The following is a 110,957-nucleotide window of genomic DNA, read 5'->3' on the forward strand; positions in this document are numbered from 1 at the left end:
TTCGCCACCAACGGCATCTACCCGAACGACTTCGAGATGGCCCGCGCCCTCGTGCAGATGTGGAAGAAGGTCGGCATCGATGCCGCGCTGGAGGTGATCGAGCCGGCCCAGTACTACACCAAGGTGCAGGCCGGCAAGCTCGAGGGCCCGACGCTCTGGTTCTGGACCAACGCCACCGGCGACCCCGAGCTGTCGGCCGGCTACTACCTCGATCCGAAGAAGAGCTTCTCGGTCTGGCGCAGCGCCGATGTCTCGACGCAGCTGGATCCGCTGCTGGTCGAACTGAATCTGGACAAGCGCATCGACGGCTACAAGAAGTTCCACGTCTGGGCGGTGGAGCAGGGCTATTCGCTGCCGCTGGTGCAGGGCGTGTCCACCGTGGCCTATGCCAAGGCCGAGGCCGGCTACAAGCCGTTCCAGAACGGGTGGATCCTGCCGTACTACTGGAGCGCTTGAGCACGGGATCGATCTGAACGTCGGGCGCAAGGCCGCGACTCCGGTGCATGCCGGACCGCGGCTTTTTCGCGTCCGCGCGCACCGATGGCGCGGTTCTCGCTATGAGATCGGACCTCATGTTTTTGCTGCTTTTGCGTTCGATCGCCCACGGCCCAAGATGGTGCGCCCCCAGGCCATTGCTCGTGCGCCTGATGGCAAGACCCGCCCGGGGGCGGGTCCTAAGATCGTTTGCACTCCAGGCCTTTTCGGGGAATGAGACTCCCGCGAAAAGATTCATCTCGAAGGCGCAGCAATGACTTTTTCTCCCACGGACCAATTCTTTGAAGAACTCGACAGCTCGGTCTTGTCCGTTCAAAAGGCGCAGGCACTGCCCCCGGTTTGCTACACGGATCGCCATTTCTACGAGTTCGAGAAGGAGGCGGTGTTCAACCACGAATGGCTGTGCGTCGGCCGCGAGTCGTGGGTGACCAAGCCCGGTGATTACTTCACCACGAAGATCATCGGCGAGCCGCTCGTCATCGCGCGCAACCGCGCCGGCGAGATCAAGGCGATGTCGTCGGTGTGCCAGCACCGCGCCATGCTGGTGGCCGAGGGCCACGGCAACACCAATGCCTTTCTCTGCCCGTACCACCACTGGGCCTACTCGCTCGACGGCGACCTGATCGGTGCGCCTGCCATGGAACAGACCGTGGGCTTCGACAAGAAGGCCTTCTGCCTGCCGACGCTCAAGGTCGAGGTCTGGCAGGGCTTCGTCTTCGTGAACTTCGATCCCCAGGCCGAGCCGCTGGCGCCGCGCCTGGCCGAGGTGACCGAGGCGCTGGCCAACTTCGACCTGGCCAACCTCGACGGTCCGCGGCCCGACAAACCGGCCCACTTCGCGTGGAACTGGAAGGTCATGTTCGAGAACAACAACGACGGCTACCACGCCAACCGGCTGCACCACGGCCCGCTGCACGACTTCGTGCCGAGTGCGATGGCGAGCTTTCCGGACCTGCCCGAGACCACCGCCGGCTACTACCGCTTCAACGGCACGCTGCACCAGGACGCGAGCTTCAACGCCACGCAGAAGGCGGTGCTGCCGGTGTTCCCCAAGCTCAGCACCGAAGAGCGCAACCGCATGATGTTCGCCAACATCCCGCCCACGCTGTCGCTGGTGATGATGAGCGACATGGTCATCTACATGATCCTGCGCGCCGACGGCCCCGAGACGCACGAGATGGACACCGGCCTCTTGTTCGCGCCCGGTGCGATGAAGGACCCGCTGTTCCAGCAGCGCATGGCGATGAACATGCACGCGGCCAACGAGATCATCGCGCAGGACCTGCATGTCGACGAGCTGGTGCAGGTGGGCCTGCGCTCGCGCTTCGCCACGCGCGGCCGCTATTCGTGGCAGGAGCAGGCGCAGCGCGAGTTCAACAACTGGCTGGTGCCGCGCTACCAGGCCGCCTGGAAAGCCAGCGGCAAGAAGGCCACGCGCAGCATCCCGATCCACCAGGCCAAGGTCCCGACCGAGGCCACCACCCACGACTGTTGATGGCCCCATCGGGGCGCGTCGTCACCCACCCACCGCCATGCTCACTTCTCCCGCCCTGCCCACGTCGGCATCGCCCGGCCGCCTGAGCGCCATCGCCGGGCGCAGCCTCGCCGCGATGCCGACCGTGTGGCGCATCCTGTGGCGCGTGCCGATGCTGCTGGCCCTCGCGGCGCTCGTGTTCTTCGTGCTGCGGGTGCTGCCCGCCGACCCGATGGGCATGTTGCTGCCGCCGAGCGCGACGCCGGCCGACGTGAAGGCGCTGACCGAAGCGCTCGGTCTCGACAAACCGATTCCGGTGCAGTTCGGCATCTGGCTGGGCAACGCTTTGCACGGCGACCTCGGTCGCACGCTGACGTCGGGGCTGCAGGTCACGCCGCTCATCCTGAAGGCGCTGCCGACCACGCTGCAGCTGATCGCCTGCGGCCTCTTGCTGGGCATGGTGTTCGGCATCGGTGGCGGGCTGCTGGCCTTTCGCTACCGCGGCACGCGCATCGAGCGCGCGGTGGAAGTCGTCAACAGCATCTCGATCTCGGTGCCCGAGTTCCTCTGGGCCATCCTGCTGATCCTCGGGGTGGGCATCGGGCTGAAGCTGCTGCCCTTCCTCGGCCAGCTCGACGCCGGTCTGATGGTGCCGAACGTGACCGGCTTCCTGCTGGTCGATGCCGTGGTGGCCGGCGACTTCGCCGCGCTGTGGAGCGCGCTGAAGCACCTGGCGCTGCCTGCCTTCGCACTGTCGCTGGGCATCGCGCCGCCCCTGATGCGCATCCTGCACTCGAGCCTGCTCGACGCCTACACCGAAGACTACGTGTCGGCTGCCCGCCTGCGCGGCCTGAGCGAGAACCGCATCCTGGTGCGCCATGCGCTCAAGAACGCGGCGCTGCCGACCGTCAGCATGCTGGGCATCCAGGCCAGCACGGTGATCGGCGGCACGCTGCTGATCGAGACCATCTTCGGCTTTCCCGGCATCGGCAGCCTGATGGTGAACGCCATCGGCGCGCACGACCTGCCGATGATCCAGGGCCTGGCGCTGACCTACGCCGTCGCCGTGCAGGCGGTGAACATGGTCACCGATGCGGTCCTGCTGCTGCTCAACCCCCGACTGCGCACGCCATGAGCTCCCTCGCACTCTCCGCACCGGCACCGCTTCGGCGCGTGCTCGGCGAACCCCGCGTCGTCATCGGCGTCAGCCTGTTGCTGCTCCTGATCGCGCTCGCGGTCTTCGCCCCCTGGCTCGCGCCGCACGCGCCCAACGAGCAGGACCTGCTCAATACCGTGCTGCCGCCCGCGTGGGCGCCGGGCGGCGACCGCAGCTTTCCGCTGGGCACCGACGCGCTCGGCCAGTGCATCCTCTCGCGCCTGATCTACAGCACACGCGTCACGGTGATCATCGCGCTCACCGCACCGCTGGGTGCTGCGCTGCTGGGCTGCACGCTGGCGCTCATCGCGGGCTACCGCGGCGGGCGCATCGAGTGGGCCATCCTGCGCATGGTCGACCTGTGGATGTCCTTCCCCGCCATCGTGCTCGCACTGGTGCTGATGGTCGCCCTGTCGCCCGGCCTGCTCAACGTGATCGTCGCCATCATCCTGGTCGACTGGACGCGCTTTTGCCGCGTGATCCGTGCCGACGTGGTGGTGCTGCGCCGCAAGGACTACGTGGCCGCGGCGCGCATCACCGGCGCCTCGCACTGGCAGGTGGTGATGAAGGACATCGTGCCCGGCATCCTGCCCACGCTGATCTCGCTGATCAGCCTGGAGATGGGCATCTCGGTGGTGGCCGAGAGCATCCTGTCTTTCGTCGGCATGTCGGTCGAGCCGAACGTGCCGACCTGGGGCGTGATGATCGCAGATGGCCTCAAGAGCGTGTTCAGTTCGCCATGGGGCCTGATCGCGCCGGTGCTGTGCACCGTGCTCACCGTGCTCGCGACCACCTGCCTGGGCGACGGCTTGCGCCGCACCACCGACCCGCGCCTTTTCAACCGTTCGGGGAACTGATCGATGAGCCTGGCCCACGCCATCCCCCACGCATCGGCCTTGTCGCCGGTGCCGCCCGTGCAAGTGAAGCCCGCTGGCGCCGTCTTGCTCGAAGCCCGTGGCCTGACCGTCTCCGCGCCGGGCAAGCCCGAGCGCCTGCAGGTGCTGCGCGACGTGAGCTTCACGCTGCGCGCCGGCGCGACGCTCGGCCTGGTCGGCGAATCCGGCGCCGGCAAGAGCATGCTCGGCCGCGTGATCGCGCGCCACCTGCCCGAAGGCTTCACGGTCGATGCCGGCACGCTGCGCTTCGGCCATGGCGAGGGCGGCGTCGACCTGCTCGGCATGCCCGCCGACGCGCACCGCGCCCTGCTGGGTTCGCGCATTGCCTTCATCCCGCAGGAGCCGATGACCGCGCTGAACCCGGTGCTCACCATCGGCCAGCAGTTGCAGGAGCACCTGCTGCGCCTGGGCGTGGCGAAGGACGAATGGCGCGAGCGCGCCACCGCGATGCTGGCCGAGGTGCGCATCCACCAGCCGGCGCAGGTGCTCGACAAGTACGCCTTCCAGCTCTCGGGCGGCATGTGCCAGCGCGTGATGATCGCCATGGCCTTCGCCGGCGACCCGCAGCTGGTGGTCTCTGACGAGGCCACCACCGCGCTCGACGCCAGCACGCAGGCGCACATCGTCACGCTGATCCGCGGGCTGCAGGCGCGGCGCGGCACCGGCGTGATCTTCGTGACGCACGACCTCGGCCTGGCCGCGCACGTGTGCGACGAGCTGGTCGTGCTCTACGCCGGCGAGATGGCCGAGCGCGGCCCGGCCAAGCGCATCTTCACGCGCTCGCTGCACCCCTACACGCAGGCGCTGCAGCGCGCGAACCCGCACCTCACCGGCCCGCGCCGCCTGCTGTTCTCGCTGCCGGGCCAGATGCCGGGCATCAGCGACTTCCCATCCTTGAAGGGCTGCCGCTTCCAGCCGCGCTGCGCGGTGGCGACCGAGGCCTGTGCCACGGCCGTGCCTGCGATGCGCGAGGTGCTGCCCGAGCACCACGTGCGCTGCGTGCATGGCGCGTCCGCGCCCGAACCGCTGCTGGCCGCCGACGCGAGCGACGCGACGATCTTCCACGCGCCGCGCATGAGCGACGCGCCCTTCCTGCAGGTCCAGGGCCTGTCGAAGGTCTACACCCCGCGCGGCGGCTGGCTGCGCCGCGACGCCGGCGTGCATGCGGTGAAGGACGTCGACCTCACCATCGCCCCCGGCGAGTTCGTCGGCATCGTCGGCGAGAGTGGCAGCGGCAAGTCGAGCCTCGCCCGACTGGTGATGGGGCTGGAGACGCCGAGCGAGGGCCGCATCCTGCTCAACGGCAAGGCGCTGGTCGCCAGGGCGGAGGACTGGGGGCGCCGCATTGCCTCCATCCAGATGATCTTCCAGGACGCGCGCTCCGCGCTCAACCCGCGGCGGCGCGTGCAGAGCCTGGTCACGCAGTCGATGGAGAGCCGGCCGAACCTGCACAGCGACCGCCAGGCGCGCGCCCGCGAACTGGTGGCCGATGTCGGCCTCGCACCCGACATGCTCACGCGCTTTCCGTCGCAGATGTCGGGCGGCCAGCGCCAGCGCGTGAACATCGGCCGCGCGCTGTGCGACCTGCCGCAACTGCTGGTGGCCGACGAGATCGTCTCGGGCCTCGACGTGTCGGTGCAGGCGCAGATCCTCAACCTGCTGCTGCGCATCCGCCGCGAACACAAGATCTCGCTGCTGCTCATCTCGCACGACCTCGCGGTGGTGCGCTACCTCTGCAGCCGCGTGCTGGTGATGCACCAGGGCGTGGTGGTGGAAAGCGGCGAGACCGAGGCGGTGCTGGCCAACCCGCAGCACGCCTACACGAAGAGCCTGCTGGCGGCCGTGCCGCCGCGCGACCTCGGGGTGCGCTGGCCGCTGTGACGCGCGCTTACGCATGGCGCGCAAGTCCCCATGCACCGCGAAGCAAGAGACATCGTGCCTCGCCGGCCAAGAATGGATGCATCCAGGAGTGAATTGACCATGCAGTACGAGACGATCCAGGTGGCGCCGATGACGCTCACCATCGGCGCCGAGATCGGTGGCGTCGACCTCACGCAGCCCCTGCACGCGCAACAGGTGCACGAGATCCACGAGGCGCTGATGACGCACCAGGTGGTGTTCTTTCGTGACCAGAAGCTGGACTTCGAATCGCACCAGCGCTTCGCGCGCCACTACGGCGATCTGGTGTTGCACACCGGCGGCTTCGGTGTCGAGGGCTATCCGTACGTGGTGCCGATCCATGGCGACGCCAATTCGAAGTCGGTGGCCGGCGAGAGCTGGCACTCGGACCTCAGCTGCAACGAGGAGCCGCCGATGGGCAGCATCCTGCACCTGCACATCGTGCCGCCCATCGGTGGCGACACGCTGTTCTCGAGCCAGTACGCGGCCTACGAGGCCCTGTCCGATCGCATGAAGGGCTACCTCGACGGCCTGACCGCGGTGCACGACGCCGAGCACATCTACCGCAAGTACACGACCGACCCGAACAAGCGCTTTCCCGCGACCGCGCAGCCCGTCGTGCGCACGCACCCGGTGACCAAGCGCAAGTGCCTGTTCGCCGATGCGCAGTACACGACGCACATCGTTGGCCTCGACAAGCCCGAGAGCGATGCGATCCTGAAGTTCCTGTTCGCGCACTGCCAGAACCCGAACTTCCAGGTGCGCTTCCGCTGGCAGCCGCACTCGGTCGCCTTCTGGGACAACCGCTGCGTCGAGCACCACGCCGTGTGGGACTACTTCCCGCAGACGCGCTCCGGCCACCGCGTGACCATCCAGGGCGACAAGCCCTTCTGATCCCTTCGATCTTCTTCACGGAGCGCTTGCTGTCATGACCCACCGCAGAGATTTCGTCACCAGGCTGCCGCTCGCGCTGTTCGGTGCGTCGATGGCCGCCACCTTCGGAACCGGCGCCTTCGCGCAGGACGCGCGCACCGTCACGGTCGCGTTCCCGATGGACATCGGCAGCTGGGACCCGGTGTCGCTCAACCCCACGCAGTCGGCCGTCATCAAGTGCGTGTACGACCAGCCGCTGGAGCTCGCGCCCGACCTGAAGTTCGCGCCCAGTGTGGTGTCGGACTTCAAGTGGCTCGACACCACCTGCACCCTGCTGGAGCTGAACTTCCGGAACGGCGTGACCTTCCACAACGGCGACAAGCTCACGTCCGCCGATTTCAAGTTCTCCTTCTTCGACCGGCCGCGCGCGCAGAAGGCGTCGCTGCTGGCCGGCGTGTGGTCGGCCATCGAAGCCATCGACACACCCACGCCGCTGAAGGCCGTGGTGAAGTTCAGCACGCCGATGGCGATCGCGCCGGTGATGCTCGCGGACATCCCCGCGTACCTCCTGCCCAAGGCCTATTACGAGAAGGTCGGCAAGGACGGCTTCGAGGCGAAGCCTGTCGGCTCCGGCCCGTACAGGCTGGTCGAGTACCAGCGCGACCAGCGCATCGTGCTCGAAGCCTACGAAGGCTACTGGCGCGGCGCGGCCAAGGTGAAGCGCCTGGTGTTCCAGGTGACCAAGGACCCGACCGCACGCGCTGCGGCCATGCAGGCCGGCCAGGCCGACCTGACGATGAACATCCCGGTGCGCGAAGCCGAGCGCCTGGGGGCGCTGCCGGGGCTGGCACCGCACCTGGACGCGACCACCGGCGTGGTCTTCCTGCAGATGGCCAACAAGGGCCTCCTCACCGACAAGAACGTGCGGCTGGCCTGCCACCACGCGATCGACAAGGCGGCCATCTCGAAGGCGCTGTTCGGCGGCCACGCCACGGCCGTCTACATGCCGGCCGGCCCGGGCTTCCCGGCCTATGTGCCCGACTTCAAGATCGCCTTCGACCCCGACAAGGCCAAGGCACTGCTGGCAGCCTCGGGCTACAACGCGACGAACCCGGCGAAGCTGAATTTCTACACGAGCAAGGGCGTGTTCGCGAGCGACTTCGACACCGCGCGGGTCATCGCGCAGATGTGGCAGAAGGTCGGCATCGAGGTCAACCTGCAGGTGCTCGACAGCCCGACGCTCTACGAATACCAGCGCACCGGCAAGTTCGACGGCCCGGTGCTCAAGCCCTTCAATCCGGCGGCGGGCGACCCGGGCACCTACTCGGGCTACATGCTCGACCCGAAGATGAGCTTCTCGATCTGGAAGGGCGAGGACATCCCGCCGAAGCTCTACCCGCTGATGGGCGAACCCGACGACGCCAGGCGCATCGCCGGTTTCAAGGCCTTCGACATGTGGCAGGTGGAGCAGGGCTATTCGATCCCGCTGTTCCTCGGCCTGAGCACCATCGTGGCGAAGAAGTCGCTGGGCTTCAAGCCGTACAAGAGCGGCATCCTCATTCCGTACAGCTGGGCCTGAACCGTGGCCGCGGCGCGGGGCGCCCGGCCCGTCGCGTGTCAGCCCGTGTAGGTCTTGGGGAAGAGCACGCGAAAGGTGGTGCCCGTCCCAACGTCGGACTCGAGTTCGATGCTGGCGTCCAGCAGATCGGCCAGGCGCTTGACGATCGACAGGCCGATGCCTTCGCCCGGTCCGATGCGCGCAGGGGCGGCGCTGCCGGGCTGCGCGGTGATGGTGTGCGCGACCGCCTCGTCCACGGACACGCCTTTCTCGACGCCCAGGGTGAGCTGGGTCGCGCCCTGCAGTGCCACGGCCATCTGCGAGCCGGGACCGGCCTGGATGCCGGGCCCCGTGTCCTGGACGCTCAGCACCCAGCGCGGATCGTCGTAGGCCAGCGTTTCTTCCCACAGCACGTCGACGCCACCGGTCGGCGTGTACTTCAACGCGTTGAGCACCAGGTTCTGCACCAGGCGCCGTGTCTTGACCGGGTCGCCCGTCACGACGAAGGGCGCCGGGCCGCGGGTACGTAAATACAGGCCGCGCTCCTGCGCGAGCACCTGCAGGCCTTCGCACAGGCTGCTCACCTCCACCGCCACGTCCATCGCGACCAGCTGGCGGGTCTCGCTGCCGGCCTGCAGCCGCGCAAGGCTGGTGACGTCGTCCAGCAGGTGCTTGAGCGAGCTCACGTTGTGCCCCAGCACGCGGATGAACTTGTCGCGCGACGCGTCGGCTGCCGGGCCCATCGACAGGCCGCGCGCCGCCGTCGCCACGACGCCGACGTTGCCGCGCAGGTCATGTGCGATCTGGCGCCACAGCTCGGCCCGCTGCGACTCGAGGTCGTTGAGGCGTTCCAGCGCGGCTTCCAGGTCCTTCACATGGCCGGCCGCTTCCACCCGCTGCAAGCGGAAGTACTGCGAGGTGCTCTCTTCGAGATCGGTCGACGTGGAGGCGGCCCAGATTTGCCGCGCATGGGCCATCACGGCATGCGGCACCTCGGGGCGGGTCTCGGCGTAAGCATCGAGCTCGGTCACCATGCAGCGGTTGAGCGTGCCCAGCTCGCGGGTGACCTCGTGCAGGTCGTAGCCCTGCTGCCAGCGGTGCACCCCATGGGCGCTGGCTTCGGCACTGGGCGCGAGCTGGGTCACCGGGGCGGGCGGCGCGCGCAGCGCGTCTTCGAAGGCGATCAGCACGCCCGGCACGTGGTCGTTGAGTTGCGAACGCGGCAGCGCATGGCTGGTCGTCAGTGCCGGGTCGCGGCGGACCGCCGTGCGCCAGGCTCGGAGGATTTCTTCGCGGCGCTGTCCTAGGTGGTCGGCCAGCCTGGCCAGTTCGGGGTGCATGGCTCGAGTGTGCCCGTTGCTGCGCCCGCCGCGAAACTTTTCGCGCGGCCTCAAACGGCGAACAGCCGACCCGCCTCGACCGGCTTGCTGAAGAGCCAGCCCTGGGCCAGCGCCGTGGGGGCGAGCGCCAGGAAGTAGGCGGCCTGCTGCTCTTCCTCGATGCCTTCGATGACCATGCTCAGGCCCAGCACCTCGGCCATCGCGACGATCTGCGGCGCGATGGTGTCCTGGTCGCTCTGGTCGTGCAGGGCCTGCATGAAGGCCCGGTTGATCTTGATGGCGTCGACCCGCAGCCGCGACAGGTACGACAGGCTGGAATAGTCGGTGCCGAAGTCGTCGATGTAGACCTTGTGCCCGGCCTCGCGCAGCCGGGCGATGGCCTTGCCCAGCTCGCGGCTGTTGGCCGTGGTGCGCTCGGTCAGCTCCAGGCCGATGCAGGTCGGCGGCAGGCCGGCCGCCTGCAGCCGCGCGCTGAGGAAGGGGGCGAAGGCGTTGTCCAGGATGTCGCTGGCCGCGACGTTGACCGTCACCTGGAATTCCGGCCGGCGGCGCAGCTCGTCGTGCAGTTCCTCCAGCACGCGGGTCACCACGAAACGGGTGACCTGCCCGATGAAGCCCTCGTTCTCCGCCGTGGCGATGAAGGCGTCCGGGCTGACCGGCTTGCCGGTCGGGTCGGTCCAGCGCAGCAGCGCCTCCGCGCCGACCTGGCGCCGGTCGGACAGTCGCACGATCGGCTGGTAGACCACCTTGAGCTGGCCCGAGCGCATCGCGACGCGCAACTGCTTGCCGAGCGACCGGGATCGCCCGATGGCCACGCTCGCCGCGAAGCCGCCGCTCAGCCCCATCAACAGGCCGAACATGCCGAACTCGAGGATGACCGGCGAATGGAAGATCGAGGGGGGCTGACGCAGCGCCGCGATGATGCAACTGGCGTAGCGCTGCGAACAGCGCACCTCGTAGCGGCGGCCGCTGAAGTGCAGCGGCTGATCCGCCCGCAGCTGAATCCCATCGAGGTTCGGCACGGGGCCGGCGGACCGGAGCACCCGCAGCGGTGCCTGCTGACCGCTCACGATCAGGTAGTCGAGCCGGGAATCCACCGCTTCGATGTAGGCCTGACCGTTGAGGCTGACGGCGGCGTCGCCGCGTTGCATCAGCATGGCGTTCGCGCCCGGCACGCCGACCTGCGGTACCTTGAAGCTGATGTTCAGGCCGTTGTCGCTCAGCACCTCCGGCGGTGGTAGCGGGACCGGCGGGTCGATGACGCCGACGGTCGAACTGCAGAAGGTCGCGCCGTTGCGCAGACGGCTGGTGCTCTTGAGGTAGCGGGACGTCAGCACGATGCGGCGCAGCCGCGACACCTCGGCGTCGGAGCAGGTCGCGTCGCTGGTGCGCTCGATCTCGGCCAGCGCATCGATCGCTTCACCGCTGATCTGGTCAGCCCGATCGACGTAGGCGTCCGCCATCTCGGCGACGTCGGCTTGTTGCTGGCGGCGCACCGTCCAGTCCCCGACCACGAGCGCGAGCACGGAAGCGATCAGGGCGCCGCACCCCATCGCAATCACGGTACGTGCCAGCGGCTTGCGGATCATGGGCAAGGTGCGTGGCGGGTGGGGCGCCCGGCGGCAGGGAGCCGGTCGGGGGCCACGGAAGGATGACGCATGGTGCAGCGGGTGTGATGACAGTGTTGTGAGCTGCGTCGCGGTCGATCGATCCGGGGACGGCGCGGATTCGCGACGGATTCACAGCTGTTGTGGGGCCGATCATCGCTGTTTCTCGACGAAATCTGTACGAACGTGCCAGGCCGGACTTCCATACCACGCACTTTCTTTGGGCGCTGTCGCCTCAAAGCCTCATATGTGACTTAACGTATCTCAACCTGTATCAAAATGAATCAGTAGTGCGGTGGCAGTTCGTCGCGCAGGCTGCGGGTGCCGCCGCCTTCGGGCATCTGCTGGCGCAGCTGGGCCAATTGCTGAACGAGACGGTCGATCTGCTCCTGCTGTCGGAAGATCGTCATGTTCAGCTGGTCCATCAGGTCATCGGTGAAGCTGGCCTTGATCTCCAGTTCTTCGATGCGTCGTTCGAGCGCTTGGGTGTGTTCCATGTCCCTATTGGACAGGACGATTTGTCCCAGGGTGCCGGGATGTCGAGCCCCTACACTCGCCACCCATGCGTCATTGGTTGTGCGTCGTTCTGCTCGCCCTGCTGCCGTTCCAGTTCAGCTGGGCGGCGGTCACGGGCTATTGCACGCACGAGGCCGGCACGCAGGTGCGGCACCTCGGCCACCACCAGCATGCGCACGGCGATGCTGCGGCCGATACGACAGCCGATACGACGGCCAGCTCCGCCGACGACGGCCGTGCCAGCGCCAGCATCGACCCCGACTGCGGCCACTGTCATGGGCTGGGTGTCGGCCTGTTGATGCCGTGGGACGCCATGGCGGGCCCGGCCAAGGTGCGCGACAGTGCCCCGTCCACCACCTCCGGCCGATTGCTGCGGGTGACCGCCCCGCCCGACCGCCCGCAGTGGCTGCCCCTCGCCTGATCGGCGAGGCGGACCGGCCCTTCACACCCCGTTCCCGTCCGCGCGACGGCGCGCCCTCGATGACCGAGGGCGGCTGACGCGCCGCAGCGCGATCGTCCCGATCGCGGCCCTCGTCGATCTCCCCGTGGCTTGTTCCATCAACGGAGATCCGGATGCACCGACAGATATCACGACGTTCGATTCGCGTGCGCGCCCTGGGCGCGGCGCTGTTTTTCATGGGAAGCGCCGGCCTGGCCGGCGCGCAGACGGCGGAGGGCACGGGCTCGCTGCGGCAGGCCTTCGACGCGGCCTGGGCGCGCCAACCGGAAGCGGCGACGCTGCAGACGCGGCGCGACGCGGCTGCAGCACAGGGCCGTGCCGCGCAGGCCTGGACCCCCGAGGCGCCCGCGCTCGAGCTGTCGAACCGCTCCGACCGCTGGCACGACAACCAGGGCGTGCGGGAGCTCGAGGCGGGCGTCTCCGTGCCGCTGTGGCTGCCCGGCGAGCGCGGCCGCAGCGGTGCGCTCGCCGACGCCGGTGCGCGCGCGGTCGAAAGCCGCGCCGATGCCGCGCGGTTGCGCGTCGCCGAGGCGCTGCGCGAGACGCACTGGGCCTGGCAGCGCAGCGCGGTCGATGCCGCTGTGGCGAGCGACCAGCAGAGCGCCGCGCGCCGCCTGGCCGACGACGTCGCGCGCCGGCTGAAGGCCGGCGACCTCGCGCGGTCCGACCAGCATCAGGCCGAGGGTGCGGTCGCTGCTGCCGACGCCGCCCTGGCGCAGGCGCTGGCCGCGCGCACGCTGGCCGAGCAGCGCTGGCGCGCGGTCGTCGGGCCGGCGTTCACGGCTCCGGTGACGGACGATGCCGCCCCCGCGATGGAGCCCGAGCCGGTGGCGCCACCGGCCGACGCCCATCCCGCCCTGCGCGACCTGCAGGACCGCGCCGCAGTGGCCGACCGCGCCGCAGCCCTCGCGGCCCTGCGCACGCGTGCCAATCCCGAGCTGCTGCTCGCGACCACGCGCGAACGCGACGGCCGCGGCGAGCCGACGCTGCGCACCATCACGCTCGGCATCCGCATCCCCTTCGGTGCGGGCGACCGGCAGGCCGCCGTGGCCGCCACCGCGCGCGCCGAGGCGACCGAACTGGACGTCGAGCGCGCGCTGGCCGCCGACCGTCTTGCGGGCGAGGCCGACGCGGCACGCGCCCAGGTCGATGCGGCGAAGGTGCAGCTCGCCGCGGCCGAGCGTCGCGCGCAACTCGCGGCCGAATCGCGCGGCTTCTTCGACCGGTCTTTCCGCCTCGGCGAGACCGACCTGCCGACGCGCCTGCGTATCGAAGCCGAAGCCGCCGAGGCGCAACGCCAGGCGGCCCGCAGCCGCATCGACCTCGGCGCCGCCATCTCGCACTGGCGCCAGGCGCTGGGCCTGCTGCCCGAATGACGGCCATCCCCTCTTTCTCGAAAGCATCGACATGATTTCCCGACACCTTCTCGCCGCGCTCTGCACGGCCTTTCTGCTGCTGGCCGGCACTCCTGCGTGGGCCGACGCCGGCCATGACCACGGCGATGCGCCTGCCGCACCCACCGGCTCGGCGCTGCCACGTTTCACCGCCGTCTCCGACACCTTCGAACTCGTCGGCGTGTTCGACGGGAAGCTGCTGACGCTGTACCTCGATCGCTTCGCTGACAACAGCCCCGTGCCGCAGGCGACGCTGGAGCTCGACATCGGCGGCACGACCGTCAGGGCCGAGCCGCATGGCGAAGGGCTCTTCGAAGTCCAGTTGGCCGACGTGCCCGCGTCGGGCGTGCTGCCCGTCACCGCCACGGTGATCGCCGGCAACGAGACCGACCTGCTGGCTGGCGAGCTCGACGTCCATGCCGATGCGCACGAGGACGCCGCGGCACCGCGCAACTGGCGCCGCATCGTCGGCTTCGGGATGGCCGGCCTCGCGGCCGTCGCGGTGCTGATCGCGCTCGCCCGCCGCGCGCGCACATCGCGCACGCTGCAAGTGGGAGGTGCCGCATGAACACCGCACGACTGTTCATGACGCTGGCGCTGAGCGCCGCGCTCGCCACCACCGCACACGCCGACGAAGGCCACAGCCACGGCGAGGCGCCCGCTGCCGCCAACGCCAACGGCCCCCAGCGCCTGCCCGACGGCAGCGTCTTCCTGCCGAAGCCCGCGCAGCGCCAACTCGCGGTGCGCACCGTCGTCGCCGAATCCGCCGACCTGCCCCGCACCACCGAACTCGCGGGCAAGGTGCTGATGGACCCGAACGCCGGCGGCAAGGTGCAGGCGCTGGTGGCCGGCCGCGTCGAGCCCGGCCCGCGCGGCCTGCCCGAGCCCGGGCAGACGGTGCGCAAGGGCGAGGTGCTGGCCTATGTGGTTGCTTCGGCCGCGCCGGTCGAGCGCTCGAACCAGGCCGCGCAACTGGCCGAACTTCGCGCCGCCAAGGCATTGGCCGACCGGCGCGTGGCACGCCTGCGCGAGCTGGCCGACACCGTGCCGCGCAAGGACATCGAGGCCGCCGAGAGCGAGGCTGCGAGCCTGCAGCAGCGCGCGGCCGCCATCGGCGCGGGCCTCTCGCACCGCGACGCGCTGGTCGCGCCGGTCTCGGGCGTCATCGCCTCGGCCAGCGTGGTCGCGGGCCAGGTCGTCGACGCGCGCGAGCTGCTGTTCGAGGTCATCGACCCGACCCGCCTGCGCGTCGAGGCGCTGGCCTTCGACGCGGCCATCGGCGCCGACATCGCCGACGCCGCCATCGCGGTCGGTGATGCGCGCGTGCCGCTGGTCTTCGTCGGCGCGGCGCGCAGCCTGCGCGAACAGGCGCTGCCGCTGCAGTTCCGCGCGGAAGGCGCGGCGCTCGCGCGGCTCGCCGTCGGGCAATCGGTGCAGGTCTTCGTGCGCAGCAGGCAGACCGTGGCGGGCATCGCGGTGCCGAGCGCGGCGCTGATGCGCAACCCGGCCAACCAGACCATCGTGTGGGTGAAGACCGAGGCCGAGCGCTTCGCGCCGCGCACCGTCACCACCGTGCCGCTCGACGGCGTGCGCGTGGCCGTCACCTCCGGCCTCAAGGCCGGCGACCGTGTGGCGACGCAGGGCGCCACGCTCATCAACCAGCTCCGCTGAAGGCCGCACGATGTTCAAGTGGCTACTCGACTTCAGCCTGGTCAACCGGCTGCTGGTGCTCATCGCCGGCGTGGTGCTCATGGGCTACGGCGCCTTCACGCTGTCACGCATGCCGGTGGACGTGTTCCCCGACCTCAACAAACCCACCGTGACCATCGTCACCGAAGCCGGCGGCATGGCGCCGGAAGAGGTGGAGCAGCTCATCACGCTGCCGCTCGAAACCACGATGAACGGGCTGCCCGGCGTGGAGTCGGTGCGCTCGGTCTCGTCGGCCGGGCTGTCCTTCCTCTACGTCACCTTCGACTGGTCGACCGACATCTACCGCGCGCGCCAGCTGGTGGCCGAGCGGCTCGGTTCGATGGAAGAGGGCATGGCCGACGGCATCACGCCGCGCATGGGGCCGGTGAGTTCGATCATGGGCGAGATCATGCAGATCGCGATCCCGATCGACACCGCCAAGGTGACGCCGATGGCGGTGCGCGAGTACGCCGACTGGGTGCTGCGGCCGCGTCTCCTGTCGGTGCAGGGCGTGGCGCAGGTGATCCCGATCGGCGGCGAGGTGCGGCAGTTCCAGGTGCAGCCCGACACGGTGCGCATGGGCGACCTGGGCATCGCGCACGAGCAGCTCGAGGCCGCACTCAAGGGCTTCTCGGGCAACACCTCGGGCGGCTTCCTCGAACTCAACGGGCGCGAGTACCTCATCCGCCACCTGGGCCGCACTTCGCGCCTCGATGACCTGAAGAACCTGGCGCTGACGGCGAAGGGCGGCCAGCCGATCCTGCTGCGGCAGATCGCCGAGGTCAGCTTCGCGGCGGCCATCAAGCGCGGCGACGCCGGCTTCGAGGGCAAGCCGGCGGTCATCCTCGGCATCCAGAAGCAGCCGACGGCCGACACCATCGCGCTCACGCGGTCGATCGAGGACGCGCTCGCCGGCCTCAAGGCCTCGCTGCCCGCGGGGATGGAAGCGCCGCAGGTCACCTTCCGGCAGGCCAGCTTCATCGAGGCATCGATCACCACGCTGCAGGGCAAGCTGATCGGCGCGTCGGTGTTCGTCGCGGTGATCTTGTTCTTCTTCCTCGGCACGATCCGGCCGACGGTGATCGCGCTGGTCGCGATCCCGGTGTCGATCTTCATCACCGCGCTGGTGTTCCGCTGGTTCGGCCTGTCGATCAACACCATGACGCTCGGTGGCCTGGCCATCGCCATCGGCGGGCTGGTGGACGACGCGGTTGTCGACGTGGAGAACATCCTGCGCCGCCTGAAGGAAGACCGCGCCAAGCCGGCCGCGCAGCGCATGAACCTGCTGGCGCTGGTGGCCAAGGCGTCGATGGAGGTGCGCTCGGGCATCCTCTATGCGACGGTGATCATCGTGCTGGTGTTCATCCCGCTGTTCGCGCTGCCGGGGCTGGAGGGCAAGCTCTTCGTGCCGCTGGGCATCGCCTTCATCGTGTCGACGCTGGCCTCGCTGGTGGTGTCGGTCACGGTCACGCCGGTGCTGAGCTATTACCTGCTGCCGAAGATGAAGCGGCTCGAGCATGGCGACACGAAGGTGCTGGCATGGCTGAAGGACGGCTACCGCAGCGGGCTGCAGTCGGTGCTGGCGCGGCCCAAGGCGGCGCTGGTCGCGGCGGGCGCGGCGGTGCTGGTCGCGGGTGCGGCGGTGCCGTTCTTCCCGACGACCTTCCTGCCGCCCTTCAACGAAGGCACGCTGCTGATCGGCCTGCGCCTGAATCCGGGCGTGACGCTGGCCGAGAGCGCGGCGCTCGCGCGCCAGGCCGAGGTGCTGGTCAAGCAGGTGCCCGAGGTGACGCACGTCGGCCGGCGCAGCGGACGCGCCGAACTCGACGAGCATGCCGAGGGCGTGCACGTGAGCGAGCTCGATGTCGGCCTCAAGCCCACCGCCGAACTCACGCGCTCGATGGACGACATCGGCGCCGACATCCGCGCGCGGCTCGTGAACCTGCCGGCGTCCGTCGGCGTGGGACAGCCGATCTCGCACCGCATCGACCACATGCTCTCGGGCGTGCGCTCGCAGATCGCGATCAAGATCTTCGGCGAAGACCTCGACGTGCTGCGCGGCCAGGCCGACGCCCTGCGCGCGAAGCTCGCGGCCATCCCCGGGCTGGCCGACCTGGAGATCGAGAAGCAGGTGCTGGCGCCGCAGATCAAGGTGCGCATCGACTACGCCGCCGCGGCGCGCTACGGCGTGCCGGCGCCGCAGGTGCTCGCCACGCTGCAGAGCCTGGTCGAAGGCGAGAAGGTGGCGCAGATCGTCGAGGGCAACCGCCGCTTCGCGCTGGTGGTGCGCCTGCCCGAGACGGCGCGCTCGATCGAAGGCCTCGGCCAGATCCTGATCGACACGCCGACCGGCCGCGTGCCGCTGTCGAAGATCGCCAGCATCGAGGACGGCGACGGCCCCAACCAGATCAGCCGCGACGACGGCAAGCGCCGCATCGTGCTCTCGGCCAACGCGCAGGGCAGGCCGCTGTCGGACGTGGTGGCCGACATTCGTGCGGCCGTGGCGGCGACGCCGTTGCCCGAGGGCACCTTCATCACGCTGGGCGGCCAGTTCCAGGCGCAGGAAGAGGCATCGCGCCTGATCGGGGTGCTGTCGCTGGTCTCGCTGGCGCTGATGGCCGTGGTGCTCTACAGCCGCTACCGGTCGATGGTGCTGTCGGCGCTCATCATGGCCAACATCCCGCTCGCGCTGGTCGGCGCGGTGCTCGGCCTGTGGCTGTCGGGCCAGCCGCTGTCGGTGGCGGCGCTCGTGGGCTTCATCACGCTGGCCGGCGTCTCGGTGCGCAACGGCATCCTGAAGGTGAGCCACTACGTCAACCTGATGCGCTACGAGGGCGAGGCCTTCGGCGTGCCGATGATCGTGCGCGGCTCGCTCGAGCGGCTGGCGCCGGTGCTGATGACCGCGCTGGTCACCGCCTTCGCGCTGGCGCCGCTGCTGTTCGAGGCCGAGCAGCCCGGCACCGAGGTGCTGCACCCGGTGGCCGTGGTGATCTTCTCCGGCCTCATCAGCTCGACGCTGCTCGACACCTTCCTCACGCCCGCGATGTTCTGGCTGTTCGGCCGCAAGGCGGCGCAGCGGCTGGCCGACGACGACAGCGCCGAAGCGCTGTGAGCTGTTCTTCCCTCATTTTTCCAAGGAGTCTTTCATGACGTTGCGTTCCCTTCTTCTCGCCGCATCCCTTGTCGCTACCGCCGGCACGGCCCTCGCGCATGGCGACGAACACGCCCACACCCCGCTGCACGGCGGCGTGGTCACCGAGGTCAAGGACATGGACTACGAACTCGTCGCCAAGCCCGGCGTGGTGCAGCTCTACCTGCGCGACCACGGCAAGCCGGCCGACGTGGCCAAGGCCAGCGCCAAGCTCACGCTGCTGGCCGGCATCGACAAGCAGGACGTCGAACTCAAGCCGGCCGGCGACAGGCTCGAGGCCACCGGCAGCTTCAAGACCGCAGCCGGCACCAAGGCGGTGGTGGTGGTGCGGATCGACGGCAAGCCGGCGTCGACCGCGCGCTTCACGCTGCGCTGATCTCGCGCAGCGTCGGGATCGACGTCTGCGCCCCGCGGCGCGTGACCGACAGCGCCGCGGCGGCCTGGCCGAAGCGGATCGCCTCGGCCGCTGGAGCGCCTGCGGCCAGCTGCGCCGCGAAGCCGCCGATGAAGGTGTCGCCGGCAGCCGTGGTGTCGACCGCTTCGACCGCGGGCGCGGGGTGGTGCTGCGTGCCACCGGCGTGCGCATGCAGCACGCCCTGCGCGCCGAGCGTGATCAGCACGTGCACGCAGCCCCTCGCCAGCAGCACCGCAGCCGCCTGCTGTGCCGAGGAGATGTCCGTCACCGCGATGCCGCTGAGCATCGAGGCCTCGACCTCGTTCGGCACCAGCCAGTCGACCTGCGCCAGCAGCGCTGCATCGAGCGGTTGCGCGGGCGCCGGGTTCAGCACGGTGGTCTTGCCCGCGGCCTGGGCGCGCTGCAGCGCCTGCTGCACGGTGAGCATCGGCACTTCGAGCTGGCAGACGACGACGGCGGCGTGCGCCAGCAACATCTCGGCCGCGTCGAGGTCGGCGCTGCCCAGCGTGTCGTTGGCGCCGGGCACCAGCACGATGTGGTTGCGGCTCGCACGGTCGACCGCGATCAGCGCCATGCCGGTGGGTTGCGTGGCATGCGTGCGCAATGCGCGCAGGTCGATGCCTTCGTGCCGCAGGCCGTCGCGCAGCAGGCGGCCGTGCGTGTCGTCGCCCACGCAGCCGACCATCGCGGTGCGCGCACCCAGCCGCGCCGCGGCCACGGCCTGGTTGGCGCCCTTGCCGCCGGCGACGGTGGCGAAGCCTTCACTGGCCAAGGTCTCGCCCGGTGCCGGCAGGTGCGGCACGCGCGCCACCAGGTCCATGTTGAGGCTGCCGATGACGAGGACCCGGGCGTCGTTGGAAGAGGGCATGGCGTGACAGTGTAGGGAGCGTGTCGGCGCGGGAACTTGTGTGGAGGTGCACCGCCTCTGGGCTGCGCCGTCGGGAGTCGACGGGCATGGCGCGAGGCGAGACCCGCGCAACCGCGCGTCGCGCCTGGGCCCTGCGCGATGCATGGGTGCCGCGCGCATCGATTGTCCCGTCGGCCGGGACAGTCGTCGCGCTGCGCGGCGTTTATCGCGACCGTCCTTCTGGCTATCTTGCGACCCGTGCCGCATCGCTCGCGGCGCTTTCATCGCCAACGCTTTCACCTCACATTTCAAGGACATCTCCATGACGCTCACCATCGTCGGCTACGGCAACGTCGGCTCCGGCCTCGCCAAGCAATTCGTCCAGGCAGGCCACAGCGTGACGCTGACCGGCCGGTCGCTCGACAAGGCCCAGGCCGTGGCCGAAGCCCTCGGTGCCAAGGTGCTGCCGATGGCCGAGGCCGCCAAGGACGTCGAAGTCGTCGTGCTGGCCGTGCCCTACGACCAGGCCCCGGACGCGCTCGCCGCGCTGGGCGACCTGAAGGGCAAGGTCATCGTCGACGTCTCGAACCCGCTGACCGCCGACTACATGGGCCTGACCGTCGGCTTCAGCACCTCGGCCGCCGAAGAGATCGCCAAGGCCGCGCCCACGGCGTACGTCGTGAAGGCCTTCAACACGCTGTTCGCGCAGGTCATGCACCAGGGCGCGGGCTTCGGCGAATTCAAGGGCAGCGTGTTTTTCGCCGGCGACGAGCCGAAGGCCAAGGACACGGTCAAGGCGCTGATCGAGAGCATCGGTTTCGACGCCGTCGACGCCGGCGGCCTGAAGAACGCGCGCTACCTCGAGCCGGTGGCCGGCCTGAACATCTACTTCGGCTACGGCGCCGGCCTGGGCACGCAGATCGCGCCGGTCTGGCTCACGCGCTGAGAACGTGCGAATGAACCTGCTGCGCCCCCCGATCTCGCATCTGTGGTCCTCACTGCACGCGAGTGCGGCTCCGGTCCTCGACGCAAGCTCGGGGCGCTCGCGACGGTTCCTTCACACGTTCTGAGACCCGCGGACGCCGGGGCCGATCACCGGCCCTGAAAGCGAAACGCGGCTCGACCGGGTTTTTGGTGGACGCGCGCGGTTCAGGCGTGCAACGCCTCCGCCGCCTCGGCCGACTCGTTCTCCGTGATCCCCAACTGCGCCTGCCGGTACGCCCGCGGCGTGGTGCCGAATTCGGCGCGGAAGGTGCGGCTGAAATGCGCCGGGTCGCTGAAGCCCCAGCGGAAGCAAATGTCGGAGATCGACAGGTGGCGGTGCAGCGTGCTCTGCAGGTCGGAGCGGCAGCGCTCCAGCCGGCGCTGGCGCAGGTACTGCCCGAAGCTGTGGCCGGCGGCTTCGAAGAGCTTCTGGATGTAGCGCAGCGACGCGTGCTGCTCGGCGGCGATCTTGCCGACGCTGAGTTCCGGGTCGCCCAGCTGGTTCTCGATCGACTGGCAGATGCGCTGGTAGTGCACCAGCCGCGCGGTGCTGCCGAAGGCCTGCACCGCCGTGCTGCCGGCCAGGCTCACCACCACGAACTCGGTCAGTGCGAGCTCGATGGGGCGCAGCTCGGCGGCGTCGAGTTCTTCCATGTTCTCGGCCACCGACGTGAGCATGCCCGCGAAGATGCGGTTGATCGCCTTGTGGCCCGAGAGCGTGCCGGTGCGCAGCGAGCCCAGGTTGATGAGGCGCGGGTGCAGCATCAGTTGCGGGATCTTCACGTAGAGCATGCGGAAGTCGCTCTTGAGCGTGAGCGTGGAATCGACGCCGGTGGGCCCGTAGATGATGTCGCCCGGCGTCAGGTCGATCACGGGTTCGCCCTTGCCACCGCCGAAGGCGAAGCGGCCTTCCATCAGGATCGACAGCCACACCGAGAAGGGCTGCTCGCCCGAGCGCCCCGAGATGGTCTGCGGCGACGCGCTCATGCGGGCGAACTCGATGCCCTGCGGCGACACCAGGCTGGCCACGTCGCCGTGCACGCCGGCATCCGGCTGGTCGACGGTGGGCAGGTGCAGGCGCGAGAGGGCCTGCTGCCACACGCGGGGGCGCTCGCCCTGGATGTAGGCGTTGGTCGAGAAATTCCATGCGTTCACGATGAACCTCCGGTGGCTGCTTCTGAAAAGGTGCGGCGCACCCCGTCTTCGACTTGCGTCAAGGCACAGAGCAATTTCCCGGCCACCGGGGCGCGAATTCGCGAAATGGCAAGAGTTCGTGCGCTTTCAGCCGGTCCGGCGGCGCGCGGGTGTGCACAAAGAGAGACGACGGCTCAGCGCGCGAGCCAGTCGGCACCGGCCAGGGACTCGACCAGGAAGTCGATGGCCACGCGCACCTTCATCGGCAGCTGGCGCCGGCTCGGGTACACCGCGTGGATGCCCACGCTGCGCAGCGGGTAGCGCTGCAGCACCGGCACCAGTTCGCCGCACCGCAGGCTGTCGGCCAGCAGGAAGCTCGGCTGCATGACGATGCCGAGCCCCGCGCGTGCCGCCGCCAGGCAGGTGTCGCCGTTGTTGGCGCACAGCCGGGCCTGCGTGCGCACCGCGATCGGGCCTCGGTCACTGTCGAAGTGCCAGACGTCGCCTTCCGCGGCATAGGTGTAGCCGATGACGGCGCGGTCCGCGAGTTCGTCCGGGTGCATCGGCTCGCCGTGCCGTGCCAGGTAGGCCGGTGCCGCGCAGGCGATCAGCCGCGTGCTCCCGAGCGGCCGGCTGATGAAGGAGGGGTGCTGGCGGTCGGAGATGCGCACGGCCAGGTCGAAGCGCTCGTCGTTCAGGTCGAGCAGTGCGTCGCTCAGGTGCACGTCCAGCCGCAGCCCCGGATGGCGTGCCAGCAGCTGCGGCCAGAGCGGCGCCAGGTGCTGCGTGCCGAAGCTCATCGGCGCCTGCACGCGCAGCAGGCCTGCGGGCTGCTGCGCATCACCGGCCACCAGTTCGTCGGCCTCGTCCAGCGCCTGCACGATGTGCTTGCAGCGGGCCAGGTACAGCGTGCCCGCCGGCGTGAGCGACACGCGGCGCGTGCTGCGCTGGAACAGGCGCGCCCCCAGGCGCTGCTCCAGCTCGATCACGCTGCGCGAGACCGCCGTCTTCGACACGCCGATGGCGTCGGCCGCGCGCACGAAGCTGCCCGACTCCGCGACCGAGACGAAGCACTCGATCTCGCGCAGCCTGTTGCTGCTCATCGGGCGTGTGCGTTCAGAAGCCCTTCGGCGGGAAGATGTTGCGCGGGATGCGCACGTGTGCGCCCTGCGTGGCGTCGACCACCTGCGTCACGCCGAAGTCGGCCGCCACGCTCATGAGCGAATAGCTGTCGTTGCGCGACAGGCCGTGGTGCTCGTTGAGCAGCTTGAGCATGTCGAGCGCGGCGTTGCGCGTGGCCACGTTCAGGTCGGGGTCGAAGCCGTGCACGATGAAGGAGTCGTCGGTCTCCAGCAGTGGCGAGGGGAAGAAGAAATCCTTGCGCAGGATGATCTGCATCGTCACGTTGAGCGAGCTCTCGATGGCGGTGCCGCTGATCTCGCCGTCGCCCTGCGACACGTGCGGGTCGCCGATGGAGAACAGCGCGCCGTCGACCTGCACCGGGTAGTACATGGTCGCGCCGGCGCCGATGCGCCAGTTGTCGATGTTGCCGCCGTGCAGGCCCGGCGGGATGGTGCTCACGCGGCCGTGCACGTCGGGTGCCACGCCGGCCGTGCCCAGGTGGGGCCGCACCGGCACGCGCACGCCCTTGAGCGCCTCCTGCCGGTCGCACACCGGGCATTCGGTGACGGTGCCCGGCACCAGGTACTTGCCGGGGAAGTCGTAGGCGTACAGGGCGCGCGCGTTGTTCGAGTTGGGGTCCAGCTCGTAGATGGTCACGCGTTCCTTCTCGTCGAACTCCTTGTACAGATAGCCCCAGTTGGCCGCGAGGTTGGAGCCGTAGTTGTTGCGCGGCGTCATGCGGTGGTAGCGCACCTCCAGCATGTCGCCCGGCTTGGCGCCCTCGACGAAGATCGGCCCCGTCATGATGTGCACGCCGGGGTTGCGGTCCTCCTCGGGAATCTCCTTGAAGATCTTCCACACCGCGTCGTCCATCATCAGCGCGGGTGCGTCGCCCGCGTGGTGCGTGATGGCCTCGGCGACCACCAGGTCGCCGCTCTTCACCGTCAGGGCCGGTGCCTGGGCCGGGTCGAAGTAACCCCAGTGCACGTTCTGCGGTGTGGCGCGCAGCGTGTGCAGGGCGGTGGGTTCGACAGGGGCGCGGCGTTGGTTGTGTTCGCAGATCAGGGCCATCGTGGTGCTCGTGACGTGTGGTGAAAGAGAAGAGGGGTCGCGCGTGCGCGGTTCAGAGATCGAGCACGAGCAAGGGGGTCTTCGAGCGCGAGCAGCACGGCGTGAACTCGGTGTTCGCGGCCTGCTCCTCGGGGCTCAGCAGCAGGTCGCGGTGGTCGGGCACGCCGGCCAGCACGCGGGTGCGGCAGCTGCCGCACACACCGACCTCGCACGACATCGGGATGTGCACGCCGGCCGCGGCCAGCGCGTGCACGATGCTCTGGTCGGCCGCGATCGGAATGCGTTGCCCGGTGGAGGCGATCTCGACCTCGAAGGCCTCGAAGGTTTCGCCGTCGGTCGCGGTGCCAGGCGGCTGGGTGGCCGGCGCGCCGAAGCGCTCGAAGTGGATGTGGTCGCCGGCCCAGCCTTGTTCTCGCGCGATGCGGTCGGCCGCATCGATCATCCCGCCCGGCCCGCACACGTACAGGTGGCGCCCCGGCTTGCCGCTGCCCAGCAGCGTCGGCAGGTCCATCGGCGCCACGCCCCGGCCGTCGTCGGCGTACAGGTGCACGCGGTGGCCGAACACGCCCGAGCGCAGCAGCGGCAGGAAGGCCATGTGCTCCAGCGAGCGACCGCTGAAATGCAGCTCGAAGTCGAGCCCCGCGGCGGTCAGTTCCAGCGCCATGCACAACACCGGCGTCACGCCGATGCCGCCGGCCAGCAGCAGCGGCGGCTGCGCGGCGGGTAGCTGCAGCGCGAAGTGGTTGAAGGGGCCGCGCACCGCCAGCGTGTCGCCGGGGCCGACCGTGTCGCACAGCAGCACCGAGCCGCCGCGCCCGGCCGTCTCTCGCTGCACCGCGATGCGGTAGTGCGCGCGGTCCGCCGGCGAGTTGCACAGCGAGTAGTGGCGGATCAACCCGCCGACCTTCACCTCGAGGTGCGCACCGGCCGTGAAGGCCGGCAGCGTCGCGCCATCGGCCACCATCAGGTCGAACACGACGATGTCACGCGTCTCGTGGCGCCGACCCATCACCTGCAGCGCGAACCACTGGCTCGGATCGATCAGGGAGGCGGGGAGGACGTCAGCAGGGCGCTGGACGAGGGGCGCAGAAGACATGCGGTGAAGGGGCTGGAAGGTCGCTTGGATCACGGTGAGGTGATCCTAGGGACGCCGCTTCAGGGTGTCTTGCGCGTGGGTGCACGGGGGCTTGATGCCGGCTTCGGCGACCGACAGGTTGCACCGGCGCTATGCGCTCACGCCGGGCTCGACCTCAGCCCATACGTCTTCCCGCCCACGAACAGGTACTCCACCCGCATCACGGCTTCCCCCGCCTCGTCCTTGAAGGTGAAGCCCACCGCCGAGACCGAATCGCCTGCCTTGATCTCGGCCACGTTCCACGCGGACATGCGCGTGAGCGGCGCCAGTTCCAGTTCCCAGCGGCGGTCCTTGCGTTTGGGCAACACGGCCTTGGCCAGCAGGGCGGGGCCGTCGACGCCGGCGCTTTGCGCCGGCAGCGGGCGCTGCTTGAGGTCGGCGGGCAGCGCCAGGCCGGGGCTCAGGTCGATCAGCAGCTCGGCGTGCGGGTTCTGCCACTTGCTGCTGAACACCTTGCCTTCGAGGTAGATCGGCCGGTCCTGGTCGAAGCTGCTCCAGCCGTGGTGGGCCCACGCGGTCGGCAGTGCAAGAGGTGTCGCCGAAGCGGCGGCAGTGGCGAGGACGAAGCGGCGGCGGGACATCGGCATGGCAGCACTCCTGGAGGGTTGGAAATCAGTAGGCGATCCAGCGTCCGCAGACGACGACGCCGAGCCAGATGGCAGTGGACACCAACATCTGAACCCGCGCCACCAGGTCGAGTTTTTCCAGCGAGCCGCGGCCGTGGAACCACGCGGCATTGCAGCCGGCGGCGGCGAGCAGGCCCATCTTCAGCAGGAAGCTGCGGTTGGCGAGCAGTTCGGCCGGCTGGGTGGCGAACAGGAGCAGCCCGCTGGCGGCGGCCAGCGCGAAGCCGCCCAGCGCGATGCCGAGCGACAGCCGCGCCAGCGCCTTCACCGGCAAGGCCGCGGCGCCGCCCCAGACGCGGATTTCGAGCGCCAGCAGGTTGCCCAGCAGCAGGGCGATGCCGACGATGTGGACCACTTCGAGCGCGGGATAGGCCCAGACGTGGGCGCGGAGTTCGCTGAACATGGGTGGGCCTTTCGGTGGTCGTGAATCGCGCAGCGCGGCCAGTCCCTACACCCGCTCCGTCCGCCCGCGCCCGCCGGCCTTGGCCTGGTACAGGCCCCGGTCGGCCCGGTCGATCGCCTGTTCGATGGCCTCGTCCACGCGGTGCTCGCTGATGCCGGCGGAGAAATTCAGGCGCAGCCCCGGCACGCCGGGGGCGATCTGGGTGTCGGCCAACTGCCGGCGCAGGCGCTCGAGGCTGGCTTCGGCCGTGCGGTCGGGCGTGTGCGGCAGCAGGATCAGGAATTCCTCGCCGCCCCAGCGCGCGATGATGTCGGTGTCGTGCAGCACGCGGCGGGCGATGTCGGCGAAGCCCAGCAGCGCCTCGTCGCCGACGGCGTGGCTCCATGCGTCGTTGATCTGCTTGAAATGGTCGAGGTCGATCAGCGCGATCGAGAAGGCGTCGCCGCCGTTGCGGTGGGCCTCCGCCTGCAGATGGAGCAGCAGCGTCATGTGGCGTCGGTTCATCAGGCCGGTCAGATCATCGTACGTGGCCAGCCGGCGCATGGCCTCGTGGGCCGTGTCGAGCTCCTCCGCGCGCCGTTCGAGCAGCACGTGCGCGCGCTGCCGCGCCTCGTAGTCGCCCGACACCAGCGCGATGATCTTGAGGGCGTAGAAGAAGAACAGCACGAAGACGCTCGCCAGCGCCCAGTTCGCATAGCCGCCCCGTAAAGCCAGCACGACGCAGGTGGGGCCGAGCAGCAGGGGCGCGTACCAGCGTGCCAGCGGCGCGTCGATGGCCATGATGGCACTGGCGCCAGCGGTGAGGCCGATGGTGGCCATCAGCATCGACCAGCGCATCGGCTCACTCTCGGCCGTGCCCAAGATGTACGCGCACAGCAGGCCCCAATACCCCTGGAAGATCCACGACGCCCAGGCGAAGCTTCGTTGCGCCAGGCGGAAGTCATGGCTTGCGAAACGCGCGAGCCGCCGCTCCAGCTCGTACCGACCGGCTGCCCCGGCGACCAGGCACATCGCGGCAATGAGCGTAAACACCGGATGGGTGGACGCATACGCATAGACATGCGCGATCACCAGCCAGAACAGCGGGTACAGAAACAGGCCGCTGCGAGAGCGTTTCGCGACGTCGAGCAGGCGCTGGCGCTTGCAGGCCAGCGGGAGCTCGGCGCCGTCGTCGACGAGGCTCGGGCGCGGCACGTTCGGACGGGAAGCGGGCATGGCTATTCCTCGGCGTCGACCGCCAGGGTCGACGGCCGGCGAGACGCCGGCGCCGGCGTGCCGAGCCGGTCGGACACCTGCCGTGCGCAGCGCACGAGCGCCGTCGCCACCGACCCGGCCCAGCGGGTGTCGAAGATGCCCGACGGGCCGATCGCGGTCACGGCCAGCACGATGGCGCCGGTGTGGTCGAACACCGGCGCGGCCATGGCGCTGACGCCGGGGATCACCTCGTTCTCCGACCGGCTCGCGCCGTGCGCACGCACCTCGTCCAGCTGCGCCTCGAACGCGCTCCACGACGGCAGCGGCTGCACCGGCGGCAAGCCGGCCTGGGCGGGCGCGTCGGCCTTGCGCTGCTTCTCGCGGCGGCGTTCGTCCTCCAGCATCCGGCGCACCTCGGCGGGCGGCAGGTAGGCCGCGAACAGCCGGCCCGATGCGGTGCGCGTGAGCGAGAAGACGGTGCCGTGCCGCAGGCTCACGTGCACGGGCGAGGGCGCCTCGGCGATGTGCACCATGGTCGCGCCGCGCGCGCCCCACACGGCCAGGCCGACGGTCTGGCCGATCTGCTCGGCCAGCGGCGCCATCAGCGGCGTGGCGATGTGCACCGGGTCGGCCTGCTGCAGGCCGATCAACCCCAGTTGCAAGGCGAGCGGCCCGAGCCGATAGTGGCCGCTGGCGCCGTCCTGCTCGATGAGGCCGAGCCGGCCGAAGCTCACCATGTACGGGTGCGCCTTGGCGGCCGTCATGTCGGCTTCGCGCGCCAGGTCCTTCAGCGCCATCGGACGGCCGTGGTGCACCAGCGCCCGCAGCAACTGGCCGCCGACCTCGATGCTCTGGATGCCGCGCTGGGCGGGGCTTTCCCGTGTGCTGACGCTGCTTTTGCTGCTGCTGGCCATCGGTCCCGCTTCTGCCGCGGTTTGTTCGTGGATGAAGAACGGATTAGACATGAACCGACGCCGGCACTACACTGCAAAAATTCGCTAAGGGCGAACGAATTTGGATTAGACGAATTTCCTGGCAAAGACAGATGGAGACACGACGATGAGCACCACGCCGACCGACACCGCCCTGCGCTACCAGCACGGCTTCGGCAACGAGTACGCCAGCGAGGCCGTCCCCGGCGCGCTGCCGCAAGGCCGCAACAGCCCGCAGCGCGCGCCCTTCGACCTCTACCCCGAGCTGATCTCCGGCACCGCCTTCACCGCGCCGCGCCACACCAACCGCCGCAGCTGGCTGTACCGCCGCCAGCCCTCGGTGGTGTCGGGCCGCTACCAGCCTTATGCGCAGCCGCTGTGGACGACCGGCGCCGACCGTGACATGGCGGTGGCGCCCGAGCCGCTGCGCTGGCATCCGATCCCGTTCGAGGCATCGGCCGAGACCACCGACTTCGTCGACGGCATGCACACGCTGGCCGCCAACGGCGACGCCGAGATGCAGGCCGGCGTGGCGGCGCACGTGTACCTGGCCGGCCGCTCGATGGCGCGCCGCGCCTTCGTCAACGCCGACGGCGAGATGCTGCTGGTGCCGCAGCAGGGCCGGTTGCGCATCACGACCGAGATGGGCGTGCTCGAGGTGAAGCCGGGTGAGATCGCGCTGCTGCCGCGCGGCGTGGCTTTCAAGGTCGCCTTGCCGGATTCGGAAGCGGGTGCGGGCGTGTCGCGCGGCTACGTCTGCGAGAACTACGGCGCACAGTTCCGCCTGCCCGAGCTCGGCCCGATCGGCTCCAACGGCCTGGCCAACGCACGCGACTTCCAGGCGCCGGTGGCGGCCTACGAAGAGATCGAAGGCGGCGAGGGCGTCTACGAGGTCGTCAAAAAATACGGCGGCCGCTTCTGGCGCGCGCCGATGAAGCAGTCGCCCTTCAACGTGGTCGCGTGGCACGGCAACCTGGCGCCGGTGAAGTACGACACGGTCAACTTCATGACCATCGGCTCGATCAGCTTCGACCACCCGGACCCGTCGATCTTCACCGTGCTCACCTCGCCGAGCGACACGCCCGGCACGGCCAACTGCGACTTCGTGATCTTCCCGCCGCGCTGGCTGGTGATGGAAGACACCTTCCGTCCGCCGTGGTATCACCGCAACCTCATGAGCGAGTTCATGGGCCTGGTGTACGGCGAATACGACGCCAAGCCCGGCGGCTTCAAGCCCGGCGGCGCCAGCCTGCACAACCCGATGGTGCCGCACGGCCCGGACGAGGAAGCCTTCGAGAAGGCGAGCCATGGCGAGCTGCAGCCGCGCAAGCTCGACAACACGCTGGCCTTCATGTTCGAGAGCCGTTACCGTTTCGTGCCGACGCCCTTCGCGATGCAGAGCCCCGCGCTGGACGAAGACTATGCCGACTGCTGGGCCGGCCTCAAGGATCAGTTCCAAAAGTAGAAAGACAAGAGACATGCGCTTGAATCCGTCCCGCCGCGCGCGCTTCGCCGCGCTCGTCGCCACCGCCGCATTCGGCCTGACCCTCGCTACCGCGCAGGCCGCCGACTATCCGAGCAAGCCGATCCGCTTCATCGTCCCTTACACCGCCGGCGGCACCACCGACCTGGTGGCGCGCACGGTGGGCCAGAAGGTGTCCGAGAAGCTCGGCCAGCCCGTCATCATCGAGAACCGCGGCGGTGCCGGCGGCAACATCGGCATGGACGCGGTGGCCAAGGCCGCGCCCGATGGCTACACGATCGGCTTCGGCGCCATCTCGACCAACGCGCTCAACCCGCACATCTACAAGTCGATGGCCTTCGACCCGCGCAAGGACTTCACCGCCATCAGCCTGCTCGGCACCTCGACCATCGTGCTCGAAGTGCCGGCAACCTCGCCCATCAAGAGCGTGGCCGACCTGATCGCCGCCGCCAAGAAGGCGCCCGGCCTGCCCTACGCCACCGCAGGCGCCGGTACCTCGATGAACCTGGCCGGCGTGATGTTCGCGCAGATGACCGGCACCGAGCTCACGCACGTTGCCTACAAGGGCAGCGGCCCGGCCATCAACGACATGCTGGGCAACACCATCGGCGTGATGTTCGACAACCTGCCCGCGTCGCTGCCGCACATCCAGGCCGGCAAGCTGCGCGCGCTGGCGGTGGCCGGCCCGGCGCGTTCACCGTCGCTGCCCGACGTGCCGACCATCGCCGAGACGGGCCTGAAGGGCTACGCGCTCGACCCGTGGTTCGGCGTGTACGGCCCGGCCCACCTGCCGGCCCCGATCGTCAAGGCGCTGAACGATGCCTTCACCGAAGCGCTCGCGCTGCCCGACGTGAAGGACAAGCTCACGCAGGCCGGCTTCACGCCGCGCGGCTCGTCGGCCGAAGCGCTGGCGAAGCTCACCCAATCCGAATACCAACGCCTCGGTGACGTCGCCAAGAAGGCCGGCATGACCGCAGACTGAAAGAACCCCATGACCACACGCAACGCCACCCACGACCCCCAGCTGCGCAGCTGGGTTGAATCCGCCAACGCCGCGGGCAACGACTTCCCGGTGCAGAACCTGCCCTTCGGCCGCTTCCGGCCGGCCGGCACCGACGAGCCCTTCCGCATCGGCGTGGCCATCGGCGACCAGGTGCTCGACCTGAAGGCCGCCAAGGTGGTCGACCATGCCGACATGAACCTCTTGATGGCCGCGACGCCCGCGGAGCGCGCGGCGCTGCGCACGGCACTGTCCGAAGGCCTGCAGGAGGGGAGCCCGAAGAAGGGCGAGTGGGAGATCGCGCTGTATGCGCAGGCGTCGGTCGAGATGGCGCTGCCCTGCCGCATCGGCGACTACACCGACTTCTACACCGGCATCCACCACGCGACCACCGTCGGCAAGCTGTTCCGCCCCGATCAGCCGCTGATGCCCAACTACAAGTGGGTGCCCATCGGCTACCACGGCCGTGCCTCGTCGATCGGCGTGAGCGGTCAGCGCTTCAAGCGCCCCCAGGGCCAGACCAAGGCGCCCGATGCCGAGGTGCCATCGTTCGGCCCGTCCAAGCGGCTCGACTACGAGCTCGAGCTGGGCTTCCTCATCGGCCGCGGCAACGACCTGGGCACGCCCATCGCCATCGGCGACGCCGAGCAGCACCTGTTCGGCGTGACGCTGCTCAACGACTGGTCGGCGCGCGACCTGCAGGCCTGGGAATACCAGCCGCTCGGCCCCTTCCTCGCGAAAAACTTCGCGTCCACGCTGTCGCCCTGGATCGTCACGATGGAAGCGCTCGCGCCCTTCCGCGCGAAGTTCGAGCGGCCCGCGGGCGATCCGCAGCCGATGCCGTATCTCGATTCACCGGCCAACCGTGACAGCGGCGCGCTGGCCATCACGCTCGAGGTCTGGCTGCAGACCGCCAAGATGCGCGAGGCCGGCGAGCCCGCCACGCGCCTCACGCGCGGCACCACCACGCAGGCCGCCTACTGGACGGCCGCGCAGCTGGTCACGCACCACACGGTCAACGGCTGCAACCTGCAGCCCGGCGACCTGCTGGGCTCGGGCACGCTGTCGGGCCCGACGCTGGAAGAAGCCGGCTCGCTGCTGGAGATCACGCTGGGCGGCAAGCAGCCGATGACGCTGCCCAACGGCGAGAAGCGCACCTTTCTGGAAGACGGCGACACGCTGACGCTGCGCGGCTACTGTGAACGCGACGGCGCAGTGCGTATCGGGCTGGGCGAGGTGAGCGGCACCGTGCTCCCGGCCGCCTGAGCTTCAGTCGTCGGAGGGCGCGGGGGCCGGCGCCGAAGCGCCCGCAGCGCGGCTCGCATCGAGGTGCGCCCGCGCGCGTTCGGCCAGCGCCATCTCGCCCGGCGTGGCCGGCGTGAAGCCGTCGACCGGCAGCGGCTGGCCATGTGAATCGACCGAGACGAAGACGATCAGGCATTCGGTCGTCTTGTGCATGCCGCCGCCCTTCATGTCGCCGCTGCGCACTTCCACCGAGATGTTCATGCTGGTGCGGCCGGTGTAGACCAGGCGCGCTTCGACCTCCACCAGGTCGCCGATCATGATCGGCCGGTGGAAGCGGATGCTGCCGATGAACACGGTCACGCAGTAGCGCTTCGACCAGCTCGTGGCACAGGCGTACCCCGCCTCGTCGATCCACTTCATGACGGTGCCGCCATGGACCTTGCCGCCGAAATTGACGGTGCTGGGTTCGGCCAGGAAGCGCAGGGTGATGGAAGACATGGCGGGTTTTTCGTGGGGCGGAGAAGCGGATTATGTGCGGGCAAGGCCTGACGCTGCATCGGCCTCGCGCAGCGCCGCTCGCGCGCACGCCAGGAAGGGTTCGATCAGCGGGCTGTCCCAGTCGCTGCGCCAGCAGGCGGCGATGTCCATCGTCGCTTCGACATCGCGAAAGCGCCTGAACACCACGCCCGGCGGTTTGCCGATCTGTGCGCAGGCCGGCAGGATCGCGCAGCCCTTGCCCGCGAGCACCAGCGCCAGCGCCGACACGGTGGTCTCGACGCGGTGCGCGATCGGCATGCTGACCTCGTGCCGGCGCAGCAGCGACGCCACCACCGATTGGTCGGTGTCGCCGGCCGGTACCGGCAGACCGATGAGGGGCTCGCCCGACAGGCGCGCGATCGGCACACGCGACAGCCGCGCGAGCGGCGAATCGGCCCGCACGACCAGCATCAGCGGCTGGCTGCCGATGCGTTCCACCGTGATGCCCGGGTGGACGATCGGCGGGATGCACAGCGCCATCGTCACCTTCGAATCGACCAGGGCCGACACCTTGTTCGCGGCGTTCAGTTCCGCGAACTGGATCTCGACATCCGGCAGCCGTTGCCGGAGCGCGTCGACCAGGCGGGGCAGCACGAGGTAGGACAGGACGATCATGGTCCCGACCGTCAGCCGCCCGCGCCGGCCCGAACCGATGGCCCGCGCGGCGTCGACGCCTTCGCTGGCGAGCAGCAGCGCTTCCTTGGCCCGGCTGAACAGCGCCTGGCCTGCGTCGGTGATCTCCATGCCGCGCGCCGTGCGCCGGAAAAGGGACGTGCCCAGCGCCTTCTCGAGGTTCTTGATCTGTACCGACAGCGGTGGCTGCGCCATGCTGAGGCGCCGCGCCGCCTGGCCGATGCTGCGCTCCTCGGCCACCGCCACGAAGTAGCGAAGACTCTTCAGGTCCACGGATGCCATACGGATTCCATATGCGTTTTCGGTAAAACAGTATTGGACGGCATATTGCGGCGCAGCAATCATTTGCGCATGACCGATTTGTTGCCACCGCTCCCGGGCGCCGACCTCTGCGCGATGTCCGCCACCGAGATGCGCCAGCGCATCGCCCGAGGCGAACTCTCGCCGGTCGAGGTCACCGAGGCCGTGCTGCGCCGCGCCGATGCGCTGCAGCCGCAGCTGAACTGCTTCATCACCCTCTGCCACGAACAGGCCCTGCAGCAGGCGCGCGAGGCCGAAGCGGCCGTCCTGCGCGGCGAGCCGCTCGGCCTGCTCCACGGCATTCCCTTCACCGCCAAGGACCTGGTCGATACCGCCGGCGTGCGCACGACCTACGGCTCGGTGCTGCACCGCGACCATGTGCCCGAGCACGATGCGGTGGCCGTGGCGCGGCTGCGGCAGGCGGGCGGCATCCTGATCGGCAAGACCACCACGTCCGAGTTCGGTGCCAAGTGCCTGACCGACGCGCCGCTGTTCGGCCGCACCCGCAATGCATGGAGCCCGCTGCGGACCAGCGGCGGCTCCAGCGGCGGTGCCGCGGTGGCGATGGCCGCCGGCATCGCGCCGCTCGCCATCGCCACCGATGGTGGCGGCTCGACCCGCATCCCGGCGGCCTGCAACGGCGTGGTCGGCCTGAAGCAGAGCCTGGGCGTGGTGCCCCACAGCCAGGTACAGGACGCCTTCGGCAACTACACCTACGTCACGCCCACCACCCGCAACGTGGCCGACACGGCGCTCATGCTGCAGGCCATGACCGGCGCGCATGCATCCGACCCGTGGTCCGTGGGCGTGCCGGCACAGCGCTATGCCGACGATTTGCGCGCGATGGGCGACCTGCGGGGTCGCCGCGTCCTCTTTCGCGCCACGCCCGCGGGCCGGCCGATCGCCGCCGATGTGCAGGCCGCGTTCGAAGCGTCCCTCGTCACCTTGCATGCGCTGGGCGCCGAGCTGGTGGCGATGTCGGGTGAAGGCTTCGACATCGAGCCCGTCTGGCGCGTCATCAACCACACGAGCTGGCGCGGGCGCTTCGGCCCGCTGGTGCAGGCCCACGGCGACCAACTGAGCCCGTCGCTGCTGCAGCAACTGGCGTTGGCCGAGCATGTCGACGGCGTGGCCTTCCAGCAGGCGATGTTCCAGCGCACCCAGCTGTTTCGCCAGATTCAGGCGAAGTTCGAAGACCACGACTTCCTCTTCACGCCGACCTTGTCGCGCACCGCGCTGCCGATCGACCAGGACCTGTTCGGCAGCCTCGACATCGACGGCCAGACCTACGCCGAGGTCCGCCCGAACTGGTTCCCGTGGCTGATGCCCTTCAACCTCACCGGCCATCCGGCGATCAGCCTGCCCTGCGGCGCGGACCGCGACGGTCTGCCGATCGGCATGCAGCTCGTCGGGCGCTTCCGCGACGACGCGCAGCTGCTGCAGGCCGCGGCGCTGTTCGAGGCGGCGCACCGGCCCTCCCGTCCCTTGCCCACGCTGGCCTTCTGAGCGATCGCAGTCGCGTCTTCCACGTCCGTTCCACTGGAGCCCCTCACCATGAACCGAATCCTTTCTGCATTGCTGTTCGGCGCGTCGTGCGCGCTGGCCAGCGCGTTCGCCCACGCCGACACCGCCGCGCCCCTGCGCCTCATCGTCGGCTTCCCACCGGGCGGTGCGCTCGACAACCTGGCGCGCTCCGTGGCCGAGGAACTGCGCGTCACGCTCAAGGAGCCGGTGCTGGTGGAGAACCGGCCGGGCGCCTCGACACGCATCGCGATCGAGGCGGTGAAGGCTGCACGCCCGGACGGCCGCACCATCCTTCTCGGGTCGACGCCGCCCTTCGTGCTCTTCCCCATGACCTACGCGCGGCTGAACTACGACGCCGACCGCGACTTCATCCCGGTGGCGCATCTGGCCTATGTGCCCAGCGTCATTTCGGTGGGCGCCGAGCAGCCCTACAAGACGCTGCGCGAGTACCTGGCCTGGGTGAAGAAGAACCCGGGCAATGGCGGCGTCGGGCTGACCAACCTGGGCGGCGCGCTCCACTTCAGCGTGCTGCAGATGGCCAAGGCCATCGACGTGCCGCTCACTGCCGTCACCTACAAGGGCGGCGCGCCGCTGGCCGCAGACCTCATCGGCGGCCATGTGCCGATCGGCACCGACGCGCTCGCCAGCCAGCTCGAGCTGCACCGCGGGGGCAAGCTGCGCATTCTCGGCGTCGCGGGCACCCGGCGCCTGAGCTGGCTGCCCGATGTGCCGACGATCAAGGAGTCGGGCATCGACGCCTTCGACCGCGCCAACGCCTCGTACGCGGCGTTCGTGCCCACGGGCACGCCCAGGGACGTGGTGGCCAAGCTGGAGGCCGCCTTCGTCGCGGCCGTGAAGACGACGCAGGTGCGCGCGCAGCTCGACCGCCTCGGCCTCGAGGCCAGCGGCCTGCCGGGCGCCGACGTGCGCAAGCTCCTGCAGGACGAGCGCAGCTACTGGCAGCCGATCGTGAAGGCCTCGGGCTTCAAGAGCGAGGACTGAACCCCGGGCGGGTTCACTCAACCGCCCCCGAAGAGCTGCGCCACCGTGCGCCGCAGCCACGCATTTCCCGCCTCCGCGTGGAAGCGCTCATGCCAGTGCTGCTTGACCGCGTACGAGGGCAGGGCGAAGGGCAGCTCCATCAGCCGCACCGGTTCCTGCGTCGCCAGCACCTCGCCGAGCACGCGCGGCACGGTGACGATCAGCTCGGTGTGCGCCACGATGCGCGCGACGCTCAGAAAGCTCGACAGCCGCGCCACCACCTGGCGCTGCACGCCCAGCCGCGCCAGCGTCTTGTCGACGATGGCATGGCCGGTGCCCGACGACGAGATCACCGCATGCGCCTCGGTCTCGAAGCGCTTCTTCGTGAGCCGAGCGCCGATGCGTGGATGGTTCTGCGCGACCAGGCAGACGAAGTTCTGGAGGAAGAGGGTCTGCTGGTAGAAGCCGGCGTCGAGCTGCGGCATGAAGCCCACCGCCAGGTCGACCTCGCCGTTCTCCAGCCGGCGGCCGCTCTCGGTCGAGACGATCTCCGTCTCCAGCTGCACGCCGGGTGCCACCCGGCGCAGGTGGTCGAGCAGGCCGGGCAGCAGCACGACCTCGCTGATGTCCGTCATGCAGATGCGGAAGCTGCGCTGCGCGCGCGCCGGGTCAAAGGCCGCGTGGCTGCCGCGTGCGGCCTCCAGTTGCGACAGCGCCTCGCGCAGGTGCGGGCGGATGCGCTCCGCATGCGGCGTCGGCTGCATGCCGCGCGCGGTGCGCGTGAACAGCCGGTCGTCGAAGTGCGCGCGCAGCTTGTTGAGCATGGTGCTGGCCGCCGCCTGCGCCAGCCCCAGGCGGTCGGCCGCCTTCGACACGCTGCCGGTCTGGTAGACCGCGTCGAACACGGCGATCCAGTCGAGATCGAGCTTGGCCATGGTGCAACTCCGTGGATGGCGGGGCCACCATTATCAAAAAAAGCGATATAGGGTATTGGCGGGTGGGCTTGATTCCATAGTGGGGCAGGCGAAGAATGGCGCACCGAGGCCCGACAGATGGCCATCCTCCCCTGGAGACAATCCATGAACACCGCCACCCTGCGCGCCATGCCGCCCGCCGCCGATGCGCGCCGCGCCTACTACGAGCGCATCCGGCCCCTGCACCTCACGCCCCTGTGGGAGTCGCTCCATGCGCTGGTGCCGCGCGAGCCACAGACGCCCTGTGTGCCGGCGCTCTGGCGCTACGACGCCATCCGACCGCTGCTGATGGAATCGGCCGAGCTCATCACTGCCGACGAGGCCGTGCGCCGCGTGCTGGTGCTGGAGAACCCGGCCATCCCCGGACGCTCGTCGATCACGCAGTCGCTCTACGCCGGCCTCCAGCTCATCATGCCGGGCGAGGTGGCGCCGTCGCACCGCCACGTGCAGTCGGCGCTGCGCTTCATCGTGGACGGCAAGGGCGCGTACACCACGGTCGGCGGCGAGCGCACCACGATGCACCCGGGCGACTTCATCATCACGCCCTCGTGGGCCTGGCACGACCACGGCAACGAGGGCATCGAAGGTGTCAGCGAGCCGGTGGTATGGCTCGACGGCCTCGACATCCCGATGGTGCGCTTCTTCGACGCCGGCTTTGCCGAGAACGCCGACGCCAAGGTGCAGCACGTGGCCCGGCCCGAGGGCCACAGCCTGGCGCGCTTCGGCCACAACATGGTGCCGGTGCGGCACGACCACACCTCCGCCACCTCGCCCATCTTCAACTACCCCTATGCCCGCAGCCGCGAGGCGCTGGCGCAGCTGCAGACCCAGGAAGCGCCCGACGCCTGGCTGGGCCACAAGCTGCGCTACATCAACCCGCTGACCGGCGGCTCGCCGATGCCGACCATCGCCACGAACCTGCAGCTGCTGCCACGCGGCTTCGTGGGCAAGACGCATCGCATGACCGATGGCGCGGTGTACAGCGTGGTCGAAGGCCGCGGCCATGCCGACATCGGCGGCCAGCGCTTTGACTTCGGCCCGCGCGACACCTTCGTCGTGCCCTCGTGGGCGCCACTGAAGCTGGTGGCCGCAGACGACGTCGTGCTCTTCAGCTTTTCCGATCGTCCGGTGCAGCAGGCCATGGGTGTGCTGCGCGAAGCCTTTCTCGAAGACTGAGCCTGCGCGGTTCGGCCTCGGTTTTTCATCTCGACCATGCGCCGCCGCGAGCGGCAGGAGTTCCCATGCCCTATGTCTTCACCCCACCCCCTACCGTCGGCCTGCCCATCGTCGGCAGCGACGATCTTTTCCCCGTGCGCCGCGTCTACTGCGTCGGCCGCAACTACGCGGCGCATGCCCGCGAGATGGGCTTCGACCCGGTGCGCGAGCCGCCCTTCTTCTTCTGCAAGCCGAACGACGATGCGTCGGTGGTGCCGGTGGCCGAAGGCGCGACGGCCACGCTGCCCTACCCGCCGCTGACGAAGAACTACCACCACGAGGCCGAGCTGGTCGTTGCCATCGGCCAGGGCGGCCGCGACATCGCGCAGGCCGATGCCGCCTCGCATGTCTTCGGCTACGCGGTGGGCCTCGACATGACGCGGCGCGACCTGCAGATCGCTGCCCGCGAGCAAGGCCGGCCGTGGGAAGTGGGCAAGGCCTTCGACTTTTCCGCACCGATCGCGCCGATCGTGCGCCGCGCCGATGCGCCCGGTGTCGACAGCGCCGGCATCGTGCTCGAGGTCGACGGCACGGTGCGCCAGCAAGCCACCATCGCGCACCTGATCTGGTCGGTCGACGAGGTCATCGCGAACCTGTCGACGCTCTTCACGCTGCAGCCCGGCGACCTGATCTTCACCGGCACGCCCGAAGGCGTGGGCGCGGTGCAGCGCGGCCAGTCGATGGTGGCGCGCATCGACGGGCTGCCGTCGCTGTCGGTCCGCATCGCGTGAGCCGCCACGCAGGAGCCCCACGATGAACGCATCCCCCACGACGAACGAAGCGCCCCGCGTCCTGCTGATTGGCGGCGGCATCGGCGGCATGGCCGCGGCTCTGTCGCTGGCGCGGCTCGGCCTGGCGGTCGACCTGCTGGAGCAGAGCGCCGCCATCGGCGAGATCGGCGCCGGCCTGCAGCTCGGCCCCAACGCCTTCGCCGCGCTCGATGCGCTGGGCGTGGGCGACGCGGTGCGCGGCGGCGCGGTCTTCACCGACCGGCTGGTGATGATGGACGCGGTCGACTGCGGCGAAGTTGCCTCGGTGCCGGTGGGCGAGGCCTTCCGCGCGCGCTTTCGCAACCCCTACGCGGTGAGCCACCGGGCCGACCTGCACGGCGCGCTGTTCGACGCGGTGCAGCGGCAGCCGCTGATCCACGTGCACACCGGCGCGCAGGTCGAGGCACTCGAACTCGGCGGTGCGCGCGTGCAGGCGCACACCCGCGACGGGCGGCACTTCGGCGCCGATGCGGTGATCGGGTGCGACGGCGTGAAGTCGATCGTGCGCGCGCAGCTCATCGGCGACGCGCCGCGCGTGTCGGGCCACGTGGTGTACCGCGCGGTGGTGCCGGCCGACGACATGCCGGCCGACCTGCGCTGGAACGCGCCGGTGGTGTGGGCCGGCCCGAACTGCCACCTGGTGCACTACCCGCTGCGTCATGGCGAGCTGTACAACCTGGTCGTGACCTTCCACAGCCGCGACAAGGAAGTGTGGGGCGTGAGCGATGGCAGCCAGGCCGAGGTGCTGTCGTACTTCGACGGCGTGCATGCGCGCCCGCGCCAGCTGCTCGATCGCCCGAGCTCGTGGCGCCGCTGGAGCACCGCCGACCGCGACCCGGTCGCCAACTGGAGCGAGGGGAACGCGACGCTGCTGGGCGACGCCGCGCATCCCATGATGCAGTACCTCGCGCAGGGCGCCTGCATGGCGCTGGAAGACGCGGTCACGCTCGGCGCCGCCGTGCAGGCCTGCCGCACCGGCGACGACCGCTTCGACCTGGCCGCCGCCTTCCGCCTCTATGCCTCGGCTCGCGTCCCGCGCACCGCGCGCGTCGTGCTGTCGGTGCGCGAGATGGGCCGGCTCTACCACGCGAAGGGCGTCGAGCGCCTGGTGCGCAACAGCCTGTGGGTCGGCCGCACGCCGGAGCGCTTCTACGATGCGGTCGAGTGGCTCTACGCGTGGCGGCCGGAGCGCTGCCTCGACGACGCCGACCCGGCCTTGCGCCCGGCGGCACGCGACTTGCACGCGGCGCACTGACCTTTCGGGTGTCGCGTACCGATGTCCGGACACACGGGCACGGCATGATCGCGCCCTGCGGGCAGCACGACAAAACCCATACCAAATACCAACCACCCGGAGACAAGCCATGCGATCGATCCGCCGACTGTTCACCGCAGCCACCGCAGCCACCGCAGCTGCCGCCTTGCTGCTGAGCGCATCCGCGCAGGCCCAGACGGCCGCCGCCGACTTCCCCAACAAGCCGGTGACGCTGGTCACGCCTTTCGCCGCGGGCAGCGGCCCCGACGCCGTGCTGCGCCTGGTCTCGGACAAGCTCTCGCGCCTGTGGAACCAGCGTGTGGTGGTCGACAACAAGCCCGGCGGCGGCGGCTTCATCGCCATCGAGCAGGCACGTCGTGCGGCGCCCGACGGCTACACGCTGCTGCAGCTCGACAGCGAGCACATCGCCGCGCTGCCGCACCTCTACAAGTCGCGCAACTTCGTGACGCTGCAGCACTTCGATCCGGTGGCTTCGCTGTTCCGCACGCCCTTCTTCGTGGCGGTGGGCACCGACTCCAAGTACAAGAGCATGACCGACCTCATTGCCGACGCGAAGGCGCATCCGGGCCAGATCAGCTACGGCTCGTGGGGCGTGGGCAGCCCCGGTCATCTCGGCGGCCAGCAGCTCGAGGCGCTGACCGGCATCCGCATGCAGCACGTGCCCTACCGCGAGGTGTCGCAGCTGTTCGCCAACGTCGGCGCGGGCGACGTGCCGTGGAGCTTCGCCAGCATCCCGTCGAGCCAGGGCATCTACAAGGCCGGCAAGCTGCGCTACATCGCGGTGGCCGCGTCCAGGCGCGTTCCGCAGATGCCCGACGTGCCCACCATGGCCGAGGCCGGTGGGCCGCCCTCGCTCGAAGTGAATTCCTTTGTCTCACTGCTCACGCCCAAGGGCGTGTCGCCCGCCATCAAGGCGAAAATCAACGCCGATGTCGCGAAGGTCATCGCCGATCCGGAGATCCGTGCGCGCTTCGACACCTTTGCCTTCGAACCCCTGGCCTGGTCGCCGGAAGAGATCGAACGCAACGCCGAAGCGAAGTCCAAGGTCTACGGCGAGCTGGTGCGCATCGGCAACATCAGCCTTGAATAGTCCTGTTCTTTTGTAGAAAGCGAATTCCATGCGTCGTTCCCTTCTCGTTCTCGCCCTGGCCGCCGCCACGGCATGGCCCCTGGCCGCGTCGGCACAGGGCGCCGCCTGGCCCACCAAGCCGATCCGCCTCTTGGTCGGCTTCCCCGGCGGGTCGACGCCGGACATCGCGGCGCGCGCCATCGCCGAGCCGCTGTCGCGTGCACTGGGCCAGCCGGTGGTGGTGGACAACCGGGCTGGCGCATCGGGCAACATCGCGGCCGACATCGTGGCGAAGGCGGCCGACGACCACACGATCGGACTCGTCATCAACGGCAACCTCACCTCGTCGAAGATGCTGTATTCGCGGCTGCCCTACGACCCGGCCAAGGACTTCACCTACCTGTCGCTCATCGCCACGGCACCGCTGGTTCTGGTCGCGCAGAACAGCCTGCCGAGCGGCGCCGCCTTCTTCGATGCCGCCCGCAAGGCGGGCGACACGTGGAGCTATGGTTCGGTCGGCGTGGGCTCGGTCGGCCACCTCGGCACCGAGCTGCTCAAGAGCAAGGTGCCCGGCATGAAGGCCGTGCACGTGCCCTACCAGGGCAACCCGCAGGTCGTGACCGACCTGATCGGCAACCAGATCCAGTTCGCGCTGATCCCGCCGGGCATCGCGCTGCCGCAGATCAAGGCCGGCAAGCTCAAGGCCATCGGCCTGACCAGCGGTCGCAGCCTGCTGGCCCCCGAGATTCCGCCGCTGGCCGATGCCGGCGTGAAGGACCTCAGCCTCGAAGTGTGGGTCGCACTGCTCGGCCCGGCCGCGCTGTCGAAGACCGCGCAGGAGCGCATCACGAAGGAACTGGCGGTGATCATGAAAGCGCCGGAGGTGCGCCAGAAGCTTTTCGACCAAGGCTGGCAGGCGGTCGGCACCTCGCCTGAAGGCATGCAGCTGCGCGTGAAGGAAGAGGCAGCCATCATGAGCCGCATCATTTCGTCGCAAGGGATCAAGCTGCAATGACCGCCACGCCGATGCAGGAGCCGGCGCGCCGACTGCCGGTGTACGGCGACTACGACGTCGTGGTGGTCGGCGGCGGGCCGGCCGGCCTGGCCGCCGCGGTGAGCGCGTCGCGCCACGGCGCGCGCACGCTGCTGGTCGAACGCTATGGCTTTCTCGGCGGCATGGGCACGGCCGGCGGCGTGACCAACTTCGCCGGCCTGTACGCCAGGCGCGGCGGCGAGATGACGCAGGTGGTGCACGGCGTGGCCGACGACCTGCTTGCGCGCATGCAGGCCATGGGCGGCCTCAACACGCCGCAGGACGGCATGCAGGGCCGCATCCGTGTGCGCTCGTACGACACCTCGGTCTACAAGTGCGCGGCCGACCAGTGGCTGCTCGACGCCGGTGTCGAGCTGCTGTTCCACGCGTATGCCGCAGCCGTGCTGATGGACGGCGCGCGCATCGCGGCGCTGGTGGTCGAGACCAAGTCGGGCCGCCAGGCGATCCGTGCCAACGCCTTCGTCGACGGCAGCGGCGACGCCGACGTGGCCGCCTTCGCGGGCGTGCCCTTCGAGGTGGGCGACGGCCACGGCAGCGGCCTGTTCCCGACCACCATGTTCCGCATCGGTCAGGTCGACGCGCCGCGCGCGCTGGCCGCGGTGGGCGAGTTCAAGGCCATCAACGACCTGATGAACGCGGTGCGCGAGCGCAGCCCCGACGCCTACCGCTTCCCGCGCGACGGTGCCATCCTGCGGCCCAACATCGACCCGCGCGAATGGCGTGCCAACGTCACGCAGATCCGCAATGCCGAGGGCAAGGCCATGAACGGCGTCGACGCGCGCGAGCTGAGCGACGGCGAGCTCGAAGGACGCCGCCAGATCGCCGAGTACTTCCGCTTCCTGCGCGCCGAGGTGCCGGGCTTCGAGCAGTCGGCCATCGTCGAGATCGCGCCGCAGGTGGGCCTGCGCGAGACGCGCCGCATCGAGGGCGTCTACGCGCTGACCGGCGAGGACATCCTCTCGTCGGCGAAATTCGACGACGTGATCGGCCTGAACGGCTGGCCGATGGAGATGCATGCCGACGGCCGCATCCAGTGGGCCTTCCCGCGCGACGACGCCAACACCTACAACCACCTGCCGTGGCGCATGCTGGTGCCCAGGACGGTCGACAACCTGCTGGTGGCCGGCCGCTGCGCCGCCATGACGCACGAAGGCCAGTCGGCCGCACGCGCGAGCGGTGGGTGCTTCGTGATGGGGCAGGCCGCGGGCACGGCCGCGGCGACGCTGGGCGGCGCGCGCTTCGCGGACGTGGACGTGGACGCGTTGCAGAAGAAGTTGGTGGCGGACGGCGCCGACCTCGACCGCTGAACCCGTCGCGCGCGACGCGTCCGCGTCAGCGCGACGGCGCTGCCTTTGTTATCGTGCAAGGCCGCCCCTGCCTTCTTCGACCGCACGATGACCGAACCCGCCACCGCCGCCCGCCTCGTCGACGACCTCGTCGACCTCATGCAACTCGAAGCGCTGGGCGACGACCGCTTCCGCGCGCAGAGCGAAGACCTGGGCACGCCCGCGGTGTTCGGCGGCCAGGTGCTCGGCCAGTCGCTGATGGCGGCGAGCCGCACGGTCGATGCCGACCGGCCGGTGCATTCGATGCATGCCTACTTCCTGCTGCCCGGCGAGCATGCGCCCATCGACTACGCGGTCGACCGCGTGCGCGACGGCCGCAGCTTCACCACCCGCCACGTGGTGGCGCGCCAGGCCGACCGCATCATCTTCGAGATGTCGGCCTCGTTCCAGACGGTAGACCCGGGCGTCGAGCACCAGCTGCCGATGCCTGCCGTGACCGGCCCCGAGGGCGTGAAGAGCGACCTGCAGCGGCGCATCGACCTGGGCGACCGCCTGCCCGAGCGCGCGCGCATCAAGGGCGTGCAGCCGCACGGCATCGAGTTCCGCGCCGTCGAGCCTGACGACCTGCTGGCACCGGCGCGGCGCGAGGCCGAGCGTTCGATCTGGATGCGGACCATCGCGCCGCTGCCGGACGACCCGCTCATGCACCGCGCCCTGCTGGCCTACGCGTCCGACCACGGGCTGCTCGGTGCGGCCCTGCTGCCGCACGGCCTCGCCTACATGCAGCCCGGCGTGCGCATGGCGAGCCTCGACCACGCGATGTGGTTCCACCGCGATTTCCGTCTGGACGACTGGCTGCTCTACCGGCTCGATTCGCCCAGCGCCAGCGGCGCGCGGGGGCTTGCGCGCGGCAGCATCTACACCCGCGACGGACGCCTGGTCGCATCGACCGCGCAAGAAGGCATGGTGCGCGCCCGCTAGCGGCGCCGCACGCCGCGGCTACTGCGTGAGCGCGGCACGCATGCCGCCGAAGCGGCGCCGGTACTGGGCAGGCGTCAGGCTCACGCTGCGGCGAAAGAGCCGGCTGAAGAAGGCGGCGTCGTCGTAGCCCACCTCCTCGGCGATCGCCTCGATCGAGGCGTTGCCGGTCTCGAGCAGCTGCTTGGCCTCCTCGATGCGCAGGGTCTGCACATAGGCCATGGGTGCCATCCCTGTCGCCAGCTTGAAGCGGCGCTGGAACGAGCGTTCGGGCAGCCCGCTGTGGGCCGCCATCGCGGCCACCGGCGAGGGCTCGGCGTAGTGGTCGGCGATCCAGGTCTGGCAGCGGCCGATCACGGCGTCCTCGACCTGGCGAGTGCGTGCCACGCGCGCGAACGGTTGCTGGCCCACGGCGTGCCAATCGATCAGGTTGACCTTGGCGACCTGCAAGGCAGCCTCCACCCCGGCCAGGCGTGCGATCAGGTACAGGCCCAGGTCCATCCACGAGCTGCCGCCGCCCGCCATGACCAGGCGCTGGCCCTCGCCCGCGACCACCAGGGCGCGCCGCGGGCGGACCCGGGCACGCGGATGGCGCGCCTGCAGCATGTCGCAGAAGGCCCAGTGGGTGGTGGCGTCCTGGTCGTCGAGCAGGCCCGCTTCGCCCAGCAGCAGGGCGCCCGAACAGGCCGTGCCCAGCACGGCACCGCTGGCATGGCAGCGCAGCACCCAGGCCACCTCGGCGTCGAAGCGGCCGTCGATCGGCGCGGTCGGCGACAGCATGAGCTCCGGCACGCAGGCGATGGCCGGCAACGGGCAGTCGGCCAGGCTGCGGTGCGCATGGATCGGCACGCGGTTGCCCGCCACCACCGTGCCGGCCTGCACCGCCACGATCACCGGCTCGAACAGCGCCGCGCCGGGTTCGCCGCCGACCACCATCGCCCAGTCCCGGCCGGCGCTCAGGAACAGGTCGTACAGGCCCAGCACCACCGAGGCGGTCGTCTCGGGGGTCGCCAGGATGGCCACCAGCGGCAGCGTGCGTGGGGCGGCGGGGCCGACGGACGACGTGGACATGGCGGAATCGTCAGAGGTGTTGCGGGAATGGCTGCGGGTGTTCGGGCGACCCGACCCTACTCTTCAGATCTCTCTTCTTCAATCCTTCCGTAAGAGGTACACCATGCTTTTCACCGATGCACACGGGCTTGCGCTGAACACCGATCAGGCTGCGTCCGCCACCGCCTACGACCGGGCGCTGGCGCTCTTCAACAGCCTGACGCTCGACCCGCTGGCGGTGATGGTGCCGGCGCTCGAACAGGACCCGGACTTCATCGCGGGCCACCAGTTCGTCGCCGCGATGATGCTCAGCGCCGCCGATGGCCAGGCCCTGGCGCCGGCGCGTGCCAGCCTGGCTGCCGCGGCCGCGGCCGGGAGCCGCCGTTCGCCGACCGCGCGGGAGCGCTCGCTGCAGCAGGCGCTCGCGGCCTGGGCAGGCGGCGACATGCGCGGTGCGAGCCGTCTGCTGGACCGCCACAACGTCGACCATCCGCGCGACCTGCTGGCGCTGCAACTGGCGCACCTGGGCGACCTGGTGCTCGGTCAGACCGCCATGCTGCGCGACCGCATCGGCCGCGCGCTCGGTGCATGGAGCCCGCAGGACGCGTGCTACGGCTACCTGCTGGGCATGCATGCCTTCGGGCTGGAGGAATGCGGCGACTATGCGCGGGCCGAGGCGCTGGGGCTGCGCGCGGTCTCGCTCCATGCCGACGACGCCTGGGCGGTGCACGCGGTCGCGCACGTCTACGAGATGCAGGGCCGGGTGGCCGACGGGCTGCGCTGGCTCGGCCACGACACCGAGGCCTGGACGCACGACAACGCGCTGGGCGTGCACAACCACTGGCACCTGGCGCTGATGCACCTGTCGAACGACGACCCGTCCGCCGCGCTGGCGCTGTACGACCGCGCCGTGACGCCGCAGGCGGCCTCGATGGCCATGGACCTGGTCGACGCGAGCGCCCTGCTGTGGCGGTTGATGCTGCGCGGCGTCGATGTGGGCGCCCGCTGGTCGACGCTCGCCGCGCGCTGGCAGGCCCAGGCCGGTTGGGGTTCGCTGGCGTTCAACGATCTGCACGCCATGCTGGCCTTCGTCGGCGCGGGAGATGCAGCGCGCATCGCGCACGGCGCCGACCGGATCGCCGCTGCGGCCGCTCAGCCGGGCGCAACGCCGGTGTGGGGCGGTCTCGCCGCACCCGTGTGCGAAGCGTTGATCGCCTTCGGCCAGGGCCGATACGCCCGCAGCGCGGCGCTGCTCCTGCCGGTCCTCGCCGACACCCTGCCGATGGGGGGCAGCCATGCCCAGCGCAGCGTGCTCTTCCTCACTTGCGCAGAAGCGGCGCGCCGGTCCGGCGACACGGTGCTGGCCCGCGCGCTCGATGGCGAGGCAGTGGCACGCCGGGTCGAGCCGGGGGCGGCGCACCGGCCGGTCGTCCACGGCGCCGGGCGCGAATTGGCCCTGGGCTGAGCGGCCGGCTTGGCGGTCGGCACCGACAAGCCACCGGCCACGCGAGTGGCGAAGGCGAGGCATGATGCGCCCACGAACACGATCCCAGGACTTCATGAGCTCGCCCCTTTCCCCATTGCTCTTCTCTCCGCTGCAGGTCGGCGCCCTGACGCTGCCCAACCGCATCGTGATCGCCCCGATGTGCCAGTACTCCGCCGAGGACGGCCGCATGACCGACTGGCACCTGATCCACCTGGGCCAGCTCGCGCTGTCCGGTGCCGGCCTGCTGATCATCGAGGCCACGGCGGTCGAGGCCATCGGCCGCATCACGCCGCGGGACGTGGGGCTGTACGACGACGCGACCGAGGCCGCCATGGCGCGCGTGCTGAAGGCGATGCGCCAGCACTCGCGCATGCCCCTCGCGATCCAGCTCGGTCACGCCGGGCGCAAGGCGTCGAGCCACATCCCGTGGGAAGGCGGCCAGGCGCTCGGGCCGGGCGAGGGCGCGTGGCAGACGGTGTCGGCGTCGGCCCTGCCGCATGCGGCGGGCGAGCCGGCCCCGCTGGCGCTCGACGCTGCCGGCCTGGCGCGCGTGAAGGCGGCTTTCGTGCAGGCCGCGAAGCGCGCGCAGGCGCTGGGCATCGACGCCATCGAGCTGCATGGCGCGCATGGCTACCTGCTGCATCAGTTCCTGTCGCCGTTGTCGAACCAGCGCACCGACGACTACGGCGGTTCGCTCGAGAACCGCATGCGCTTCCCGCTCGAGGTGGCCGAGGCGGTGCGCGCCGCGGTGCCGGCGTCGATGCCGGTGGGCGTGCGCCTCTCGGCCACCGACTGGGTCGAGGGCGGCTGGGATGTCGACGGCAGCATCGCGTTCTCGAAGGCACTCGCGGCGCGGGGCTGCGACTTCGTGCACGTGTCGTCGGGCGGGGTATCGCCGCAGCAGAAGATCCCGCTGTCGCCGGGCTACCAGGTGCCACTGGCCGAGCGCATCAAGGCGGAGGTCGAGGTGCCGGTCTTCGCGGTCGGCCTCATCACGGAGCCGAAGCAGGCTGAGGCCGTGATCGCCGCAGGCCAGGCCGATGCGGTGGCCATCGCGCGCGCCGCGCTGTTCGAGCCGCACTGGCCGTGGCGCGCCGCCGCCGAGCTGGGCGCGCAGGTCGAGGCGCCGCCGCAGTACTGGCGCTCGCAGCCTCGCGAGCTCAAGGCCCTCTTCGGCGACACGCGCATCGGCGCACGCTGATCCCCTTCACGCACTCGGGAGACGACCATGACCAGCTTCAAGAAGTACCGCGTCGGCGCCAAGGTGGGCCTGGCCGACATCGACCCGGGCGACCGCCATCTGCTCAAGGGCAGCGACAGCGAGCAGCGCGCACAACTCGACGAACTCGCGCAGGAACTCGACGAGCTGCAGAACCTCCTGCACGCCGAGGGCAGACGCAAGCTGCTGCTGGTGTTGCAGGGCATGGACACCAGCGGCAAGGACGGCACGGTCCGCTGGGTGTTCTCGCGCACCTCGCCGCTGGGCGTGCGCGTGGCGGCCTTCAAGGCGCCGTCGATCGAGGAGCTGGCCCACGACTTCCTGTGGCGTTGCCACGCGGTGGTGCCGCGCAGCGGCGAGATCGCGGTGTGGAACCGCAGCCACTACGAAGACGTGCTGGTGCCGGTGGTCGAAGGCTGGATCGACAAGGCCCAGACGCAGCGCCGCTACGCGCACATCAACGACTTCGAGCGCCTGCTGACCGAGACCGGCACGGTGGTGCTCAAGTGCATGCTGCACATCGGCGCCGACGAGCAGCGCGAGCGCTTGCAGGCGCGCATCGACGAACCGGCGAAGAACTGGAAGTTCGCCATGGGCGACCTCGACGTGCGCAAGAAGTGGGACGTGTACCAGCGCACCTACGCGCGCTTGCTGGATGCCACGTCGACCAAGGCCGCGCCGTGGTACGTGGTGCCTGCGAACAGCAAGACGCATCGCAACCTCATGATCGCGCAGCTGCTGGTGAAGACGCTCAAGGACATGAAGCTCAGCGTGCCGCCGGCCGACCCGGCGTTGCGCGGGTTGATCGTTCCCTGACCATCGTCTGACGCGCTTCGAGCGCGTGCGATACAGACTGCCAGATCAAACGGCAGCGCGTGCGCAATCAGGGTAAACGTGACTGGATCACACGGGTAAGCGCGGGCGTCGCGCCTTGATCCCGGTCATCGAAGCCAGAATGAATCTTCAAAGAAGGTCCGCCGCGGATGTGCCGAGGCGCGGGCGCTACAACAACACGAAGGTTCGGCACGATGCGTTCACGCGAGTCGGTTTTTGGCATCTCTCTTTGGGGGTGGATGCTGGGGTTGGGGGTGATGGTTGGTATGGGTCTGGCGCATGCGCAGGCCGCGGCCACCGACACCATCCTGGTCGAGAAGGGCCGCCTGCTGGCGGTCGCCGCCGATTGCGCGGCCTGCCACACGACGCCCAAGGGTGGCGCGCCTTTCGCGGGCGGCTACCGCATCGAGTCGCCGCTCGGCGCCATCGTCGCGTCGAACATCACGCCCTCCAGGTCCGCAGGCATCGGCGACTACACGCTCGATGAGTTCAGCCGCTCGCTGCGGCAAGGCGTGCGCAAGGACGGCGCACACCTCTACCCCGCGATGCCGTACACCGCGTACACGCAGCTCAGCGACGACGACACCGCCGCGCTCTACGCGTACTTCATGCACGGGGTCGCACCGGTCGACAAGCCGGCACCGCAGACCGAGTTGCCCTTCCCGTTCAACCTGCGCATCTCGATGGCGGTGTGGAACGCGCTCTTCCTGAAGGACGAGCGCTTCGTGCCCGACGCCTCGAAGACGGCCGAGTGGAACCGCGGCGCCTACCTGGCCGGCGCGCTCGCGCATTGCAGCGCCTGCCACACGCCGCGCAATGCGCTGATGGCCGAGCAGGGCGACAAGGCCTTCCTGTCGGGCGGCTCGCTGGGTGCGTGGTACGCGCCGAACATCACGTCCGATGCCAACAGCGGCATCGGTGGATGGAGCGAGGCCGAGCTGGTGCAGTACCTGCGCACCGGCCGCGTGGCCGGCAAGGCGCAGGCGGCCGGCCCGATGGCCGAGGCCATCGAGCACAGCCTGCAGCACCTGCCCGACGCCGACCTGAAGGCCATCGCCGTGTACTTGAAGCAGGTGCCCGGCGTGGCCAGCGCCGAAGCCAAGCCGCGCTTCGCCTATGGCGAGGCCTCGACCACCGAGATCGACCAGCGCGGCCTCAAGGATGGCGTCGACCCCGGCTGGCGCGTGTTCAGCGGCAGCTGCGCCCATTGCCATCAGGAAGGCGGCGCCGGCACCCAGAACGGCGCCTACCCCTCGCTGTTCCACAACACCGCCACCGGTGCCGACCGGCCCGACAACCTGGTCGCGACCATCCTGCATGGCGTGGACCGCACCGTCGACGGCAAGGCGCACTTCATGCCCGCCTTCGGCGACGCAGCCTCGTTCACCGACCGCCTGAGCGACCAGGAGATCGCCGACGTCAGCAACTATGTGCTCGGCCACTACGGCAACCCGGCCGTGAAGGTGAGCGCCGGCGACGTGCAGACACTGCGCGCCGGTGGCAAGCCGCCCCTCATCGCACAGCTGCGGCCGTTGATCGTGCCGGGCATCGTGGTGCTCGTGGTCCTGCTCGTTCTCATCGTGGCCCTGCGTTCGCGCGCCAGGCGCCGCCCCCAATGGAGCTGACTCCCATGTCGAACCCGATCCCCGACCGCACCGAACACATCGTGGGCATGCCCGTCTCGCGCCGCGCCCTCGTGGCCGGTGCGGCCGTGCTGGGTGCCGCCATCGCCGTCGGCAGTGTGTCGGTGCTGGGCACCACCAACGCCTTCGCCGCGGCGACGGCGTCGAACGACTTCCTGCGCCTGTCCGAATTCCTCACCGGCGGCAAGCCGCTCGAGGCCGGGCTCGCCACGCGCTACCAGGCGTCGCTGGCGCGACTCGATCCGAAGTTCGCTGCCGCGGCGGCCGAGCTGCAGCGCTACGTGAGCGATGCCAAGGCGTCGCACATCGACGAGCTGCTGGCCCGCCCCGACCTGAGCGAGCCGCTGCGCAAGACCATCACGCAGATCGTGTCGGCCTGGTACCTCGGCATCGTCAACAACGACACCGAGGTCGAGCTGATCAGCTATGCGGACGCGCTGATGTACCGGCCCACGGCCGATGTGCTGGTCGTCCCCAGCTACGGCGGCGGCCCCGATTCGTGGGGCGAGAAACCGGCCAACCTGTCGACCACGCCGAACAAAGAGATGACACGATGAGCGCCAAGGAATTCGATGCAGACCTGATCGTGATCGGGTCGGGCGTGATGGGTGGCGTGATCGCCAGCCGGCTGGCCAAGGCCGGCAAGTCGGTGATCATCCTGGAAGCCGGCCCGCGGGTGAAGCGCGCCGACATCGTCGAGACGTATCGCAACTCGCCGGTCAAGCTGTCGCTGGCGAACATGAAGGCGCAGGGGTCCGGTTCGCCGTTCCCCAACCCGCCGCACATCCCGTCGACCTACGGCAACTACCTGCAGCAGACCGGCCCGGTGTCGTACCCGACCAAGTACCTGCGGGTGGTGGGCGGCACGACCTGGCACTTCGGCTCGGCGCTGTGGCGCATGATCCCGAACGACTTCAAGCTGAAGACGCTGTACGGCCGCGGCCGCGACTGGCCGCTCAGCTACGAGGAGCTGGAGCCCTACTACTGCGAGGCCGAAGCCGAGCTGGGCGTGTCGGGTGTCGACGGCCAGGACGAGAGCGGCCATGGCGGCCCCGCCTGGCCACCGCGCTCCAAGCCCTTCCCGATGAAGGGCCTGAACGAGCCGTACTTCATGACGCGCGCCGCCGAGATGCTCGCGCCCGGCGGCTACAACCCGGTGATCGAACCGCACGGCCGCGCGACGCGCCCCTACGGCAACCGCCCGGTCTGCGCCGGCAACAACAACTGCAACCCGGTGTGCCCGATCGGCGCCAAGTACGACGGCTCGATGCACATCGACGAGGCCGAACGCGCCGGCGCCAGGCTGTACGACAACGCGGTGGTCTACAAGATCGAGGCCGGCGACGACGGCAAGATCACGGCGGTGCGCTACAAGAAGCCCGACGGCACCTCGCACCGCCTGACGGCGCGGCACTTCGTGCTGGCCGCGTATGCCATCGAAGGGCCGAAGCTGCTGCTGATGTCGACCTCGGAGAAGTACCCGAACGGCATCGCCAACTCGTCGGACCAGGTCGGCCGCAACCTGATGGGCCACACCGGCATCAGCATGAACATCATGATGAACGAGGACGTCTGGCCGGGCCAGGGCCCGACCGAGCTGCTGGTGTACCTGAACTACCGCGACGGCGAATTCCGCAAGGACATCCCGAGCTACAAGACCAAGTTCCGCAACACCGTGCCGAGTTCGCAGATCGCCTCGTCGCTGCTGGCCAAGGGCGTGCTGGGCAGCAAGCTCGATGCCGAGATACGTCGCCAATCGGCGCGTTCGCTCAACGTGGCCGTCGACTTCGAGACCGAAGCGCAGCCGCAGAACCGCGTCGTGCCGAGCAAGACCAAGACCGACGGGATCGGCCTGCCGGTGCCCGAGATCTACTACAGCGTGAACGACTACTGGAACGCCGGCCGCGACTTCGCGCTGAAGGACCTGGCACGCATGGCGCAGCTGCTGAACGCCGACGTGCTGAACGTCGACACCAAGCACCAGGACCGCCAGCACATCATGGGCACCACCATCATGGGGGACGATCCGAAGAACTCGGTGGTCGACCGCGACTGCCGCACGCACGACCATCCCAACCTGTTCATCGCCGGCACCGGCGTCATGCCCTCGGCCTCGTGCATGAACCCCACGCTCACCGGTGCGGCGCTCAGCGTGCGCATTGCCGAGCAGCTGATCAAGGAGATCTGAGAGGCGGGCGCGCGCGTTCGCGGGCACGTCGCCGTTCGATCGTTTCGAACAGACCCATGCCGGCCAGCATCGCGGCCACGAAGACCAGCGCCGGCGCCAGGCCCATGCCGAGCGCGACCAGGGCGGGGCCGGGGCAGAACCCGGCGATGCCCCAGCCGATGCCGAAGAGCAGGCTGCCGCCGACCAGGCGCCGATCGATCCGGCGCACTGTCGGCAGGCGCATCGATGCGCCGAGCAGCGACTGCGAGCGCCGGCGGGCCAACGCGAAGGCCGGCAGCCCGACGGCGATCGCGCCGCCCATCACGAGGGCCAGCGACGGGTCCCACGCGCCGGCGAGGTCGAGGAAGCCCAGCACCTTGGCCGGGTCGGCCATGCCGGACAGGAGCAGGCCGAGGCCGAACACCAGGCCGGCCAGAAGAGACGTCAGGATCTGCATGGGGAGGCGCCTTTCAGAGTCCGATGACATGGCGCACCACGAACACCGTCGCAAAGCCCGCCGCCATGAAGGCCAGCGTCGCTGCCAGCGAGCGCGGCGACAGGCGCGACAGCCCGCAGACGCCGTGTCCGCTGGTACAGCCCGCACCGTAGCGCGTGCCCACGCCGACCAGCAGCCCCGCGAGCACCAGCGCGCCGGTACCCGCATCGATGCGCGGCACGGGCAGCGTGCCGAACAGCTGGTAGGCCAGCGGCGCGGCGATCAGGCCCGCGACGAACGCGACGCGCCATCCGATGTCGCCGCGGGTCGGATTCAGCAGCCCGCCCAGCACGCCGCTGATGCCCGCGATGCGGCCATTGAGCAGCACGAACATCGCGGCCGCGAGGCCGATGAGTGCGCCGCCGGCCAATGCGGACCACGGCGTGAAGTGCTGCCAGTCGATCGTCATGGTCATTCCTTCGGACAGTAGAGGCGGTAGAGCAGCGCGAGGATCTGCAGCACGGCGGGGTCGACCACGCTGTAGAAGATGTTCTTGCCTTCGCGGCGCGTCTGCACCACGCCTTCGTTGCGCAGCACGCCCAGTTGCTGCGACAGCGTGGGCTGGTGGATGTCGAGCGCCTGTTCCAGGTCGCTGACGCACATCTCGCCTTGCGAGAGCTGGCACAGCAGCAGCAGGCGCTCGGGGTTGGCCAGCAGCTTGAGCACGCCGACGGCCTGGCCGGCGGCGCCGCGCAGGGCTTCGGGATCGATGACGGGGGCGCGAGGCATGGATGTTCAGTCTGTCTTTTGATAGTATATCGATAAATATAATGTAGATCGATCGATCCAGACCGTCACGAGGGCACCGCATGACCGCACGTACTGCCACCGAAGGCTTCTTCGACCCGCGTACCGGCACCATCTCCTATGTGGTGTGGGACACGGCGAGCCGCCACGCCGCGGTGATCGACCCGGTGCTGGGCTTCGACGTGAAGTCGGGCCACACCGACACCAAGGCGGCCGACGAATTGCTCGCCTTCGTCGCACGCGAAGGCCTGCAGGTCGACTGGATCCTCGAGACCCACGCGCATGCCGACCACCTGTCGGCCGCACGACATGTGCAGGCGAAGGTCGGTGGCCGCATCGGCATCGGCGCGAACATCCGCACGGTGCAGTCCACCTTCGGCAAGCTCTTCCATCTCGAAGCGGGCTTCGTGCCCGACGGCAGCCAGTTCGACCATCTGTTCGAGGACGGCGAGACCTTCCGCATCGGCGATGTCGAGGTCGTGGCCCTCTGGGTGCCGGGCCACACGCCGGCCGACATGGCGTATCGCGTCGACGGCTCGGTGTTCGTGGGCGACACGCTCTTCATGCCCGACGTGGGCAGCGCCCGCGCCGACTTCCCCGGCGGCGATGCGCGGCAGCTGTATGTATCGATGCGGCGCCTGCTCGCGCTGCCACCCGAGACCACGCTCTATGTGTGCCACGACTACCCGCCGGCCACGCGCGCGCCGGCCTGGCAGACCACGGTCGCCGAACAGCGCGCGGCCAACATCCATGTGCGCGACGGCATCGATGAAGAAGCGTTTGTGGCCATGCGCACCGCGCGCGACGCGACGCTCGAGGTGCCGTCGCTCATCCTGCCGTCAATCCAGGTGAACATCCGTGCCGGCCACTTCCCGCCGGCCGACGACAACGGCGTGGCCTACCTGCGCATTCCGCTGAACGCGCTGCCCTTGCACAGCACGCCCGGCGGGGCGGAAGCTCAGACGCCGAGGTAGCGCGTCCAGAGCCCGCGGTCGGCGTCGAGCGCAGCAGAGTCGCCCGCCCACACGACGCGACCGCGTTCGAGGATGAGGTGGCGGTCGGCCAGCGGCAGCAGGCGCTGCACGTACTTGTCGACCACCAGGATCGCTTCGCCCTCGGCCTTGAGCGTGGCCAGGCAGCGCCAGATCTCCTCGCGGATGACCGGCGCCAGGCCTTCGGTCGCTTCGTCGAGGATCAGCAGCTTGGGGTGCGTCGACAGCGCGCGTGCGATGGCCAGCATCTGCTGCTCGCCGCCCGAGAGCTGGTTACCGGCGTTGGCCTTGCGTTCGCCCAGGCGCGGGAACAGGCCGTACAGCGCATCGACCGTCCAGCGTGGCGCCTGCTTCGTCGCGCCGGCACGGGGCCGCGCGAAGGCGCGCAGGTGCTCGTCGACGCTCAGGTTCGGGAACACATGCCGGCCTTCGGGCACGATGGCCACGCCGCGGCGGCCGATGGCGTCGGGCCGCGTGCCGCCGATGTCGGCGCCCTCGAAGCGCACGCTGCCGCGCAGTGGCTTGAGCGTGCCGGTCAGCACCTTCAGCAGCGTGCTCTTGCCCATGCCGTTGCGCCCGAGCAGCGCCATCACCTCGCCGGGCTTCACGTCGATGTCGATGCCGAACAGCACCTGGCTCGCGCCGTAGCCGGCCTCGATGCCGGTTGCTTCGAGCAGCTTGCTCATGAATGTCCCTCTGCTTCGGTGCCCAGGTACACGGCCTGCACGTCCGGGTGGCCGCGCACCTCGTCGGCGGTGCCGGTCATCAGCACCTTGCCCTGCACCAGCACCGTCAGGCGCGTGGCGAGGCGGAACACCGCGTCCATGTCGTGTTCGATCAGCAGGATGGCCATCTCGCTGCGCAGCGACTCGATCAGCGCCACCATGCGCGCCGATTCGTCCGGCCCCATGCCCGCCATCGGCTCGTCGAGCAGCAGCAGCTTGGGTCGTGCGGCCAGTGCCAGCGCCACGTCGAGCGCGCGCTGCGCACCGTGCGGCAGCGTGCCTGCGATGCGATGGCGTTCGCTCGCGAGGCCCACGCGCTCGGCCAGGGCTTCGGCTTTGGCGACGAGTTCGGCCTCGTTCGCACGCGGCGCCATGAAGCGCAGGCTGCTGCCCGCGTGCGCCTGCACTGCGAGCATCAGGTTGTCGTGCACCGTCTCCTTCGCGAACACGCGCGTCACCTGGAAGCAGCGCGACAGGCCGGCGCCCACGCGCTGATGGTCTTTCAGCGGCGTGATGTCGTGCTCGCCGAGCCAGATGCGGCCGGCGTCGGCCTTCAGCAGGCCGGAGATGAGGTTGACCAGCGTCGTCTTGCCGGCGCCGTTGGGGCCGATGAGCGCATGGATCTCGCCCGCGTCGACCGTCAGGTTCACATGGTCGGTCGCCAGCAGGCCGCCGAAGCGCTTGACCAGGCCTTCGATGCGGAACAGGCTCATGCTGTCACCGCTTTCTTCTTCCTGGACAGCGCAGCGAGACCCTTCGGCGCCCACAGCGCGACCGCGATCAGCAGCAGCCCCAGCGGCAGGTGCCAGTACTCGCTGTACTGCTTGAGCACCTCTTCGAGCAGCAGCCATACGGCGGCACCCACCGGCCCGCCCCAGCTGCGGCCCAGGCCGCCGATGACGACCATCACCACCAGCGTGGCTGACTGCGTCCAGTGCATCGCACCCGGGCTGATGAAGCCGTTGCCGCCGGCCAGCAGTGCGCCCGCAAGTCCGGCCACCGCGCCGGCGATGGCGAAGGCCACCAGCTGGATGCGGAACACCGGGTAGCCCAGCGCACGCATGCGCGTCTCGTTGTCGCGGATGCCCATCAACGCATGGCCGAAGCGCGAGCGCGTGGCGCGGTGCATCCACCCCAGCGCGAGCGCCACCAGCACCAGCACCACCCAGTAGAAGGTCGATTCGTTGGCGAGGTCGATGCCCAGGCCCAGCGTGGGCCGCGCCGGCAGCGTGTAGCCGTCGTCGCCGCCATAGGTGCGCAGCGACACGGCGATGAAATACAGCATCTGCGCGAAGGCCAGCGTGGTCATGATGAAGTACACGCCGCGGGTGCGCAGGGCCACCGTGCCGATCAACGCGGCGACGAGGCCGGCGACCAGGGTGGCCATCAGCCACAGGATCCAGGCCGACATCACGCCGGCATCGGCGAAGGCCACCACCGTGTACGCGCCCACGCCGATGAATCCCGCGTGCCCGAGCGCCACCATGCCGCCGAAGCCGAGGATGAAGTTCAGGCTCGCCGCGGCCAGCGCCATGATCAGCACGCGCCGCACGAAGCCGATGTAGAACTCCATGCCGAAGAGCGGCGCGACCAGCGGGAAGGCGGCGAGCGCGACCAGAAGCATCAGCGGGAAAATGAAACGGGCTTTCATGCGCGGGCCGAGAAGAGGCCCGAGGGCCGGAAGATGAGGACCACCACCATCAGCGCGTACATCGCGACTTCGGCGAAGAGCGGGCCGAGGTCGGCCGCGGTGGCCGGTGGCAGCGTGGCGCGCAGCAGCATCGGCAGGAAGGCGCGGCCGATGGTGTCGACCAGGCCGACCAGCAGCGCGGCCACGAAGGCACCGCGCACCGAGCCGATGCCGCCGATGACCAGCACCACCAGCGCGGGGATCAGGATCTGCTCGCCCATGCCGACCTGCACCGCGACGATCGGCCCCATCAGCGCGCCGGCCAGCGCCGCGAGCGCCGCACCCAGCAGGAACACGCCGTTGAAGATGCGACCCACGTGCACGCCCATCAGCTCGGCCATCGGCCGGTCGGATGCACCGGCGCGCACCCGCATGCCGACGCGCGTGTGGTTCACGAGCAGGTAGAGCGCCAGCGCGACCCCCACGCCGGCTCCGAGGATGACCAGGCGGTAGGCGGGGTAGGGCAGGCCGTCGATGATCTCGATCGGGCCGCTCAGCGCGGCGGGCGTCGGCGCCATCACCGGCGACGGCCCCCAGATCATCTTGACGATGTCGTCGGCCACCAGGATCACGCCGAAGGTCGCCAGCACCTGCGCGAGGTGATCGCGCTTGTACAGCTGGCGCATCAGCAGCACTTCGAGAAGCGCCGCGACGAACACGGTGACGATCACCGCCAGCGCGATGGCCGCGACGAACGACCCGCTCTGCTGGTGCGCCTGCGCCGCGACGTACGCGCCCGACATGAACAGCGAGCCATGCGCCAGGTTCAGCACGTCCATGATGCCGAAGACCAGCGTCAGGCCCGCGGCCAGCAGGAACAGCATCAGCCCGAAGCCGAGGCCGTTGAGCAGTTGCTCAAGAAAAAGAATACCGGTCATGAATCCTGACGGCCGTTGAACGATTCGGGTTGTTCGTGGAACACCGCGGAACCGGCTTTGCCGGGCCGCTGGTGTTGCCCCCGGAAGGGGGAAGGCGAAGCGACACGAAGTGCGCGAAGCCCCGGGGGAGAGCCTATTTCAGCGGGCAGTTGGCGGCGTAGGTGTCGCCGTAGTTGGTCAACAAGGTGCTCACCGTCTTGTTCGTGATCTTCCCTTGCGCGTCCTTGCCGATCACGCGCAGGTAGAAGTTCTCGATGGGGAAATGGTTGTTCGCGTACTTGAAGCTGCCGCGCGTCGACGCGTAGTTGGCCTTCTTCAGGGCGGCGATCACGGCTTCGCGGTTCTGTGCGTTGCCGCCGGCCTGCTTCACGGCGGCGTCCATCGCCAGGATCACGTCGTAGGCCTGGGCGGCGTACACCGACGGGTAGCGGCCGTTGTATTCCTTCTTGAAGGCGTCGACGAAGGCCTTGTTGGCGGCGTTGTCCAGGTCATGCGCCCAATGCGAGGTGTTGAACAGGCCCAGCATCGGCTCGCCCACGGCGCCGATCACGTCTTCGTCGGCCGAGAAGCCGCTGGTGACCAGCGTGATGTCTTTCGACAGGCCCGCGCCCACGAACTGCTTGATGAAGTTGATGCCCATCGCGCCGGGCAGGAAGAAGTAGATCGAGTCGGGCTTGGCCGCGCGGATCTGCGCGAGCTCGGCGGCGTAGTCGATCTGGCCGAGCTTGGTGTACAGCTCGTCGGCCACCTGGCCCTTGAACTGGCGCTTGGCACCGCCCAGCGCGTCTTTGCCCGCCGGGTAGTTGGGGGCGATCATCACCATCTTCTTGAAGCCGCGGTCTTGTGCGAACTTGCCGGCGGCCTCGTGGAACTGGTCGTTCTGGTAGGCCGTGCCGAAGAAGTAGGCGTTGCACTGCGCACCGGCAAACTGGCTGGGGCCGGCGTTGGACGACAGGTACGGCACCTTGGCGGCGAACAGTGTGGGGCCGACGGCGATGGCGATGTTCGAGCCGATCGGGCCCGAGAACAGATCGATCTTGTCGCGCTGGATCATGCGGTCGACCAGCTGCTTGGCCTGGTCGGGGCTGCCGGCCATGTCGGCCTGGACGAACTCCACCGGCTGGCCGCCGAGCTTGCCGCCCAGCTGCTTGATGCCGAGCGCGAAGCCGTCACGGGCCTCTGCGCCCAGGGCGGCGAAGGGGCCGGAAATGTCGAGCGCCAGACCCACCTTCACGGGGGCGGCCAGTGCTGCACCGGCCACGCCGAAGGCGGACGCGAGCATCAGGGAGCGCAGCGTGCGGGACAGGACGGTCGCGACGGGCGGCTGGGTGGACTTCGAGCGCATGGAGGACTCCGGTTAGGTCAGGTTGGCACCACTTCGATGCATGTGGCCCCGGCATTGTGCGGGCCACTTCATTCACAAGTAAATACTTTATGTCTGAAGCATCTGGTGTCAATCGGGCTTGCACGAACAGTGCCAACCCGAATACCTGCTAGGGCGCCGAGCCGCGCCGTGGGCGCGATCGGCGCCGGCGCGCAGCGCGCGACCGACGCCTCGCCCGTCCGGTCAGCTGCTCTGGCAGCTGAAGCTGTCGGCCGAATTCAGGTCGCCGCTGCCCTTGTACTTCGGGAAGGTCGGGTACTTGCACAGGGGGCGCGTCTGCACGGTGGCCTGGGTCGTCGGGTCGAGCTTCTTGGCCACGATGCTCTGCGCCGAAGGCTTGGCGCCGCCTTCTCGCCATTTCGACACGGCGTCCACCAGGTCGACGGTGTCCGGGCCGACCCCGCCGGCGCAATGCTGAACGCCCGGCTGGAGGAAGAACTCCATCGAGGCATCCCGCGTGGACGCGCCACCGACGGTCGTCGCGACATCGTTGAAGTACTTGATCGACCCCTTGTAGCTGATGGCCCAGTCATGCGTGCCGTGGACGAGGATCATCTTGCCGCCCTGGCCGAAGAAGGAACGAAGGTCGGGCGTCGCGTCGAGCGTGGTGGCGGCCAGCCGCAACCCCGACGTGTAGATCTCGGGGTCGAAGGTCAGGACGTTGAAAGCCGGATCGCCGGTGACCCAGTACTTCACCAGGCCGCTGCCGAACTGGAACTGGAGGCCGGTGCCGCCGACCGCGGAGCCGGTGACCCACAGCGGCCAGCCCAGGTCTTCGCCGCCCGGTCCCCAGCCGGGGTAGACGCTGGTCCCGTCCGCGCGCTTGAGCTCCGAATAGATCGTGTTGGCCGTCGTGATCTGCGCGTCGGTCAGGCAGGTGTCCGCGTCGCCCGAGGCGCATCGCAGCACCGCCGGGTTGAAGGTGCAGGCGGCCTGGTTGCTCACGATGCCATCGGCCGCACCATCCAGTGCGTCGCACTGCGCGGTGACGGTCTTGCCGATGAGCGTGGCCTTCGCGTCATTGATCTGTCCGCCCGGCGCGGCGAGCGCCTTTCCGTTTGCCACGAAGGCCTGGAACAGCTCGGTGAACGAATACGCCGGCGCGCGCACGACGATGCCGTCGAAGTCGTTCGGAAAGCGGGTGGCTTGAATTAGCGCTTCGCGGCCCCCGTTGGAGCAACCTTCGAAGTAGCTGAACTGTGCGTCGGTGCCATAGCGCTGGCGAACGATCTCGTTGCTGACCTCCTTCACCGAGTGGATCGAGAGGTAGCCGAAGTCGGCTTGTGCGGTGGAGTTGTTCAGGAAGACCGACGCGTCGAGGCCATTGCCTTGTCGCCCGCCGTCTGAGGCCACGAGGACGTAGCCGCCCGTCGAGCCACTCGGAGAGCTGGGAACGATGTTGATGCTGCCGTCCCAGCCGCCGCCGCCTGCATACAGCAGCTTGTTGTTCCAGACGGTGGGCAGGTGCAGCTCGAAGTTCAACGTGCTGTGCAGCGTGCCCGTCACCTTGCAGTACTCCGCGGACGCTGCGCTGGCTGCGATCAGGCTGGCGTCGTTGATCGACGCGCCGCCCAGCGACGTGCCCGCGAACGCCTTGCACTTGTCGCCCGCCGATGCGACCGGCGCTGCAGGCGGTGGCGCAGATCCCGATGAATCGCTTCCGCCACCGCCGCCACAAGCCACCAGCAAGAACGGAATGCTCAGCAGGGCCGCACGGGCCCGCGAGAGAGGGTTTCTCATGATTTGTCTCCTGTTTGTACAGCCGCCTAATCAGGCCGCCGCGAGCGGTGCCTGCGAAATGGATGCTAGGCACCGAGGCGGCAAAAGAAAGTCCTTCAAATGACAAACCACGTGCAGACCATCGAGATGTTGCGAGCGGCTGCCTGGGCCCAGGGTCTCTCCGACGAGGAGTTCGGGCGGGTCCGGTCGGAGACGGTGGACCGCTTCTATTCGGCGGGCGAGGTGGTCTGCCGCAAGTCCAGCCTGGCCACGCACTGGATCGGCGTGGTCGAAGGCATGCTCAAGGTGGACATCCTGTCCGCCGACGGTCGCAGCACCACGTTGAGCGGCACCTCCGTGGGCGGATGGCTGGGCGAGGGCTCGGTGCTCAAGCGCGAGCAGCGACCCTACGAAGTGGCTGCGTTGCGCGACAGCCGGGTCGCACTGGTGCCAAGCCACACCTTCCACTATCTGCTGGAGAGCAACCTGGCGTTCTGCCATTTCATGATCAAGCAGCTCAACGCGCGGGTGGGTCAGTTCATCGCGCTGGCCGAGAGCTACCGGATGCACGACCTGAGCTCCAGGGTGGCGCACTGCCTGGCCGAACTGTTCAATCCGCAGCTGAACCCCCATACCGATCCGATCCTCCAGATTTCGCAGGAGGAGATCGGTCGACTGGCAGGGATCTCACGTCAGCATGCGCACCGCGCCTTGCACGAGCTCGAGGACGCCGGGCTGGTCTGCATTGCCTACGGCAGCATCGGTGTCGTCGACATCGACGGCCTGCGGGCCTATGCGCGCGAACACAGTGAATGAGTGCCAAGGCACGTGCCGTCAGCCCCGGCGCCACCGCCCGCCGAACATCACGACGGCCAGCGCCATCACCACGCACGCACTGCCCGCCCATTGCCAGGCCGACACCGTTTCGCCCAGCGCGAGCATGCCCGCCGCCAGCCCGATCACCGGCACGCCGAGGCTGAAAGGCGCCACGCGATTGGCTGCATGGCGCTTGAGCAGCCAGGTCCACATCGCATACGCCGCGACGGTCGCGAACCAGCCGAGGTAGGCCACGCCGGCCCACGCGCCGAGGCTGGCGTGCGTCCATTGCCAGCGCGTGGCGGCGGGCTCGAAGCACCACGCCATCACCGCGAAGGGGACGATGGGCACCAGCGACATCCACACCACGAAGCCCAGCGGGTCGTAGCCCGGCTGCGACTGCTGCGCGCGCCGCACGATGATGTTCGACACCGCCCACATCGACGCGGCGCCCAGGTTCAGCAGCAGGCTCAGCAGCGTGATGCCCCCGCTGCCACCGCCGAGGTTCACCGCGAAGCAGGCCAGCCCCGCTGCGGCCAGCACCAGCCCCGCGCGCAGCGGCCCGCTGAGCCGCTCGTGCAACAGGATGATGCCCAGCAGCGTGGTGAAGAACACCTGCGTCTGCATCAGCACCGACGCCAGGGCCGCCGTCATGCCCATCTGCAGCGCCACGAACAACAGGCCGAACTGCCCGAGCTGCGCCAGCCCGGCCGGCAGCAGCCAGCGCCACGACAGCGCCGGCTTCCTGATGAAAAGCAGCAGCGGCAGCACTGCGAACACGTAGCGGAAGGTGCCGAGCTGGAAGGGCGTGAAGTCGCGCAGCGAGAACTTCATCGCCACGAAGTTGAGCCCCCAGATCACGACCACGCCGAGTGCGGCGAGCAGGTCGAGGCCCATCAGGGGCGCTTGCGCAGTCGCCGATGGCCGTGCGCGCATCAGAGCACTTCGTCGCGCAGCTGGTACCAGCGGTACAGCAAGCGCTGGCCGACGCGGCGGAAGGGCGCGGCCCACTCGCCCTGGGCGGGGAACGGCAGGGGGCTGTCGTAGATGGGCAGGTCGAACATGGCGTCATCATGCCCTGCCATGCGCTGCGCCAGCCGCCGCCCCGCATGCGCCGAGAACGACACGCCGTTGCCGCCATAGCCCAGCGCGTAGAACACGCTCTGCTTCGCGTCGGGCTGCACGATGCGCGGCATCATGTCGTGCGCCACGTCGACCCAGCCCCACCACGAGTAGTCGATGGGGATGCCCTTGAGCGCGGGGAACTTGCGCTCCAGCCCGGCGACCAGCAGTTGGTAGTGCGCGCCGCGGTGCGCGTCGGCGCCGGTGATGGCGCTGCGGCTGCCGATCTGCACGCGCCGGTCGGGCAGCAGGCGGTAATAGAAGCGCAGCGTGCGCGTGTCGGTGATGGCTTCGTGCGTGAGGAAGTTCGTCGCCTTCAGCTCCGCGTCGGTGAGCGGCCGCGTGACGATCGAGTTCGACAGCACCGGGAACAGGCGGTTCTTCAGCGTCGGGTGCAGGCCGGGCGCGGTGTACGCACCCGTCGCGATGCCGACGGCGCGGGCACGCACCGTGCCGCCGGGCGTCTTCAGGTGGTGCACGCCGTTCTTGGTCTCCCAGCCGATCACCGGGCTCGACGGATGCACGCGTGCGCCGCCGGCGCGTGCGCGCTTGAGGTAGCTGTAGGCCAGCTTGAGCGGGTGCACGCAGATGCCTTCGGGCTCGTGCATGGCGCCGTGCGCATCCTGGTCATTGCAGTAGTTGCTCCGCACTTCGTCGGCCGTGAGCATGCGTGCGTCGTAGCCGAACTGGTCGCGCATCACGCGCGTCTCGTTCTCGAGGAAGGCCATCTTCTTCGCGCGGTGCGCGATGTACAGGTGGCCGCCGCCCTGCGGCTCGCAGTCGGCCGTGGCGACCAGATCCTTGAAGGTCTGGAAGCCATAGCGGATCTCGGCGTCGAGCCGCTTGGCCGTGGCCAGGCCCCAGCGCTCGATCCACTGCGAGCGGTAGAGCCGCCCGCTCGCGTTCTGCCCCTGCCCGCCGTTGCGGCTGGTGCAGCCCCAGGCCACGCGGTTGGCTTCGAGCACCACGGCCTTGATGCCATGTTCTTCCGCGAGGAACAGCGCCGTCGCCAGCCCCGTGAAGCCCGAGCCGATGATGACCACGTCGGCATCGATGTCGCCCGCCACCGGGCCGTCGTCGTCGGGTGCCGGGCCGGCGGTGGCGGCCCAGTAGGTCGGTGCGTAGTCGCGGTTGCGGCCGGGCCCGTCGGACACCAGCGGGTCGTACGCCGGGTCGTAGGGCGCGAAGAGTTCGCGGGGCGTGGTGATGCTCATGGCGGTGTCCGGGGTCAGAGCGGCGGCAGCGCGGGGCGGGCCTTGCGGAACACGTTCTTCACGAGGATCTTCCCGTCCTTGAAGGTGAACAGGTCGACCCCGTCGGATTCGCTGCGCGTGCCGTCGAGCGCGGTGCCGGTGAAGGTCCATTCGGACATGCCGCGGTCGCCCATCACCAGGTGCTTGCCGTTGCGCCATTGCGCATCGGGGAAGTTCGTCCACGCCGCGGCGAAGGCCTTGGCCACCGCCTCGTGCCCGGTGTGACGCGTGCCGAAAGCCTCGGGGCCGGCGGCGGTGTCGAACACGCAGTCGGCATGCATGAAGGACATCAGCGCGGGCAGGTCGTGGCGGTTCCATGCGTCGGAAAACGCGGCGAGCATGTCGGTGGTGACGGCGGTGGCGGGGGTGGTCAAGAGGCTTCCTTGGAAGGGTCGGATCTGTGTAGCGAACGGCACGCAAACTGCATCTGTATGCGAGTGATCAAAGGTTAAGCTCCGCCCCTTCCGACCCATAGAGCCAGTCCGCCCCCATCGTGAAAGCCAGACCCATCACCGCATGCACCATCGACGTCCGCGCGCCCTCTTCGGGTGCGTGCGCACGCCAGGCGCGACGCGAACGATGAGCGCGCTTCCACCCGCGTCGAGCCCGCTGTGGGCTCAGCTCTTCATGCTGGACGACAACACCCGCCTGCCGTTGCAGGCGCGGCTGCGGCTCAAAGTGGTCCAGGTGATCCTCGACGGCCGCCTGGCCCCCGGTGCGGCGCTGCCGTCGTCGCGCGACCTCGCGCAGGCGCTGGGTCTGAGCCGCAACACTGTGACGGCCGTGTACCAGCAACTGGTGGACGAGGCGTATCTGGAAGCGCGCCCGCGCTCGGGCGTTTTCGTGCGCCACGGCGCACGCCCCGCCGCCATCGCCGACCCCGCGCACATCGTCGACCCCTTCAGCCGCGAAGGCGCCGCGAGCGGCACGCCGCCGCAGTGGGGCACGCGCGTGCTGCGCTCGCTGACCGACCAGCCCACGTTGTCGAAACCCGACCGCTGGCGCGAGGTGCCCTACCCCTTCGTCTATGGCACGCACGACGCGCAGTTGTTTCCCACCGAAGACTTCCGCGAATGCTGCGTGCGCAGCCTGGCGCGATCGCAACTGCCCCACTGGACGCCCGACTTCGAGACCGACGACGTGCCCGACCTCGTCGAGCAGATCCGCACGCGCCTCTTGCCCAAGCGCGGCGTGTTCGCGCGGCCCGAAGAGATCCTCGTCACCGTCGGCGCGCAGCACGCCTGCTACCTCATCGCCGAAGCGCTGTTCGACCGCCACACGCGCGTCGGCTTCGAAGAGCCCGGCTACCCGCATGCGCGCAACACCTTCTCGCTGCGCACGTCGCAGATCATCGGCGTGCCGGTCGACGAAGAGGGGCTGGTGGTCGAGTCGCTGCCCGCACTCGACTACATGTTCGTCACGCCATCCCACCAGAGCCCGACCACGCACACGCTGAGCCTGGAGCGCCGCCAGTGGCTGTTGCGCAAGGCCGCGCTGCAGGACTTCGTCGTCATCGAAGACGACTACGAGGCCGAGAACCTCTACGCCGGCGAACCCATGCCCGCGCTCAAGAGCCTGGACAAGACCGGCCGCGTGATCTACATCGGCTCGCTCAGCAAGAGCCTGTCGCCCGCCATGCGGCTCGGCTTCATCGTGGCGCCGAAGGAACTGGTGAGCGAACTGCGCGTGCTGCGGCACGCCATGGTGCGGCACCCCAGCGCCTTCCTGCAGCATGCGTATGCGCTGTTCCTCTCGCTCGGTCACCACGACTCGCACGCGCGCCGCGTGAACCAGGTGCTGGCGCAGCGCATGGACGCCGCCATGAAGGCACTGGCCGAGCACCTCCCCGAATTCGAATGCACGCCCGCGCAGGGCGGTGCGTCGCTGTGGGTCAAGACGCCCGACTGGCTCGATGGCGGTGCGCTGGCCGTGCGGGCGCGCGAGCACGGCGTGCTGATCGAACCCGGCGACGTGTTCTTCGCGCAGCCGCCGCGGCCGTGTCCGTATTTCAGGCTGCGGCTGTCGTCGATCGATGTGGGGCAGATCGAGCCGGGGATTCGGGCGTTGCGGGAAGCGGTGCGGGGGACGGGGCGATAGGTTTCAATAGGCGTTCGCACGTAGAGGATTGCCGCGAGATGCAGAGAATGCCATCCTCAACCATGAAGAAGTGCCCATGCCAATCCCCAACGATATCCGGCCCTTTGCTTTCGTCCTGGCCGTCCCCGATCTCGACCGCAACACCGCCTACTTCCGTGACGCGCTCGGCTTCACAGTCGAATGGCCGGGCCGGACGGATTGGCAATTGGTTCGCCGTGGCAGCGTCAGCATCATGCTGGGCCATTGCCCGGACGCATTGCCGCCGTCGGCCACCGGCGACCATGCCTACTTCGCCTACCTGCACGTCGACGATGCCCATGCGCTGCACGCGGAGTGGACCCAGCGCGGGGCCATCGTGCTGCATCCGCCCATCGACCGCGACTGGGGCATGCGCGAATTCGCGGTCGCGACGCTGGACGGCCATCGCCTGATGGTCGGCGAGATACTGCCGTCATGATCGACCACACCGGCCTCCAAGTCTCGGACCTGTCGCGCAGCAAGCGCTTCTACGAACCCGTGCTTGCCACCCTGGGCCATGTGCCGCGGCGTGACTTTGGCGATGCCGTCGGCTACGGCAAGGCCACGCCGGGGGCGTTCGATGACCCGGCCGGTGAGTTCTGGCTCATCGAAGGCACGCCGCTCGCGCCCCGGATCCACATCGCCTTTCGCGCCCGCAGCCGGGAGAGCGTGGATGCGTTCCACCGTGCCGCGCTGGCGGCCGGCGGCACGGACAATGGCGCGCCGGGCATTCGGCTGGTCTACCACCCGCACTACTACGCCTGTTTCGTGCTCGACCCGGACGGCTACAACGTCGAGGCGGTCTGCCACGCGCCGCCGGGCTGAATGCCCGCATGGCGCGCGGTCAGGCCGACCGGCTCTTGCCGCGCCGCGACAGCATGTTGAGCACTTCGACCAGCGTCGAGAAGGCCATCGCGGCATAGATGTAGCCCTTGGGCACATGCACGCCGAAGCCGTCGGCGATCAGCACGGCGCCGATCATCAAGAGGAAGCCGAGCGCCAGCATCACGACGGTCGGGTTGCGGTTGATGAAGTTGGCGAGCGGCTCGGCGGCCAGCAGCATCACGGTGACGGCGGTGATGACGGCGATCACCATCACGGCCAGGTTGTCGGTCATGCCGACGGCGGTGAGGATGGAGTCCACCGAGAACACCATGTCCAGCAGCACGATCTGGAACAGCACCGACGAGAACGCGATCGCTGCAACGGCTGCACCGTTGGGCCCTGCCTTCACGAGGGGCGGGTCGACGTGGTGGTGGATTTCCTTCGTGGCCTTCCAGATGAGGAAGAGGCCACCGGCGATCAGGATCAGATCGCGCCACGAGAACTGCGTCTCGAAGCTCGGTGTTCCGTGCGCATCCAAACTGCCCTTCAAGCCGAGGTCGAACACGGGCGCCGTGAGCCCGACCAGCCACGCGATCATCGACAGCAGCGCGAGCCGCATGATCAGCGCGAGGCCGATGCCGATGCGGCGCGCCCGCTTGCGCTGGTGCTCCGGCAGCTTGTTCGACAGGATCGAGATGAAGATCAGGTTGTCGATACCGAGCACGACTTCCATGATCACCAGGGCGAAAAGCGCCGCCCACAGGGTCGGGTCGGTAAAGAGAGCTTGGAGGCTTTGCACGGTTGTTTTGGCGGAGTGGGTGGGCGGATGATGCCCGCTGCCCGCACCGCCTTCGCCGATTTCCGGACTTCGACTGGGCCTTTGGGCGGAGCGCCTGCTGCGCGCGTGACGCCTCAGGCCGGCGCCAGCGGCAACATCACGCTCACCGTGCTGCCCTGCCCAAGCCCCGCGCTCATGGCCGACACGGTCCCGCCATGCCGCTCCACGATCTTCTTCACGATCGCCAGCCCCAGTCCCAGCCCACCTTCCGCATTCGACGCAGCCCCGGGCGCCTGCACAAAGGGCTCGAACAGGTCGTCGATGGCGCCGGGCTGCATGCCGATGCCGTTGTCGCTCACGGTGACGGCCACCTTTCGTGCTGTGGTGGTGCGCAGCCCCAGCGTCACGTCCCCACCCGGGTCGGTGTACTTGGCCGCGTTGTTCAGCAGGTTCGCGAACACCTGCACGAGGCGCGTTGCGTCGCCGAGCACTTCCACCGGTTCGGTGCCCAGGTCGGTGTGGAGCCGATGGCCCTTCTTCGCGATGAGCGGCCCGCTTTGTTCGAGCGCCTGGGCCAGAACCTTCCGCAGGTCTACTGGCTGCTTCTCGATCTGGAATTCGCCGCGCATCACGCCCGAGAGGTCGACGAGGTCGTCCGCCATGCGCGTCATCTGCAGCACCTGCCGCCCGATGAGTTCGCTGGCCCACACCACGCGCTTCGCGTCGTCGGGCGCGCGGCGCAGCACTTCCTGCGCGGTGTGCAGCGCCGCCAGCGGGTTGCGGATCTCGTGGCCGAGCGTGGCCATGGCGTTGTCCTTGGCACGGTTGCTGGCGCGCAGCTGCCGCACGCTCGCTGCCAGGTCATGGCGCGACGTGCGCAAGCGGCCGCCGATCACGCCGATGCTCAGCCCGATGACCAGGAACAGCACAGTCCGGCTGATGTTCTGGGGCTGGAAGAACGCCTGCCAGCTGCCGCCGCCGATGAAGAGGTAGGTGCCGATGGAGGTGCTCAGCACCGTGGCGAACAGCGCCGGTCCGAAGCCGCCGTAGAACGCGGCCACCACGATGGCGAGCGAGAGGATGAGGTACGGCCCCTGCTGCCCCAGCAGCGGGTTCAGCAGGTAGCGCAGCCCTAGCGCTGCCATGACGGCGGCGAACGCGATGACGTAGTCGAGCGGTTGCGCGCTGGCGGTCGGTGGCTCGGGCGGCAACAGCTGCATGGGTCCTGGAGGCGGCTCGCGGTGTACGGGGGCTCGGGTCGGTTGCCCCGAGCCGGGCAGTCTAGCGAGTTGCGCCCGGACCGGGCGTAGGGTTACATCCTGCCTTTCCAGGGCACCACCTTGTGCTCGACCCACCGCATCAGCAGGTCGAACAGATACGCCACCACCCCGATCACGATGATCCCCATGATCACGATGTCGGTGCGCAGGAAGTTCGATGCGTTCAGCACCATCTGGCCCAGGCCGACGTTGGCGGCGACCATCTCGGCGGCGACCAGCGTGGTCCAGCCGAAGCCGATGGCGATGCGCATGCCGATCAGGATGTCGGGCATGGCCGACGGCAGGATGACGTGGCGGATCACCTGCAGGTAGGTCGCGCCCATCGAGTACGCGGCGTTGATCTGTTCCTGCGACGCGCTGCGCATGCCCGAGCGCGCGGCGAGCGCCAGCGGTGCGAAGCAGCTCAAAAAGATCAGCAGCACCTTGGGCACTTCGTCGATGCCGAACCAGATGATGATCAGCGGCAGGTAGGCCAGTGGCGGCAGTGGCCGGTAGAACTCCAGCGGCGGGTCGAAGATGCCGCGCACCGTGCGCGACATGCCCATCGCGATGCCGATGGGAATCGCCGTCACGCAGGCCAGCAAGAAGGCCGAGAACACGCGCAGCATGCTCGCGACGAAGTGCTGCCACAGCGGCTTGTCGTTGGCCTGGCCGGTGAGGTACTCGTAGAACTGCTGGAACACGGCCTGCGGTGTGGGCAGGAAGATCGGCTTGACCAGGCCGAGGTTGGTCACGCCGAACCACACGGCGATCAGCGCAGCCACGGTCAGCACGCTGATGCCCGCGCTGTTGCCTTCGCCGGGCACCTTGAAGCGCGTGGTCTTGGGCGTGGCGGTGGTGGTGGCTGTTGCGGGCGCAGCGGGTGCGGCGGCGGTCTTGGTGTCGATGGCGAGTTCAGACATGGGTGGCCTCGCGCTGGTGGATGATGGCGAGCACTTCCTCGCGCATGCGGATGAACTCGGGCTCCGACTTGACCTTGCGCGCGTCGCCGTGCGCCAGGAACTGTCGCGAGAAGGGCACGTCGTCGTAGACGTGCGAGATGCGGCCGGGGCTGGGGCTCATCACGATCAGCCGCGTGCCGAGGAACAGCGCCTCTTCGACCGAGTGCGTGATGAAGAAGACCATCTTGTTCGACTGTTGCCAGGCGTGCAGAAGAATCTCCTGCACCGTCTCACGCGTAAAGGCGTCGAGCGCGCCCATGGGTTCGTCCATCAGCAGCACGGCCGGGTCGCTGGCCAGTGCACGGGCGATGCCCACGCGCTGCTGCATGCCGCCCGACAGCTCGTACACCGCGCGGTCGGCGTACTTCTCGAGGCCGACCAGCGCGAGCTTCTGTTCGGCGATGGCGTCGCGCGCGGGCTTGTCCATGCCGGCCAGGCGCAGGCCCAGTGCGACGTTGTCGCGCACGTTGAGCCACGGCATCAGCGCGTGCTTCTGGAAGACCACGCCGCGGTCGGCGCCGGGGCCGGTCACCGGCTGGCCGTCGAGCAGCACCTGCCCGCTCGACGGCGGCAGGAAGCCGGCGATGCAGTTGAGCAGCGTGCTCTTGCCGCAGCCCGATGCGCCGAGCGCGACGACGAAGTCGCCGTCGTGCATCGTCAGGTTGACGGGCGCCAGTGCCTGCAGCGAGCCGCCCTTGACGGCGTAGTGGACCTCGAGGTCGCGGATGTCGAGCGTGGGCATGGGGGGCGCCTACTTGGCCATCGCCTTCTGCACGTACGCGGTCGTCACGAACGCGCTGTAGTCGGGCTTGACCTCCTGCACGCGGCCCTGCTCCTTCAGGAAGGCCGCGGTGTTGGCCATGGCCTTGGCCGCGCCGCCGCCCAGCCACGCCGGCGACACCTGCTCGGCCAGCGTGGGGAAGGTGTACAGCGCCATGGCTGGGCCGACGTCCGCCGGATTGGCCTTGGTCCACTTGGCCATCGCCTTGGTGGGGGCCGAGTCGGCCGTCCAGCTTTTGCCCGAGGCCTTGTACTCGTCGTTGGCGCGGTTCAGTGCCTTCACGAAAGCGACCATGAAGGGCTCGTTGGCGGCGGCCCATTGCTTGTTGACGATGAGGCCCTCGAAGGTCGGCGCGCCCTTCTTGCCGATGCTGCCCGACGTGGCGATCACCTTGCCGTTGGTCTTGATCTTCGACAGCACCGGGTCCCAGATGAAGGTGGCGTCGATGTCGCCGCGCTCCCAGGCGGCGGCGATCTCGGGCGGGCGCATGTTCATCACGTTGACGTCGCGGCCGGCCACGCCGTCCATCTTCATCGCGGCCATCAGCTGGTAGTGCGCGGTCGACACGAAGGGCGTGGCGACCTTCTTGCCCTTGAGGTCCTTCAGGCTCGCGATGTTGCTGCCGTTGCGCGCGACCAGCGCCTCGGCGTCGGCGATGTCGGCCGAGATCCAGAAGAGCTGGATGTCCTGGCCCTGGCTGGCCGCGGCGGTCAGCGGGCTGGAGCCGGCTTCGCCCATCTGCACGTCGCCCGACGCCATCGCGCGGATCACGTCGCCGCCGCCCGAGAACATGCGCCAGTTGATCTTGTAGCCGGTGGCCTTCTCGACCTCGCCGGACTCCATGACCAGGCGCAGCGGCACCAGCATGTCCTGGTGGGCGAAGGTCAGTTCCTTGGTTTGCGCGGCGGCCACACCGCTCAACATGCAGGCCGCGAAGGCCATCGACAGACATTGGCTGAATTTCATGGGGGCTCCTGAGATCGACATCTGGAATGCAGCATCTCCACGATGCCGCGCCGATGTCGACTGTGCAGGCAAGCCCCGCGCCCGGTAAGTGCCAGCGAAGCGCTGCGTTTGGGGCCAGTGGCGGCCCGCGGGATTTCGTTGTGGTGCGTGGTTGGCCGGTCGCACTCCGGCGGTGCGCATCAATCTGGCGCCTGCCGTTGTCGCGCACGGTCACTGCCACCTTGCGGACCGCTGTGGTGTGGTGTTGTGTGATGGCGCTGCTATGCGGCGGCGGAGGAGGCTTTCGACCAGCGAAGGAGATGGTCGGCAACGAGCTCGACGGCGGCAGGCGCGACGGCGATCTTTCTCAGCAGTCCCAGTGCGTCGAGGCGACCTGGGATCGTCAGTGGAAGTCTTCGCACCACGCCGGTTTCGACCAACGTGCGCATGTGGCTGTTGGGGCCGACGTACAGCATCTTCAGGTCTCGCATCATCGCGGTGATGACGGAGACGGATCGCGTGCTGATGCGCGCGACCGTTGCCTGCACATCTTCGGCTTCGCACCACTGCATGAAGGCCGCGTGGGAGGGCGCGTCTTTCGGGGGCAGGATCCACGTCTGCGCTGCGCAGTGGCGCAGCGCGAGGCCGCGCTTTCTCGTCAGAGGATGGTCGTGTGCGCAGAACGCGCTGTGCTGGTCGTGTGCGAGCGGCTCGAACCTGTGCCCTTGCGGGATGAGCGTGGGCACGCGGCACAGCAGCAGATCGGCGCCCCCGTCGGCGCACAGCTGCGAGATCCTGTCCGCATCGACTTCCTGGTACTCGATCCAGAGGTCCGAATGTGCCGCGCACAGGGACGGCAGGGCCTGTGCCAGAACCGATGTGCTCGCGGCTGAAATGCCGGCCAGTCTCACCAGGCCTCGCGCGCCTTCCAGCACCGTTGCGGCCTGGCTTCCCAGCGCCTCGATGGCGCCGACTGCGCGAAGAACGGCCGGCAGCAGAAGTGCGCCGGCGTCGGACGGACGAATGCCGCGTGCGTGCCTGTCGAAGATCTTGACACCCAGCAGCGCCTCGAGGTTCGCCAGGGCCTGCGTGGCCGAAGGCTGGCTCATGCCCAGCGCGGAGGCGGCCTTCTGGATGCTGCCCAGTTCTGCCATTCGGGCCACCAGCTGAAGCTGTCGGGGGCGCGCGTAGTGGAGCAGGCGCCTGTTCAAGCTATGCGCGGGGCCGGGAGAAGAAGACATGACCGGAGCTATTGGATTTGTCGATATCTTAGGTGGTTTATCGCGTTGCAGCCTGGGGTCGACCTTCGGAGAATGGCCCCATCACATCTCTCGGAACGCACAGATGAATGCTCTCGGCAGTGGACGGCGAATCCGCCCTGGCGGCTATCTCGTCAGGCTGTGTCTGGTGCTCGGGTTGGTCGTCGCTGGCGCGCAAGACCTGGCCGCGCAGGTGGCGACCTACCCCAACAAGTCCATCACGATGGTGGTCCCGTACCCCGCCGGCGGCGCGACCGACGCCGCAGCACGGCTCATTGCCAACCACCTCGGAAAAGCGCTTGGTCAGCCGGTCGTCATCGAGAACCTTGCAGGCGCCTCCGGCGCGATCGCGGCACAGAAGGTCGTTCGATCCAGTCCCGACGGCTACACCCTGCTGGCGGGCACGATCAACGAGGTCGTGCTGGCGCCGATCTTTGCGCCCGGCACCCCATACAAGCACCAGGACCTGGCAGCCGTCGGGCCCATCGGTGTGACGCCCTTCGTTCTGGTGGCCAATCCCAAGATGGCCGCACGGGACATCGACGAGCTGATCGCGTATGTCCGAAGCAAGCCCGGAACGGTCAACGTGGGCATCCCCGGCTTGGGCAGCTTGCAGCATGTGGCGCTGTCCATGCTTGCGACTCAGGCCAAGGTCGAATGGACCACGGTGCCCTACAAGGGCGCCGCACCGCTGAATGTCGACCTTCTCGGCGGGCAGATCGATCTGGCGGTCGTCACCTTGCCCTCGGCGGTCCAATACATCCAGGAGAACAAGCTCAAGTCGCTGGGCTTGATGAGCACACAGCGAGCCCCGCTTTACAAGGACATCAAGACCATTAACGAGGGGACCACCATCAAGGGATTCTCGACAGACGCATGGCTGGGTGTTTTCTTGCCGTCCAAGGCCCCGCCGGACGTGGTCCAGAAGATCAATGCCGCGCTCAACCAGGCCTTGAAGACGCCGGAGCTCCGCGACGGTCTGTCGAAGCTCGGCTACCAGGCGGCCGACCCCGGCACCTCGAAGGAGTTCGAGCGTCATGTGCAAGCCGAAGATGCGCGCTACCGAAGCATTGCACCCACGCTGAAGCTGGAGCGATGACGCTGCCTGAGTCCCCGGGGTGTTCGAGCGCCAGTCACGCAGCCGCCAGAAGCCAGGACACGTTTGGCAGCGACGCGACGAGTGCACAAGCCAAGGCGCAGGACGTCTTCTACTGGTTCGGTCGAATCAACATGGCGTCCACGGTCGTGAGCGTGGAGGAGGGCATCATTCCGAACGCCATGGCCGGGCGCATCGCGCGCGGCGTCGCGCGTTCCATCGAGCAGGCCGGTGAGCCGGGCGGGCGGCGCCCGACCGACGTGCTGCAGCTCGAAAAGATCATCACGGACATTGCGGGCCCGGAGGCGACCCTCATTCATTCGGGGCGCAGCCGTCAGGACATCCATTCGACCCTGAATGCGGCACAGCTTCGCACCGAGGTGCTGGACTTCACGTCCCACCTCAACGCAGCCCGCGGCCGCCTGATCGATCTGGCCGGCAGGAACGTCGACACGCTGGTCCCCGCGTACACCAATGGCGTGCAGGCAATGCCGGTGAGCTATGCCCACTACCTGCTCGCCTTCGCCGACTCCTTCGAACGCGACGCGGCTCGGTTGCGGGAGGCCTACCCGCGCATCAACCTGAGCGCGCTCGGCACGGCCGTGCTCGCCAACTCGAGTTGGCCGCTCAAGCGCGAGCGCCTTGCGGACCTGCTCGGCTTCGATGGGCTGATCATCAATTCCTTCGATGCAGGGCAGGTCAGCACCTACGACATTCCGCTCGAAGCCACTGCCATCGCCAGTTCGACGGCGATACGGGTGGGCGCGATGATGCAGGATCTGCATGTGCAGTACCACCAGACGCGTCCGTGGCTGCTACTGGCTCCAGGCCGGACGTACACCAGCAGCGCGATGCCGCAGAAAGCCAATCCGGGCGTGATTCAGAACACACGCGCCAGGGCGACGGACGTCGTCGCTTCTGCCCAGGCCGTGACCCTGCGTGCGCACAACGTCACGCCGGGAATGATGGACTACAAGGCCGCCTGGAATGCCCAAGGCGCGAAGACCTTCGTGCTCGCCGTCGACATGCTGACGCAGTTTGCCGACGTGCTCGACGCCTTGAGGGTCGACCCGGCGCGGTCGCTGGAAGAACTGGATTCGGACTGGACGACATCGATGGAGCTGGCCGAGACCCTCCAGCGCGAGCACGCCATTCCGTTTCGGGTCGGTCACCATTTCGCATCCGAAGTCGTTCTCTTCGCGCGGGCCCACCAGTTGCGCCCGCGTGAGTTCCCTTACGCAGAGGCCGTGCGGATCTACGCTGAGGCAGGGCGAAAGTACGCGCTCGCGGATTTGACCTTGCCGCTCGACGAAGTGGCGTTCCGCAGAACGCTGTCGCCGACGAACATGGTGCACACCCGCGTCGGCGTGGGCGGGCCGCAGCCGGCGGAGGTTCAGCGCATGCTTGCCAATGCGCGCGACGCCTTGGCCAGAGATCAGCGCTGGCTCGACAGCCGTCGCTTGAAGCTCACCCAGGCCGACGCGCTGCTGGACCGTGCGTTCGGGGCGGTCGCAACGCGCCCCTGATCTTCGGCGGCGGCGACTGCCGTCCGGCCGGCGTCCGGGGTGGCTTCTCAGGGCAGCAATCGCTTCAGATACTTGCCCGTGTGGCTGGCGGCGTTCGCCGCGATGTCTTCCGGCGTGCCTTCGCCCACCACCATGCCGCCGCCGGCGCCGCCTTCGGGGCCCATGTCGATGAGCCAGTCGGCGGTCTTGATGACGTCCAGGTTGTGCTCGATCACCACGATGGTGTTGCCGGCGTCGCGCAGCTGGTGCAGCACCCGCAGCAGCAACTCGATGTCGGCGAAGTGCAGGCCGGTGGTCGGTTCGTCGAGGATGTACAGCGTGCGGCCGGTGTCGCGCTTGCTCAGCTCCAGCGCCAGCTTCACGCGCTGTGCCTCGCCGCCCGAGAGCGTCGTCGCGGCCTGGCCCAGCTTGATGTACGAGAGGCCCACGTCGAGCAGCGTGTGCAGCTTGCGCTCGATGGTCGGCACCGCCTTCAGGAACTCGTGCGCGGCCTCGACCGTCATCTCCAGGATCTGCGCGATGTTCTTGCCCTTGTACTGGACCTCGAGCGTCTCGCGGTTGTAGCGCTGGCCGTGGCAGACCTCGCAGGGCACGTACACGTCGGGCAGGAAGTGCATCTCGACCTTCACCACGCCGTCGCCCTGGCAGGCCTCGCAGCGGCCGCCGGCCACGTTGAAGCTGAAGCGGCCCGGGCCGTAGCCGCGCTCGCGTGCGGTGTTGGTCTCGGCCATCAGCTCGCGGATGGGCGTGAACAGGCCGGTGTAGGTGGCCGGGTTGCTGCGCGGCGTGCGGCCGATGGGGCTCTGGTCGACGTTGATGACCTTGTCGAAGTACTCGATGCCTTCGATCGCCTCGTGCTCGGCCGGCTCGTCGTGCGCGCGGTAGAGCGTGCGCGCGACGGCGCTGTACAGCGTGTCGTTCACCAGCGTCGACTTGCCCGAGCCCGACACGCCGGTCACGCAGGTCAGGAGGCCGACCGGGAAGGCGACGCTCACGTTCTGGAGGTTGTTGCCGGTCGCGCCGACCACGCGGATTTCCTGCAGGTCGCTTTGCGTGGCCAGGTGCGCCGCTTCGCGCGCGGCGCGGCGTTCGGCCGCGGGGCTCTGCGGGAAGCGCGACGCCTTCTTGCCTTCGTTGAAGGCCGGCTTGGCCACCACCGGCAGCCAGGCGGTGCGGTGCTTGGGCACCTCGATCTTCTTCACGCCCGACAGGTACTGGCCGGTCAGCGAATTCGGGTTGGCCTTGACCTCTTCGTAGGTGCCTTCGGCCATCACGCGGCCACCGTGCACGCCGGCGCCGGGGCCCATGTCGATCACGTGATCGGCGGCGGCGATCATGTCTTCGTCGTGCTCGACCACGATCACGCTGTTGCCGATGTTGCGCAGGTGCTTGAGCGTGCCGATGAGCCGGTCGTTGTCGCGCTGGTGCAGGCCGATGCTGGGCTCGTCGAGCACATACATCACGCCGGTCAGGCCCGAGCCGATCTGCGAGGCGAGCCGGATGCGCTGCGACTCGCCGCCCGACAGCGTCTCGGCGCTGCGGTCCAGGCTCAGGTAGTTCAGGCCGACGTCGTTGAGGAACTGCAGCCGCAGGCCGATCTCGCGCACCACCTTGTCGGCGATCTCCGCCTTGGCGCCGCGCAGCTTGAGCGTGCGGAAGTAGGCGAGGCTGTCGCGCAGCGTGAGGTGGCTCACCTCGTAGATCGCCTTGCGCTCGGGCGTGCTGCCATCGGCCTGCACCGTCTCGTCCACCAGGAACACGTTGCGTGCCTCGATGCGCAGGCGCGAGCCGCCGCAGTCGGGGCAGGGCTGCAGGTTGCGGTAGCGCGCCAAGTCTTCGCGCACCAGGGTGGAGTCGGTCTCGCGGTAGCGCCGCTCCATGTTCGGGATGATCCCTTCGAAGGGGTGCTTCTTCGTCAGCTTCTTGCCGGCTGAGGCGCCCGACTCCATCGTGTAGCTGAACTTGATCTCTTCCTCGCCGGAGCCGTGCAGCAGTGCGGTCTGCACCGCAGGCGCGAGCGACTCGAAGGGCGCATCGATGTCGAACTGGTAGTGCTTGGCGAGGCTCTCCAGCATGCTGAAGTAATAGCCGTTGCGCCGGTCCCAGCCCTTGATGGCGCCGCTGGCGAGTGACAGCGACGGGAAACCGACCACGCGCGCCGGGTCGAAGAACTCGCGGTGGCCCAGGCCGTCGCAGCTCGGGCAGGCGCCGACCGGCGAGTTGAAGGAAAAGAGGCGCGGCTCCAGCTCGGCCAGCGAGTAGTGGCAGATCGGGCAGGCGAACTTGGCGTTGAACAGGTGTTCCTTGCCGTTCGCCCCCTCGTCGCCCATCTCCATCGCGATGGCGCGGCCGTCGGCCAGGCGCAGCGCGGCTTCGAAGCTCTCGGCCAGGCGCTGCTGCATGTCGGCGCGCGCGCGCAGTCGGTCGATCACCACGTCGATGTCGTGCTTCTCGGTCTTCTTGAGCTTGGGCAGGTCGTTGTATTCGTAGGTCTGCCCGTCGACGCGAAAGCGCACGTAGCCGGCCGCCTGCATCTCGGCGAAGAGCTCGAGGAACTCGCCCTTCTTCTCGCGCGCCACCGGCGCCAGGATCATCAGCCTAGGCTCGTCGGGGATGGCCAGCGTCGCGTCCACCATCTGCGACACCGTCTGTGCCTGCAGCGGCAGGTGGTGGTCGGGGCAGAAGGGCGTGCCGGCGCGCGCGTACAGCAGGCGCAGGTAGTCGTGGATCTCGGTGACGGTGCCCACGGTGGAACGCGGGTTGTGGCTGGTCGCCTTCTGCTCGATGCTGATCGCGGGGGAGAGGCCCTCGATCACGTCGACGTCGGGTTTGTCCATCAGCTGCAGGAACTGCCGCGCATAGGCCGACAGGCTTTCGACGTAGCGGCGCTGGCCTTCGGCGTAGAGCGTGTCGAAGGCCAGGCTCGACTTGCCCGAGCCCGACAGGCCGGTGATCACCACCAGCTTGTTGCGCGGAATGTCGAGGTCGACGTTCTTCAGGTTGTGGGTGCGCGCGCCGCGGATGCTGATGCGCTGCTGCGCGAGCACGGCGCCGAGGTAGACGTCATCGGGGGGCGAATTCACTGGGGGCGGTCCGTTCGGGGCAACCGAGCATGATAGTGCCCGAGCGGATTTCGGGCGGTGGTGCGCGCCCGCGCCCGCACGCTGCGGTCGTCTATTCGCTGCGGGCCAGGCCGTCCTTGCGCTTGTCCGACGCCCCGATCAGGCCGCCGTCGGCGTCGCGCATCACCCATTGGGCGCCACCGAAATCGCTGCGGCCGCCCAGTTCGCCGGTACCGACGGGGTCCGTGTAGCCGGCGGCGCGCAGCGCCGCGACGATGGGCGACGGCATGCCCGCCTCGATGGCGAGCGCGGTGTCGGACTCGAGCCGCCAGCGCGGCGCGTCCAGGGCGGCCTGCGGTGCCTCGCCCCACGCCGCGATGCGCAGCAGCAGCTGCACCTGGCCCTGCGGCTGCATGGCTCCGCCGACCACGCCGAAGGCGGCATGGAAGCGCCCGTCCTTCAGAGCCGCACCGGGTACCACGGTGTGATACGGGCGCTTGCCCGGGGCCGGGCCGTTGATGTGCCCAGGCGTCGAGAAGCCGAAGCCGCGGTTCTGCAGCACGAAGCCGCAACCCGGGACGGCAATGCCCGAGCCGAAGCGCTTGAAGATGCTGCTCATCAACGAGATGGCCAGGCCGTCGGCATCGACGACCACGGTGCAGACCGTGTTGCCGGCCGGGTCGGCCACCGTTTCCTTGGCACGGCGCATGGCCGCGCCCATGGCGCCGACGGCCTGCACGAAAACCTGCGGGTCGTTCGCCGTGAGGGGCAGGCCATCGAGGCGTGCCAGCGCATCCAGCACCGCCATGCCGTGCGTGTTGGGTGGGCAAGCCAGCACCTGCAGATCGCGAAATCCTTGCGACAGCGGTTCGCAGAAGTTGCCGCGGTGCGCCACGAAGTCCGCGGCGTCCAGCACGCCGCCCATGCCTTGCACCGCGGCGGCGGCGGCCTGCGCCGGTATGCCGCGGTAGAAGGCGTCGCGCCCTTCGCGGGCGATGGCGGCCAGCACGTCGGCCAGCGCCGGGTTGGCAAAACGTTCGCCCGCCTTCGGCACGCCACCGGCGCGGTAGAGGGCGGCGCACACCGGGTCTTGCCGCAACACCGGTTCGAACAGTGCCCATTCGCGTGCGGCGACCGGCGCCACGGCGAAGCCGTTGCGGGCCACCTGCATGGCGGGCATCAGGAGGTGAGCCCAGTCGAGACGGCCATGCGCACGGTGCAGGTCCCACCAGCCCTGCACCGCGCCGGGCGTGGTGACCGACAGCGGATGACGTTGGGGGATGCGCCCTTCGGGGAGCGTGTCGAGCAGTCCGGCGTGGAAGGCGACCGGGGCGCGGCCGGTGCCGTTGTAGCTCTCTGCATCCCCCCCAGGCCGTACCAGCATGGCGAGCAGATCGCCACCGATGCCGGTGGCCATCGGCTCCACGACGCCGAGCACGGCATCGGCCGCGATGGCCGCGTCGACCGCGCTGCCGCCAGCGTGCAGCATGCGGTGCGCGGCGGCGGCCGCCAGCGGGTGGCCGGTGGCGACCATGCAGTGCGCGCCGCGGACCGCGTCGGTCACGACCAGAGCACCACCGCGCACAGCGTGGCCACGACGAGGCCGGTGACCACCGGGAACAGCAGCGCCCGCACCGCGGCCAGCACCGGGACCCGCGCAAAGCCGGCCACGGCGATGAGCGACGACCAGGCGATCAGCGTGCCGCCGCCGGTCCACACCGCGCCCATCTGTCCGACGGCGGCCAGCGTGGCGGGGTCCATGCCGGCGGCCGGCGCCAGCGCGCCGGAGAGCGTGCCGGTGAGCGGAAGGCCTGCGAAGCCCGAGCCGTCGATGCCGGTGATCATGCCGACGATCAGCACGCCGAAGGCGACGAAGGCATGGTTGTGGGGAATCAGGTGCTGGGCGCTCTGGATCAGTTCGAACAGGAGGTGCGGTGGCTTCACATCGGCTGCCATGCCGAGGATCGGGCCGGCCGTTTCGCCCGCGCCGATGAAGAAGAAGCCGGCGATCGGCAGCACCGAGCCCATGGCCTTGAAGGCGAAGACGAAGCCGTCCGTGATGTGGTCGGCGCTGACGTCGAGCATCTGGCGCGGCCCTTCGGCCGCCAGTGTGGCCAGGATCATCAGCATGGCGGCCATGCCGCCGACCAGCGTCGCCGCGGCGCCGCCCTTGAGTTCGGGGAGCGAGGGCATGAACTTGGGCAGCACCATGGTGGCGATGACCGCCAGGAAGGCGAGCGGGGTGAGCACGGCGAAGACCTTGGACCACAGGGCACGGCGGGCGTCGACGGTCGTCAGCGTCTTCTCGATCTGCGCTTCGCTGAGGAAGGGGGCGTCACGGCTGGTGCCGCGCGCGATCTCTGCCTTGTCGAAGGTGCCTGCGGCCTCGAGGGCGACGGTCTCGCCATTGGCGGTCTGTGCCTGCCACTGCACCAGCAGCGCGTTGCTCGCCGGCAGGATCTGGCGGCGCAGCGTGAAATAGGCGATGAGCAATGCGATGACGCCGGTGATCAGCGACAGCACCAGGGCGCGGTCGGCCACCACGATGGCCGAGGCGCCGGCCGCGCGAGCACTGATGCCGGGTGCGACGCCGATCACGTAGTCCGACGACAGCGCCATGCCCTGGCCGGCAATGGCGATCGCGACGGCCCCGGCCAGTGGCGGCAGCCCCGCAGCGATGGCCGCCGGCAGCAGCACGGCCGACACCAGCGGAATGGCGGGGGTGGGCCAGAAGAACAGCGAGATCACATACGTGATGCCGGCGAGCACGAAGTAGGCGATGTGGCCGTTCTTCATGATCGCCCGGAACGGCTCCACCATGCGAATGTCGGACTGCAGTGTCTTCAGGGCATTCAGCAGCGCGGTCATCAGCGCGATGACCAGGAAGATGTTGAACAGTTCTTTCGCGGCGACGAAGCTCGCATTGAAGATGCTGCCGAGCGCGGCGATCGGGCTGTGCGTCCATGCCAGGGCCACGCAGAAGGTGGCGATGATGGACGGCACGACGACATTCGCGCGGAAGATCATCGTCAGGACGATGGCACCGACGCCCAGCAGGTAAACCCAGTGGGCAGCGGTGATGGTGATGGAATCCATGGTGAGGTCCTCGTGGGGGATGGGTGTTTTGTGAAAAACGCGGACTTAAACGGTATACAGTATTCCAAGTACGCAAAAAGCAGGCCACGGGGTAAGTACGGTGGTACGCATCTGGTGTGCTTCGCCATGGTGCGAGTTCGCCCCATAAGCACGCTGCTTCAGAGGGGAGGTGTTGCGATAAGGCGCCTTTTCAGTGCGTCAGACGGTGCGCTGGGCGGGGTTTGTGCTGCAGCGCAAGATTGCTTTCTGGCTCGCGTTTTGCATACTGTATTAACTAATTCAACTAGGAGTCATTGCCATGTCCCTGTTTTTGCGCCGTCCGCCGGCCCTCGCCCGCCTCATGCCGACCCTTGCGGTGGCTGCAGGTCTGCTCGCTTTCATGGGCGGGGCCGCGGCTCAGCCGGCCAAGCCGCTCGTCAAGGTGCGTTACGAGGAGGTCATCCGTTCGGTGTTGTACGTGCCGATGTACGTCGCCCTCAACCAGGGCTATTTCAGGGACGCCGGCCTGGACGTGGGCATGAAGACATCGCAGGGCACCGACAAGGGCATGGCCGCGCTGCTTTCCGGCAGTGCCGACATCGTGCTGATCGGGCCGGAGGCCTCCATCTATGTGGCCAACAGCGAATCCCCCACCAAACCGAAGATCTTCGCCGGACTGACCGCCACCGACGGCTTCCTGCTGATGGCACGCAAGCCGGTCACCGGCCCGTTCGACTGGAACCAGCTCAAGGGCAAGTCGGTCATGGCCTTTCGCCCGGGCTCCAACCCGGACGTCTTTCTCGAGACCGCCTTGCGCAAGCACGGCCTGGACCCGAAGAAGGACTTGAAGCTGGTCAATAACATCGGCCCGGCTGCGCGCACCGGTGCCTGGATGGCCGGCCAGAACGACTACGCCATCTTCCTCGAGCCGGAGGCCGGCAACCTGGAGAAAGACGGCAACGGCTATGTGATGGCGTCGATCGGCAGCGAGGTCGGCCCCGTCGACTACACGGTGTTCACCACCACCGACACCTTCATGCAAAAGAGCCCCGAGGTGCTGCAGGCCTGGACGAATGCGGTGGCGCGCGCACAGAAGTACGTGCAGTCCGCGCCGGCGGCCGACCTGGCCCGGCAGGTCGCGGAGTACTTCCCAGGCATGTCGCAGCCCGAGCTGGTGAAGGCCATCGACCGCTACCGTGGCTACAAGCTGTGGAAGACCTCGCCGCTGGTGGAAAAGGCCGCCGTCGAGCAGCTGCAGGACATGCTCACGGCCAGCGGTGTGCTCGAGAGCGCCAAGCGCGTGAAGTACGAGCAGATCGTGGTGACCGACTTCGCCACCAAGGCCAAGTGATGGCGGCGGCAGGCATTCCAGCGCCAGGGCGCCCGCGCATCGACGTGCGCAACGTGTCGCTGCGCTACTTCACGCTGCAGGGCGAGACGCAGGCGCTCGACGACATCTCGCTGGCCGTGGCGCCGGGCGAGTTCGTCAGCATCATCGGCCAGTCGGGCTGCGGCAAGAGCACGCTGTTGTCGATCATCGCGGGCATCCTCGATCCGTCGAGCGGCAGCGTGGCGGTCGACGGCAGGCCGGTGACGGGGCCATCGCCCAGCATCGGCTACATGCTGCAGCAGGACTATCTGTACGAATGGCGCAGCATCCTCGACAACGCACTGCTCGGCGCGCAGATCCAGAAGCGCAACATGCGCGAGGCGCGCGAACGCGCCATTCACCTGCTGCACAAGTGCGGCATGGGCGATTTCCTGCACCACTACCCGCGCCAGCTGTCCGGCGGCATGCGCCAGCGCGTGGCCCTGGCGCGCACGCTGGTGACCAACCCCGATGTGGTGCTGCTCGACGAACCCTTCTCCGCGCTCGACTCGCAGACGCGCCTGGCGATCGCCGACGAGGTGGTCGAGGTGCTGCGCAGCGAAGGCAAGTCGGTGGTGCTGGTGACGCACGACATCGGCGAGGCGATCGCCATGACCGACCGCGTGGTGGTGCTGTCGCGCCGCCCGGGGCGCATCAAGTCGGAGCACCTCATGCAGTTCCCGAGCCATGGCAAGCGGCCCACGCCCTTCGAAGCACGGGCTCTTCCCGAATTCAACACCTACTTCAGCACGCTCTGGGACGAACTCGATGTCCACGTCGAAGGCTGATACGGAAGCGCAAAGATGAACATGCCCCCCACCCTGACAATTCCACACGTGGCCGCTTCGGCATCGGCCGCTGCGCCGGCCAAGGCGCCGAGTTCCGCCTATGAGACATGGCTTGCGCGCCAGCGCCGCGAAAAAACGCTGGTGCTCGCGTGCCGGCTGCTGCTGCTGGTCGCCTTCTTCGGCCTCTGGGAAATTCTCGCCAAGACCAAGATGGTCAACCCGATGCTCACCAGCTACCCGAGCGCGCTGTGGCCGACCTTCGTCGACCTGCTGCTGCACGGCAACCTGCTGACGCACACCTGGGCAACCTTCAAGGCGACCCTGGTCGGCTTCGTCCTCAGCATGGTGTTCGGCATCGCCATCGCGGCCGGGTTGTGGTGGTCGCGCTTCGCCAACAAGGTGCTCGACCCCTTCCTCGTGGTCGCGAACGCCATGCCCAAGATCGCCTTCGTGCCGATCTTCTATATCTGGCTAGGTTCCGAGTACTCGGTGTACGGCATGGCCGTGGCCATCGCGATCTTCGTGACCATCATGGTGGCGTACGAAGGCTTCCAGTCGGCCGACCCCAACAAGATCAAGCTGGCGACCACGCTCGGCGCGAGCCGTGCGCAGGTGCTGCGCATGGTGGTGCTGCCCGGCAGCGTGCCCACGTTGATCGCGGCACTGAAGATGAACATCGGCCTGTCGCTCGTCGGCGTGATCGTGGGCGAGTTCCAGTCCGCCAGCGAGGGCCTGGGCTTCCTCATCGTCAACGGCAGCCAGGTCTTCAAGCTCAACATCGTGATGACCGCGATCGTCGTGCTGGCGCTGATGTCGGCACTGATGTACCTGGTCATCGCCCGCGTCGAGCACGCCCTGTCGCGCCGCTACGGCTGATCTGTCCTCGAACGAAAGAACACATGGAATTTCCCGCATGGATCGTCGACCGCGTGATGGCGCGGCAGGGAAGCCTGCACCCGTATCCGCGCTTCGATGCCCGTCGAACGGCTTTCGTGGTGGTCGACCTCCAGAACTACTACACGCAGCCGGGCTTCATGGGCGAGTGCGCGCCGGCGCGTGCCACCTTCGACAAGGTCAACCAGTTGGCCGGCGCCCTGCGCGAGGCGGGCGGCACGGTCATCTGGGTACAGACCTGTGCCGATGGCGCCGACCGCTTCTGGTCGCACCACCACGCCTTCATGCTGACGCCCGAGCGCAGCGCGCGCCGGTTGCTCGAACTCGGCCGCACGCATCCGGGCTTCGAGATCGCGCCCGGGCTCGACCCGCAGCCCGAGGACCCGCGTGTGATCAAGCGCTGCTACAGCGCCCTGGTGCCGGGCTCGTCGACGCTCGACGACGTGCTGAAGGCGCGCGGCATCGAGACGGTGTTGATCGGGGGCACCGTGACCAACGTGTGCTGCGAGTCGACCGCCCGCGACGCGATGATGATGAACTACGCCACCGTGATGGTCGAGGACGCGCTCTCGGCCGTGACGACCGAAGAGCATGTGCAGTCGCTGCACAACTGGATGCTCTTCTTCGGTGACGTGCTCAGCGTGGACGAGGTCGCGAGCCGGCTGGAGAAGCTGGAGCAGGCGACCGCCCTGGCCTGAGCAGGCCGGCGGCCCCGCTAGAAAGTGCCTGGGTACGCGCCGCCGTCGATCAGCAGGCTCTGTCCGGTGATGTAGCCGGCATGCACCGAGCAGACATAGGCGCACAACGCGCCGACTTCCTCGGCACGGCCAAAGCGGCCGGCCGGGTTGTTGCGGCCGCGCTCCTCCCACAGCTGCTCGAAGGTCTTGCCTTCGGTCTTCACCAGAGCTTCGATGTGGTGGCGTTGCGCATCGGTCGCGAACACGCCCGGCAGGAGATTGTTGATCGTCACGTTGTGCCGCACCGTCTGGCGCGCCAGGCCGGCGACGAAGCCGACAAGCCCGGAGCGCGCGCCGTTCGACAGCCCCAGTTCGGCCTGCGGTGTCTTCACGCTGCGCGAGACGATGTTGACGATGCGGCCGAAGCCGCGTTCGATCATCGGGTCGACGGTGCGGCGGATCATCTCGATGGGCCCCAGCATCATCGCGTCGAGAGCCGAGTGCCAATCGTCCGTCGACCAGTCGCGGAAGTCGCCCGGTGGCCTGCCGTCGGCGTTGTTGACCAGGATGTCCGGCGCAGCGCAGGCGGCCAGCGCTGCGTCGCGCCCTGCCGCGGTCGTGATGTCCGCGACGGCGAAGGCCACCGGTGTGCCGGTTTCGGCCGACAGGTCGGCGGCGGTCTGGCGCAGCGTGGCTTCGGTGCGTGCGGCGATGGTCACCCGCACGCCTTCGAGGGCGAGCTGCCGTGCGCAGGCGCGCCCCATGCCGCGGCTGCCGCCGAAAACCAGTGCCGTGCGCTGTGCGATGCCGAGGTCCATGGATCGTGTCCTTGCGGCCCGTCAGGCCGCGAGCGGGGATTGGAAGGTGAAGCTGTCGCTGTACAGGTGGTCGATGCTCGCGCCGTGGGCCAGGAAGGCCCGCTTCGCATCGCCGATCATCGCCGGCGAACCGCAGAGGTAGATGGCGTGCTCCGACAGATCGTCCAGATCCCCCAGCACCGCGTCCTGCACGTGGCCGCGCCGTCCTTCCCAGTCGGCGCCGGCGCGCGAAAGCACCGGGACGTAGCGGAAGTCGCACAGGCGATCGACCCACGACACGATCTCGTCGTGCAGGTACAGGTCGGCCTCGGTGCGCATGCCCCAGTAGAGACTCACCGGCGGGCAATCGTCGTCATCCATCAACGATTCGAGGATGCTCTTGATCGGCGCCAGGCCGGTGCCGGTCGCGACCATGATCAACGGCCGGTAGTCCTCCGCGTGGTAGCAGAAGGTGCCGTGGGGCAGCTCCACCGGCAACGGGTCGCCGGGCTGAAGTCGCGCCACATGGCCACTGGTGAAGCGGCCTTCGGGAATGCGGCGGATGTGGAAGTCGAGCGTCTGCGGGTGGGGCCGCGAGGCCATCGAGAAGCTGCGGTGCTGGCCGTCGGGCAGCAGGATGTTGATGTACTGGCCGGCCCGATAGAGCAACTCCGCCTCGGCCGGGAGTTCCAGGGCCAAGTGCAGCACGTCGTGGCCGAGCGGGCGCACGGCCTTCACCGTCGCCATGTGGCGCGCCGGGTCGGAGCACGGCGGCAGGCGCCGCGCGGCGCTGATCACCAGGTCGCTCGCCGGCCGCGCCTGACAGGCCAGCGCGTAGCCCTCGGCGGCCTCTTCGGGCGTGAGACCGGGCGGGAACTCGTCGTACGTCACCGAGCCCGCGACCAGCTGGATGCGGCAGGTGCCGCAGCCGCCGAAGCGGCATTCGTGGGGCAGGCGCCGGTCCTGGCGAAGTGCGGCGTCCAGCACTGTTTCGCCGGGCTCGGCATCGAAGGTCGCTGCCGTCTCCAGCAGCCGGATGCGATAGGCCATGGGGCGGTCCTTCGTCGTCGGGGCGTGTGCGCCTTATTTCTTGATGTCGGCCTGGACCATCACCGTGTGGCCCTGGCCCTGAAGCCGTTCGTGCAGCGCCTGCAGCGCGGCCAGCCCGCACGCGGTGTCCTGCTCGCCGTTGCCGCCGGACAGGCCCACGCCGCCGATGACCTCGCCATCCACCACGATCGGGAACCCGCCCACAAAGGCGGCGAAGCGCCCCTCGAAGCTCAGCTGGATGCCGAAGGCCTCGTTGCCCGGCAGGGCTGGGCCGTTGGGCGGCGTGGTGAACAGGTGGGTCGAGCGCTTGTGGCCCGCGGCAGTGAAGGCCTTGTTCCACCCGATCTGCGGGCCGGTGATGCGTGCGCCGTTCATCCGGTCCATGGCGATCGGGAAGCCGCCGTCGTCGGCGATGCAGATGGTTTCGAGCACGCCGATCTCCTTCGCCTTGCGGATGGCGGCGTCGATCATCAGTCGGGCTTCTTCGAGTTCGAGCTTGAGTGCGGTTTTCATGCGGGTCTTTGCAGGAGGAGGGTCGGGGGATCAGCAGCCGCGGTAGACGGTCTTGATCTGCGTATAGAACTCCAGGCCGGTGCGGCCCGATTCGCGGAAGGTCGAGGTGCTCGAGCGCTTCAGGCCGCCGAAGGGCGCATTGATCAGGTTGCCGGTGGTGGTTCGGTTGATCTTCACCGTGCCCGACTGGATGTCGTGCGCGAAGCGGTGCGCGACCACCGGGCTGGTGGTCGCGATGGCGGCGGACAGGCCGTATTCGGTGTCGTTGGCCTTGGCGATCGCATCGTCGTAGCCGTCGACCTCGATGAGGGCGATGACCGGGCCGAAGATCTCCTCGCGCGCGATGCGCATCTGCTGCGTCACGTCGGTGAAGATGGCCGGCGTGACATAGAAGCCGTGGGCGAAGTCGCCGCCGGTGAGTGGCTCGCCGCCGCACAGCAGCGTGGCTTCGGATCGGCCGATGGCGATATAGCGCAGCACCGTCTCCAGCTGCTTCTTCGTCGCGAGCGGGCCCAGGTCCATGCCGGGCGTCATGCCGCTGCCGATCTTGAGCGCGCGCACCCTCGTCAACAATTTGTCGGTGAAAGCGGCCTTCACGCGCTTCATCACCAGCACACGACTGGTGCCGGTGCACGCCTGGCCGCTGAGCGAGAGGCCGCCCTTGATGGCGAGGTCGACGGCCTTGTCGAGGTCGGCGTCGTCCATGACGATCAGCGGGTTCTTGCCTCCCAGCTCCATCTGCGTGCGCGTGGTCATGGCCGCGGCGCGATGGATCTGTTCGCCGGCGGCGGTCGAGCCGGTGAAGGAGATGGCGCGCACCGCCGGCGATTCGGTGATCACGGGGCCGACTTCCGACGCACGGCCGGTGATGAAGTTCAGCACGCCCTTGGGCAGGCCCGCCTGGACGAAGGCTTCGGCCAGACGCAGGCCCGAGAGCGGTGCATCGGACGACGGCTTGAAGACCACCGTGTTGCCGGTGATCAATGCGGGCGCGATCTTGCGCGCCGGGATCGACACCGGGAAATTCCAGGGGCTGATGACGGTGACCACGCCCAGCGGCTCGCGCTGGCTGTAGACCACCATGTCCGGATCGTCCTGCGGGAAGGTCTCGCCCGAGAAGGATTGGCCCTCCACCGCATAGAAGCGGATCGTCTGGGCCGAGCGCAGGAACTCGTCCTTGGCCAGCGCGAGCGGCTTGCCCTCTTCGCGCGTGAGCTCTTCCGCGAATTTCGCCGCATGCGTCTCCAGGTACAGCGCCGCGGCGTTGAGCATCGCGGCCCGCTTGGAGATCGGCATTTTCTTCCAGCCGTCGAATGCCGCTTGCGCGGCGGCGACGGCCGCCCCGGCGTCCTCGGCAGACGAGGACTGGAAGCGGCCGACCACCTCGCGGGCGTCGGCCGGGTTCATGCTGTCGAAGGTCCGGCCGGTCGCGCTGGACACCCAGGCGCCATCGATGTGATTCTGGAAAAGAGGGATGGGAGCGAGGGTCATGGCGTCGGCTTATGATGAGGCAAATTTAAGAATACTGTATACCAATAATATTTTCAACCAACGCTTGAAGAGGGCGTTTGTTTGGAAGTGTCATCAAACGATGGTTGTGCTGACTTGATTGTTGGTATACAGTATACCGAAGAGCTATTGGCTCTTGCTGCTTTCGTCCGCCAACGCCCGCCATTCCTGGAGCCTCCGCCATGTCCGTCCTCATGAACCGCGATGAATTCCGCACTGCCCTTGAAAACGCCATCAAGGGCAAGAGCGCCAACAAGTCCCCCTTCAGCCTGGCCTGGGCCGGCGGCACGCTGAGCCGCGCCCATCTGGCCCGCTGGGCCGAGAACCATTACCACTATGTCGGCCCCTTCGCCGACTACCTGGGCTATCTGTACGCCCGCACGCCCGACCACATGACCGAAGCCAAGGACTTCCTGCTGGCTAACATGTATGAAGAGGAAATCGGCGGCGATCGCCACACCGACCTGTTGATCCGTTTCGCCGAAGCCTGCGGCACCACCCGCGAGCGCGTGGTCGATCCCGACAACATGTCGCCCACCACCCGTGGGCTGCAAAGCTGGTGCTATGCCGTGGCCATGCGCGAAGACCCGGTGGTCGCCGTGGCCGGTCTGGTGGTCGGCCTGGAATCGCAGGTGCCGTCCATCTACCGCAAGCAGACGCCCACGCTGCGCGAGAAGTACGGCTTCAGCGACGAGGAGGTCGAGTTCTTCGATCTGCACATCGTTTCGGACGAGATCCACGGCGAGCGCGGCTACCAGATCGTGCTGGAGCACGCCAACACGGTGGAACTGCAACAACGCTGCCTGAAGATCTGCGAAATCGGCGCCCAGATGCGGCTGCTCTACACCACCGCGCTTTATCACGACTACGTGATGGCCGAGGAAGCCGCGCAGCCGGTGCTCCAGGCCGCCTGAGCCCCCGTCCCGCCACGCCGTCGAGCCCGCATGCCGATCATCACCTTCCACAAAGGCGGCCAGGTCTACCGTGACGAGGTCAAGGACAACACGAACCTCGTGGTGCGCGCGGGCATCAAGCAGTTCCCCTATCCGCACCTGCGCTACGAGTGCGGCATGGGCAAGTGCTCCAAGTGCGCCTGCCGCGTGATCGCGGGCATGGAGCACCTGCCGCCACCCAACTGGAAGGAAAAGAAGCAGTTGGGCGAGCGGCTCGCCGCCGGCTACCGGCTGGCCTGCCAACTCTGGGTTCAGCAGGACATCGAGCTGGCCCAGGACGATGCCGCGACCACCTGAGATCGAACGCCTTCCCATGTACGTGATATTGACCAGCAAGCCCGGGCAGTTCCGCACAGAACCCGTCGACGGCCTGCGTCCCGTCGAATCCTTCGACTACCTCTTCTTCGGTCGCTGCAAGGCGCGCTTCGTGATCGCCGAGCTTCAGGCCGCGTGCAAGGTGACGGTGATCGACGAGACGCCGCCCGAGGTCGTGAACCACGTGCCCTCCAAGTTCCTCGAGAAGTTCGACACCGTGTCGCTTGCACGCGATGCGTTGCGGCAGCTCGTGCGCGAGGGCGATGCCGACGTGACGCTGGTGCGCACATGAACACCGCTGCGACGCCCGGGGCACCCGCCTCCATGATCCGGATCACCTTTCTGAGCAACGACGCGAAGGTCGTGTCCGCGGCCGCAGGCGGCAACCTGCTGCGCATCTCGCTGCGCGAGCAGGGCGGCATCCCCTTCAAGTGCGGCGGCGGCCTGTGCGGCACCTGCAAGTGCCTCGTCGAAACGGGCATCGAGCACACCGATGCCATCAAGCCCAAGGAGAAGAAGCACCTCAACAAGGCCGAGATGGCGCAGGGCTACCGCATGGCCTGCCAGACCTTCGTCAACGGCGATATCGCCGTGTCCTGGCAACCGCGCGACGCCAAGAAATGATCGCCGCGCTGCTGCCGGACGGCATGAGCCTCGGCCACTACGCCGGCATGGCTGCGATGGTGCTGGTCGGTGCCTGTCTTCAGGGGATCGGCGGCGTCGGCTTCGCGATGTTCTCCGCGCCCATCGCGGCACTCTTCTATCCCGAGCTCGCGCCCGGCCCGCTTCTTGCGCTCGGCGGACCCCTGGCGCTGATGTCGGCACTGCGTGAATTCGACCAGATCGACTGGGGCGCCGCCGGCGTCGCGCTGATCGGCCGCGTGGTCGGCACGCTCGGCGCTGCGGTGTGCCTGCTGCTGCTGCCGGGCGAGCTGCTGACGGTGCTGTTCGCGGTTTTGATCCTCGCCGGTGTGGTGCTGAGCCTGAGCGGGCGCCGCATCGAGGCGTCGCGCGGCAACATGGTCGGCGCCGGCATCGCGTCCGGGCTGATGGGCACCATCACGTCCGCCGGTGCGCCGCCCTTCGCGCTGGTCATGCAGTACCTGCCGCCGCCCCGGCTGCGTGCCACGCTCGGTTGCGTGTTCTTCGTCGGCGCCGCCTTCTCGCTCGTGATGCTGGCGAGCGTGGGGCGCTTCGGGCGCCATGAACTGTGGCTCAGTGCCTGGTTGCTGCCCCTCATGGTGGCCGGGTTCGCCCTGTCGGGCCCGCTCAACCGCCGCGTCTCGCGCCGTGCCGTGCGTGGCGTCCTGCTGGGCCTGTCGGCCTTCGGGGCCACCGCGTTGCTGCTGCGCGAAGCCTTCGGCGCCTGATTCTCCCAAGGAGCGTTTCTTGCAACACATTTCCGACGCGATGGTCAATGCGCTCGTCACCCCGGCCGATGCGCAAGAGGTCCTGCGTGATGCGTTCGTGCGCTTCGACGAAGGTGCTGCCGCCATGCAGGAGCGCATCCGCACCGAGGCGGGCGGCGTCAAGCTGTCGACGCTGGGCGCCGTGATCCCGGGCCAGGGCGTGGCGGGCGCCAAGGTCTACACCACGATCAAGGGCCAGTTCTCCTTCGTCATCCTGCTGTTCTCCACCGAGGATGGCCGCCCGCTGGCCTCTTTCGACGCCGGCGCCATCACGCGGCTTCGGACCGCCGCGTGCTCGGTGCTCGCCGCGCGCCACCTCGCGCGTGGCGATGCGCGCCACCTGGCGCTGTTCGGGGCGGGCGCGCAGGGGCAGGCGCATGCCATCCAGATGGCGGCGGCCTTCGCACTGGAGGACATCCGCGTCTGCACACCGAACCCGGCGCCCGATCTGGCCGCTCGCCTGTCGGCGCAATGCGGCGTTCCGGTGCGGCTGTGCGGCGTCGACGAAGCGCTGGACGGGGCCGACATCGTGGTCACGGCCTCGCGTGCCGTCACGCCACTGTTCGCCGGCGAACGTCTGCCGGCGGGCGTCTTCGTCGCCGCCATCGGCTCCAGCCTGCCGCACACGCGCGAACTGGACGACGTCGCCCTTGCACGGGCTTCGCTGGTGGCTGTGGAATGGCGCACGCAGTCGCTGCGTGAAGCCGGTGAATTGGTGCAGGCGGGTGAAGGTGTGCTGCCGCCCGAAAAGATCGTCGAACTGGCGGCACTCGTGGCCGGACGTGTGCCGGGCCGCCGTACCCGAGAGGAGATCACGCTCTACAAATCGGTGGGCGTGGGCCTCGAGGACGTCGCCTTGGCCGGCCTGGCCTGGCGTCGGCTCGACGAGCGTGGCGGCTGAGCGCCGCCGCTGCGCTCAAGCGGGCGTCTGCGGCTGAATCGACGGCGGCAGCTCGGCGGCGCTGTAGACATGGCGCGCCGCCAGCAAGGCGGCGAGCTCGGCATCGCCCGCCACCACCGCGCGCAGGATGGCGGCATGCTCTTCCCAGTTCTGCCGCATGCGTTCCCGGTTGTTCACCGTGAAGAAGAGGGCGGTGCGCTCGCGCAGCGAACGCATGATTTCCTGCAGCACCGAGTTGGCGGCCACGTTGCCCAACGCCTCGTGGAAACTCAGATTGAGCGCCGAGATCCGCGTCAGGTCGTCGTCGCTGGTGAGCTGCGAGCCTTCGGCCAGGATGCGCTCGAGCTTGGTGATCTGCGCAGGGTCGTGACGCCGTGCCGCCAGCCTGGCGTTGAGCGCCTCGAGCGTCGCGCGCACCTCGACCATCTCCTTGATCTGCGCCTGCGTGAAGGTGGTGACCGTGGCGCCGCGCCGCGGCTCGATGGCCACGATGCCTTCTGCGGCCAGCGCGCGCAGCGCCTCGCGCACCGGCATGCGCGAGACACCCAGCTCCTCGGAGAGCCGCCCTTCGACCAACCGCTCGCCCGGCGCCAGCGCCCCGCTCAGGATGCGCTCGCGCAGGGCGGTCAGGACCAGCGTGGTGAGTGGCGCGTGGCGCTCTCCCAGTTTGCTATCAGTCGTCGAATCCATAGCCATCATGCGTCGCCGGAACCCGGTGTGGGCCGGCTGGTGGAAGTCCATTGCGCGGCGCCGGGCCGCTCCGTGTGGCCTGTGTTCATTCGCCGCGCAGGGAACAGGCGTCCATTGTGCCCGCACTGTTCGCCGGACGATGCGCCCACACGATTCAGTCCGTGCGCGAGAGGCCTTCCGGAACGGCTTTCGCCTCGGTCGACCGTCCGGCGGTGGCCGCGCCCACCATGTGTTCGGTCAGCGCCTCGTACAGCGGCCGGCCGATCATGCGCGACACCAGGCTCGCCAGCATGGCGCTGGCCATCAGGCTGAGCACCATCGAATGGCCGTCGACCATTTCCATGACGATGATGAAGGCGGTGAGCGGCGCCTGCGTCACCGCGGCCAGGAAGCCGGCCATGCCCATGGCGATCAGCGCCGGGCCGAGGTCGGCGCCCGCCAGCTGCGCGATGCCGTCGCCGATGCCCGCGCCGATCGACAGCGACGGCGCGAAGATGCCGCCCGGCACGCCGACCCAGGCCGAGAGCCAGGTGGCGATGAACTTGAGCAGCGTGTAGAGCGGCGTCAGCTCGTCGTGGCCGGCCAGCATCTGCTTGACCGCTTCGGAGCCGGCGCCGAAGGTCACGCCGCCGGTGACGAGGCCGATCACGGCGATGACCAGCCCGCCGACTGCCGCAAAGCGCACCGGCCAGCGCGCGCGCCAGTGGTTGAGGCCTTGCGGCGCGCCCGTGAGCGACGCGATCATCAGGCGGGCGAAGAGCCCGCCCGCCACGCCGCTGGCGAGCGCCACCCCCAGGCCGGGGCCGAGCAGGTTACAGCGACCGGCGGCACGCGGATCACGCCGAAGTAGCTCAGGTTGCCGAAGACCGAGACGGCCACCAGGCCCGCGAGCACGATGCCGGTGATGATCACGCCGCTGGCGCGCGCCTCGAGCCGGCCGCGATGCCGGCCGCGATGCCGGCCGCGATGCCGGCCGCGCCGCCAGCCACCAGCAGCGAGCGCGTGTCGATGGTACTGTGCGGCGACAGCCAGCGCTTGGCGTGCTGCATCACGCCTGCGGCCACCTGCACCGAAGGGCCTTCGCGGCCGATCGACAGGCCGGCCAGGAAGCCGGCCGCGCCCAGGTCGATCTTGGCGACGGTCAGGCGCAGCGAGGCGAAGAGGCCGCGCTGCTCGGGCGGCAGGTCGGGGTGGAGCGCCACCATGATCTGCGGAATGCCCGAGCTCGCGGTACCGGGGAACCACCGGCGCGTGGCCCAGACGATGGCGGCCGTGAGCGCCGGCGTCCAAATCAGTACGGCCCACGGATGGCTGCCGTGCAGCGACTGGAAGCGCGCGAACGCCCACTCGCTCGCCATCGTGAAGCCGACCACGAACAGCCCGGCCGCCACCGCGTAGTCCAGAACGATGGCTCGGTCGACCCACAGGCGAAGCTGGAGAGTTCGGCGCGCAGGTTCTGGAAGAAGTCGGGTTCGTGATTCACCGCATCGATTCTGAACCTTCCGCGGAGCCTGCGGCCCCGATCGGGTCGCGGCGTGGATAATCACCGGTTCTCTTTTTCCTTCCCTTCCATCCATTCATCAGGGGCAGTGCACATGGCATCGGTCAACAAAGTCATCCTCGTCGGCAATCTCGGCCGCGATCCGGAAACCAGAACCTTCCCGAGCGGCGACCAGGTCTGCAACGTGACGCTGGCCACCACCGACAAGTGGAAGGACAAGGCGAGCGGCGAGATGAAGGAGGCGACCGAGTGGCACCGCCTCGTGTTCAACGGCCGCCTGGCCGAGATCGCCGCGCAGTACCTGCGCAAGGGCTCGCAGATCTACGTCGAAGGCCAGATCCGCACCCGCAAGTACCAGGACAAGGACGGCGTCGAGAAGTACGCCACCGACATCCGCGTCGACCAGATGCAGATGCTGGGCAGCCGCCAGGGCATGGGCGGCCCGTCGGGCGGCGGTGACGACGACGGCGGCTACTCGCAAGGCGGTGGCGGTGGCGGTGGCGGTGGCGGCGGCGGCGGTTACTCGCGCCCCCCGGCCGCGGCGCCGCGCGCACCGGCTGCACGTCCGGCCCCGGCACCGGCCAAGTCGTCGTCCGGCTTCGACGACATGGACGACGACATTCCGTTCTGAGCTGGACCTGAACCGCTGGCCTCCGTGAATGGCGGGCGCGGGGTCCAACGATGCACGACGCCGAGGATCTCGCCAGGGGCGTTGCGCCCGAGGCGTCGCCAGCCGATGACCACGCCCGTCAGGCTGAGCGCGGCCCCACCCAGGCTCAGCGCCACCATCAGGATGTCCCAGAGTGGTCGCCGCCCGAGCAGCGGCAGCCAGTCCCAGCTGTGCAGCATCGCGAAGAGCCATCGGCTGGCGCGGCGACCGCTGTCGGTCCGGCCGAGGACTTCGCCGGTACGGGGGTCGACATGCACCCAGGTGCCGTGGCCATCGGCGAACACCACGCGCCAGACGGGCAGCGGCTTGTCGCCGCCTCCGGTCATGGTGTGGGCTTCGCGCTGGTAGTAGTAGAGATCGTAGGCCTTGAGCACCTCGATGCGATCGACCGGCGTGGGCAGCAGTCGGGCCACGGCGAACGCCAGCGACTTCTCGTCGACCGATGCCGGCCCTGATCCAGTTGCGGCGAGCAGCACGGGCGCGCCGGCCGCACCACTGGCGCGCACCAGCGTTCGGCCATCGACCTTTTCCCATCGCAGCTCTCGTACCTCGCGCGCGGTCGATGCCAGCAGCGTTTGTGGCGCGGCATCCGTCACGTCGATGACCAGCGGGCCGCCGTTCATGCCCGCGACGCGCAGCGCCGGCGCGCCGCTGTCGAAGAGGCGCCATGGGTTCATCGACATGAGTCCGCTGAAGATCCACGTGAGCGTGACGAGCGCGAACAACAGGCCGGTGATGTGATGCCAGCGCATCATGAAGCCCCGGTAGGGTGAGCGAGAGCCGCTCTTGTAGCGGCCCATGAAGCGCCAGCGCATGATCCCGACGACGGTGCCGGTCAGCGTGACGGCGATGCCGACGATCGACAGCCCGTTGACGATGTCCGTCCAGTACGCGTTGAACACGTTGCCGCGGAACGGATACAGCCAGTGGATCCAGGCGCCTGCATAGTTCCACAACCGTTCGGCGCGCGGCGCATCGCGCACCACCTCGCCGGTCGTGCCCGAGACGTACAGCAAGGTCACTGCCTCGTCGTCGACCTGCACGCGGTGCAGCGGCCGATGCGCATCCAGGCCGCGCGAGTGGGTGAACGCGTCCTCGTCGATGGGGCCGTCGTAGTGCAGTGCCGGTCCCGCTCCTGCAAAGGCGCGTGCGCTGGCCAGAGCCATCGCCTCGTCGACCTGCCGCAGCACCGCACCATCGCGGGCGTCGACGACCACTGTGCCGCGTCCCGGTGCCGGCCGGCGGCGGCCCGGCGTTGAGGCCTGCTCGGGCACGGCGAGGTACACCGCGCGACCGCCGCTGGCCACCGCGAGGCGCAGCGACTGCAACGGCCCTGCGATGCCCGCAACGTCGAGTGCCTGCCGCGGGCCGAGCATCGCGGCCGTCGCGTCGAGCGGCGGCAGATGCTGCAACCGCTCGTCGGCGGTGAGCTTGGGGTAGCCCACGTACATCATCACCACGCCCGAGACGAACCACATCGCGAAGAAGGCGCACACGACGATGCCCAGCCAGCGGTGGATCAGGAACAGCCAGCGCTTGGCGTGCAGCATGGTCGATCGCTCCTAGAACGCGGCGCGCAGCGTGATGTCCGCGGTGCGCGGCGCGCCGAGGTAGGCCGAGGTGCTGCTGATGCTGGCGGCGTAGAGCGTGTCGGTCGCGTTGCGCACGCGGCCGATCAGCGTGACCGACTTGTTCACCTTCCAGCTCACGCCCAGGTCCAGCAGCGTGTAGGCCGGCCAGTGCATGGTGTTGGCCGCGTCGGCATACACCTTGCCGACATGGCGCAGGCCGACGCTCGCCTGCACCGCCGGCGTGAAGGCGTAGGACACCCACAGGTTCGCCACCGTCGAGGGCGTGTTGGTCGGCGTCTTGCCGGCCAGCGACACGCCGCCCTGGCGGTACTTCTCGTACTGCGCATCGACGTAGGTGACGTTGCCCTGCAGCGCCCATTGCGCCGTGGGCTGCAGGCCGACCGCCAGTTCGACGCCGCGCGCGGACTGTTCGCCCACCAGCACCGTGAGGGCGCTGTTGTTCGGGTCCTGCGTCGAGATGTTCTTGCGCGTGATGTCGTAGGCGGCGATGGTCGCTGTGCCCTTGCCCTGCCAGAAGTCGAGCTTGGAGCCGATCTCGAACTGGCGGCCTGTCGTCAGGTCGCTGTTGTTCATCACGTCGGCGAACGAGGCCGTCGACAGGACGCCCGACGGCGGATCGGCGGCCGTCGCGTATTGCGCGTACAGGTTCGCACCGGGCGCCACATCCCACACCAGGCCGATGCGGCCGGTGGTCGGGTCGTAGCGGCGGCCGTAGCTGGCTGGTGCGGCGGCCGTGACGGCGCGCCGGTTGGTCAGGTCGAGGTCGATGCGCTCGTGGCGCAGCGCGGTGACGAGGTTCAGCGCGGGAACGAGCGCGGTGCGGTTCTCCAGAAAGAGCGCAGCGGTCGTCACCTTGTTGTCCCGGTCCGGGTTGAAGCCCGGCCGCATGCCCGGTACCTGGAAGAAATTCTCGGTCGTGAAGTCGTAGGGGTTCACCGTGCTGACGGTGGCCGACAGGCTGTTCGGAAAGCGCGTCTGCTTGTTCTCGCTCACATCCAGCCCGAAGGACCAATCGCTCCGGCGCCCGCCGAGCTGGCCCTTGTAGAGCCCCTCGATGCGGTCGCCGACCACGCGCTGGTCGTGGCGCTGCAGCAGCGCCCCGGAACGGATCACGGCGGTGTTCGTGGCGTTGTAACGGTACGTCTCCACGTTGCGGTAGTCGCGTAGCGCGTCGTAGGCATAGAAGGTGTTCTTGACCTGGAGCGCATCGCCGAGGCGCAGTTCCGCGATGGAGCGCAGCCACTGCACCTCCTGCGCATAGATGCCGTCGGCGCTGTTGTAGTTCTTGAAGCGGATGCCGGTGTCGACCCGCAGCGTCCCGCTGGCGGGGTTGAGCACCGGTGTGCCCCAGTAGGGCCGGTCGACCTGCTCCTTCTGATACTCGTAGGCCAGCGTGTGGGTGAAGCCGCCGCCCAAGTCCGACAGGAGCGAGGTGGCCAGCTGCGTCGACCGGGTGCCGGTGCCGTCGGTCCGGCTGTCGGCGTCGCGATGGTTCACGTCGAGCCGCAGGTAATGGCTCCCGGCCCCGCCGTCACCGGCGATGCGGCGGTTCAGGCCGAATGAGCCTTCCTTGAGGCCCTGCGTGCCGGCGCGCACCTGCACTTCGGAGAAGTCGTGGCGCTCGGCGAGCTTGCTGATGTAGTTGATCGATCCGCCGACCGCACCTGCGCCGAACAGGAAGCTCGACGGGCCGCCGATGACTTCGACCCGGTCGTAGATCCAGCTGTCCACCGGGCGTGCCGCGATCGAGTACTGGACATTGATGCCGTTGAACATCTGGCTGAGCGAGCCGCTGCCGAAGCCCCGGTAGTTCACGCCGATGGCGCCGGGTGCGTTGTGCGCAGTGATGCCAGGCACGGCGCGCAGGATCTCCTGCGTGTCCTGCGCACCGCGCGCGTCGATGGTCGCGCGGTTCACGACCGTGACCGATGCCGGCGTCTCGCGCACCGTCAGGCCGAGGCGGCTGCCGGTTTCGGTGGGCGTGTCGAGGTTCAACCGGCCGTTGGAAGCCGCCGCGCTGTCGGTCACGTCGACCTGCGGCAAGGACGCCGTCGGCGCCTCTGCCCACACGGAGACCGTGGCCAGGAGCGAAGCCGAGGCCAGCGCTGTGCGTGGCAGGGCGCGACGGAACGAAACGGAAACGTGCAGCGCATGGCGTGCGCCTGATCGCAAAAGCAGGAAAGAAAACATGAAGAACTCACGAAGGAAAGCATCTGCGCCAAAGGCGCGTGCCTCGGGACGACGGCGCTGGATGCCGTCACGTCCCATCGATACGACGCACGGCGCCCCTCGATGACGGACGCCGCACGCTACGAAAAATCGATCGTCAGGTGAGCTGTGGTGGCCCGCGCGCGGGCAGGGGTGCGGCGGTGGCGGCCGCGAGGCGCGCCGCCGGTATGGACTGCAGGGCCCGACCCAGGGGTTCGGGCGTGGCGACCGTGAGCGGCACGGCCGGAGGCGGCGGTGCCCCGGTGGCCAGGCACAGCGGGCAGTGCATGCCGAGGCTCGACACTTCCTGCGCACCGTCGTCGGTCTGGATGACCAGCTTGACGGTACCGACGGCCGAGCACACCAGCTCCATCGCCTGCGGGTTCACCATCGGGCCCGCCACCGCGACCCCGATCGACAACAGAAACCATGCCAGCACGCAGCGGTGCAGGATGGCGAGGCGTCGAAGGGTGGGCATGGCGGCGATTATGCGATGCGACGCGCGGCGGCGCGTCCAAGTAGGATCCACCCATGGAATCTGTCGACGCTGCCACCTTTGACGAGGCGTACTACGCGCGCTACTACTTCGACAAGAAGACAAAGGTGGCCGACCCGCAGCACGTCGAGCGGCTCGGTGCCTTCGTGAGCGCCTACCTGAAGTACCTGCGTGTTCCTGTCCGGCGCGTGCTCGACGTCGGCTGTGGCGTGGGCCTCTGGCGCGACATCGTCGCCCGGCACTTCCCGCAGGCGAGCTATCACGGCGTCGAGGTCAGCGAGTACCTGTGCGGTCGCTACGGCTGGGAGCGCGGCTCGGTGGTGGACTACCGTGCCCCGGAACCCTTCGACTTCGTCATCTGTCAGGGCGTGCTGGCCTACCTGAATCCCGTCGACCTGAAGCAGGCCCTGCGCAACCTCGGAATGCTGAGCCGCGGCGCGCTCTATCTCGAAGCGGTGACGCTCGAGGACTACGAGAACGACATCGTCGACGAGGACCTGACCGACCCGCTCCTGTTTCGCCACCGCGCCGATCTGTATCGGCGCGGCTTGTCGAGAAAGTTCCAGGCCTTGGGCGGCGGCATGTGGCTCAGCCGGCGAGCGGATGTGCCGCTCTTCGCGTTGGAAGGCACGGGGGAGTGAGTTGGCTGCGGACTGCCGCCGGACCTTTTTAGTTTCGTGCGTAGCCGACACGCCTACACGCCTTCGCTTGAGGACGCGCTAAGGTGTCCGAAAGGATCCCTATGCCAAATTCCAAAGTTCCCCATGAAGACGACCCGGCGCAGCTGCCGGTCGAGCCAGAATTTCCCACCGATGCGGGTCAGGCCAACCCGCACTCCGACGAAGGAACCCCGGGTGCCGATGAGAATGCGGCCGGCTTCGTGAAAGAAAAGCGGTAGCAGGCGCAACGCGCTTTTTGCGATGCGATGCACGCCCCATCTCGGAAGGGTTTCGATGCCATACCTTCAGCTCGACTTGAACGGACACTATCCTGCTGCAGACAAGCGCCGGCTTGCAGCGTCGATGAGCGAGACGTACGCACGGATGATGTCTGTCGACATCCGACGAATCAGTGTGGCCGTGCGCGAGTTGGGCGACGGGGGCCTCTGGCGCATTACGGCAGAAGGCGAAGCGCCAACGGCGGTCTCGGTGATGATGCTGGACATCCGCAAGGGCCGCTCTGCCGAGCTCCGCATGGCAGTGGCACAGGCCCTGTGCGCGCACTGTGTCGAGATACTGGGGCTGCGCGAGGACCGTCTCAACGTGGAGTTCACCCAACACGACGGCGATGAGATGTACCACCCGGCACTGGGCGGCTACAGCCCCGATTGGACGCCGGACGAGGGCTGAAGCGGGACCAGGCCCCTCGGTCGTTCTTCGTCTCAATGATGAAAACGTAGCTCGAACCGGATGGCGCCCGTCGCGGAACTCGATGCCGTGACTTCGCCCCCGTGCAAGTCCATGATGGCCTTCACGATCGCCAACCCCAGGCCGCTCGATTCGGCAGGGCGGGCGTGCACCGCATCGGCACGGTAGAAGCGGTCGAACAGCCGCTCCATCTGCGCGGGCGGAATGGGCATGCCTTCATTCTCGACCGCCATGGTCGAGAACCCGTCGCCGTGATAGCCGCTCAAGCGCACGACGGTGCCTGGCGTGCTGTAGCGAACCGCATTGGCCACGAGGTTGTGGAGGGCACGTCGACACAGCGGGGCATTGACCCACGCCGTCCCGCTGGCCTGCACGTCGAACCGCAGGCCCGCCTCGTCCGCAGGGCCTTCGAAGTATTCGGCGATCCGCCGCAACTCGTCGTCCATCTCCAGCGTCTCGCGCTCGATCTGGAGTGTGGCGTGGTCGGCCTGGGCCAGGAACAGGATGGTGTCGACGGTCAGGCTGAGCCGGTTCAACTCCTGCAGATTCGATTCGAGCACCTGTTGGTAGTCGTCGGCACTGCGCGTGCGGCTGAGAGCGACCTGCGTCTGTCCGATCAAGGCGCCCACCGGCGTGCGGATTTCGTGCGCGAGGTCCGCCGAGGACTGCGAGAGTCGATCGTAGCCGACGGTGATGCGATCGAGCATGGCGTTGAAGGCCGCCACCATCTGCTGCAGCTCGAGCGGCGCGTCGTGCTCCGGCAGCCGAATCGCCAGGTTGACCGGTGCGATCAAGGAGGCTTGCGCGGCCACCCGATGCAGCGATCGCAAGCCCCGGCGCAGCACCAGATAGACCAGCAGCAAGGAGGCCAGCACGGCAAGGACGGTGCTGAACAGCACCTGATTGCGGGCGCGACCGATCATCTGCGCCTCGCTGGCCAGTGGATGGCCCGTCGTGATCTCGACCATGGCGCCGTCGTGCCCGGATCGTGCCAAGGCGGTGATCCAGCGTCCGCGCGGCAGGCTGGGCATTCGGGCATCGCACACATCCTGCCGACCGATCGGCCGATCGAAGGCGACCGGCGGCGCACAGCCTGGAAGCGGCAGACGCTCGGGATTGACGTCCACCCAAGGCAGCGCCTCGCCCGGGTGACGGACGACGAGGACGTCGCCTGCATTGCCGAGAATGGCCACGAGCAGCAGGGACTGGTCGCGCAGTTCGCTGGCCGTGCGGGCATCGCCGACCAGGCGTCGAAAGTGCTCGGTGCGTGCGATCAGCTGCTCGTCGGCATGGGTCAGGACGGCGGTGCGTACGGCGAAGAAGTAGTTGGCCCCCAGCATGCCGGTGATCGCCACGGCGATCAGCCCGCACAGCAAGGTCACGCGGACCGCGAGCGAACGCGGGCGCCACGCCGCGGTCAATGATCGCTCCCGACCATGTCGCCCGGCGGGTCTCCGAAGGCGTAGCCGACGTTGCGCACGGTGTGAATCAAAGGCGTCGCGAACGGGCGATCCACCTTGGCGCGCAGACGCTTGACGGCGACGTCGACGACATTGGTATCGCTGTCGAAATTCATGTTCCAGACCTCCGAGGCGATCAAGGTGCGCGACAACGCCTCGCCCTGCCGCTTGATCAGCAGGTGCAGCAGCAGGAACTCCTTGTTCGTCAGCGAGATCTCCTCGCCCTGGCGTGTGACCTTGCGTCTGAGTACATCGAGCTTGAGGTCGCCGATCTCGTAGGCATCGGCTTCGCGCACGGGCCCGCGGCGCAGCAGGGTGCGGATCCGCAGCACCAGCTCGGTGAAGGAGAACGGCTTGACGAGGTAATCGTCCGCGCCGAGTTCGAGCCCACGGATGCGGTCGCTCAACTGGTCGCGCGCGGTCAGAAACAGCACGCGCAGATCGTCTTTCTCACGCAGCGCCGACATGATCTTCCAGCCGTCGATGCCGGGCAGGTTGACGTCGAGAACGACCAGGTCGTAGACGTGGGTCAACGCCATCTCCAGGCCGTCGGTGCCCGTGCGCGACAGGTCGACGGTGTAGCCGCTTTCGCGCAGGCCCTTCTTCAGGTAGTCGCCTGTCCTGGGGTCGTCCTCGATGATCAGGATCTTCATGCCGATGGATTCTCCACCCCGGAAACGTACTGGCCGGATGACGGTTTTGTCATTCACCTGTCACCCCCGGTCGCTGCCGGAATTCCTACAGTCTCGCCATCCCCACGATGAGATATCGCTTCCTATGCCTCACCCGCTTTCCTCCCTCGGTATCGCCCATACGGCGATCAGTCTCCTGCCGCTCGGCGCAGGTCTCTACAGCCTGGCCCGTTTCGGCGCCATCGAGCCGGGCACCCGTTCCGGTCGCGTCTACGGGATCGGCATGGTGCTGTCGGTGCTGACGGCGTTCGGTCTGTCGAGCACCGGCAGGTTCAATGCAGGGCATGCGCTGGGCATCCTGGCGCTGCTGGCCATGGCCGGCGCATGGTCGGTGCCGAAACTGCAATTTCTCGGCAGAGCCCGCACCTACCTCGCGACGCTGGGTTGGTCCTTCAGCTTCTTCCTGTTGCTCGTGCCCGGTATCAACGAGACGCTGAGCCGTCTGCCACCGTCCCGGCCACTGGCCAGCGGCCCGGATTCGCCGCTGGTGAAAGGGGCGTTGCTCACATGGCTGGTCGTGTTCGTCGTGGGCTCTGCATGGCAAGCGAGGACCCTGTATCGACGCGGGCGACCCGGTGCGACGCAGCGCTGAAGCATCGATCCGGCGCATGTCTGCGCGTGCGTCCCGGTTGGCGCTGAACCGAACTGGCTGGCGCAACGCCCGCCGTCCCCCGCCGCAGGCCGCGTTCCTATAATCCGCGCGGGTTCGAGTCGGCGGCAGGCCGGCTCGCCCACGGTTCGAAGGTGCCCCGAACGCTGGATGCGTCGGGGTTAAACGGGAAGCAGGTGACGCGCGTCGCAACACGCGCCAGGCCTGCGCTGCCCCCGCAACGGTCAGCGGATTGGGACCTCCTCACGGGCTGCTTCGGCAGGCCAGCCACTGCGTTTCGCGACGTGGGAAGGCGAGGAGTCCTGTCTGGGTGCATTCACGCACGCAGACGCTCCGCGAGCCCGGATACCGGCCTTTGCAACCGCTTCGGACGCTGCGGGCGTGCGTCGTTCCGGGCCGGTCGGTGCACATGCACCGTGCCGGCCTGCGGCGTGCGCCCGTGGTGAATTGCAATGGGTCCCGCGGGGTCGCGGGACGCTTTGGAGCACGCATGCGCATGTTGTCCCCCGTTCCCGCCCGCCTGGGCCTCCTGGCCTTGTTGTCGCTGGCTGCCGGCGACGGCATGGCGCAAGAGGCCGACGCGATGGCCGAGATCTTCGTCACCGCCACCGCGCGGGCCGAAGCGCGCAGCCGCATCGCGGCCACCACGCAGGTCATCGACCGCGCGGCCATCGAGCGCTCGACCGCCAGGTCAGTCACCGACCTGCTGGCCGAGAACGCCGTCGGCTTCTTCAGCGAATGGACCGCCGCACAGACCTCCATCAACATCCGCGGCGCGACCAGCGACGGCCAGGGCCGCGACTACAAGGGCCAGGTGCTGGTGCTGGTCAACGGCCGGCGGGCAGGAACGGCCAACATCTCGAAGCTGTCGGCCAACGAGGTCGAGCGGATCGAGATCGTGCGCGGCCCGGCCTCGGTGATCTACGGCAGCCAGAACATGGGCGGCGTGATCAACATCATCATGAAGAGCGGCGCGAACGCACCGCCGACCCAGGCCGGCCTCTCCGGCGGTTCCTGGGGCGGCGTCAACGCCAACGCGCAGACCAGTGGCGGCAACGACACCATCGACTGGTACTTCGGCGTGTCGGGCGGCCAGCGCGACGACTACCGCTCGGGCAAGGGCGGCAGCACGATGGAGAACACGTCGTGGGAGCGCCGCGGCTTCGCCGGCAGCGTCGGCCTGCAGATCGACGACCTGAGCCGGCTCGAATTCAAGCTGCACACCGACGGCATCTACAACGCGGGCTTCCGCGGGTCGGGCGCCAACACCATCAGCCAGGACGACCGCACCAACGCGTCCTTCGATGTGACGTACGAAGGCCGCACGAGGGACGACCGCATGGGCTGGATGGCGCAGTTCTATTCGGTGAAGGACGAGGACGAGTTCAAGTGGGCGTCGCCGGTGGTGCGCACGGGCACGGCGGCCACGCCGGGGACGTCACGCGACCACAACGACCGCCAACTGGACATCATCGGCACGCGCCTGCAGCCGCGCTTCCAGGTGGGTGAGGGCAACGACCTGCTGCTGGGCTACGACTGGGAACGCAGCCGCCTGCGCTCCGAGCGCTTTCGCGTGGCGCTGCCCGGCGGGCCGACCGGCCAGGTCGCGCCCTACGACAACAACCAGACCGAGCATGTCAACGCGCTGTACTTCGAGGACGCGCAGAAGTTCTTCAGCGACACGCTGACGGTGCGCGGTGGCGCCCGCCGCACCTGGGGCACGACCAGCTTCGACCCGACGCCCAACCTGCCCCTGCAGCGCAGCGGCAGCCAGGACTACAGCGAAACCACCTGGTCGACCGGCGCGACCTGGCGCGCGCTCGACGTGCTCAACCTGCGCACCGGCATCTCGACCGGCTTCCGCGCGCCGACGTCGACCGAGCTCGGCTCCGACTTCACCGCGGTCGGCGGCGGCCGCACTTTCGGCAACCCGGGCCTCAAGCCCGAGAGCAACCGGCAGATCGAGTTCGGCGGCACGCTCCGGATGCCGGTGTGGACCCTGGACATGGCGCTGTTCCAGAACACCATCTCCGACCGCATCATCACCGTGTCGCGCGGGCCCACGACCAACACCTCGGACTACGCCAACAACGCGGCCGACATCCTGGTGCGCGGGCTCGAGGCGGCCATTGACGTGGACCTGGCCAAGGCGCTCGACTTCGGCACTGGGGTCTACAACCTGCACGCCTACGGCAACGGCTACTACAACTTCACCATGCGCGACAAGGGCGCGACCGCGCTCGACACCGACCGCGTGCAGCGCATGTACAAGTACGAAGCCTCGGTGGGCCTGCGCTACGGCCGCGGCACCGGCAAGCTGGCGAACGACTGGAGCCTGCAGGTCGGTGCCCTGCTGCGCGGACCGATGTGGTACGACACCGAAGAAATACTGCGCATTCCGCAGGGCGAACCACGCAGCACCTTCATCCACCGCAAGGGCGCCTTCACCACCTGGAACCTGCGCGGCGACTGGCGCATCGCACCCAACGTGAAGGTGTTCGCGGGCATCAACAACCTCTTCAACCTCAACCGCAGCCCGATCTTCATCGCGCTCGACCAGAAGCCGTGCATCGCTGATGCGCGCTTCCAGAACGGCGGATGCGGCACCTCCATGCCTGGCCGCGAGTTGCAGGTCGGCATGCAGGTCACGTTCTGACGATGAAGCGAATCGCGCTGGCCCTCGGTGTGTGCGTGGCGGCGCTGGCGCACGCCGCGCCCATCGACGTGCGCGACGCGCTGGGCCGCACCGTGGTGCTGCCCGCGCCGCCGCAGCGGCTGGTGACGATCTTCGCGTCGAACACCGAGCTGGTGACCTCGCTTGGCCTCATCGACCGCATCGTGGGTGTCGAGGACTACACGCGCTTCCCGCCGGAGGCCGCGGCCAAGCCGAAGGTCGGCGGGCGGCTGGGCTTCTCGGTCGATGCGGTGGTGGCGCAGCGGCCCGACCTGGTCATCGTCACGCCGGCGCGGCAAGCGGCCCACCAACTGGTCGACCCGATGGAGCGCCTCGGCGTGCCGGTGATCGTGCTGCTGAGCCGCTCGGTCGGCGAGGTGCTCGACAACATCCGCCTGGTCGGCCGCGCCACCGGCGTGCCCGAGCGCGGCGATGCGCTGGCAGAGACGCTGCAGGCGCGGCTCGACCGTGTCGCGCAGCAGGTGGCCGGCCGGCCCGCGCCGCGCATCGTGATGGTCACGGGCCGCGTCGGCAACGGCATGCTGCTGGTCGCGCGGTCGGACACCTACACCGGCGAGGCGATGGTCCTGGCCGGTGGCCGCTTCGCCATCGCCGGGCGCGGCGCGGTCGCGCAGGTCTCGCCCGAAGCGATCCTCGCGTCGGACCCCGACGTGCTGCTGTTCGCCGGCACGCAGGCCGCGCTGAACGACCTGGTCCAGCTGCCCGGCTGGCGCGACATGCGGGCCGTGCGCGACCAGCGCGCCGTCACCGTGTCGCGCAGCGAATTCCTCATCCCCGGCCCGCGCACCATCGACGGCATCGAAAGCCTCGCGCGCTGGCTGCACCCCGTGAAGGCCAGCCCATGAACCGCGGCACCACGCGCGCCTGGCTGATCGCGGTGGCGGTGCTGCTGGCCGCGCTGCTGCTCGCCGCCTGCGCGGGCCACGAGTGGTCGTCGCCGCGCGCCATCTATCGCGCCTTGGCCGGTGACGACAGCCTGCGCAACCGCTTGCTGCTGCAGTGGCGGCTGCCGCGCGTGTTCGCGGCGGCGCTGGTCGGTGCGCTGCTGGGCCTGTCGGGCGCGGTGTTCCAGGGCGTGTTCCGCAACCCGCTCGCAGAGCCCTACCTGCTCGGCGCCTCGGGTGGCGCGGCGCTCGGCGCCACGGTCGCGCTGCTGGTGCCGTTGGGCGTGCCGCAGGCGTATGTGCTGCCGGTGCTGGCCTTCGCCGGCGCGTGGGGCGCGACCGCGCTGGTGCTCGGCGTGTCGCGCGTCGCGGGCGCGCTCGACGCGGCCGGCATGCTGCTGGCCGGCGTCGCCATCGCGGCGATGCTGGGTGCGTTGCGCTCCTTCCTGATGCTCGCGCTGTCGGATGAAACGGTGAGCCTGCAGGTCGTCATGAGCTGGGTGCTCGGCGGCATCCAGACGCCGTCGTGGCCCGGCCTCGGGCTGCTGGCCGCCTTGTGCGTGGCGTGCCTGCTGGCGACGTCGCGCATCGCGCACGGGCTCGACCTGCTGGGGCTCGGCACCCGCGCGGCGCAGGGCTTCGGGCTCGACGTGGCGCGCTTCACGCCGCGGGCGGTCATCGTCGGTTCGCTGGTGGTCGCTGCGGCCGTGGCTTACGGCGGACTGGTCGCCTTCGTCGGGCTGGCCGCGCCGCACATCGCACGCTGGATGGTCGGGCCGCTGCACCGCGCGCTGCTGCCGGCGTCGGCGCTGACCGGCGCCATCGTCGTGACCGTGGCCGACGCCATCGCGCGCTCGGCGCTGCCGCCGGCGGAGATTCCGCTGGGGCTGGTCACGGCCGTCGCGGGCGGGCCCTTCTTCATCGTGCTGCTGGCGCGGAGGTTGCGGTCATGAGCGGGCTGCTCGAAGCCCGAGGGCTGGGCGTATCGCGCCGCGGCAAGCCGATCTTGCGCGACGTGTCGATCGGCTTCGGCGCGACCGGCTCCGTCGCCATCATCGGTCCCAACGGGGCCGGCAAGTCCACGCTGCTCGCGCTGCTGGCCGGCCTCGAGAAGCCGACGACGGGCGAGGTGCGGCTCGGCACGCGTCCGGTGGCCGACGTGCCGACCGCCGAGCGCGCGCGGTCCATCGGCTTCATGCCGCAGCACTTCGAGCCGCACTGGGACCTGGTGCTGGAGGAGCTGCTCGGCATGCGGCTCACGCCGTCGCGCGGGCGGGCGGCCGGAAGCTGGCCGACCGTCGACGAGGTCATCGCGCGGCACCAGCTCGAGGCCTTCCGCGGCCGCCGCTGGTCGACGCTGTCGGGTGGCGAGCAGGCGCGCGTGCTGCTCGCCACCGTGCTCGCGACCGACCCGCCGATCCTGTTGGCCGACGAGCCCGGCGCTGCGCTCGACGTGCGGCACCGGCTCACGCTGGTCGAGGCGCTCGCGGAGCGCGGCCGCACGCGGCTGGTGATCGTCGCGATGCACGACCTCGACCTGGCCTTTCGCCACTTCGACCGCATCGTGGTGCTGGCCGACGGCCGCATCGCCATCGATGGTGGCGAAGAACTCATCCACGCCGCGCTGCTCGACCAGAGCTTCGGCGTGGTGTTCGACCGCATCGGCGTGCCGCCGGGCGTGATGCTGCGCGCACGCTTGCGCGAGCAAGGCGAACCCTGATGCGCATCGACCTCGCCGGCTGGACCCGCGAAGCGACGCAGGGCGACCCGCGCGCCTTCTTCGCGCTGTTCGACGCCGCCGACCGCCTGGGTTTCGATGGCGTGTGGTTCAGCGAATTCCGGCTGCCCAGCGCCGACTGGCCCTACCCGTCGCCGCTGCTGCTGGCCGCCGCGCTGCTGGCGCGCACCGAGCGCCTGCGCGTCGGCACCGCGGTGCTGGTGCTGCCGTTGCATCAGCCGCTGATGCTGGCCGACGAGATCGCGCAGCTCGCGTTCCAGAGCGGCGGGCGCGTCGACATCGGCGTGGGCCGTGGGATCGAGCCCGCGACGCTGGCCGCGCTGGCGATTGACCCGTCGGAAACGCGCGCGCGTTTCGAGCAGCACTGCGATGTGCTGCAGGCGAAGGTCGGTGAGGTGCCGCTCTACATCGCCGGCTCCACGCCCGAGACACTCGGCTTCGCCATCGCGCGCGACATCCCGCTGCTGCTGAGCCTGGAGCCGCCGGAGACCACGCAGCTCGGCCATGTCGCGGACCTCCTGCAGGGGCGGCCGTCGACGCTGCTGAAGCGCTCGTCGCTCGCACGCTATGTCTGCACCG

At 68.9% G+C, this 110,957-nt stretch carries 105 protein-coding genes, 1 pseudogene and 1 riboswitch (2 of these 107 running past the window's edge); of the genes and pseudogenes, 58 read left to right on the forward strand and 48 right to left on the reverse strand.

Annotated features, from left to right (window positions below; genetic code table 11):
- The 7 genes from ACSFA2_RS10150 to ACSFA2_RS10180 form a co-directional block, all read left to right on the forward strand.
- A protein-coding gene (locus tag ACSFA2_RS10150) for an ABC transporter substrate-binding protein (RefSeq protein ID WP_435455203.1) crosses the window boundary here: on the forward strand, positions 1–456 show its final stretch. 1,071 nt of this gene lie to the left of the window's left edge; only the last 456 of its 1,527 coding nucleotides appear in the window; its start codon lies beyond the left edge, outside the window; its stop codon occupies positions 454–456.
- Between the two features lie 343 nt (positions 457–799).
- Complete coding sequence (locus ACSFA2_RS10155) at positions 800–1,990, forward strand: aromatic ring-hydroxylating oxygenase subunit alpha (RefSeq protein ID WP_435455204.1); 1,191 nt, start codon at positions 800–802, stop codon at positions 1,988–1,990.
- A gap of 37 nt (positions 1,991–2,027) precedes the next feature.
- Entirely contained in the window at positions 2,028–3,104 is a 1,077-nt protein-coding gene (locus tag ACSFA2_RS10160; protein WP_435455205.1) for an ABC transporter permease, read from the forward strand.
- Complete coding sequence (locus ACSFA2_RS10165) at positions 3,101–3,982, forward strand: ABC transporter permease (protein WP_435455206.1); 882 nt, start codon at positions 3,101–3,103, stop codon at positions 3,980–3,982. The genes ACSFA2_RS10160 and ACSFA2_RS10165 overlap by 4 nt, the downstream gene beginning before the upstream one ends.
- Positions 3,983–3,985: 3 nt before the next feature.
- Complete coding sequence (locus tag ACSFA2_RS10170; protein WP_435455207.1) at positions 3,986–5,902, forward strand: dipeptide ABC transporter ATP-binding protein; 1,917 nt, start codon at positions 3,986–3,988, stop codon at positions 5,900–5,902.
- Positions 5,903–6,001: 99 nt separating this feature from the next.
- On the forward strand, positions 6,002–6,814 hold the full coding sequence (locus ACSFA2_RS10175; RefSeq protein ID WP_435455208.1) for a TauD/TfdA dioxygenase family protein: 813 nt from the start codon (positions 6,002–6,004) through the stop codon (positions 6,812–6,814).
- Positions 6,815–6,848: 34 nt separating this feature from the next.
- A complete protein-coding gene (locus ACSFA2_RS10180; protein ID WP_435455209.1) occupies positions 6,849–8,372 on the forward strand; it encodes an ABC transporter substrate-binding protein in 1,524 nt (507 codons plus the stop codon).
- A gap of 38 nt (positions 8,373–8,410) precedes the next feature.
- Here ACSFA2_RS10180 and ACSFA2_RS10185 read toward each other — a convergent pair whose 3' ends face one another.
- The 3 genes from ACSFA2_RS10185 to ACSFA2_RS10195 form a co-directional block, all read right to left on the reverse strand.
- On the reverse strand, positions 8,411–9,691 hold the full coding sequence (locus ACSFA2_RS10185; RefSeq protein ID WP_435455210.1) for an ATP-binding protein: 1,281 nt from the start codon (positions 9,689–9,691) through the stop codon (positions 8,411–8,413).
- A gap of 50 nt (positions 9,692–9,741) precedes the next feature.
- Entirely contained in the window at positions 9,742–11,280 is a 1,539-nt protein-coding gene (locus ACSFA2_RS10190; RefSeq protein ID WP_435455501.1) for an EAL domain-containing protein, read from the reverse strand.
- A 302-nt stretch (positions 11,281–11,582) separates the two neighbouring features.
- Entirely contained in the window at positions 11,583–11,795 is a 213-nt protein-coding gene (locus ACSFA2_RS10195) for a SlyX family protein (protein WP_435455211.1), read from the reverse strand.
- Between the two features lie 65 nt (positions 11,796–11,860).
- On the opposite strand from ACSFA2_RS10195, the gene ACSFA2_RS10200 reads away from it, so the two are divergent.
- From ACSFA2_RS10200 to ACSFA2_RS10225, 6 genes are all read left to right on the forward strand, one after another.
- Positions 11,861–12,235 (forward strand): hypothetical protein, encoded by a 375-nt coding sequence (locus ACSFA2_RS10200; RefSeq protein ID WP_435455212.1) that lies wholly within the window; start codon positions 11,861–11,863, stop codon positions 12,233–12,235.
- Positions 12,236–12,387: 152 nt separating this feature from the next.
- Entirely contained in the window at positions 12,388–13,650 is a 1,263-nt protein-coding gene (locus tag ACSFA2_RS10205) for a TolC family protein (protein ID WP_435455213.1), read from the forward strand.
- 31 nt (positions 13,651–13,681) lie between these two features.
- Positions 13,682–14,236, forward strand: coding sequence for a hypothetical protein (locus ACSFA2_RS10210; RefSeq protein WP_435455214.1), 555 nt, complete (start codon positions 13,682–13,684; stop codon positions 14,234–14,236).
- A complete protein-coding gene (locus ACSFA2_RS10215; protein WP_435455215.1) occupies positions 14,233–15,339 on the forward strand; it encodes an efflux RND transporter periplasmic adaptor subunit in 1,107 nt (368 codons plus the stop codon). The genes ACSFA2_RS10210 and ACSFA2_RS10215 overlap by 4 nt, the downstream gene beginning before the upstream one ends.
- A gap of 10 nt (positions 15,340–15,349) precedes the next feature.
- Positions 15,350–18,469 carry an efflux RND transporter permease subunit gene (locus ACSFA2_RS10220; protein WP_435455216.1) on the forward strand — a complete coding sequence of 1,040 codons (3,120 nt, stop codon included), beginning with the start codon at positions 15,350–15,352 and terminating at the stop codon, positions 18,467–18,469.
- Between the two features lie 34 nt (positions 18,470–18,503).
- Positions 18,504–18,884, forward strand: coding sequence for a hypothetical protein (locus ACSFA2_RS10225; protein ID WP_435455217.1), 381 nt, complete (start codon positions 18,504–18,506; stop codon positions 18,882–18,884).
- Here ACSFA2_RS10225 and rbsK read toward each other — a convergent pair.
- Positions 18,871–19,791 (reverse strand): ribokinase, encoded by a 921-nt coding sequence (rbsK, locus tag ACSFA2_RS10230; protein WP_435455218.1) that lies wholly within the window; start codon positions 19,789–19,791, stop codon positions 18,871–18,873. The genes ACSFA2_RS10225 and rbsK overlap by 14 nt on opposite strands.
- A gap of 301 nt (positions 19,792–20,092) precedes the next feature.
- On the opposite strand from rbsK, the gene ACSFA2_RS10235 reads away from it, so the two are divergent.
- Entirely contained in the window at positions 20,093–20,716 is a 624-nt protein-coding gene (locus tag ACSFA2_RS10235) for an NADPH-dependent F420 reductase (protein WP_435455219.1), read from the forward strand.
- Between the two features lie 203 nt (positions 20,717–20,919).
- Here ACSFA2_RS10235 and ACSFA2_RS10240 read toward each other — a convergent pair whose 3' ends face one another.
- From ACSFA2_RS10240 to ACSFA2_RS10275, 8 genes are all read right to left on the reverse strand, one after another.
- On the reverse strand, positions 20,920–21,909 hold the full coding sequence (locus ACSFA2_RS10240; protein WP_435455220.1) for an AraC family transcriptional regulator: 990 nt from the start codon (positions 21,907–21,909) through the stop codon (positions 20,920–20,922).
- Between the two features lie 173 nt (positions 21,910–22,082).
- Positions 22,083–22,991, reverse strand: coding sequence for a LysR family transcriptional regulator (locus ACSFA2_RS10245; protein ID WP_435455221.1), 909 nt, complete (start codon positions 22,989–22,991; stop codon positions 22,083–22,085).
- Positions 22,992–23,004: 13 nt separating this feature from the next.
- Positions 23,005–24,081, reverse strand: coding sequence for an acetamidase/formamidase family protein (locus ACSFA2_RS10250; RefSeq protein ID WP_435455222.1), 1,077 nt, complete (start codon positions 24,079–24,081; stop codon positions 23,005–23,007).
- A gap of 52 nt (positions 24,082–24,133) precedes the next feature.
- On the reverse strand, positions 24,134–25,177 hold the full coding sequence (locus tag ACSFA2_RS10255; protein ID WP_435455223.1) for a PDR/VanB family oxidoreductase: 1,044 nt from the start codon (positions 25,175–25,177) through the stop codon (positions 24,134–24,136).
- A gap of 137 nt (positions 25,178–25,314) precedes the next feature.
- On the reverse strand, positions 25,315–25,797 hold the full coding sequence (locus ACSFA2_RS10260) for a DUF6152 family protein (RefSeq protein ID WP_435455502.1): 483 nt from the start codon (positions 25,795–25,797) through the stop codon (positions 25,315–25,317).
- A gap of 31 nt (positions 25,798–25,828) precedes the next feature.
- Entirely contained in the window at positions 25,829–26,245 is a 417-nt protein-coding gene (locus ACSFA2_RS10265) for a hypothetical protein (protein WP_435455224.1), read from the reverse strand.
- Between the two features lie 45 nt (positions 26,246–26,290).
- Complete coding sequence (locus tag ACSFA2_RS10270; protein ID WP_435455225.1) at positions 26,291–27,460, reverse strand: GGDEF domain-containing protein; 1,170 nt, start codon at positions 27,458–27,460, stop codon at positions 26,291–26,293.
- 2 nt (positions 27,461–27,462) lie between these two features.
- Entirely contained in the window at positions 27,463–28,353 is an 891-nt protein-coding gene (locus ACSFA2_RS10275) for an IclR family transcriptional regulator (protein WP_435455226.1), read from the reverse strand.
- 145 nt (positions 28,354–28,498) lie between these two features.
- On the opposite strand from ACSFA2_RS10275, the gene hmgA reads away from it, so the two are divergent.
- Genes hmgA through fahA form a run of 3 tightly spaced genes read left to right on the forward strand, consistent with a single transcriptional unit; the run spans position 28,499 to position 32,120 of the window.
- Positions 28,499–29,836, forward strand: a complete 1,338-nt coding sequence (hmgA, locus tag ACSFA2_RS10280) for a homogentisate 1,2-dioxygenase (protein ID WP_435455227.1) — start codon at positions 28,499–28,501, stop codon at positions 29,834–29,836.
- Positions 29,837–29,849: 13 nt separating this feature from the next.
- Positions 29,850–30,836 (forward strand): Bug family tripartite tricarboxylate transporter substrate binding protein, encoded by a 987-nt coding sequence (locus ACSFA2_RS10285; RefSeq protein ID WP_435455228.1) that lies wholly within the window; start codon positions 29,850–29,852, stop codon positions 30,834–30,836.
- A 9-nt stretch (positions 30,837–30,845) separates the two neighbouring features.
- The gene (fahA, locus tag ACSFA2_RS10290; protein ID WP_435455229.1) at positions 30,846–32,120 is read left to right on the forward strand and encodes a fumarylacetoacetase; all 1,275 of its coding nucleotides are present in this window, start codon (positions 30,846–30,848) and stop codon (positions 32,118–32,120) included.
- Positions 32,121–32,123: 3 nt separating this feature from the next.
- On the opposite strand, the gene ACSFA2_RS10295 is transcribed toward fahA, so the two are convergent.
- Together ACSFA2_RS10295 and ACSFA2_RS10300 are read right to left on the reverse strand one after the other, a co-directional pair.
- On the reverse strand, positions 32,124–32,597 hold the full coding sequence (locus ACSFA2_RS10295; RefSeq protein ID WP_435455230.1) for an acyl-CoA thioesterase: 474 nt from the start codon (positions 32,595–32,597) through the stop codon (positions 32,124–32,126).
- A 30-nt stretch (positions 32,598–32,627) separates the two neighbouring features.
- Complete coding sequence (locus ACSFA2_RS10300; protein ID WP_435455231.1) at positions 32,628–33,551, reverse strand: LysR family transcriptional regulator; 924 nt, start codon at positions 33,549–33,551, stop codon at positions 32,628–32,630.
- 69 nt (positions 33,552–33,620) lie between these two features.
- Between ACSFA2_RS10300 and ACSFA2_RS10305 the strand changes: the two genes are divergently transcribed.
- Positions 33,621–35,075 carry an amidase gene (locus tag ACSFA2_RS10305; protein WP_435455232.1) on the forward strand — a complete coding sequence of 485 codons (1,455 nt, stop codon included), beginning with the start codon at positions 33,621–33,623 and terminating at the stop codon, positions 35,073–35,075.
- A gap of 48 nt (positions 35,076–35,123) precedes the next feature.
- Positions 35,124–36,095, forward strand: coding sequence for a tripartite tricarboxylate transporter substrate-binding protein (locus tag ACSFA2_RS10310; protein ID WP_435455233.1), 972 nt, complete (start codon positions 35,124–35,126; stop codon positions 36,093–36,095).
- A gap of 17 nt (positions 36,096–36,112) precedes the next feature.
- On the opposite strand, the gene ACSFA2_RS10315 is transcribed toward ACSFA2_RS10310, so the two are convergent.
- Positions 36,113–37,009: a LysR family transcriptional regulator gene (locus tag ACSFA2_RS10315; protein WP_435455234.1), complete on the reverse strand. Its 897-nt coding sequence runs from the start codon at positions 37,007–37,009 to the stop codon at positions 36,113–36,115.
- Between the two features lie 144 nt (positions 37,010–37,153).
- Between ACSFA2_RS10315 and gtdA the strand changes: the two genes are divergently transcribed.
- The 7 genes from gtdA to ACSFA2_RS10350 all read left to right on the forward strand — a co-directional run bounded on the left by gtdA (position 37,154) and on the right by ACSFA2_RS10350 (position 44,699).
- Entirely contained in the window at positions 37,154–38,224 is a 1,071-nt protein-coding gene (gene gtdA, locus ACSFA2_RS10320; protein ID WP_435455235.1) for a gentisate 1,2-dioxygenase, read from the forward strand.
- A 65-nt stretch (positions 38,225–38,289) separates the two neighbouring features.
- Positions 38,290–38,994 carry a fumarylacetoacetate hydrolase family protein gene (locus ACSFA2_RS10325; protein WP_435455236.1) on the forward strand — a complete coding sequence of 235 codons (705 nt, stop codon included), beginning with the start codon at positions 38,290–38,292 and terminating at the stop codon, positions 38,992–38,994.
- A 22-nt stretch (positions 38,995–39,016) separates the two neighbouring features.
- Entirely contained in the window at positions 39,017–40,288 is a 1,272-nt protein-coding gene (locus ACSFA2_RS10330; RefSeq protein ID WP_435455237.1) for a 3-hydroxybenzoate 6-monooxygenase, read from the forward strand.
- Between the two features lie 109 nt (positions 40,289–40,397).
- On the forward strand, positions 40,398–41,399 hold the full coding sequence (locus ACSFA2_RS10335; protein ID WP_435455238.1) for a Bug family tripartite tricarboxylate transporter substrate binding protein: 1,002 nt from the start codon (positions 40,398–40,400) through the stop codon (positions 41,397–41,399).
- 28 nt (positions 41,400–41,427) lie between these two features.
- Entirely contained in the window at positions 41,428–42,393 is a 966-nt protein-coding gene (locus ACSFA2_RS10340) for a Bug family tripartite tricarboxylate transporter substrate binding protein (RefSeq protein ID WP_435455239.1), read from the forward strand.
- Positions 42,390–43,739: an FAD-dependent oxidoreductase gene (locus tag ACSFA2_RS10345; RefSeq protein ID WP_435455240.1), complete on the forward strand. Its 1,350-nt coding sequence runs from the start codon at positions 42,390–42,392 to the stop codon at positions 43,737–43,739. The genes ACSFA2_RS10340 and ACSFA2_RS10345 overlap by 4 nt, the downstream gene beginning before the upstream one ends.
- A gap of 87 nt (positions 43,740–43,826) precedes the next feature.
- A complete protein-coding gene (locus tag ACSFA2_RS10350) occupies positions 43,827–44,699 on the forward strand; it encodes an acyl-CoA thioesterase (protein WP_435455241.1) in 873 nt (290 codons plus the stop codon).
- Positions 44,700–44,717: 18 nt separating this feature from the next.
- Here ACSFA2_RS10350 and ACSFA2_RS10355 read toward each other — a convergent pair whose 3' ends face one another.
- Positions 44,718–45,767 carry a GlxA family transcriptional regulator gene (locus tag ACSFA2_RS10355; protein WP_435455242.1) on the reverse strand — a complete coding sequence of 350 codons (1,050 nt, stop codon included), beginning with the start codon at positions 45,765–45,767 and terminating at the stop codon, positions 44,718–44,720.
- Positions 45,768–45,870: 103 nt separating this feature from the next.
- Between ACSFA2_RS10355 and ACSFA2_RS10360 the strand changes: the two genes are divergently transcribed.
- The 6 genes from ACSFA2_RS10360 (at position 45,871) to ACSFA2_RS10385 (ending at position 53,116) form a co-directional block, all read left to right on the forward strand.
- Positions 45,871–47,211 (forward strand): tetratricopeptide repeat protein, encoded by a 1,341-nt coding sequence (locus ACSFA2_RS10360; protein ID WP_435455243.1) that lies wholly within the window; start codon positions 45,871–45,873, stop codon positions 47,209–47,211.
- A gap of 94 nt (positions 47,212–47,305) precedes the next feature.
- The gene (locus ACSFA2_RS10365; RefSeq protein ID WP_435455244.1) at positions 47,306–48,433 is read left to right on the forward strand and encodes an NADH:flavin oxidoreductase/NADH oxidase; all 1,128 of its coding nucleotides are present in this window, start codon (positions 47,306–47,308) and stop codon (positions 48,431–48,433) included.
- Between the two features lie 27 nt (positions 48,434–48,460).
- Positions 48,461–49,267: a PPK2 family polyphosphate kinase gene (locus ACSFA2_RS10370; protein WP_435455245.1), complete on the forward strand. Its 807-nt coding sequence runs from the start codon at positions 48,461–48,463 to the stop codon at positions 49,265–49,267.
- 212 nt (positions 49,268–49,479) lie between these two features.
- Positions 49,480–50,910, forward strand: a complete 1,431-nt coding sequence (locus ACSFA2_RS10375) for a c-type cytochrome (RefSeq protein ID WP_435455246.1) — start codon at positions 49,480–49,482, stop codon at positions 50,908–50,910.
- A gap of 5 nt (positions 50,911–50,915) precedes the next feature.
- Complete coding sequence (locus tag ACSFA2_RS10380) at positions 50,916–51,485, forward strand: sugar dehydrogenase complex small subunit (protein ID WP_435455247.1); 570 nt, start codon at positions 50,916–50,918, stop codon at positions 51,483–51,485.
- Complete coding sequence (locus ACSFA2_RS10385; RefSeq protein WP_435455248.1) at positions 51,482–53,116, forward strand: GMC family oxidoreductase; 1,635 nt, start codon at positions 51,482–51,484, stop codon at positions 53,114–53,116. The genes ACSFA2_RS10380 and ACSFA2_RS10385 overlap by 4 nt, the downstream gene beginning before the upstream one ends.
- Here ACSFA2_RS10385 and ACSFA2_RS10390 read toward each other — a convergent pair.
- Genes ACSFA2_RS10390 through ACSFA2_RS10400 form a run of 3 tightly spaced genes read right to left on the reverse strand, consistent with a single transcriptional unit; the run spans position 53,103 to position 54,320 of the window.
- On the reverse strand, positions 53,103–53,552 hold the full coding sequence (locus tag ACSFA2_RS10390; RefSeq protein ID WP_435455249.1) for a DUF6691 family protein: 450 nt from the start codon (positions 53,550–53,552) through the stop codon (positions 53,103–53,105). The two genes, ACSFA2_RS10385 and ACSFA2_RS10390, sit on opposite strands and share 14 nt — an antisense overlap.
- 13 nt (positions 53,553–53,565) lie before the next feature.
- A complete protein-coding gene (locus tag ACSFA2_RS10395) occupies positions 53,566–54,000 on the reverse strand; it encodes a YeeE/YedE family protein (protein WP_435455250.1) in 435 nt (144 codons plus the stop codon).
- Positions 54,001–54,002: 2 nt separating this feature from the next.
- The gene (locus ACSFA2_RS10400) at positions 54,003–54,320 is read right to left on the reverse strand and encodes a metalloregulator ArsR/SmtB family transcription factor (RefSeq protein WP_435455251.1); all 318 of its coding nucleotides are present in this window, start codon (positions 54,318–54,320) and stop codon (positions 54,003–54,005) included.
- An 80-nt stretch (positions 54,321–54,400) separates the two neighbouring features.
- On the opposite strand from ACSFA2_RS10400, the gene ACSFA2_RS10405 reads away from it, so the two are divergent.
- The gene (locus ACSFA2_RS10405; protein ID WP_435455252.1) at positions 54,401–55,312 is read left to right on the forward strand and encodes an MBL fold metallo-hydrolase; all 912 of its coding nucleotides are present in this window, start codon (positions 54,401–54,403) and stop codon (positions 55,310–55,312) included.
- Here the strand turns inward: ACSFA2_RS10405 and ACSFA2_RS10410 are convergent.
- From ACSFA2_RS10410 to ACSFA2_RS10435, 6 genes are all read right to left on the reverse strand, one after another.
- On the reverse strand, positions 55,297–56,007 hold the full coding sequence (locus ACSFA2_RS10410) for an ABC transporter ATP-binding protein (protein ID WP_435455503.1): 711 nt from the start codon (positions 56,005–56,007) through the stop codon (positions 55,297–55,299). The two genes, ACSFA2_RS10405 and ACSFA2_RS10410, sit on opposite strands and share 16 nt — an antisense overlap.
- 5 nt (positions 56,008–56,012) lie before the next feature.
- Positions 56,013–56,768, reverse strand: coding sequence for an ABC transporter ATP-binding protein (locus ACSFA2_RS10415; protein WP_435455253.1), 756 nt, complete (start codon positions 56,766–56,768; stop codon positions 56,013–56,015).
- Positions 56,765–57,706, reverse strand: a complete 942-nt coding sequence (locus ACSFA2_RS10420; RefSeq protein ID WP_435455254.1) for a branched-chain amino acid ABC transporter permease — start codon at positions 57,704–57,706, stop codon at positions 56,765–56,767. The genes ACSFA2_RS10415 and ACSFA2_RS10420 overlap by 4 nt, the downstream gene beginning before the upstream one ends.
- On the reverse strand, positions 57,703–58,623 hold the full coding sequence (locus ACSFA2_RS10425) for a branched-chain amino acid ABC transporter permease (protein WP_435455255.1): 921 nt from the start codon (positions 58,621–58,623) through the stop codon (positions 57,703–57,705). Before ACSFA2_RS10425 ends, ACSFA2_RS10420 begins: the two co-directional genes overlap by 4 nt.
- A 133-nt stretch (positions 58,624–58,756) precedes the next feature.
- Entirely contained in the window at positions 58,757–59,905 is a 1,149-nt protein-coding gene (locus ACSFA2_RS10430; RefSeq protein ID WP_435455504.1) for an ABC transporter substrate-binding protein, read from the reverse strand.
- Positions 59,906–60,190: 285 nt separating this feature from the next.
- The gene (locus ACSFA2_RS10435) at positions 60,191–61,747 is read right to left on the reverse strand and encodes a tannase/feruloyl esterase family alpha/beta hydrolase (RefSeq protein WP_435455256.1); all 1,557 of its coding nucleotides are present in this window, start codon (positions 61,745–61,747) and stop codon (positions 60,191–60,193) included.
- A 99-nt stretch (positions 61,748–61,846) separates the two neighbouring features.
- Between ACSFA2_RS10435 and ACSFA2_RS10440 the strand changes: the two genes are divergently transcribed.
- A complete protein-coding gene (locus tag ACSFA2_RS10440) occupies positions 61,847–62,542 on the forward strand; it encodes a Crp/Fnr family transcriptional regulator (RefSeq protein WP_435455257.1) in 696 nt (231 codons plus the stop codon).
- An 18-nt stretch (positions 62,543–62,560) separates the two neighbouring features.
- Here the strand turns inward: ACSFA2_RS10440 and ACSFA2_RS10445 are convergent, their stop codons facing one another.
- The 3 genes from ACSFA2_RS10445 to ACSFA2_RS10455 are packed head-to-tail and all read right to left on the reverse strand — an operon-like array spanning position 62,561 to position 65,258.
- Complete coding sequence (locus ACSFA2_RS10445; RefSeq protein ID WP_435455258.1) at positions 62,561–63,478, reverse strand: EamA family transporter; 918 nt, start codon at positions 63,476–63,478, stop codon at positions 62,561–62,563.
- Positions 63,478–64,878, reverse strand: coding sequence for an NAD(P)/FAD-dependent oxidoreductase (locus tag ACSFA2_RS10450; protein WP_435455259.1), 1,401 nt, complete (start codon positions 64,876–64,878; stop codon positions 63,478–63,480). The genes ACSFA2_RS10445 and ACSFA2_RS10450 overlap by 1 nt, the downstream gene beginning before the upstream one ends.
- Before the next feature lie 14 nt (positions 64,879–64,892).
- Positions 64,893–65,258, reverse strand: a complete 366-nt coding sequence (locus ACSFA2_RS10455) for a nuclear transport factor 2 family protein (protein WP_435455505.1) — start codon at positions 65,256–65,258, stop codon at positions 64,893–64,895.
- Positions 65,259–65,496: 238 nt separating this feature from the next.
- Here ACSFA2_RS10455 and pdxR point away from each other — a divergent pair, with 238 nt between their 5' ends.
- The 3 genes from pdxR to ACSFA2_RS10470 all read left to right on the forward strand — a co-directional run bounded on the left by pdxR (position 65,497) and on the right by ACSFA2_RS10470 (position 67,857).
- The gene (gene pdxR, locus ACSFA2_RS10460; protein ID WP_435455260.1) at positions 65,497–67,014 is read left to right on the forward strand and encodes a MocR-like pyridoxine biosynthesis transcription factor PdxR; all 1,518 of its coding nucleotides are present in this window, start codon (positions 65,497–65,499) and stop codon (positions 67,012–67,014) included.
- Between the two features lie 76 nt (positions 67,015–67,090).
- Complete coding sequence (locus tag ACSFA2_RS10465; RefSeq protein WP_435455261.1) at positions 67,091–67,471, forward strand: VOC family protein; 381 nt, start codon at positions 67,091–67,093, stop codon at positions 67,469–67,471.
- Positions 67,468–67,857: a VOC family protein gene (locus ACSFA2_RS10470; protein WP_435455262.1), complete on the forward strand. Its 390-nt coding sequence runs from the start codon at positions 67,468–67,470 to the stop codon at positions 67,855–67,857. The genes ACSFA2_RS10465 and ACSFA2_RS10470 overlap by 4 nt, the downstream gene beginning before the upstream one ends.
- A gap of 19 nt (positions 67,858–67,876) precedes the next feature.
- On the opposite strand, the gene ACSFA2_RS10475 is transcribed toward ACSFA2_RS10470, so the two are convergent.
- The 6 genes from ACSFA2_RS10475 to ACSFA2_RS10500 all read right to left on the reverse strand — a co-directional run bounded on the left by ACSFA2_RS10475 (position 67,877) and on the right by ACSFA2_RS10500 (position 73,823).
- Positions 67,877–68,656, reverse strand: a complete 780-nt coding sequence (locus ACSFA2_RS10475; protein ID WP_435455263.1) for a TerC family protein — start codon at positions 68,654–68,656, stop codon at positions 67,877–67,879.
- 113 nt (positions 68,657–68,769) lie between these two features.
- Positions 68,770–69,855 (reverse strand): sensor histidine kinase, encoded by a 1,086-nt coding sequence (locus ACSFA2_RS10480; protein WP_435455264.1) that lies wholly within the window; start codon positions 69,853–69,855, stop codon positions 68,770–68,772.
- A 92-nt stretch (positions 69,856–69,947) separates the two neighbouring features.
- The gene (locus ACSFA2_RS10485) at positions 69,948–70,817 is read right to left on the reverse strand and encodes an ABC transporter permease subunit (protein WP_435455265.1); all 870 of its coding nucleotides are present in this window, start codon (positions 70,815–70,817) and stop codon (positions 69,948–69,950) included.
- Positions 70,810–71,598, reverse strand: a complete 789-nt coding sequence (locus tag ACSFA2_RS10490) for a taurine ABC transporter ATP-binding protein (RefSeq protein ID WP_435455266.1) — start codon at positions 71,596–71,598, stop codon at positions 70,810–70,812. The genes ACSFA2_RS10485 and ACSFA2_RS10490 overlap by 8 nt, the downstream gene beginning before the upstream one ends.
- A 9-nt stretch (positions 71,599–71,607) precedes the next feature.
- The gene (gene tauA / locus ACSFA2_RS10495; protein ID WP_435455267.1) at positions 71,608–72,603 is read right to left on the reverse strand and encodes a taurine ABC transporter substrate-binding protein; all 996 of its coding nucleotides are present in this window, start codon (positions 72,601–72,603) and stop codon (positions 71,608–71,610) included.
- Positions 72,604–72,863: 260 nt separating this feature from the next.
- Entirely contained in the window at positions 72,864–73,823 is a 960-nt protein-coding gene (locus tag ACSFA2_RS10500) for a LysR family transcriptional regulator (RefSeq protein ID WP_435455268.1), read from the reverse strand.
- Positions 73,824–73,926: 103 nt separating this feature from the next.
- Here ACSFA2_RS10500 and ACSFA2_RS10505 point away from each other — a divergent pair, with 103 nt between their 5' ends.
- Together ACSFA2_RS10505 and ACSFA2_RS10510 are read left to right on the forward strand one after the other, a co-directional pair.
- Positions 73,927–74,940, forward strand: coding sequence for a Bug family tripartite tricarboxylate transporter substrate binding protein (locus ACSFA2_RS10505; RefSeq protein WP_435455269.1), 1,014 nt, complete (start codon positions 73,927–73,929; stop codon positions 74,938–74,940).
- Complete coding sequence (locus ACSFA2_RS10510) at positions 74,937–76,463, forward strand: lyase family protein (protein WP_435455270.1); 1,527 nt, start codon at positions 74,937–74,939, stop codon at positions 76,461–76,463. The genes ACSFA2_RS10505 and ACSFA2_RS10510 overlap by 4 nt, the downstream gene beginning before the upstream one ends.
- Positions 76,464–76,510: 47 nt before the next feature.
- On the opposite strand, the gene uvrA is transcribed toward ACSFA2_RS10510, so the two are convergent.
- The 3 genes from uvrA to ACSFA2_RS10525 form a co-directional block, all read right to left on the reverse strand.
- A complete protein-coding gene (gene uvrA / locus ACSFA2_RS10515; RefSeq protein ID WP_435455271.1) occupies positions 76,511–79,546 on the reverse strand; it encodes an excinuclease ABC subunit UvrA in 3,036 nt (1,011 codons plus the stop codon).
- A 91-nt stretch (positions 79,547–79,637) separates the two neighbouring features.
- The gene (locus tag ACSFA2_RS10520) at positions 79,638–81,089 is read right to left on the reverse strand and encodes a gamma-glutamyltransferase family protein (protein ID WP_435455272.1); all 1,452 of its coding nucleotides are present in this window, start codon (positions 81,087–81,089) and stop codon (positions 79,638–79,640) included.
- The gene (locus ACSFA2_RS10525; RefSeq protein WP_435455273.1) at positions 81,086–82,621 is read right to left on the reverse strand and encodes a hypothetical protein; all 1,536 of its coding nucleotides are present in this window, start codon (positions 82,619–82,621) and stop codon (positions 81,086–81,088) included. Before ACSFA2_RS10525 ends, ACSFA2_RS10520 begins: the two co-directional genes overlap by 4 nt.
- 298 nt (positions 82,622–82,919) lie before the next feature.
- Here ACSFA2_RS10525 and ACSFA2_RS10530 point away from each other — a divergent pair, with 298 nt between their 5' ends.
- The 4 genes from ACSFA2_RS10530 to ACSFA2_RS10545 are packed head-to-tail and all read left to right on the forward strand — an operon-like array spanning position 82,920 to position 86,349.
- Positions 82,920–83,951: an ABC transporter substrate-binding protein gene (locus tag ACSFA2_RS10530; protein ID WP_435455274.1), complete on the forward strand. Its 1,032-nt coding sequence runs from the start codon at positions 82,920–82,922 to the stop codon at positions 83,949–83,951.
- Complete coding sequence (locus ACSFA2_RS10535; protein ID WP_435455275.1) at positions 83,951–84,757, forward strand: ABC transporter ATP-binding protein; 807 nt, start codon at positions 83,951–83,953, stop codon at positions 84,755–84,757. The genes ACSFA2_RS10530 and ACSFA2_RS10535 overlap by 1 nt, the downstream gene beginning before the upstream one ends.
- Positions 84,758–84,805: 48 nt before the next feature.
- Entirely contained in the window at positions 84,806–85,633 is an 828-nt protein-coding gene (locus ACSFA2_RS10540) for an ABC transporter permease (RefSeq protein WP_435455276.1), read from the forward strand.
- 23 nt (positions 85,634–85,656) lie between these two features.
- Complete coding sequence (locus tag ACSFA2_RS10545) at positions 85,657–86,349, forward strand: cysteine hydrolase family protein (RefSeq protein WP_435455277.1); 693 nt, start codon at positions 85,657–85,659, stop codon at positions 86,347–86,349.
- Positions 86,350–86,366: 17 nt separating this feature from the next.
- Here ACSFA2_RS10545 and ACSFA2_RS10550 read toward each other — a convergent pair whose 3' ends face one another.
- Genes ACSFA2_RS10550 through ACSFA2_RS10565 form a run of 4 tightly spaced genes read right to left on the reverse strand, consistent with a single transcriptional unit; the run spans position 86,367 to position 90,179 of the window.
- Positions 86,367–87,146, reverse strand: a complete 780-nt coding sequence (locus ACSFA2_RS10550; protein ID WP_435455278.1) for an SDR family oxidoreductase — start codon at positions 87,144–87,146, stop codon at positions 86,367–86,369.
- Between the two features lie 21 nt (positions 87,147–87,167).
- A complete protein-coding gene (locus ACSFA2_RS10555; RefSeq protein WP_435455279.1) occupies positions 87,168–88,175 on the reverse strand; it encodes a 2Fe-2S iron-sulfur cluster-binding protein in 1,008 nt (335 codons plus the stop codon).
- A gap of 33 nt (positions 88,176–88,208) precedes the next feature.
- Entirely contained in the window at positions 88,209–88,688 is a 480-nt protein-coding gene (locus ACSFA2_RS10560) for a GlcG/HbpS family heme-binding protein (protein ID WP_435455280.1), read from the reverse strand.
- Between the two features lie 30 nt (positions 88,689–88,718).
- The gene (locus ACSFA2_RS10565) at positions 88,719–90,179 is read right to left on the reverse strand and encodes an aldehyde dehydrogenase family protein (RefSeq protein WP_435455281.1); all 1,461 of its coding nucleotides are present in this window, start codon (positions 90,177–90,179) and stop codon (positions 88,719–88,721) included.
- Between the two features lie 200 nt (positions 90,180–90,379).
- Here ACSFA2_RS10565 and ACSFA2_RS10570 point away from each other — a divergent pair, with 200 nt between their 5' ends.
- From ACSFA2_RS10570 to ACSFA2_RS10595, 6 genes are read left to right on the forward strand one after another with little or no spacing between them, the layout of a single operon-like run.
- A complete protein-coding gene (locus tag ACSFA2_RS10570) occupies positions 90,380–91,111 on the forward strand; it encodes an iron-containing redox enzyme family protein (RefSeq protein WP_435455282.1) in 732 nt (243 codons plus the stop codon).
- 30 nt (positions 91,112–91,141) lie between these two features.
- On the forward strand, positions 91,142–91,447 hold the full coding sequence (locus tag ACSFA2_RS10575; RefSeq protein WP_435455283.1) for a 2Fe-2S iron-sulfur cluster-binding protein: 306 nt from the start codon (positions 91,142–91,144) through the stop codon (positions 91,445–91,447).
- A 16-nt stretch (positions 91,448–91,463) separates the two neighbouring features.
- On the forward strand, positions 91,464–91,757 hold the full coding sequence (locus ACSFA2_RS10580) for a ferredoxin (RefSeq protein ID WP_435455284.1): 294 nt from the start codon (positions 91,464–91,466) through the stop codon (positions 91,755–91,757).
- A 32-nt stretch (positions 91,758–91,789) separates the two neighbouring features.
- On the forward strand, positions 91,790–92,089 hold the full coding sequence (locus tag ACSFA2_RS10585) for a 2Fe-2S iron-sulfur cluster-binding protein (protein ID WP_435455506.1): 300 nt from the start codon (positions 91,790–91,792) through the stop codon (positions 92,087–92,089).
- Positions 92,086–92,835: a sulfite exporter TauE/SafE family protein gene (locus tag ACSFA2_RS10590; protein WP_435455285.1), complete on the forward strand. Its 750-nt coding sequence runs from the start codon at positions 92,086–92,088 to the stop codon at positions 92,833–92,835. The genes ACSFA2_RS10585 and ACSFA2_RS10590 overlap by 4 nt, the downstream gene beginning before the upstream one ends.
- Positions 92,836–92,854: 19 nt before the next feature.
- Positions 92,855–93,775 carry an ornithine cyclodeaminase family protein gene (locus ACSFA2_RS10595; RefSeq protein WP_435455286.1) on the forward strand — a complete coding sequence of 307 codons (921 nt, stop codon included), beginning with the start codon at positions 92,855–92,857 and terminating at the stop codon, positions 93,773–93,775.
- Positions 93,776–93,790: 15 nt separating this feature from the next.
- Here ACSFA2_RS10595 and ACSFA2_RS10600 read toward each other — a convergent pair whose 3' ends face one another.
- The gene (locus ACSFA2_RS10600; protein WP_435455287.1) at positions 93,791–94,465 is read right to left on the reverse strand and encodes a GntR family transcriptional regulator; all 675 of its coding nucleotides are present in this window, start codon (positions 94,463–94,465) and stop codon (positions 93,791–93,793) included.
- Between the two features lie 154 nt (positions 94,466–94,619).
- Positions 94,620–95,948, reverse strand: a pseudogene (locus tag ACSFA2_RS10605) (chloride channel protein).
- A 112-nt stretch (positions 95,949–96,060) separates the two neighbouring features.
- Between ACSFA2_RS10605 and ssb the strand changes: the two are divergent.
- On the forward strand, positions 96,061–96,597 hold the full coding sequence (gene ssb, locus ACSFA2_RS10610) for a single-stranded DNA-binding protein (protein WP_435455288.1): 537 nt from the start codon (positions 96,061–96,063) through the stop codon (positions 96,595–96,597).
- Here the strand turns inward: ssb and ACSFA2_RS10615 are convergent.
- The 3 genes from ACSFA2_RS10615 to ACSFA2_RS10625 all read right to left on the reverse strand — a co-directional run bounded on the left by ACSFA2_RS10615 (position 96,486) and on the right by ACSFA2_RS10625 (position 100,914).
- Positions 96,486–98,186, reverse strand: coding sequence for a PepSY domain-containing protein (locus tag ACSFA2_RS10615; protein ID WP_435455289.1), 1,701 nt, complete (start codon positions 98,184–98,186; stop codon positions 96,486–96,488). The genes ssb and ACSFA2_RS10615 overlap by 112 nt on opposite strands.
- Before the next feature lie 12 nt (positions 98,187–98,198).
- Positions 98,199–100,418, reverse strand: a complete 2,220-nt coding sequence (locus tag ACSFA2_RS10620) for a TonB-dependent receptor (protein WP_435455290.1) — start codon at positions 100,416–100,418, stop codon at positions 98,199–98,201.
- A 136-nt stretch (positions 100,419–100,554) separates the two neighbouring features.
- Positions 100,555–100,914: a DUF2946 family protein gene (locus tag ACSFA2_RS10625; protein WP_435455291.1), complete on the reverse strand. Its 360-nt coding sequence runs from the start codon at positions 100,912–100,914 to the stop codon at positions 100,555–100,557.
- 53 nt (positions 100,915–100,967) lie between these two features.
- On the opposite strand from ACSFA2_RS10625, the gene ACSFA2_RS10630 reads away from it, so the two are divergent.
- The gene (locus tag ACSFA2_RS10630) at positions 100,968–101,573 is read left to right on the forward strand and encodes a class I SAM-dependent methyltransferase (RefSeq protein WP_435455292.1); all 606 of its coding nucleotides are present in this window, start codon (positions 100,968–100,970) and stop codon (positions 101,571–101,573) included.
- A 312-nt stretch (positions 101,574–101,885) separates the two neighbouring features.
- A complete protein-coding gene (locus tag ACSFA2_RS10635) occupies positions 101,886–102,281 on the forward strand; it encodes a tautomerase family protein (protein WP_435455293.1) in 396 nt (131 codons plus the stop codon).
- Positions 102,282–102,313: 32 nt separating this feature from the next.
- Here the strand turns inward: ACSFA2_RS10635 and ACSFA2_RS10640 are convergent, their stop codons facing one another.
- Together ACSFA2_RS10640 and ACSFA2_RS10645 are read right to left on the reverse strand one after the other, a co-directional pair.
- Complete coding sequence (locus tag ACSFA2_RS10640) at positions 102,314–103,720, reverse strand: heavy metal sensor histidine kinase (protein WP_435455294.1); 1,407 nt, start codon at positions 103,718–103,720, stop codon at positions 102,314–102,316.
- Positions 103,717–104,412 (reverse strand): heavy metal response regulator transcription factor, encoded by a 696-nt coding sequence (locus ACSFA2_RS10645; RefSeq protein ID WP_435455507.1) that lies wholly within the window; start codon positions 104,410–104,412, stop codon positions 103,717–103,719. Before ACSFA2_RS10645 ends, ACSFA2_RS10640 begins: the two co-directional genes overlap by 4 nt.
- A gap of 124 nt (positions 104,413–104,536) precedes the next feature.
- On the opposite strand from ACSFA2_RS10645, the gene ACSFA2_RS10650 reads away from it, so the two are divergent.
- The 6 genes from ACSFA2_RS10650 to ACSFA2_RS10675 form a co-directional block, all read left to right on the forward strand.
- A complete protein-coding gene (locus ACSFA2_RS10650) occupies positions 104,537–105,043 on the forward strand; it encodes a hypothetical protein (protein ID WP_435455295.1) in 507 nt (168 codons plus the stop codon).
- 134 nt (positions 105,044–105,177) lie between these two features.
- Positions 105,178–105,432, forward strand: a riboswitch (cobalamin riboswitch).
- A gap of 125 nt (positions 105,433–105,557) precedes the next feature.
- Entirely contained in the window at positions 105,558–107,717 is a 2,160-nt protein-coding gene (locus ACSFA2_RS10655; RefSeq protein WP_435455296.1) for a TonB-dependent receptor, read from the forward strand.
- A gap of 2 nt (positions 107,718–107,719) precedes the next feature.
- Entirely contained in the window at positions 107,720–108,601 is an 882-nt protein-coding gene (locus ACSFA2_RS10660; RefSeq protein ID WP_435455297.1) for an ABC transporter substrate-binding protein, read from the forward strand.
- Positions 108,598–109,593: a FecCD family ABC transporter permease gene (locus ACSFA2_RS10665; protein WP_435455298.1), complete on the forward strand. Its 996-nt coding sequence runs from the start codon at positions 108,598–108,600 to the stop codon at positions 109,591–109,593. Before ACSFA2_RS10660 ends, ACSFA2_RS10665 begins: the two co-directional genes overlap by 4 nt.
- Positions 109,590–110,360 carry an ABC transporter ATP-binding protein gene (locus ACSFA2_RS10670; protein ID WP_435455299.1) on the forward strand — a complete coding sequence of 257 codons (771 nt, stop codon included), beginning with the start codon at positions 109,590–109,592 and terminating at the stop codon, positions 110,358–110,360. The genes ACSFA2_RS10665 and ACSFA2_RS10670 overlap by 4 nt, the downstream gene beginning before the upstream one ends.
- Positions 110,360–110,957, forward strand: partial view of an LLM class flavin-dependent oxidoreductase gene (locus ACSFA2_RS10675; RefSeq protein ID WP_435455300.1) — the 5' portion only. The gene runs 323 nt beyond the window's last position; the window shows 598 of its 921 coding nt (coding positions 1–598); it begins with the start codon at positions 110,360–110,362; the stop codon falls past the right edge of the window. The genes ACSFA2_RS10670 and ACSFA2_RS10675 overlap by 1 nt, the downstream gene beginning before the upstream one ends.

Source organism: Variovorax cryoconiti (genome assembly GCF_051216395.1).
Lineage (GTDB): Bacteria > Pseudomonadota > Gammaproteobacteria > Burkholderiales > Burkholderiaceae_C > Variovorax.

Excerpts from the sequence above, each read along its gene's own strand:
- ACSFA2_RS10160 (WP_435455205.1), top strand. The coding sequence starts at position 2,028 with ATGCTCACTTCTCCCGCCCTGCCCACGTCGGCATCGCCCGGCCGCCTG.
- ACSFA2_RS10165 (WP_435455206.1), top strand. The coding sequence starts at position 3,101 with ATGAGCTCCCTCGCACTCTCCGCACCGGCACCGCTTCGGCGCGTGCTC.
- ACSFA2_RS10170 (WP_435455207.1), top strand. The coding sequence starts at position 3,986 with ATGAGCCTGGCCCACGCCATCCCCCACGCATCGGCCTTGTCGCCGGTG.
- ACSFA2_RS10175 (WP_435455208.1), top strand. The coding sequence starts at position 6,002 with ATGCAGTACGAGACGATCCAGGTGGCGCCGATGACGCTCACCATCGGC.
- ACSFA2_RS10180 (WP_435455209.1), top strand. The coding sequence starts at position 6,849 with ATGACCCACCGCAGAGATTTCGTCACCAGGCTGCCGCTCGCGCTGTTC.
- ACSFA2_RS10185 (WP_435455210.1), bottom strand. The coding sequence starts at position 9,691 with ATGCACCCCGAACTGGCCAGGCTGGCCGACCACCTAGGACAGCGCCGC.
- ACSFA2_RS10190 (WP_435455501.1), bottom strand. The coding sequence starts at position 11,280 with ATGATCCGCAAGCCGCTGGCACGTACCGTGATTGCGATGGGGTGCGGC.
- ACSFA2_RS10195 (WP_435455211.1), bottom strand. The coding sequence starts at position 11,795 with ATGGAACACACCCAAGCGCTCGAACGACGCATCGAAGAACTGGAGATC.
- ACSFA2_RS10200 (WP_435455212.1), top strand. The coding sequence starts at position 11,861 with ATGCGTCATTGGTTGTGCGTCGTTCTGCTCGCCCTGCTGCCGTTCCAG.
- ACSFA2_RS10205 (WP_435455213.1), top strand. The coding sequence starts at position 12,388 with ATGCACCGACAGATATCACGACGTTCGATTCGCGTGCGCGCCCTGGGC.
- ACSFA2_RS10210 (WP_435455214.1), top strand. The coding sequence starts at position 13,682 with ATGATTTCCCGACACCTTCTCGCCGCGCTCTGCACGGCCTTTCTGCTG.
- ACSFA2_RS10215 (WP_435455215.1), top strand. The coding sequence starts at position 14,233 with ATGAACACCGCACGACTGTTCATGACGCTGGCGCTGAGCGCCGCGCTC.
- ACSFA2_RS10220 (WP_435455216.1), top strand. The coding sequence starts at position 15,350 with ATGTTCAAGTGGCTACTCGACTTCAGCCTGGTCAACCGGCTGCTGGTG.
- ACSFA2_RS10225 (WP_435455217.1), top strand. The coding sequence starts at position 18,504 with ATGACGTTGCGTTCCCTTCTTCTCGCCGCATCCCTTGTCGCTACCGCC.
- rbsK (WP_435455218.1), bottom strand. The coding sequence starts at position 19,791 with ATGCCCTCTTCCAACGACGCCCGGGTCCTCGTCATCGGCAGCCTCAAC.
- ACSFA2_RS10235 (WP_435455219.1), top strand. The coding sequence starts at position 20,093 with ATGACGCTCACCATCGTCGGCTACGGCAACGTCGGCTCCGGCCTCGCC.
- ACSFA2_RS10245 (WP_435455221.1), bottom strand. The coding sequence starts at position 22,991 with ATGAGCAGCAACAGGCTGCGCGAGATCGAGTGCTTCGTCTCGGTCGCG.
- ACSFA2_RS10250 (WP_435455222.1), bottom strand. The coding sequence starts at position 24,081 with ATGGCCCTGATCTGCGAACACAACCAACGCCGCGCCCCTGTCGAACCC.
- ACSFA2_RS10255 (WP_435455223.1), bottom strand. The coding sequence starts at position 25,177 with ATGTCTTCTGCGCCCCTCGTCCAGCGCCCTGCTGACGTCCTCCCCGCC.
- ACSFA2_RS10260 (WP_435455502.1), bottom strand. The coding sequence starts at position 25,797 with ATGTCCCGCCGCCGCTTCGTCCTCGCCACTGCCGCCGCTTCGGCGACA.
- ACSFA2_RS10265 (WP_435455224.1), bottom strand. The coding sequence starts at position 26,245 with ATGTTCAGCGAACTCCGCGCCCACGTCTGGGCCTATCCCGCGCTCGAA.
- ACSFA2_RS10270 (WP_435455225.1), bottom strand. The coding sequence starts at position 27,460 with ATGCCCGCTTCCCGTCCGAACGTGCCGCGCCCGAGCCTCGTCGACGAC.
- ACSFA2_RS10275 (WP_435455226.1), bottom strand. The coding sequence starts at position 28,353 with ATGGCCAGCAGCAGCAAAAGCAGCGTCAGCACACGGGAAAGCCCCGCC.
- hmgA (WP_435455227.1), top strand. The coding sequence starts at position 28,499 with ATGAGCACCACGCCGACCGACACCGCCCTGCGCTACCAGCACGGCTTC.
- ACSFA2_RS10285 (WP_435455228.1), top strand. The coding sequence starts at position 29,850 with ATGCGCTTGAATCCGTCCCGCCGCGCGCGCTTCGCCGCGCTCGTCGCC.
- fahA (WP_435455229.1), top strand. The coding sequence starts at position 30,846 with ATGACCACACGCAACGCCACCCACGACCCCCAGCTGCGCAGCTGGGTT.
- ACSFA2_RS10295 (WP_435455230.1), bottom strand. The coding sequence starts at position 32,597 with ATGTCTTCCATCACCCTGCGCTTCCTGGCCGAACCCAGCACCGTCAAT.
- ACSFA2_RS10300 (WP_435455231.1), bottom strand. The coding sequence starts at position 33,551 with ATGGCATCCGTGGACCTGAAGAGTCTTCGCTACTTCGTGGCGGTGGCC.
- ACSFA2_RS10305 (WP_435455232.1), top strand. The coding sequence starts at position 33,621 with ATGACCGATTTGTTGCCACCGCTCCCGGGCGCCGACCTCTGCGCGATG.
- ACSFA2_RS10310 (WP_435455233.1), top strand. The coding sequence starts at position 35,124 with ATGAACCGAATCCTTTCTGCATTGCTGTTCGGCGCGTCGTGCGCGCTG.
- ACSFA2_RS10315 (WP_435455234.1), bottom strand. The coding sequence starts at position 37,009 with ATGGCCAAGCTCGATCTCGACTGGATCGCCGTGTTCGACGCGGTCTAC.
- gtdA (WP_435455235.1), top strand. The coding sequence starts at position 37,154 with ATGAACACCGCCACCCTGCGCGCCATGCCGCCCGCCGCCGATGCGCGC.
- ACSFA2_RS10325 (WP_435455236.1), top strand. The coding sequence starts at position 38,290 with ATGCCCTATGTCTTCACCCCACCCCCTACCGTCGGCCTGCCCATCGTC.
- ACSFA2_RS10330 (WP_435455237.1), top strand. The coding sequence starts at position 39,017 with ATGAACGCATCCCCCACGACGAACGAAGCGCCCCGCGTCCTGCTGATT.
- ACSFA2_RS10335 (WP_435455238.1), top strand. The coding sequence starts at position 40,398 with ATGCGATCGATCCGCCGACTGTTCACCGCAGCCACCGCAGCCACCGCA.
- ACSFA2_RS10340 (WP_435455239.1), top strand. The coding sequence starts at position 41,428 with ATGCGTCGTTCCCTTCTCGTTCTCGCCCTGGCCGCCGCCACGGCATGG.
- ACSFA2_RS10345 (WP_435455240.1), top strand. The coding sequence starts at position 42,390 with ATGACCGCCACGCCGATGCAGGAGCCGGCGCGCCGACTGCCGGTGTAC.
- ACSFA2_RS10350 (WP_435455241.1), top strand. The coding sequence starts at position 43,827 with ATGACCGAACCCGCCACCGCCGCCCGCCTCGTCGACGACCTCGTCGAC.
- ACSFA2_RS10355 (WP_435455242.1), bottom strand. The coding sequence starts at position 45,767 with ATGTCCACGTCGTCCGTCGGCCCCGCCGCCCCACGCACGCTGCCGCTG.
- ACSFA2_RS10360 (WP_435455243.1), top strand. The coding sequence starts at position 45,871 with ATGCTTTTCACCGATGCACACGGGCTTGCGCTGAACACCGATCAGGCT.
- ACSFA2_RS10365 (WP_435455244.1), top strand. The coding sequence starts at position 47,306 with ATGAGCTCGCCCCTTTCCCCATTGCTCTTCTCTCCGCTGCAGGTCGGC.
- ACSFA2_RS10370 (WP_435455245.1), top strand. The coding sequence starts at position 48,461 with ATGACCAGCTTCAAGAAGTACCGCGTCGGCGCCAAGGTGGGCCTGGCC.
- ACSFA2_RS10375 (WP_435455246.1), top strand. The coding sequence starts at position 49,480 with ATGCGTTCACGCGAGTCGGTTTTTGGCATCTCTCTTTGGGGGTGGATG.
- ACSFA2_RS10380 (WP_435455247.1), top strand. The coding sequence starts at position 50,916 with ATGTCGAACCCGATCCCCGACCGCACCGAACACATCGTGGGCATGCCC.
- ACSFA2_RS10385 (WP_435455248.1), top strand. The coding sequence starts at position 51,482 with ATGAGCGCCAAGGAATTCGATGCAGACCTGATCGTGATCGGGTCGGGC.
- ACSFA2_RS10390 (WP_435455249.1), bottom strand. The coding sequence starts at position 53,552 with ATGCAGATCCTGACGTCTCTTCTGGCCGGCCTGGTGTTCGGCCTCGGC.
- ACSFA2_RS10395 (WP_435455250.1), bottom strand. The coding sequence starts at position 54,000 with ATGACGATCGACTGGCAGCACTTCACGCCGTGGTCCGCATTGGCCGGC.
- ACSFA2_RS10400 (WP_435455251.1), bottom strand. The coding sequence starts at position 54,320 with ATGCCTCGCGCCCCCGTCATCGATCCCGAAGCCCTGCGCGGCGCCGCC.
- ACSFA2_RS10405 (WP_435455252.1), top strand. The coding sequence starts at position 54,401 with ATGACCGCACGTACTGCCACCGAAGGCTTCTTCGACCCGCGTACCGGC.
- ACSFA2_RS10415 (WP_435455253.1), bottom strand. The coding sequence starts at position 56,768 with ATGAGCCTGTTCCGCATCGAAGGCCTGGTCAAGCGCTTCGGCGGCCTG.
- ACSFA2_RS10420 (WP_435455254.1), bottom strand. The coding sequence starts at position 57,706 with ATGAAAGCCCGTTTCATTTTCCCGCTGATGCTTCTGGTCGCGCTCGCC.
- ACSFA2_RS10425 (WP_435455255.1), bottom strand. The coding sequence starts at position 58,623 with ATGACCGGTATTCTTTTTCTTGAGCAACTGCTCAACGGCCTCGGCTTC.
- ACSFA2_RS10430 (WP_435455504.1), bottom strand. The coding sequence starts at position 59,905 with ATGCTCGCGTCCGCCTTCGGCGTGGCCGGTGCAGCACTGGCCGCCCCC.
- ACSFA2_RS10435 (WP_435455256.1), bottom strand. The coding sequence starts at position 61,747 with ATGAGAAACCCTCTCTCGCGGGCCCGTGCGGCCCTGCTGAGCATTCCG.
- ACSFA2_RS10440 (WP_435455257.1), top strand. The coding sequence starts at position 61,847 with ATGACAAACCACGTGCAGACCATCGAGATGTTGCGAGCGGCTGCCTGG.
- ACSFA2_RS10445 (WP_435455258.1), bottom strand. The coding sequence starts at position 63,478 with ATGCGCGCACGGCCATCGGCGACTGCGCAAGCGCCCCTGATGGGCCTC.
- ACSFA2_RS10450 (WP_435455259.1), bottom strand. The coding sequence starts at position 64,878 with ATGAGCATCACCACGCCCCGCGAACTCTTCGCGCCCTACGACCCGGCG.
- ACSFA2_RS10455 (WP_435455505.1), bottom strand. The coding sequence starts at position 65,258 with ATGCTCGCCGCGTTTTCCGACGCATGGAACCGCCACGACCTGCCCGCG.
- pdxR (WP_435455260.1), top strand. The coding sequence starts at position 65,497 with ATGAGCGCGCTTCCACCCGCGTCGAGCCCGCTGTGGGCTCAGCTCTTC.
- ACSFA2_RS10465 (WP_435455261.1), top strand. The coding sequence starts at position 67,091 with ATGCCAATCCCCAACGATATCCGGCCCTTTGCTTTCGTCCTGGCCGTC.
- ACSFA2_RS10470 (WP_435455262.1), top strand. The coding sequence starts at position 67,468 with ATGATCGACCACACCGGCCTCCAAGTCTCGGACCTGTCGCGCAGCAAG.
- ACSFA2_RS10480 (WP_435455264.1), bottom strand. The coding sequence starts at position 69,855 with ATGCAGCTGTTGCCGCCCGAGCCACCGACCGCCAGCGCGCAACCGCTC.
- ACSFA2_RS10485 (WP_435455265.1), bottom strand. The coding sequence starts at position 70,817 with ATGTCTGAACTCGCCATCGACACCAAGACCGCCGCCGCACCCGCTGCG.
- ACSFA2_RS10490 (WP_435455266.1), bottom strand. The coding sequence starts at position 71,598 with ATGCCCACGCTCGACATCCGCGACCTCGAGGTCCACTACGCCGTCAAG.
- tauA (WP_435455267.1), bottom strand. The coding sequence starts at position 72,603 with ATGAAATTCAGCCAATGTCTGTCGATGGCCTTCGCGGCCTGCATGTTG.
- ACSFA2_RS10500 (WP_435455268.1), bottom strand. The coding sequence starts at position 73,823 with ATGTCTTCTTCTCCCGGCCCCGCGCATAGCTTGAACAGGCGCCTGCTC.
- ACSFA2_RS10505 (WP_435455269.1), top strand. The coding sequence starts at position 73,927 with ATGAATGCTCTCGGCAGTGGACGGCGAATCCGCCCTGGCGGCTATCTC.
- ACSFA2_RS10510 (WP_435455270.1), top strand. The coding sequence starts at position 74,937 with ATGACGCTGCCTGAGTCCCCGGGGTGTTCGAGCGCCAGTCACGCAGCC.
- ACSFA2_RS10525 (WP_435455273.1), bottom strand. The coding sequence starts at position 82,621 with ATGGATTCCATCACCATCACCGCTGCCCACTGGGTTTACCTGCTGGGC.
- ACSFA2_RS10530 (WP_435455274.1), top strand. The coding sequence starts at position 82,920 with ATGTCCCTGTTTTTGCGCCGTCCGCCGGCCCTCGCCCGCCTCATGCCG.
- ACSFA2_RS10535 (WP_435455275.1), top strand. The coding sequence starts at position 83,951 with ATGGCGGCGGCAGGCATTCCAGCGCCAGGGCGCCCGCGCATCGACGTG.
- ACSFA2_RS10545 (WP_435455277.1), top strand. The coding sequence starts at position 85,657 with ATGGAATTTCCCGCATGGATCGTCGACCGCGTGATGGCGCGGCAGGGA.
- ACSFA2_RS10550 (WP_435455278.1), bottom strand. The coding sequence starts at position 87,146 with ATGGACCTCGGCATCGCACAGCGCACGGCACTGGTTTTCGGCGGCAGC.
- ACSFA2_RS10555 (WP_435455279.1), bottom strand. The coding sequence starts at position 88,175 with ATGGCCTATCGCATCCGGCTGCTGGAGACGGCAGCGACCTTCGATGCC.
- ACSFA2_RS10560 (WP_435455280.1), bottom strand. The coding sequence starts at position 88,688 with ATGAAAACCGCACTCAAGCTCGAACTCGAAGAAGCCCGACTGATGATC.
- ACSFA2_RS10565 (WP_435455281.1), bottom strand. The coding sequence starts at position 90,179 with ATGACCCTCGCTCCCATCCCTCTTTTCCAGAATCACATCGATGGCGCC.
- ACSFA2_RS10570 (WP_435455282.1), top strand. The coding sequence starts at position 90,380 with ATGTCCGTCCTCATGAACCGCGATGAATTCCGCACTGCCCTTGAAAAC.
- ACSFA2_RS10575 (WP_435455283.1), top strand. The coding sequence starts at position 91,142 with ATGCCGATCATCACCTTCCACAAAGGCGGCCAGGTCTACCGTGACGAG.
- ACSFA2_RS10580 (WP_435455284.1), top strand. The coding sequence starts at position 91,464 with ATGTACGTGATATTGACCAGCAAGCCCGGGCAGTTCCGCACAGAACCC.
- ACSFA2_RS10585 (WP_435455506.1), top strand. The coding sequence starts at position 91,790 with ATGATCCGGATCACCTTTCTGAGCAACGACGCGAAGGTCGTGTCCGCG.
- ACSFA2_RS10590 (WP_435455285.1), top strand. The coding sequence starts at position 92,086 with ATGATCGCCGCGCTGCTGCCGGACGGCATGAGCCTCGGCCACTACGCC.
- ACSFA2_RS10600 (WP_435455287.1), bottom strand. The coding sequence starts at position 94,465 with ATGGATTCGACGACTGATAGCAAACTGGGAGAGCGCCACGCGCCACTC.
- ssb (WP_435455288.1), top strand. The coding sequence starts at position 96,061 with ATGGCATCGGTCAACAAAGTCATCCTCGTCGGCAATCTCGGCCGCGAT.
- ACSFA2_RS10615 (WP_435455289.1), bottom strand. The coding sequence starts at position 98,186 with ATGCTGCACGCCAAGCGCTGGCTGTTCCTGATCCACCGCTGGCTGGGC.
- ACSFA2_RS10620 (WP_435455290.1), bottom strand. The coding sequence starts at position 100,418 with ATGTTTTCTTTCCTGCTTTTGCGATCAGGCGCACGCCATGCGCTGCAC.
- ACSFA2_RS10625 (WP_435455291.1), bottom strand. The coding sequence starts at position 100,914 with ATGCCCACCCTTCGACGCCTCGCCATCCTGCACCGCTGCGTGCTGGCA.
- ACSFA2_RS10630 (WP_435455292.1), top strand. The coding sequence starts at position 100,968 with ATGGAATCTGTCGACGCTGCCACCTTTGACGAGGCGTACTACGCGCGC.
- ACSFA2_RS10635 (WP_435455293.1), top strand. The coding sequence starts at position 101,886 with ATGCCATACCTTCAGCTCGACTTGAACGGACACTATCCTGCTGCAGAC.
- ACSFA2_RS10645 (WP_435455507.1), bottom strand. The coding sequence starts at position 104,412 with ATGAAGATCCTGATCATCGAGGACGACCCCAGGACAGGCGACTACCTG.
- ACSFA2_RS10650 (WP_435455295.1), top strand. The coding sequence starts at position 104,537 with ATGCCTCACCCGCTTTCCTCCCTCGGTATCGCCCATACGGCGATCAGT.
- ACSFA2_RS10655 (WP_435455296.1), top strand. The coding sequence starts at position 105,558 with ATGTTGTCCCCCGTTCCCGCCCGCCTGGGCCTCCTGGCCTTGTTGTCG.
- ACSFA2_RS10660 (WP_435455297.1), top strand. The coding sequence starts at position 107,720 with ATGAAGCGAATCGCGCTGGCCCTCGGTGTGTGCGTGGCGGCGCTGGCG.
- ACSFA2_RS10665 (WP_435455298.1), top strand. The coding sequence starts at position 108,598 with ATGAACCGCGGCACCACGCGCGCCTGGCTGATCGCGGTGGCGGTGCTG.
- ACSFA2_RS10670 (WP_435455299.1), top strand. The coding sequence starts at position 109,590 with ATGAGCGGGCTGCTCGAAGCCCGAGGGCTGGGCGTATCGCGCCGCGGC.